This window comes from Photobacterium sp. GB-50 (genome assembly GCF_003026755.1).
Lineage (GTDB): Bacteria > Pseudomonadota > Gammaproteobacteria > Enterobacterales > Vibrionaceae > Photobacterium.
This window is the reverse complement of record NZ_PYNX01000008.1, coordinates 1-115343: the sequence shown is the minus strand read 5'-3', so window position 1 is coordinate 115343 and position 115343 is coordinate 1. Positions and strand designations below refer to the sequence as shown.

105 protein-coding genes and 1 pseudogene (1 of these 106 running past the window's edge) are annotated in these 115343 nt (G+C 38.2%); 63 read left to right on the top strand and 43 right to left on the bottom strand.

Going from position 1 to position 115343, the window contains the following annotated elements; all coding sequences use genetic code 11:
* From C9J41_RS12375 to C9J41_RS12360, 4 genes are all read left to right on the top strand, one after another.
* Positions 1-624 carry the 3' portion of a hydroxymethylglutaryl-CoA reductase gene (locus C9J41_RS12375; protein ID WP_107294645.1) on the top strand. Its footprint begins 636 nt before the window's first position, so the window shows 624 of its 1260 coding nt (coding positions 637-1260); its start codon lies off the left edge, out of view; the stop codon is at positions 622-624.
* A 39-nt stretch (positions 625-663) separates the two neighbouring features.
* A complete protein-coding gene (locus C9J41_RS12370) occupies positions 664-1347 on the top strand; it encodes a potassium channel family protein (RefSeq protein ID WP_107208242.1) in 684 nt (227 codons plus the stop codon).
* 63 nt (positions 1348-1410) lie between these two features.
* Entirely contained in the window at positions 1411-2607 is a 1197-nt protein-coding gene (locus C9J41_RS12365; protein ID WP_107294644.1) for a YcjF family protein, read from the top strand.
* Positions 2591-4132, top strand: a complete 1542-nt coding sequence (locus C9J41_RS12360; protein ID WP_107208244.1) for a GTPase family protein — start codon at positions 2591-2593, stop codon at positions 4130-4132. The genes C9J41_RS12365 and C9J41_RS12360 overlap by 17 nt, the downstream gene beginning before the upstream one ends.
* A gap of 56 nt (positions 4133-4188) precedes the next feature.
* On the opposite strand, the gene C9J41_RS12355 is transcribed toward C9J41_RS12360, so the two are convergent.
* The 3 genes from C9J41_RS12355 to C9J41_RS12345 all read right to left on the bottom strand — a co-directional run bounded on the left by C9J41_RS12355 (position 4189) and on the right by C9J41_RS12345 (position 6626).
* A complete protein-coding gene (locus tag C9J41_RS12355; RefSeq protein ID WP_107208245.1) occupies positions 4189-5217 on the bottom strand; it encodes an acyltransferase in 1029 nt (342 codons plus the stop codon).
* A 202-nt stretch (positions 5218-5419) separates the two neighbouring features.
* The gene (locus tag C9J41_RS12350) at positions 5420-6100 is read right to left on the bottom strand and encodes a DUF3334 family protein (RefSeq protein WP_107208246.1); all 681 of its coding nucleotides are present in this window, start codon (positions 6098-6100) and stop codon (positions 5420-5422) included.
* A gap of 166 nt (positions 6101-6266) precedes the next feature.
* Positions 6267-6626, bottom strand: a complete 360-nt coding sequence (locus C9J41_RS12345; protein WP_107208247.1) for a glutathione S-transferase N-terminal domain-containing protein — start codon at positions 6624-6626, stop codon at positions 6267-6269.
* A 317-nt stretch (positions 6627-6943) separates the two neighbouring features.
* Between C9J41_RS12345 and C9J41_RS12340 the strand changes: the two genes are divergently transcribed.
* From C9J41_RS12340 to C9J41_RS12300, 9 genes are all read left to right on the top strand, one after another.
* Positions 6944-7912: a response regulator gene (locus tag C9J41_RS12340; protein ID WP_107208248.1), complete on the top strand. Its 969-nt coding sequence runs from the start codon at positions 6944-6946 to the stop codon at positions 7910-7912.
* Positions 7909-8928: a GGDEF domain-containing protein gene (locus C9J41_RS12335; RefSeq protein ID WP_107208249.1), complete on the top strand. Its 1020-nt coding sequence runs from the start codon at positions 7909-7911 to the stop codon at positions 8926-8928. Before C9J41_RS12340 ends, C9J41_RS12335 begins: the two co-directional genes overlap by 4 nt.
* A 65-nt stretch (positions 8929-8993) precedes the next feature.
* A complete protein-coding gene (locus C9J41_RS12330) occupies positions 8994-9338 on the top strand; it encodes a DUF3802 family protein (RefSeq protein WP_158259295.1) in 345 nt (114 codons plus the stop codon).
* Between the two features lie 322 nt (positions 9339-9660).
* A complete protein-coding gene (locus C9J41_RS12325) occupies positions 9661-11742 on the top strand; it encodes a methyl-accepting chemotaxis protein (RefSeq protein WP_107247663.1) in 2082 nt (693 codons plus the stop codon).
* Positions 11743-11835: 93 nt separating this feature from the next.
* Positions 11836-12561 carry a tRNA-uridine aminocarboxypropyltransferase gene (locus C9J41_RS12320; protein ID WP_107247662.1) on the top strand — a complete coding sequence of 242 codons (726 nt, stop codon included), beginning with the start codon at positions 11836-11838 and terminating at the stop codon, positions 12559-12561.
* 232 nt (positions 12562-12793) lie between these two features.
* Positions 12794-13702, top strand: coding sequence for an N-acetylglucosamine kinase (gene nagK / locus C9J41_RS12315; RefSeq protein ID WP_107208253.1), 909 nt, complete (start codon positions 12794-12796; stop codon positions 13700-13702).
* Positions 13703-13833: 131 nt separating this feature from the next.
* Complete coding sequence (locus C9J41_RS12310) at positions 13834-14163, top strand: hypothetical protein (RefSeq protein ID WP_107294643.1); 330 nt, start codon at positions 13834-13836, stop codon at positions 14161-14163.
* 142 nt (positions 14164-14305) lie between these two features.
* Positions 14306-15589 carry a DEAD/DEAH box helicase gene (locus tag C9J41_RS12305; RefSeq protein ID WP_107294642.1) on the top strand — a complete coding sequence of 428 codons (1284 nt, stop codon included), beginning with the start codon at positions 14306-14308 and terminating at the stop codon, positions 15587-15589.
* Between the two features lie 186 nt (positions 15590-15775).
* Entirely contained in the window at positions 15776-17092 is a 1317-nt protein-coding gene (locus tag C9J41_RS12300) for a GGDEF domain-containing protein (protein ID WP_107294641.1), read from the top strand.
* A 65-nt stretch (positions 17093-17157) separates the two neighbouring features.
* Here C9J41_RS12300 and C9J41_RS12295 read toward each other — a convergent pair whose 3' ends face one another.
* The 4 genes from C9J41_RS12295 to C9J41_RS12285 form a co-directional block, all read right to left on the bottom strand.
* Positions 17158-18570 carry a basic amino acid/polyamine antiporter gene (locus C9J41_RS12295; protein WP_107294640.1) on the bottom strand — a complete coding sequence of 471 codons (1413 nt, stop codon included), beginning with the start codon at positions 18568-18570 and terminating at the stop codon, positions 17158-17160.
* A gap of 194 nt (positions 18571-18764) precedes the next feature.
* A complete protein-coding gene (locus C9J41_RS12290) occupies positions 18765-19226 on the bottom strand; it encodes a SulA-like leucine-rich domain-containing protein (protein WP_107208258.1) in 462 nt (153 codons plus the stop codon).
* A gap of 760 nt (positions 19227-19986) precedes the next feature.
* The gene (locus C9J41_RS21935) at positions 19987-20139 is read right to left on the bottom strand and encodes a hypothetical protein (protein WP_199187151.1); all 153 of its coding nucleotides are present in this window, start codon (positions 20137-20139) and stop codon (positions 19987-19989) included.
* 146 nt (positions 20140-20285) lie between these two features.
* Positions 20286-21005 carry a sulfite exporter TauE/SafE family protein gene (locus C9J41_RS12285; RefSeq protein ID WP_107208259.1) on the bottom strand — a complete coding sequence of 240 codons (720 nt, stop codon included), beginning with the start codon at positions 21003-21005 and terminating at the stop codon, positions 20286-20288.
* A gap of 201 nt (positions 21006-21206) precedes the next feature.
* On the opposite strand from C9J41_RS12285, the gene bla reads away from it, so the two are divergent.
* Both bla and C9J41_RS12275 read left to right on the top strand, forming a co-directional pair.
* Positions 21207-22094, top strand: coding sequence for a class A beta-lactamase (bla, locus tag C9J41_RS12280; RefSeq protein WP_107208260.1), 888 nt, complete (start codon positions 21207-21209; stop codon positions 22092-22094).
* Positions 22095-22252: 158 nt separating this feature from the next.
* Complete coding sequence (locus C9J41_RS12275; RefSeq protein WP_107208261.1) at positions 22253-22795, top strand: prepilin-type N-terminal cleavage/methylation domain-containing protein; 543 nt, start codon at positions 22253-22255, stop codon at positions 22793-22795.
* A gap of 43 nt (positions 22796-22838) precedes the next feature.
* On the opposite strand, the gene C9J41_RS12270 is transcribed toward C9J41_RS12275, so the two are convergent.
* Together C9J41_RS12270 and C9J41_RS12265 are read right to left on the bottom strand one after the other, a co-directional pair.
* Positions 22839-23702, bottom strand: coding sequence for a MurR/RpiR family transcriptional regulator (locus tag C9J41_RS12270; protein ID WP_107208262.1), 864 nt, complete (start codon positions 23700-23702; stop codon positions 22839-22841).
* A gap of 28 nt (positions 23703-23730) precedes the next feature.
* On the bottom strand, positions 23731-25002 hold the full coding sequence (locus C9J41_RS12265; protein WP_107294639.1) for an amino acid deaminase: 1272 nt from the start codon (positions 25000-25002) through the stop codon (positions 23731-23733).
* 177 nt (positions 25003-25179) lie between these two features.
* Between C9J41_RS12265 and C9J41_RS12260 the strand changes: the two genes are divergently transcribed.
* The 7 genes from C9J41_RS12260 (at position 25180) to C9J41_RS12230 (ending at position 32927) form a co-directional block, all read left to right on the top strand.
* The gene (locus tag C9J41_RS12260; protein ID WP_107294638.1) at positions 25180-26631 is read left to right on the top strand and encodes an amidohydrolase family protein; all 1452 of its coding nucleotides are present in this window, start codon (positions 25180-25182) and stop codon (positions 26629-26631) included.
* Positions 26632-26674: 43 nt separating this feature from the next.
* Positions 26675-27067: a RidA family protein gene (locus C9J41_RS12255; RefSeq protein WP_005368015.1), complete on the top strand. Its 393-nt coding sequence runs from the start codon at positions 26675-26677 to the stop codon at positions 27065-27067.
* 100 nt (positions 27068-27167) lie between these two features.
* Positions 27168-28112, top strand: a complete 945-nt coding sequence (locus tag C9J41_RS12250) for a sugar kinase (protein WP_107208265.1) — start codon at positions 27168-27170, stop codon at positions 28110-28112.
* A gap of 58 nt (positions 28113-28170) precedes the next feature.
* Positions 28171-30561, top strand: a complete 2391-nt coding sequence (locus C9J41_RS12245) for a family 20 glycosylhydrolase (RefSeq protein ID WP_233220412.1) — start codon at positions 28171-28173, stop codon at positions 30559-30561.
* A 73-nt stretch (positions 30562-30634) separates the two neighbouring features.
* Complete coding sequence (locus C9J41_RS12240; protein ID WP_107208280.1) at positions 30635-31681, top strand: lactonase family protein; 1047 nt, start codon at positions 30635-30637, stop codon at positions 31679-31681.
* A 100-nt stretch (positions 31682-31781) separates the two neighbouring features.
* Positions 31782-32375 (top strand): alpha-ketoglutarate-dependent dioxygenase AlkB, encoded by a 594-nt coding sequence (locus C9J41_RS12235; protein ID WP_107208267.1) that lies wholly within the window; start codon positions 31782-31784, stop codon positions 32373-32375.
* A 144-nt stretch (positions 32376-32519) separates the two neighbouring features.
* On the top strand, positions 32520-32927 hold the full coding sequence (locus C9J41_RS12230; RefSeq protein WP_233220411.1) for a hypothetical protein: 408 nt from the start codon (positions 32520-32522) through the stop codon (positions 32925-32927).
* A 116-nt stretch (positions 32928-33043) separates the two neighbouring features.
* Here C9J41_RS12230 and C9J41_RS12225 read toward each other — a convergent pair whose 3' ends face one another.
* A complete protein-coding gene (locus C9J41_RS12225) occupies positions 33044-34333 on the bottom strand; it encodes a hemolysin family protein (RefSeq protein ID WP_107208268.1) in 1290 nt (429 codons plus the stop codon).
* A 398-nt stretch (positions 34334-34731) separates the two neighbouring features.
* Here C9J41_RS12225 and C9J41_RS12220 point away from each other — a divergent pair, with 398 nt between their 5' ends.
* Positions 34732-35100, top strand: coding sequence for a lipoprotein (locus C9J41_RS12220; RefSeq protein ID WP_107208269.1), 369 nt, complete (start codon positions 34732-34734; stop codon positions 35098-35100).
* A gap of 364 nt (positions 35101-35464) precedes the next feature.
* On the opposite strand, the gene C9J41_RS12215 is transcribed toward C9J41_RS12220, so the two are convergent.
* Positions 35465-35857 carry a nitrous oxide-stimulated promoter family protein gene (locus tag C9J41_RS12215; RefSeq protein WP_107260458.1) on the bottom strand — a complete coding sequence of 131 codons (393 nt, stop codon included), beginning with the start codon at positions 35855-35857 and terminating at the stop codon, positions 35465-35467.
* Between the two features lie 241 nt (positions 35858-36098).
* Here C9J41_RS12215 and C9J41_RS12210 point away from each other — a divergent pair, with 241 nt between their 5' ends.
* Entirely contained in the window at positions 36099-36392 is a 294-nt protein-coding gene (locus tag C9J41_RS12210) for a hypothetical protein (RefSeq protein WP_005367981.1), read from the top strand.
* Positions 36393-36577: 185 nt separating this feature from the next.
* Here the strand turns inward: C9J41_RS12210 and C9J41_RS12205 are convergent, their stop codons facing one another.
* A complete protein-coding gene (locus C9J41_RS12205; protein WP_107260398.1) occupies positions 36578-37453 on the bottom strand; it encodes an NAD(P)-dependent oxidoreductase in 876 nt (291 codons plus the stop codon).
* 307 nt (positions 37454-37760) lie between these two features.
* Between C9J41_RS12205 and C9J41_RS12200 the strand changes: the two genes are divergently transcribed.
* Together C9J41_RS12200 and C9J41_RS12195 are read left to right on the top strand one after the other, a co-directional pair.
* The gene (locus C9J41_RS12200) at positions 37761-39098 is read left to right on the top strand and encodes a PLP-dependent aminotransferase family protein (protein ID WP_107208271.1); all 1338 of its coding nucleotides are present in this window, start codon (positions 37761-37763) and stop codon (positions 39096-39098) included.
* 129 nt (positions 39099-39227) lie between these two features.
* Positions 39228-39866: a thiopurine S-methyltransferase gene (locus C9J41_RS12195; RefSeq protein WP_107208272.1), complete on the top strand. Its 639-nt coding sequence runs from the start codon at positions 39228-39230 to the stop codon at positions 39864-39866.
* 105 nt (positions 39867-39971) lie between these two features.
* Here C9J41_RS12195 and purT read toward each other — a convergent pair whose 3' ends face one another.
* The 7 genes from purT to sbcB all read right to left on the bottom strand — a co-directional run bounded on the left by purT (position 39972) and on the right by sbcB (position 46826).
* Positions 39972-41150 (bottom strand): formate-dependent phosphoribosylglycinamide formyltransferase, encoded by a 1179-nt coding sequence (purT, locus tag C9J41_RS12190; RefSeq protein ID WP_107247650.1) that lies wholly within the window; start codon positions 41148-41150, stop codon positions 39972-39974.
* 193 nt (positions 41151-41343) lie between these two features.
* On the bottom strand, positions 41344-42228 hold the full coding sequence (locus tag C9J41_RS12185) for a DMT family transporter (RefSeq protein WP_107247649.1): 885 nt from the start codon (positions 42226-42228) through the stop codon (positions 41344-41346).
* 149 nt (positions 42229-42377) lie between these two features.
* Positions 42378-43265, bottom strand: coding sequence for a cytidine deaminase (gene cdd, locus C9J41_RS12180; RefSeq protein WP_005367973.1), 888 nt, complete (start codon positions 43263-43265; stop codon positions 42378-42380).
* Positions 43266-43493: 228 nt separating this feature from the next.
* On the bottom strand, positions 43494-44177 hold the full coding sequence (locus C9J41_RS12175) for a CidB/LrgB family autolysis modulator (RefSeq protein WP_107247647.1): 684 nt from the start codon (positions 44175-44177) through the stop codon (positions 43494-43496).
* Positions 44174-44518, bottom strand: a complete 345-nt coding sequence (locus C9J41_RS12170) for a CidA/LrgA family protein (protein ID WP_107294636.1) — start codon at positions 44516-44518, stop codon at positions 44174-44176. Before C9J41_RS12170 ends, C9J41_RS12175 begins: the two co-directional genes overlap by 4 nt.
* A gap of 125 nt (positions 44519-44643) precedes the next feature.
* A complete protein-coding gene (locus tag C9J41_RS12165; RefSeq protein WP_107208277.1) occupies positions 44644-45165 on the bottom strand; it encodes a hypothetical protein in 522 nt (173 codons plus the stop codon).
* Positions 45166-45404: 239 nt separating this feature from the next.
* A complete protein-coding gene (gene sbcB / locus C9J41_RS12160) occupies positions 45405-46826 on the bottom strand; it encodes an exodeoxyribonuclease I (protein WP_107294635.1) in 1422 nt (473 codons plus the stop codon).
* A 1223-nt stretch (positions 46827-48049) separates the two neighbouring features.
* Between sbcB and C9J41_RS22175 the strand changes: the two genes are divergently transcribed.
* From C9J41_RS22175 to C9J41_RS21930, 3 genes are all read left to right on the top strand, one after another.
* Positions 48050-48259 carry a hypothetical protein gene (locus C9J41_RS22175; protein WP_369917501.1) on the top strand — a complete coding sequence of 70 codons (210 nt, stop codon included), beginning with the start codon at positions 48050-48052 and terminating at the stop codon, positions 48257-48259.
* Positions 48260-48562: 303 nt separating this feature from the next.
* Entirely contained in the window at positions 48563-50752 is a 2190-nt protein-coding gene (locus C9J41_RS12155; RefSeq protein WP_107294634.1) for a DEAD/DEAH box helicase family protein, read from the top strand.
* A gap of 10 nt (positions 50753-50762) precedes the next feature.
* Complete coding sequence (locus tag C9J41_RS21930) at positions 50763-53201, top strand: sigma factor-like helix-turn-helix DNA-binding protein (RefSeq protein ID WP_199194438.1); 2439 nt, start codon at positions 50763-50765, stop codon at positions 53199-53201.
* A 183-nt stretch (positions 53202-53384) separates the two neighbouring features.
* On the opposite strand, the gene C9J41_RS21820 is transcribed toward C9J41_RS21930, so the two are convergent.
* Positions 53385-53534 carry an AlpA family transcriptional regulator gene (locus C9J41_RS21820; RefSeq protein WP_158259517.1) on the bottom strand — a complete coding sequence of 50 codons (150 nt, stop codon included), beginning with the start codon at positions 53532-53534 and terminating at the stop codon, positions 53385-53387.
* A gap of 23 nt (positions 53535-53557) precedes the next feature.
* Positions 53558-53725, bottom strand: a complete 168-nt coding sequence (locus tag C9J41_RS21815) for a hypothetical protein (protein WP_158259518.1) — start codon at positions 53723-53725, stop codon at positions 53558-53560.
* A 321-nt stretch (positions 53726-54046) separates the two neighbouring features.
* Between C9J41_RS21815 and C9J41_RS12140 the strand changes: the two genes are divergently transcribed.
* Entirely contained in the window at positions 54047-55024 is a 978-nt protein-coding gene (locus tag C9J41_RS12140; RefSeq protein WP_107294633.1) for a hypothetical protein, read from the top strand.
* A gap of 63 nt (positions 55025-55087) precedes the next feature.
* Here the strand turns inward: C9J41_RS12140 and C9J41_RS12135 are convergent, their stop codons facing one another.
* Entirely contained in the window at positions 55088-56056 is a 969-nt protein-coding gene (locus C9J41_RS12135; protein WP_158259680.1) for a sensor domain-containing diguanylate cyclase, read from the bottom strand.
* 429 nt (positions 56057-56485) lie between these two features.
* On the opposite strand from C9J41_RS12135, the gene C9J41_RS12130 reads away from it, so the two are divergent.
* Positions 56486-56788, top strand: coding sequence for a hypothetical protein (locus C9J41_RS12130; RefSeq protein ID WP_107294631.1), 303 nt, complete (start codon positions 56486-56488; stop codon positions 56786-56788).
* 63 nt (positions 56789-56851) lie between these two features.
* On the opposite strand, the gene C9J41_RS12125 is transcribed toward C9J41_RS12130, so the two are convergent.
* The 3 genes from C9J41_RS12125 to C9J41_RS12115 form a co-directional block, all read right to left on the bottom strand.
* Complete coding sequence (locus C9J41_RS12125; protein WP_008987102.1) at positions 56852-57154, bottom strand: antibiotic biosynthesis monooxygenase; 303 nt, start codon at positions 57152-57154, stop codon at positions 56852-56854.
* A gap of 122 nt (positions 57155-57276) precedes the next feature.
* Positions 57277-58311: a HupE/UreJ family protein gene (locus C9J41_RS12120; RefSeq protein ID WP_107247641.1), complete on the bottom strand. Its 1035-nt coding sequence runs from the start codon at positions 58309-58311 to the stop codon at positions 57277-57279.
* Complete coding sequence (locus C9J41_RS12115) at positions 58304-59113, bottom strand: peptidyl-prolyl cis-trans isomerase (protein WP_107294630.1); 810 nt, start codon at positions 59111-59113, stop codon at positions 58304-58306. Before C9J41_RS12115 ends, C9J41_RS12120 begins: the two co-directional genes overlap by 8 nt.
* 205 nt (positions 59114-59318) lie before the next feature.
* Here C9J41_RS12115 and C9J41_RS12110 point away from each other — a divergent pair, with 205 nt between their 5' ends.
* Both C9J41_RS12110 and C9J41_RS12105 read left to right on the top strand, forming a co-directional pair.
* Entirely contained in the window at positions 59319-59726 is a 408-nt protein-coding gene (locus tag C9J41_RS12110) for a GNAT family N-acetyltransferase (protein ID WP_107294629.1), read from the top strand.
* A gap of 59 nt (positions 59727-59785) precedes the next feature.
* Positions 59786-60217, top strand: coding sequence for a DUF2000 domain-containing protein (locus C9J41_RS12105; protein ID WP_107208119.1), 432 nt, complete (start codon positions 59786-59788; stop codon positions 60215-60217).
* 177 nt (positions 60218-60394) lie between these two features.
* On the opposite strand, the gene C9J41_RS12100 is transcribed toward C9J41_RS12105, so the two are convergent.
* Entirely contained in the window at positions 60395-60964 is a 570-nt protein-coding gene (locus tag C9J41_RS12100) for a DUF2938 family protein (RefSeq protein ID WP_107294628.1), read from the bottom strand.
* A 202-nt stretch (positions 60965-61166) separates the two neighbouring features.
* Here C9J41_RS12100 and C9J41_RS12095 point away from each other — a divergent pair, with 202 nt between their 5' ends.
* Positions 61167-62057: a LysR family transcriptional regulator gene (locus C9J41_RS12095; RefSeq protein ID WP_107294627.1), complete on the top strand. Its 891-nt coding sequence runs from the start codon at positions 61167-61169 to the stop codon at positions 62055-62057.
* A gap of 175 nt (positions 62058-62232) precedes the next feature.
* On the opposite strand, the gene C9J41_RS12090 is transcribed toward C9J41_RS12095, so the two are convergent.
* On the bottom strand, positions 62233-62709 hold the full coding sequence (locus tag C9J41_RS12090; RefSeq protein ID WP_107208122.1) for a peroxiredoxin: 477 nt from the start codon (positions 62707-62709) through the stop codon (positions 62233-62235).
* A 375-nt stretch (positions 62710-63084) separates the two neighbouring features.
* Here C9J41_RS12090 and C9J41_RS12085 point away from each other — a divergent pair, with 375 nt between their 5' ends.
* The 4 genes from C9J41_RS12085 (at position 63085) to C9J41_RS12070 (ending at position 66942) form a co-directional block, all read left to right on the top strand.
* A complete protein-coding gene (locus tag C9J41_RS12085) occupies positions 63085-63696 on the top strand; it encodes a hypothetical protein (protein WP_107246681.1) in 612 nt (203 codons plus the stop codon).
* A 16-nt stretch (positions 63697-63712) separates the two neighbouring features.
* Entirely contained in the window at positions 63713-65200 is a 1488-nt protein-coding gene (locus C9J41_RS12080; RefSeq protein WP_107294626.1) for a hypothetical protein, read from the top strand.
* Positions 65201-65699: 499 nt separating this feature from the next.
* A complete protein-coding gene (locus C9J41_RS12075; protein WP_107294625.1) occupies positions 65700-66506 on the top strand; it encodes a helix-turn-helix domain-containing protein in 807 nt (268 codons plus the stop codon).
* A gap of 52 nt (positions 66507-66558) precedes the next feature.
* Positions 66559-66942, top strand: a complete 384-nt coding sequence (locus C9J41_RS12070; protein WP_107294624.1) for a VOC family protein — start codon at positions 66559-66561, stop codon at positions 66940-66942.
* A 183-nt stretch (positions 66943-67125) separates the two neighbouring features.
* Here the strand turns inward: C9J41_RS12070 and C9J41_RS22060 are convergent.
* Positions 67126-67268, bottom strand: a pseudogene (locus C9J41_RS22060) (phage integrase N-terminal SAM-like domain-containing protein); the annotation flags it as partial.
* A 15-nt stretch (positions 67269-67283) separates the two neighbouring features.
* Here C9J41_RS22060 and C9J41_RS12065 point away from each other — a divergent pair.
* Both C9J41_RS12065 and C9J41_RS12060 read left to right on the top strand, forming a co-directional pair.
* The gene (locus C9J41_RS12065; protein WP_107287384.1) at positions 67284-67583 is read left to right on the top strand and encodes a DUF3088 family protein; all 300 of its coding nucleotides are present in this window, start codon (positions 67284-67286) and stop codon (positions 67581-67583) included.
* A 186-nt stretch (positions 67584-67769) separates the two neighbouring features.
* A complete protein-coding gene (locus C9J41_RS12060) occupies positions 67770-68087 on the top strand; it encodes an antibiotic biosynthesis monooxygenase (protein WP_107260367.1) in 318 nt (105 codons plus the stop codon).
* Positions 68088-68384: 297 nt separating this feature from the next.
* On the opposite strand, the gene C9J41_RS12055 is transcribed toward C9J41_RS12060, so the two are convergent.
* The gene (locus C9J41_RS12055; protein ID WP_107208129.1) at positions 68385-68675 is read right to left on the bottom strand and encodes a hypothetical protein; all 291 of its coding nucleotides are present in this window, start codon (positions 68673-68675) and stop codon (positions 68385-68387) included.
* 393 nt (positions 68676-69068) lie between these two features.
* Here C9J41_RS12055 and C9J41_RS12050 point away from each other — a divergent pair, with 393 nt between their 5' ends.
* The gene (locus C9J41_RS12050; protein ID WP_107287385.1) at positions 69069-69671 is read left to right on the top strand and encodes a LysE/ArgO family amino acid transporter; all 603 of its coding nucleotides are present in this window, start codon (positions 69069-69071) and stop codon (positions 69669-69671) included.
* Between the two features lie 117 nt (positions 69672-69788).
* Here C9J41_RS12050 and C9J41_RS12045 read toward each other — a convergent pair whose 3' ends face one another.
* Positions 69789-70124, bottom strand: coding sequence for a multidrug efflux SMR transporter (locus C9J41_RS12045; protein WP_107208131.1), 336 nt, complete (start codon positions 70122-70124; stop codon positions 69789-69791).
* A complete protein-coding gene (locus C9J41_RS12040) occupies positions 70117-71448 on the bottom strand; it encodes a hypothetical protein (RefSeq protein WP_107287386.1) in 1332 nt (443 codons plus the stop codon). The genes C9J41_RS12045 and C9J41_RS12040 overlap by 8 nt, the downstream gene beginning before the upstream one ends.
* A 477-nt stretch (positions 71449-71925) precedes the next feature.
* On the opposite strand from C9J41_RS12040, the gene hflX reads away from it, so the two are divergent.
* From hflX to C9J41_RS12025, 3 genes are all read left to right on the top strand, one after another.
* A complete protein-coding gene (gene hflX, locus C9J41_RS12035; protein ID WP_107287438.1) occupies positions 71926-73269 on the top strand; it encodes a GTPase HflX in 1344 nt (447 codons plus the stop codon).
* A gap of 311 nt (positions 73270-73580) precedes the next feature.
* Complete coding sequence (gene yeiP, locus C9J41_RS12030; RefSeq protein WP_107246668.1) at positions 73581-74153, top strand: elongation factor P-like protein YeiP; 573 nt, start codon at positions 73581-73583, stop codon at positions 74151-74153.
* Positions 74154-74264: 111 nt separating this feature from the next.
* Positions 74265-74726, top strand: coding sequence for a GNAT family N-acetyltransferase (locus C9J41_RS12025; protein ID WP_107294623.1), 462 nt, complete (start codon positions 74265-74267; stop codon positions 74724-74726).
* A 93-nt stretch (positions 74727-74819) separates the two neighbouring features.
* Here C9J41_RS12025 and C9J41_RS12020 read toward each other — a convergent pair whose 3' ends face one another.
* Together C9J41_RS12020 and C9J41_RS12015 are read right to left on the bottom strand one after the other, a co-directional pair.
* Positions 74820-75029 carry a cold-shock protein gene (locus C9J41_RS12020; protein WP_005367917.1) on the bottom strand — a complete coding sequence of 70 codons (210 nt, stop codon included), beginning with the start codon at positions 75027-75029 and terminating at the stop codon, positions 74820-74822.
* A gap of 481 nt (positions 75030-75510) precedes the next feature.
* The gene (locus C9J41_RS12015; protein ID WP_005367915.1) at positions 75511-75720 is read right to left on the bottom strand and encodes a cold-shock protein; all 210 of its coding nucleotides are present in this window, start codon (positions 75718-75720) and stop codon (positions 75511-75513) included.
* A 518-nt stretch (positions 75721-76238) separates the two neighbouring features.
* Here C9J41_RS12015 and C9J41_RS12010 point away from each other — a divergent pair.
* The gene (locus C9J41_RS12010; RefSeq protein ID WP_105060198.1) at positions 76239-76547 is read left to right on the top strand and encodes a DUF496 family protein; all 309 of its coding nucleotides are present in this window, start codon (positions 76239-76241) and stop codon (positions 76545-76547) included.
* Positions 76548-76905: 358 nt separating this feature from the next.
* Here the strand turns inward: C9J41_RS12010 and rsmF are convergent, their stop codons facing one another.
* The 4 genes from rsmF to C9J41_RS11990 form a co-directional block, all read right to left on the bottom strand.
* A complete protein-coding gene (rsmF, locus tag C9J41_RS12005; protein WP_107294622.1) occupies positions 76906-78336 on the bottom strand; it encodes a 16S rRNA (cytosine(1407)-C(5))-methyltransferase RsmF in 1431 nt (476 codons plus the stop codon).
* Between the two features lie 148 nt (positions 78337-78484).
* Positions 78485-81112 carry an MlaD family protein gene (locus tag C9J41_RS12000; protein ID WP_107294621.1) on the bottom strand — a complete coding sequence of 876 codons (2628 nt, stop codon included), beginning with the start codon at positions 81110-81112 and terminating at the stop codon, positions 78485-78487.
* Entirely contained in the window at positions 81093-82289 is a 1197-nt protein-coding gene (locus C9J41_RS11995) for a paraquat-inducible protein A (RefSeq protein WP_107208137.1), read from the bottom strand. The genes C9J41_RS12000 and C9J41_RS11995 overlap by 20 nt, the downstream gene beginning before the upstream one ends.
* Positions 82290-82406: 117 nt before the next feature.
* Entirely contained in the window at positions 82407-84239 is a 1833-nt protein-coding gene (locus C9J41_RS11990) for an ABC transporter ATP-binding protein (protein WP_107294620.1), read from the bottom strand.
* Between the two features lie 84 nt (positions 84240-84323).
* On the opposite strand from C9J41_RS11990, the gene C9J41_RS11985 reads away from it, so the two are divergent.
* The 4 genes from C9J41_RS11985 to C9J41_RS11970 all read left to right on the top strand — a co-directional run bounded on the left by C9J41_RS11985 (position 84324) and on the right by C9J41_RS11970 (position 88412).
* The gene (locus C9J41_RS11985; RefSeq protein WP_107208139.1) at positions 84324-84782 is read left to right on the top strand and encodes a GAF domain-containing protein; all 459 of its coding nucleotides are present in this window, start codon (positions 84324-84326) and stop codon (positions 84780-84782) included.
* A 109-nt stretch (positions 84783-84891) separates the two neighbouring features.
* Positions 84892-85524 carry an RNA chaperone ProQ gene (proQ, locus tag C9J41_RS11980; protein WP_107208140.1) on the top strand — a complete coding sequence of 211 codons (633 nt, stop codon included), beginning with the start codon at positions 84892-84894 and terminating at the stop codon, positions 85522-85524.
* Between the two features lie 18 nt (positions 85525-85542).
* Entirely contained in the window at positions 85543-87546 is a 2004-nt protein-coding gene (gene prc, locus C9J41_RS11975) for a carboxy terminal-processing peptidase (RefSeq protein ID WP_107246664.1), read from the top strand.
* A 200-nt stretch (positions 87547-87746) separates the two neighbouring features.
* Positions 87747-88412, top strand: a complete 666-nt coding sequence (locus tag C9J41_RS11970) for a lipocalin family protein (protein ID WP_107208142.1) — start codon at positions 87747-87749, stop codon at positions 88410-88412.
* Between the two features lie 153 nt (positions 88413-88565).
* Here the strand turns inward: C9J41_RS11970 and pncB are convergent, their stop codons facing one another.
* The gene (gene pncB / locus C9J41_RS11965) at positions 88566-89765 is read right to left on the bottom strand and encodes a nicotinate phosphoribosyltransferase (protein ID WP_107208143.1); all 1200 of its coding nucleotides are present in this window, start codon (positions 89763-89765) and stop codon (positions 88566-88568) included.
* Positions 89766-90439: 674 nt separating this feature from the next.
* On the opposite strand from pncB, the gene pepN reads away from it, so the two are divergent.
* The 10 genes from pepN to rmf all read left to right on the top strand — a co-directional run bounded on the left by pepN (position 90440) and on the right by rmf (position 108166).
* Entirely contained in the window at positions 90440-93064 is a 2625-nt protein-coding gene (gene pepN, locus C9J41_RS11960) for an aminopeptidase N (protein WP_107294619.1), read from the top strand.
* Positions 93065-93190: 126 nt separating this feature from the next.
* On the top strand, positions 93191-93415 hold the full coding sequence (locus C9J41_RS11955) for a DUF2835 domain-containing protein (RefSeq protein ID WP_006645627.1): 225 nt from the start codon (positions 93191-93193) through the stop codon (positions 93413-93415).
* A 112-nt stretch (positions 93416-93527) separates the two neighbouring features.
* Entirely contained in the window at positions 93528-98351 is a 4824-nt protein-coding gene (locus C9J41_RS11950; protein ID WP_107294618.1) for an NAD-glutamate dehydrogenase, read from the top strand.
* A gap of 346 nt (positions 98352-98697) precedes the next feature.
* Positions 98698-99708: a quinone-dependent dihydroorotate dehydrogenase gene (pyrD, locus tag C9J41_RS11945; protein WP_107208146.1), complete on the top strand. Its 1011-nt coding sequence runs from the start codon at positions 98698-98700 to the stop codon at positions 99706-99708.
* Between the two features lie 254 nt (positions 99709-99962).
* A complete protein-coding gene (locus C9J41_RS11940; RefSeq protein ID WP_107294617.1) occupies positions 99963-100502 on the top strand; it encodes a cell division protein ZapC in 540 nt (179 codons plus the stop codon).
* A gap of 985 nt (positions 100503-101487) precedes the next feature.
* Positions 101488-103632 (top strand): bifunctional 23S rRNA (guanine(2069)-N(7))-methyltransferase RlmK/23S rRNA (guanine(2445)-N(2))-methyltransferase RlmL, encoded by a 2145-nt coding sequence (gene rlmKL, locus C9J41_RS11935; RefSeq protein ID WP_107208148.1) that lies wholly within the window; start codon positions 101488-101490, stop codon positions 103630-103632.
* Positions 103626-103877, top strand: coding sequence for a glutaredoxin family protein (locus C9J41_RS11930; protein WP_107246656.1), 252 nt, complete (start codon positions 103626-103628; stop codon positions 103875-103877). The genes rlmKL and C9J41_RS11930 overlap by 7 nt, the downstream gene beginning before the upstream one ends.
* A gap of 5 nt (positions 103878-103882) precedes the next feature.
* Positions 103883-105817: an ABC transporter ATP-binding protein gene (locus tag C9J41_RS11925; protein WP_107208149.1), complete on the top strand. Its 1935-nt coding sequence runs from the start codon at positions 103883-103885 to the stop codon at positions 105815-105817.
* On the top strand, positions 105817-107820 hold the full coding sequence (locus C9J41_RS11920; RefSeq protein ID WP_107294616.1) for a DUF3466 family protein: 2004 nt from the start codon (positions 105817-105819) through the stop codon (positions 107818-107820). Before C9J41_RS11925 ends, C9J41_RS11920 begins: the two co-directional genes overlap by 1 nt.
* Positions 107821-107992: 172 nt before the next feature.
* Complete coding sequence (gene rmf, locus C9J41_RS11915) at positions 107993-108166, top strand: ribosome modulation factor (RefSeq protein ID WP_005367875.1); 174 nt, start codon at positions 107993-107995, stop codon at positions 108164-108166.
* A 317-nt stretch (positions 108167-108483) separates the two neighbouring features.
* Here the strand turns inward: rmf and fabA are convergent, their stop codons facing one another.
* Both fabA and C9J41_RS11905 read right to left on the bottom strand, forming a co-directional pair.
* On the bottom strand, positions 108484-108999 hold the full coding sequence (fabA, locus tag C9J41_RS11910) for a bifunctional 3-hydroxydecanoyl-ACP dehydratase/trans-2-decenoyl-ACP isomerase (RefSeq protein ID WP_107208151.1): 516 nt from the start codon (positions 108997-108999) through the stop codon (positions 108484-108486).
* Positions 109000-109067: 68 nt separating this feature from the next.
* Entirely contained in the window at positions 109068-110801 is a 1734-nt protein-coding gene (locus tag C9J41_RS11905) for a Lon protease family protein (protein ID WP_107294615.1), read from the bottom strand.
* Positions 110802-110994: 193 nt separating this feature from the next.
* On the opposite strand from C9J41_RS11905, the gene matP reads away from it, so the two are divergent.
* From matP to C9J41_RS11890, 3 genes are read left to right on the top strand one after another with little or no spacing between them, the layout of a single operon-like run.
* Positions 110995-111459, top strand: a complete 465-nt coding sequence (gene matP, locus C9J41_RS11900; protein WP_107208153.1) for a macrodomain Ter protein MatP — start codon at positions 110995-110997, stop codon at positions 111457-111459.
* Positions 111460-111511: 52 nt separating this feature from the next.
* Complete coding sequence (locus tag C9J41_RS11895; protein ID WP_107208154.1) at positions 111512-111817, top strand: DUF3634 family protein; 306 nt, start codon at positions 111512-111514, stop codon at positions 111815-111817.
* 55 nt (positions 111818-111872) lie between these two features.
* Entirely contained in the window at positions 111873-112271 is a 399-nt protein-coding gene (locus C9J41_RS11890; RefSeq protein WP_107208155.1) for a PPC domain-containing DNA-binding protein, read from the top strand.
* 45 nt (positions 112272-112316) lie between these two features.
* Here C9J41_RS11890 and C9J41_RS11885 read toward each other — a convergent pair whose 3' ends face one another.
* From C9J41_RS11885 to C9J41_RS11875, 3 genes are all read right to left on the bottom strand, one after another.
* The gene (locus C9J41_RS11885; protein ID WP_107208156.1) at positions 112317-112562 is read right to left on the bottom strand and encodes a hypothetical protein; all 246 of its coding nucleotides are present in this window, start codon (positions 112560-112562) and stop codon (positions 112317-112319) included.
* 115 nt (positions 112563-112677) lie between these two features.
* Positions 112678-113115 carry a hypothetical protein gene (locus tag C9J41_RS11880; protein ID WP_107208157.1) on the bottom strand — a complete coding sequence of 146 codons (438 nt, stop codon included), beginning with the start codon at positions 113113-113115 and terminating at the stop codon, positions 112678-112680.
* Positions 113108-113902 (bottom strand): transcriptional regulator, encoded by a 795-nt coding sequence (locus tag C9J41_RS11875; protein ID WP_107208158.1) that lies wholly within the window; start codon positions 113900-113902, stop codon positions 113108-113110. Before C9J41_RS11875 ends, C9J41_RS11880 begins: the two co-directional genes overlap by 8 nt.
* 730 nt (positions 113903-114632) lie before the next feature.
* Here C9J41_RS11875 and C9J41_RS22170 point away from each other — a divergent pair.
* Positions 114633-114743 carry a single-stranded DNA-binding protein gene (locus C9J41_RS22170; protein ID WP_105060222.1) on the top strand — a complete coding sequence of 37 codons (111 nt, stop codon included), beginning with the start codon at positions 114633-114635 and terminating at the stop codon, positions 114741-114743.
* The last annotated feature ends 600 nt before the right edge of the window (positions 114744-115343 follow it).

Below are 115343 nucleotides of genomic sequence, written 5' to 3'. Positions count from 1 at the left end.
GGTCAAAACATGGTGACGATTTCAACTAATGCCGTTTTTGAATATATTCTTGCTAATACACCGATTAAACCTGTTGAAGCCTTTCTAGACTGTAATTTATCTGGTGATAAAAAAGCAACGGCACAAACGTTGCGTTCGGTTCGTGGGAAGAAAGTGACTGCTGAAGTACATTTAAGCCGTGAGCTAGTGAAGAAATATCTTCATACAACGCCTGAGAAAATGGTCGGCTTTGGCAAAATGACCACAGTAGGCGGTGCGTTAAGCGGTACTATCGGTGTTAATGCACATTATGCGAATGCGCTTGCTGCATTTTATATTGCATGTGGGCAAGATGCGGCATGTGTTGCGGAATCTTCTGTTGGTATAACGCGAATGGAACTAAATCAACATGATGTGCTTTGCGTATCGGTGACATTACCCAATTTAATGGTAGGGACTGTAGGTGGAGGAACACATCTCCCTAGCCAAAAAGCGTGTTTAGAACTATTAGGTTTATATGGAAGTGGCCACTCTCAAGCATTAGCAGAAGTGTGTGCCGTTTTATGTTTAGCCGGTGAACTTTCAATTATTGGAGCTTTTTGTTCAGGCCATTTTGCCAAAGCGCATCATCGGTTAGCACGATAAGCTTAATTAGATGGTATATTACATGGAGTATAGAATACTGTGTTACAAAAAAAGATAGAACAAATTAACTCGCAGAATAATTTCTTTTTTCTGACGATAGCTTTAATAAGCTTATTAATTAGTGCGTCACTAGAAAAAGTGATCCCGCATGGCATAGTTCAGTATGCGTTAGAGGCCTTTACTGTCATTACGTTTATTGTCTGCTTATTAAGCTTACGTTTTGATAGGTCATGGTTTCGTTTTTTAACATCTTTGGTCGGAATCTGGATTATGGCGATGATTGCTAGAATCCTATTAGGTATTGAAGAAATTGAAATTATTATGCTATCGCTGATGTTTGTATTCTTTTTTGGCACGTTTAAATCTATTATGCGTCAGATCCTGTTCACAGGCTCAATAAATACCAATAAGATCATTGGCTCTATGGCATTATTTTTATTGCTTGGATTAATGTGGGCGATTGCGTATTTGATTCTTGTTCGTGTTTTCCCCGATTCAATTCATGGTATCAATTCAGGGCCATGGCATGAAAATTTCTCTGATGCGGCGTATTTTAGTTTTGTTACCTTAACGACATTAGGTTATGGCGATATTTTACCGGTCTCTTCGATTGCGAAAGTTTTCGCATATTTAGAAGCTATTGTCGGCGTGTTTTATATGGCAATTGTAGTATCGAGTTTAGTCAGTTCTAGTGGCAGTAAGCATTTAGGTCGTGATGAGTAGTTAACTATCGTTTGATAAAAGCGATAGTCGTTGTTTTTGAACGTTATTGAGTATTTATAAACAATGAATCGTTTTTTCAAGAAAGTTTATGATTATATTAACCCAACGGTTAATCCAGAGCTTGAGCCCGCATTCGATGAATGGCAAAAGCATATTCCAACATTATGGCTTTTGGGTAAAACAGGTGCGGGTAAATCGACGGTTATTCAAGCCATCACAGGAAGTAGTGCGGTTGAGATCGGTAACGGTTTTCAACCGTGCACACGTACTGCAGAAGTTTACCAATACCCAACAGATAGCCCATTAGTTCGTTTTCTAGATACCCGAGGTTTGGCAGAAGCTAATTATGATCCTGCTGAGGACATAGCGATGTGTAGCGGTAAAAGCCACGCATTGATCGTTATCATGAAAGCTGAAGAACCAGAACAATCATCCGTTCTTGAGGCGTTAAAAACCATTAAGCGTTCAGGCAAAATTAAACATTTATTGGTTGTTCACACGGCAATAAATAGCCTGAATGATAGCCAAGAACGCGAGCGAGCCATTTTTTATAATCATCAGCGGGTTATGGAAGTATGGGGTATTAAAGAGTCCGTATGGCAAGCGAAAAACACGGATGAACAATTAAATACTTATCAGCCAATTGGGGTTGATTTGATCCCTGATGAGCAACAGTACATCGGCTTAGATACCTTAAACTTAGTGCTTTCTGAAACGCTGCCTATGTTGAGCCTTCTCTCAAATAAACAGGCACACAGTAATAGAGAAGAGCAAAACTTCGAGCGATTACGTAAAGAAGTCTTATGGTATGCAGGTGCTGCAGGCGCGAGTGATGCGATTCCAGCCATTGGCTTATTTACGGTTCCAGCTATTCAAGGAAAAATGTTACACAGCCTTGCCAATCAATATGGTGTGACGTGGAATAAGAAAGACTATGCAGAATTTATTAGTATGCTTGGTTCTGGTTTCTTATTGCATTATATCTCCAAGTTAAGCGTTAATCAGTTAGTAAAATTTATTCCCGCTTATGGGCAAACTGTCGGTAGTGCGACGGCTGCCGCAATGAGCTTTTCATCCTCTTATGCGATTGGCCGTGCCGCCGCTATGTACCTCTACCACCGGAGTAAAGGTGAAACCGTATCGAAAGAGTTATTAAAGACAACTTATCAACAAGCGTTTAAATCAGTTAAAAAAGTGGCTGACCAGCAAGTTAATCAAAATAATCTTGATAGTAAGGATAGCCATGAAGCGCGTAAATAAGAGTTATCAACTTATTAGTCAGTTATCAGATGGTTTTATTCCGCTGGTGGCTGTTGCTATTTTATTGCCAGTTGTCGTGTTATCAGGCTTTGGTATTGTCGCATTAATCAATAATGGTCAATGGATACTGTTTTTCGCTTTAATTGCAATTTCGTGTTTGATTGTTTTTGTCCCTTATTGGTTTATTCGCCGAAAAAGAGTAGTGAGTGATGCTGTCAGTGATGATTTAGCCCCATTGCATGTGGAAGGTAATCCTCAATGGGGAGCGCATGAAAATCAGGTGTGGCAAGAAGTGACATTGATCATTCAGCAACAACTGAGTGATGCACCTGAGTGGGAGTCATTACAAGCGCATGCATATGTCTTAGTTGCAGAAGTCGCGGATCGTTTTAATAAAGGTAAATCAGCCCAACGCCTATCTTTTACTGCTCCTGAGTTTTTACTTATGGTGGAAGAAGTAAGTCGGCGTTATCGTTATTTTTTACAAGAGCATGTGCCATTTGCTGAGAAAATAACATTAAAGAGCCTTCAGCAAGGCTATCAGTTAAAGGATAAAGTGGGCTATGCGAAATCTGCCTATGATGTCTATCGATTATTTCGTATTGCAACACCAACAGGATGGTTAGCAGAAGCGCGCGGATTAGTGTTAGGTAAGCTGTTTGATGATGTCAGCTTAGAAGTGCAAACCAAACTAAAAATGACCTTGCTACAAGAAGTTGCCTCAGTCGCCATCGATCTTTATAGCGGTCATTTCAAACTTGATGATGCTTCCGTTCCGCACAGTAAAATGCATGACAAAGATCAACAGGCTGGAGCGGTTCCTATTGAACCACTACGTGTTGCAGTAATAGGGCAAATTAGTGCGGGTAAATCATCTGTGGTTAATGGTTTACTAGGGGAGATGTCGGCAGAAATTAGTGCGTTACCTTCAACAGATAAAGCAACAACCTATCGTTGCGAAGTCGAAGGAACCGATGTGATTAATTTAATTGATCTACCTGGTATTGACGGTACTGAAAGTATTAATCAAATGCTGTTAAAACAAGTTACGCAAAGTGATGTGGTGTTGTGGGTACTTAAAGCGAATCAATCATCGCGCCAAGCTGATATTACGTTAAAACAGATGATTGAAGAGTTTTATACACAACCGAAAAATCAGCATCGTAAAGCACCAAAGATCGTTGTTCTTGTTAATCAGGTGGATAAGCTGAAGCCTGTTGATGAATGGTTACCCCCTTATGATTTGAATGATATCCAAACCAAGAAAGGGGAAATCATTTTAGATGCCGTTAATTACAACCAAAACTTGATGAAAAGCGACACTATCATTCCATTATCTGTTAGTAGTGAAAGATTGACTTATAACTTAGATGTACTTCAAGAGACGATTCAAGAGGTGTATCAAGAAGGTATCAATACCCAGTTAAATCGTCGTCGTATTGATGGCGATCGTATTGATTATACCGAGCAAGCTCAACGATTGTATCGATTAGGCAAACTGGTTTTTGATGCTGCAGTAAAATAAAAATATGTAAATGAACAAAGCCCTCAAGTGTAAACGAGAGGGCTTTTTTCATGCTGTTAGCGAACTAATAGATACCCAAAAGGGAGTTTCCGTAAGAGCTTCACTAAGAGGAATGAAATGATAAAAGCAAAAGGTAATGCTAAAAAGCTGGATAATATCGGATTGATATTAAGCATGAAAACCAAATTAAAAAAGTAAATAACAATAAGTAAATGACAGAGGTATATACCTAAAATATCTTTACTAAATGCTGTTGGCTTTAACTGTTCTCCAAAATTAGACTTATCTTGAAGAAATAAGAAAATCCCTACAGCCCATACTGGTGAACTTAATAAGAAATCATGATAAAAGGCACCATTAGCAAAGAAATAGAGGTAATTTGCCTCTATTAAAAATACAGCAAAACCAATACTAGCAATAATTAAGCTTAGTTTGGTATTCAATGTTATCTGGCGACGATGTATTTCATAACCTAATACAACAAATAACGTACTAAAAAAGGGGCCGTTACGGGTTAAAATTGGTGCTTCTATATTTGTAATTGGAACATAGCTGCCTGCAGCACAACCATAAATGAATAATATTAAACCAACAGGTAATAGTAGGTTATCAAGGCGATATTTATGTAACAAGGTTATGATACCTATCGCGCAAATTAGAGCAGGGATGTACCACAAGTGTACAAGAGAACCTTCAAACAAAGTATTTATTGGGTTTGCAAGTAAACTATTCCAGTGATTACTGCGCTCAGCAAGGTAACCGTCACTGAGTAGTATCGAAAAGTTAAAAGGGATTATTAGAAAAACAACACTCCAACTTAACCACATAATGAGCAGAGGTTTTGCGTACTTTACTAAAACATCTTCTTTTGACGTGCTGGCGACTAATTTTGGGTAATAAAAATAACCTGCAATAATGAAAAATAGCGGCACAGCAAAACGACTCATTTGATTTAAGAACATCCCAATGAGGGGCTCTCCGAAAATCAACGGTGTTTTCATAAAGACTTGACTGTGTAAGCCTATAATTGCGAGTAAAGCAATGAGTCGCCCAGATTCAAAACTAGTAATACGCTTGTGTGTCATTACAGCATTCTCATCAAATAATTTCGCAAAGAAGGTAAACTTAAAAGTCTATTTTGTAAATTAAACTGAAGGGGAAAAGAGTGGTTAGCAGGAGGAATAGATATAAAATGTGACTAATATCTCACACCGATATTTGTTTTGAGAAAAGGCAATACATGAGAGTAATATATTGCCTATTAAATATTCATTAAAACCTATTAGATTAAATGCCTAGTTGATCAAAGAGATCTTGGTCGTTAATATCTTTTAACGTTTGATTTTTAGCATTTTCCTTTTGTTGTTCAAGCTTGGCTGATTCAAAAATGCTGTCGGTGTCTTGAGTGTCTTGTTCAAATTCTTCCAGTTGGATAAATTCGGTTTTATCCATAGCAAATTCAAGATAGAAAATGTTGTTCTTGGCTGTAGTAAAGCTAACACGACGAGCTTGAGGGCGATCTAAGTTGGTATCAACAGATAATAAGATTTGTTTGTTGAGTGCTAACATTTTTGGTTGGTTCTGAGTAATTGAGACTTTTAACTCACGTCCGATCTTACCCGTAAAATCCCCAACGACTTGATTCATTAATTCACCAAGAATATTCGCAACCTCATCAGAGGTATGATGTACAGCGAGCTCATCTTCAGAAATCCCCATACGTAGCATATATTCTTTATAAAGCTCCATTGCTGCTTGGTTGGTAAAGTTTGTAACGACTAAACCAGTAAAACCGCCATCAAATAGTACAAAGCAGCCAATATCAGGTTTTAAACTTGTTTTATTAATTTTTTGTACCATGGCGGAATAGGAAACGTCAGTTTCTGTTGCTTTAGATAAGACATCGGAAAGTGATTGGCACAGTTTTAATAGAATATCATCAGTAGTGACGGTTTTTAATTTTCTCATTGTACGTCCTGTTGTATCAAGATGTTGAAGGCAGCTACTAAATAGTTGCTTTAATAAAGTGGAGAAGATGCCGATAAAACAATAACGGTTGTTTATCGGCATCAAAAGAGGGAACTTTAGTCGTTGTTATTAAAAGGTTATTTGGGGAGGATTTTAACTCTGTAACCTAGCCATTAAAACGTTTTTGAAGATAGGCGATAATATCGCTAGACTCATACATCCATTCAACGCCGTCTTCTTTTTCAATGCGTAAACAAGGAACTTTGCGCTTACCGCCTTGTTCGATTAATTCTTGCTCCCAAGGTGATACTTTTGCATCACGTGTTTCTAACGGTAAGCTTAGTCGTTTAGCTTCGCGACGTACCTTTACACAAAAAGGGCATGCATCAAATTGATATAACTTGAGTTTAGCTACCGCTTTGTTGACCTCATTTTGCTGTTCGGAAGAACGTTTTATCCCGCGAGGAGAAAAAATAAAATTTAGGACAAGAATAATACGCCCAAGAATCCAGCGAATAACCTTCATACTGACAAACCTTACATAATTAATATAGTGTTAATTTATTTTCATACATCCAAATGGACAGTATTAGAATACCGTGAAATTATGGTCATTTATAGTCATCTTATTATAACGGCAACATCACTTTACGAGTATAAATACAAGCTTATCCGAATATCATCGATAAACTTATCACTCTGTTGTAATGTAATTTTTGGAACCAAAGTCAAAAATTAGACCAATGTCACTTATCAACTAAATTTCATAACCAAATGATAGATATTTGTAGCAATATCTCTATGATATTTTTATTAATGTTAAAAAGATCCTAATCTATTGTTATGGCGAAAAATATACTAATTTGTGATGACTCACCGCTAGTCCATAAATCAATGACGCGTTTGTTGAAGGATAGCTATGACATAAATTTATATTATGCTGAAAATGGTAGTGATGGCCTAGATAAAATAGCTAAAAATAATATTGATGTCGTTTTTCTAGATCTGACTATGCCTATCATGGATGGTTTTGAAGTATTAAAACGACTTCCGAGTTTCAGTTATAAGCCTACAATTGTGATTATTTCTGCAGATGTCCAAAAAGAAGCAGCAAGGCGTTGTTTGATGCTTGGTGCCGATTATTTTTTGTCAAAGCCATTTGACAAGAAAAAGCTCAAACAACTGTTATCGAATTTACAAATCACGGTGTTAACAAATACAACCGCGAACGATAACACTTTATCTGTTGATTATATTGAAGGTTTTAGAGAAATCGCAAATATCTCACTTGGTCGTGGTGCTGCAATTATTTCAGACCATCTTGGGGAGTTTATTAAAATGCCATTGCCATATGTCGCCACTATGCAAAGTAGCGATCTTGCTATGACAATTGCTGATATTCGTAGTGATCATCAATCAATTGCAATTGCTCAGCGGTTTGTCGGTGGTGGTATTCATGGTGAAGCTTTAGTTGATTTACGCGGTAAAGATATTCTTTCGTTTGGCGAAAAATTGGGTTTTAGTCAAACAAATGAAGATAAAAATGAAGTTGTTATTGATATTAGTAATATCATGGTTTCTTCTTTTCTCGTTGCTTTATCAGAACAAATAAGTATTCCATTCTCAGTTCGGCAGCCAATCATTTTAGAAGAATATATGAATTTGAGTCAGAAAGAGCATGAAGAGAGTGATTTTTTTACCGTGGAATACGTATATAAAGCTGAAACACTGGATCTTGAATGTGAAGTACTATTTATGATGGATAGTCACTCCACTAAAGTTATTCACCAGATTATGGAAACATTAAATTGAGTGATATTTCATTAGCTGATTTTCATTTAACCATGCAGGTCCTTGATCATTTGGATGCAGGGATTGTGATATTGGATAAAGATTACAATGTATATGCATGGAATACATTTATGCAGGCATATAGCGGTATATCAACCGATCAAATAATGGGTAAGCCTTTATTTGATGTTGTAGAGAATTTACCTAAGAATTGGCTAAAAAATAAAATATCATCAACATTTAAATTACGAATGCGCTCTTTTTCTGCATGGGAAGATCGTCCTTGGGTATTCAAGTTTAGTAATTTTAGTCCAATCTCTGGAGGTGCTGATTTCATGTATCAAAACATGACATTAACACCTTTGAAGTCTTTGACTGGTGAATATACTCATATCTGTTTAACGATTACAGATGTCACGGATATAGCTAAAAATAAAAACCACCTAAGGGAGTCAAACGAGCAATTAACTCATCTTAGTATCACAGATCGATTAACCCAGCTGTATAATCGTGGGCATTGGGAAAATTGTTTAGTTGAAGAGTTTGAACACTATCAGCAAATGCATCAATCGATGACACTAGTTATGTTTGATATCGATCATTTTAAAAATGTTAATGATACTTATGGCCATGTTGCTGGTGATGCCGTCATTAAAACGATTGCTGACATCGTTCGAAAAGCAAAACGGCAAAGCGATATAGCAGGGCGCTATGGGGGAGAAGAGTTTGGTGTGATTTTACCTGGAACTACGGCAGATATGACCAGCTATTTTACTGAAAGATTACGTAAAAAAGTAGAAAAGGCGAATGTTGTTGTTGATGGTAAGACAATTAATGTCACGATAAGTTTAGGTGTGTGCCAGTTACACCCAGGTATAACCAACTATGAATCATGGCTAGAACAAACTGATTCTGCTCTGTATGAATCGAAGAATAAAGGACGAAATCAAACGACAGTAATGCAAGCGGATGGTAAATTTACTTCACTAGCGACAAATGTAAAAAATATCAATGAATTCAATAGAAATATTGGTTAATGAAAAAATAAAGAGTAAAGTATATAAAAATTTTCTGATTATATATGGATAGTATTGTGGAAAATCTGGTCGTAAATACAGAAGGATATGAAGCTTTAGTTGAGTATTTAGCCTCAAGTTTAACCTTATTTGAAGGGTTATCCGTATCTGAAAAAAGCATTACTATAGAAGATGTCGTCACTGATTTAATCGCAACGCAATTGATGACCGTATTTTCGCAAAACCCTGATATTGAGCAAGATGTTCGTTTTCAGTTAATGCAAGAAGCTGATTTAGTTCTTGCTGATCTCAATCAAGTTCTTGAAGGAATTTGGTTATGTGAAGCTTCTGATGTGCAAATTAGTTTCTTAGAAGACTTTATTAGTTTAGTAAAAAACTTATTTGACTCAGCAATTTTAAAAATTTATTAAAAATTTTAATGTAGTTAATCCATTTAACAAATGCAGAAAAGGAATAAGGCATTTAATGTCATATTTTATTTCAACTTTATGCTGTATTTTGTCATATAAAAAACCATCAAAAATCCCTATATGGAATGTGAGTTAAGTAGAACTTAATTCATGTCTATTATCATTAAAAACAAGAATATTAATAAAATAAATAATTGAAATATTTCTTTAACAATTAATTATTACCTTAATGCTCCATAGAGAGTATTCATAATATTAATAATTGGTAGTTAGCATTTTGCTTTTTACTTTTCTCTCTTAACAATGTTCTGAGGATAGGTTAATGAAGCAAGCACATCGCGCAAAAAAATTATCTGTTGTTTTAAGAATTCAGTTTGTTTTAGCAATACTGGTAACAATCAGTCTTACGCTTTCTTTTTCGGGTAATAATGGATTAAATAACATGACCCGAGAGTTTGATGTATTAAGCAACCAAGCGGTGCCAGTATCATTAAAAAACGCCGCGATTGTGACAAGTGCATTAGAAGTTGAGCAAAGCTTAAGTGATATGTTGATGAGTAATAATGAACAGTCACTGAATCAAACATTTGCTATTTATAAGAATATGCATAGCCAAGGTGAAGATGCAGGTAAAGAGTTAGAGATACTAGCAAAAACTTATAAGATAAACTGGTTAAAACAATATGCAGAAAAATACTTGTCTGAAGTTGAATCCATTAATCAATTAGCGTTTGATATTTATTCCATTCAAAAAGAAATTATTCTAAATAAAGAAAAGCTAGCAACTGAGCGCTCAACGATGAACTATGCGGTTTCATCTGTTCGTTCGGAAATGAGTCGTGTTGGTATAACGTTATATTCTGATAACGAGTATGCGATGAGTAATGTCACTAACTTTTTAAATCATGCTGTAGAGTTAAGCGGTAACTTGATGCTGTTAGTAACAGAACCTGATTTGGTTAAAGCAAAGTTGATAGCAAAAGATCTTAAACGTACGAATTTATCAGGGATGAAATATGCTTGGGGTGAATTGGTACGTGAAAATGGTGCGATAAATGATTTTTCAAGCCTCACTGTGCCATTTGAAATGGTAAAAAAGTTATTTGCCAAACAGGGATATATTGAACGTTATTTAAATGTATTGAAACTCAATGAAGAACAAAGCATTAAATATACCGAAGTTAAACACCAAACTAGTTTGATTATGGATTTACTCCAAGTGATTACCCAGCAATCACATGGCTTAATTAAAAATGGTGAAAATGGTTTTACACATGCAAGCAATGATGCACGACAAATGTTCCTAATTTTTAGCATCATTGGGTTAATTATTTCAGTGCTTGCAGGAACGTGGATAAGCCGCGTAGTGAAAAAGTCGATTGAACATATTAGTGACGTTGTAAATAAAATTAGTGAGGGGAATTTAACGGTTAAGGCAAATACTAATGCTGCTAGTGAATTTGCTCAGTTAGCACAAGTGCTCAACGATCTGTGTGAACATGATAGAGAATCACTACAGCAGTTAATTACTAACAGTAATGAGTTAACCAGTGCTGCTGAATTAAGCATGCACGCTTCTACAACTTCGCGTGTTGCGCTACAAAATCAAAGTGAGGAATTGGCTGTTGTAACAACATCGATGACACAACTTGAAGGATCTATTCGAGAGATCTCGCAAAGTAGCTCTGAATCAGAAAAACAAGCGCAAAAGGCTCAACAATTAGCTTTAAATGGTGTTGGGATTATTGAGTGCAGTACTCAAGGCTTATTAGCTCTAGAAGAGCAATTCGCTATTAATGAAAAGCGAATGCAAGAGTTAGATAATTACGTAAAAGAAATTACAGAAGTCGTGGAGCTTATAAGTTCTATCGCGAATAACACTAACTTACTGGCTTTAAATGCAGCCATTGAAGCAGCAAGAGCGGGAGAACAAGGCCGTGGGTTTGCTGTTGTTGCAGATGAAGTTCGTCAATTGGCAAGTGAAACGAATCAACAAACAGAGTCTATTCGCAATACGATAGCCTCGCTTCATAAAGCGGCTGATGACGTCAATGAAGCGATGTTAGTGAGTCGTAAAGAAATGATGTCGTCTATTGAACGTAGCAGTGATGTGCAACAAGCTATCAATTTGATCAAAAATACTATTTCAGATATCAATCAACAAATGGTGACGATTGCCGTCGCGACACAACAACAAGAACGAGCGTCACAACATGTTGCCCAAAATTTGGAGCAGGTTGCAAGTCGTGCTCAACAAAATAATCACCAGCTTGATACGCTTGTTGATGAAGCTGAACGTGTCGCTGTCATCGCGCAACAACAACAAGGTATGTTGAGCCGTTATCATTTAGAAGATGAAAATGATCCCGTCTTAACATTTGAAACGCCAGTATCGACTAATTAATAATCAGAGACGAACTGGATAGAGTTAATTTTTGTATGTTGCGCATGGTATTCGGTAGAATGCGGCAGTTCATTTTGTCTCAGGTTATCCTTCATGCGCATACATGCTGTACATACTTTATATGACGAACGTTTAGCGCGTTCGACTCGTCCATTTTTAGCTCGCGGTTGTAAAGTTGAGCGTTGTCGTCAATGTATGCTGCGAACTCATCTTTGTATTTGTGAGTATCGACCATTAGCAACATCGAATGCTGCGTTTCTACTCATCATGTTCGATGACGAGATCTTAAAACCAAGCAATACAGGCCGTTTGATTGCTGATGTTTTTGAAGATACCTTCGCTTATATTTGGTCTCGTACTGAACCGAATACAGAGATGTTAGCACTGCTTAATGATCCACAATGGCAACCTTATGTGGTTTTTCCTGCTGAATATGCAGAGCCTGAACGTGTTGCCGAAAACGTTGAGCTGCCAGACGGCAAACGTCCATTATTTATCATGCTGGATGGTAGTTGGGCTGAAGCAAAAAAAATGTTTCGTAAAAGTCCTTACTTAAATAATTTCCCAGTCTTATCGATAAACCCTGATAAACCATCACGTTATAAAATGCGTGAGGCGTCTAAGGATAACCAATTAGGTACAGCAGAAGTTGCTGCTAAAATTGTTGATTTATTTGGTGAGCATGAAAATGCTGAAATGTTAGACCTGTGGTTTGATGTATTTCGTGAAAATTACATCACAGGTAAAATGAATCGACTATTGCCTGATGACTCTGCCTTAAAAACACTTCAAAGTTTTATGCTTGAGTACGGAAATTAAATGTAAACGTTACCTTGTCACTTGTTGTTAATGAGAGAGGTTGTCATTTAATCAGTGATGATTATGTAATTTAGCTAAATTATTTCTTTAAACGAGATCTTTACACCTCATCATGAGGCTAAATTTGCTATTAGTCACAGATAGAGTGGTGCTTAGTGTGGATAATTTTCAAAGTAGTGAAAGTTTTGTACACTGGTCGGGTGTTGTTGAGCATTATTTGTGAGGTTATAGGATGTACTACGGCTTTGATATCGGCGGTACCAAAATTGAATTTGGGGCATTTAATGAAAAGCTTGAGCGTGTAGCAACAGAGCGTGTGGCAACACCAGGTGATGATTACAATAAGTTAATCGATATAGTTGTTACTTTGGTTCAACAAGCCGATGAAAAATTTGGTTGTGAAGGCTTGGTAGGCATCGGTATTCCTGGTATTGAAGATGCACGAAATGGCGTTGTATTAACGTCTAATATTCCTGCTGCAAAAGGGCGCACGTTACGTGCAGACTTAGAAGCGAAACTGGGTCGTAAAGTGGCACTTGATAACGATGCGAATTGTTTTGCATTATCTGAAGCGTGGGATGATGAACATAAAGATTCGCCATCAGTACTAGGTTTGATCCTTGGTACTGGCGTTGGCGGTGGTATGGTATTTGATGGCAAGGTGTTTTCTGGTCTAAACCATGTAGGTGGTGAACTAGGCCATGCTCGATTACCGTTAGATGCATGGTTGTTTTTAGGTGAAAATGCACCGTTACTCGGTTGTGGATGTGGTCAAAAAGGCTGTATTGATAATTATCTTTCGGGTCGTGGTTTTGAATTGTTATACCAGCACTATTACGGTGAAAAGTTAAAAGCAATTGAAATTATTGGTCATTATCGTGAAGGTGAAGAAAAAGCAGTTGAGCATGTAGAACGTTTCTTAGAGTTGCTTGCTATCTGTTTCGCTAATATCTTTACTGGTTTAGATCCGCACGTTGTGGTACTTGGTGGTGGTTTATCTAATTTTGATGTTATTTACGATGAATTACCAAAGCGTTTACCTAAATATTTATTGTCTGTAGCTGTTGCGCCAAAAGTAGTGAAAGCAAAATATGGTGATGCGGGTGGCGTACGTGGTGCGGCATTCTTAAATATAAAATAATATTTTTTAGATTCAATCAAAAGGGCTCTTATAGAGCTCTTTTTTGTTAAACGAGCCTCATAATTTTACCTCTGTTTAAAATTCTTATTTTTAAATTGCTAGTATGGATATACTTCTATAAGGAAATGAATATGGATATTGCAGAGCTTGAGCAGGAATTAAAAAAAATCTCGCAGCCTTATGAGATAAAATCTTATGGTTTAGACATTAAGTTTGGCTTTCTATTAGGCCGTTTTTCAGTGTATTACGATAAGAAACGCGACGATTTACGATTTGGTTCGCCATTGAGGTGGATATTAGTTTTAATTTCATTCAGTGCATTAGGCTATCTTATGATGAGCTTCGACTATTCTCCACTAGGAGCATCTTTCCTGTTTATCACTGTGATTATCAATTTTGTTGTTGTTACTATTAGAGAACTGCGAATTTATAGAATAAAAAAACAGCTCTATATCCAATAACATCCTTTCTATAAATCTGCATTGTTGATAATTTTTATATATTGTTTCAATTGATAAAAGATCGCTTATTTCCTTTTATGGTAGACTCACGGTTCTTACTTGTATCGAAAGTTATAAGTGTTTTTACTGTTAGGAAATCATTATGTCGTTTCAATCCCTAAACCTTCATCCCAATTTGTTAAAAGCATTGACTGAATTAGGTTATTCAACACCTACAGATGTGCAGCAACAAGCAATTCCATTGGCATTGAAAGGTGACGATGTAATGGCAGGTGCACAAACTGGCACAGGTAAAACAGCAGCATTTGCACTTCCACTATTACAACGCTTAATGACGTTACCATCGCAAGCTGAGCAGGTGTCGACAGCGGTCGAAAATAATCAGAAGTCACGTAATAAAATTCGTGCTTTAATTTTGACTCCAACACGAGAATTAGCTCAACAAGTATTTGATAGTATTACAACGTATGCCAAATATACCGAGTTAAAAGTGGCGGTTGCTTATGGCGGTACGAGTATGAATGTACAAGTTAAAGCCTTAAATGCAGGCGCTGAAATTTTAGTCGCGACACCTGGACGTTTACTTGATCACGTCTTTAATGGTTCTGTCTCTTTATCTGAAGTTGAAACGTTTGTATTAGATGAAGCAGATCGTATGTTAGACATGGGGTTCATTGTTGATATTCAACGTATTATGAAGCGAATGCCGGCAGAACGTCAGACATTATTTTTCTCTGCTACTTTTTCAAAGCAAGTTAAAAAGCTAGCATTTGATATTCTTACCAACCCTAAAATGGTAGAAGTAACGCCAGCAAATACTGCTGCGGAAACCGTTGAACAAATGGTTTATCCTGTTGATAAACATCGTAAAGCTGAATTACTTGCGTATTTAATTGGTTCTCGTAATTGGCGACAGGTATTGGTTTTCACTAAAACTAAGCAGGGCTCTGATCAGTTAGCAAAAGATTTGGGTTTAGATGGTATTAAAGCGTCATCGATCAATGGTGACAAAAGCCAAGGTGCGCGCCAACGTGCATTAGATGATTTTAAATCAGGTAAGACTCGTGTATTAGTCGCGACTGATGTTGCTGCCAGAGGTCTGGATATTGAGCAACTTGAATATGTAGTTAACTTTGATATGCCTTTCAAAGCTGAAGATTATGTTCACCGTATTGGTCGTACAGGCCGAGCAGGAATGACTGGTCATGCAATTACTTTGATGAGCCTTGATGAAGAATGGGCATTGAAAGCAATTGAAGAGTTATTAGATAGCCGTCTACCACAGCAATGGCTAGAAGGTTATGAGCCTGATCCTGCATTAATAGAAACACAATCTGTTCACCGTGGTGCGGCAGCTGAAAAGCGACGAGCGAAGTCGAAAAGTAAAATCCACCAGAATAGAGGTAAGCATAGAAATCGTCGATAATATACGGTGAGGCAATAATGATAAATTCAAGATAACTTATTGTTTTATTAGTGTTAATGGTTGGCATTGGAAGTATAATAAAGCTTGCATATTAATGATTATTCTATTGTTTTAATCGATAAGCTTTGTTAGTTTTTCTACTAAATTGTATGCATATTTTTTTCTTTAATTGTCTCTGAGGTTTTCATGACAGGTTTAATAAAACCAGTCCGTTACACTATATTCTTTCTAGTGATTTTTACCTGTATTGTTTATGGGTGGTTTATGCTTGGTGGTGCAAAGAAAGAGTACATTGTGTCTCCTGTAAATAGTACATACCAAATTATTGATGATAAGGGACAGGGTGGTGCAACAGAGTCATCTTTAAATATAGATAGAAATGGTGCATTACTTGAATGTAATATCGTTAATAAAGCGCAATGGCCTTTTTGTGAAATTGCGATATCACTGACAGATTCAGTTGATAAAGGCATTGATCTTAGTGATTATGATAGCGTTGGGATTGATATTGATTATGGTAGCCCTTTAGAGGGAGAAAGAGTCCGTATTTATTTACGTAATTATGATCCAGCTTATGCGAAATTATCAGATCCAATCTCTCTAAAGTTTAATGCAATTGAGTATGCCCCAGGAGAGGATAAAGGGCTCGTTGTATTTCCTCTTCGTTCTTTCCAAGTTTTATCGTGGTGGATAGCGGATTACGAAGTGCCTGTTGATAAATCAAGTCGACAGTTTGATAACATTTCAGTCATTGAAGTTGCGACAGGCAGTTATGTAAAAGAAGCGAATTATTCCATTAAATTAAATAAGCTGGTTTTTTATGGTCAAAGGATCAGTGAACAAGCGTTAGTAAAAATATTGTTATCACTTTGGGTGGTCACAGCAATATCTTTTATCATTATTGATCGCATTTTTCTAAGAAAAAAGATTAAAGAAACGGAAGAACGTACACAACGTCTACGTGACGCTAACCGTACTTTGTACGAGAAAAGTTTGGTGTTTGAAGAATTAGCCTTTACGGATCCCTTGACGCGAACGCGTAATAGACATGAAATTAATGAATGGTTAGCAGAAGTTACAACACACTCAATTGTTAATAATATTTCTTTCTCAATGATATTTATCGATATCGACCACTTTAAGCAAGTGAATGATAAGTATGGTCATCGTTTAGGTGATGAAGTATTACGACGATTTGCAAGTTTGATCAATAAGCGTGTACGAAAATCTGACGTTTTTGCGCGTTGGGGAGGAGAAGAATTTGTGATTTTCTGCCCTGCAACACCTTTAGGTGCTACTGCTGAACTGGCTGAATCAATACGTGAATGTATAGAGAGTGCTGTCTGGGATAACGGTATGAAAGTGACTTGTAGTTCAGGTGTAGCAGAACTTGAGAATGAAGATTATAGTCATTTTATTGAACGTGCTGATGAGGCATTAATGAAAGCTAAGGAGCGTGGTAGAAATCGCGTTGAGATAGCTTGGAATGAACGGCAGTTATAAGTTAAATAGAGGATGTTAAAAAGCCGTGTTGATTTTATTAACACGGCTTTTTTTTGAGTTGCAATTTAGATGACTAACTTGCCTGTTGCTAATAAGTAGATACCAAACGCTGAAATGGTAATCAGAAATAAAACAAAGTAGATTTCTTTACCTACAAAAATAGGCTTATTTTGCTCTCGTTTTGCTTTAATAAAGAAAAACACCCCAGGTAAATACAAAATTGCAGACAACAGTAAATGGTGCAAACCAGATGCGTAGAGTAGCCAGATACCGTATACGGTTGCAAAGATACCAACCCAGAGTAAAGAACCTCTATTTTTAGTTTGTATCGCTATTTTTAACGTATAAGCAGCAACTAAAAAGTAGGGGATCAAAATCATTTCAGAGGCAATGACCAAAATGCTATTGTAGGTTCCACCTGCAAAAGTCACTACAAATAAAGATACCTGAATACAAATAGTCGTTAGGTTTAATGAAGTAACGGCAGTACCGGCTTCATTTTGTTTCTTATAAATTTTAGGAAATACATTATTATTAGCGGCAAGGAACGGTGCTTCTGTTGCTAAAACCGTCCAGCTAAGGAAAGCACCACATACAGAAATAAGTAAGCCACAGCCAATTAGAACGGCTCCCCACGGTCCTAAAATGTGTTCTAATATTTTAGCCGTTGATGGATTTTGTAATTTTGCGAGTTCAGGAGTGCTGATAATACCCATAGAAAGAAGCGTTACAAAAATATAGATAATAAGCGCTGTTAATAGACCGAGAATTGTTGCTCGGCCAATATCTTTCCGATCGCGAGCTCGTGATGAAACAACGACGGCACCTTCAACACCAATAAATACCCATACTGTGATTAACATAGTCGATTTTACTTGATCAAGTAGGTCATGTTTGGAACCAAACTCAATGCCAGTAAAATCAAAAATGAATGTGTGCCATTTGAAGGCAAGCATGGTAAAGAAGACAAATAAGAATAGAGGTACTAATTTAGCGATGGTTGTTACCATATTAATTTTTGCTGCTGTTTTAACACCTCGCAAAATTAAGAAGTGGACGAGCCATAAAATAATAGAAGCGCCAACAACAGATTGCCACGTATTACCAAGTCCAAAAATAACATCATTAGGTTTATCGAAAAACATGCCTAATGTGCTAAAGACAATCACTAAATATGAGACATTTGCTAGCATTGCACTTAGCCAGTAACCCCATGCGGAACAAAATCCGATGTAGTCACCAAAACCAGCTTGCGCATAGCCAAATACACCACTATTAATTTCAGGTTTTATAATTGTAAGGTATTGAAATGATAGGGCGAGAAAGATCATGCCAATACCAGTGATCATCCATCCTATCATTACAGCCGCTGGACTTGCAACGAGTGCCATATTCTGAGGAAGGCTAAATACGCCGGCACCAATCATTGAGCCGATCACGAGTGCTGTTAGCGCCCCTAATCCAAGCTTATTATCCATGTTGTAACCTAATCTTTAATTATCATATATATAAGATTATATGGTCTTTTTATGTACCTAAAAACCATTATCTTAATAAAATGATAGTTTGTATGTTTATTTGGGATGGAACAAGGGGAATTATTTAAACTTATTAACGTTATCCTCATTAAAATTACGTCACTGTAACCATTTTGTTACGATCCTAGTCCATGTTAATGCACAGTTAAGTGGGTTGTTGTATTTTTATTTAGTACAAATGCCATCGCATGTCCGCTGGTCGCTGCAGAGTATATAAGGGGAGTATCAAATTGTTCGATTTCACCAGCAACAATAACAGCACTGCAATTTCCCATTTCTAATGCCTTCACCATTAAATTATGTTTACTTTGATGAACAGGTGTTTTTAACAGCAAGACCTTGTTGATGTCGATACCTGCATTTTTTAATAATGACTTATCGATTAAGGCATCATAGCCAATAAACATGATCCAACGATTTTCACTATTCGCTTTTTTTAATAGTCGTAAGAAATAGGCTAATTGAGTTTGCTGCTCTGCACTATAACTCACTTCAATTGGTTGTCCGACCGCAGCAGAAAGAGGTTGCTGGGTTGAATCTGCTGCAAATGTTGACTTGTAAACTTGTGAAGCAGTAATTGATGAGTGGTAGTTCATTAGTGCTTTCCTTAACTAGTGGTTATATATACATACTGTATGTGTGTACAGTAGTTTTATTTAGCTCCTGATGCAAGTGTTTTTTGTGTGATCTTTTTATATCTTGTGTGGTTTTTTATAGGTGGCGTTCGAATTAAAATTAATTTAAATATCTGATTTTAAATGAATATTTAAGTGTGTTTTATTTGTGTTATTTTGTTTTATGAAAACTGAAAATTATCAATAGTTAAAATATTGCGCTATGTCACAGGTGTTTATACAGTAATTCATACAGTGTTTTGTACAGTGGTTGGGTTAAAAACAGTTACAGTATTAAATCGGTTAATTGACTGTTGAGGCTGCTGTGGATGATTAATCAGCGTAATTAATGTAGTAATGGGAATAGAAGATGGCTCTGTGCGCATTCGTCACGGTATTGCCTATAGCCGATGCATAGTTATGTGGATTGTTGGTTTGTTATTAATCTAGATAAAAGCATTACCGATAGGACATTTATGTGTATTTAGAAAGGCTTGCAAGAAGGTTAATAGGTTAATGAGATCTAATGCGGGAGAGGCGATTACTTACTTTTGTAGTCTCAGGTGATGGGAAAATAACATAGTTAGGATACGCTCTATGCATTTACCCTAACTATAATTATCAATTGAATTGCCAACATATTTTCAGATAAATAAAACAATAGTTCTTGAATAGAGTTGGCTTGATATGATGAGAGAATTAAGCACCTATTATTTAGATGCTTAATTCTAAAGTAACTAGACTATAAACAATATGCGACAATCGCTTTTTCGTAAGTAAAGCCTGTGTCATTTTCAACCCAGCACTCAATACAGCTACCTTCAATATCATCTGCCGTGATGCAGTCTTCAACAATACCGAACTTTCCATTCGTTAAGGCAACAACAATATCCATATTATACCTCTTAAATAACTGATAAAAATTAATGTTTGTTAACATATGTTTATCAAGTTGTATCGGTAATGGTCAATCATTTTGTTTGGTTTAATTGATACTGTGGGTACTAATCTTAGTGATATGTGATATTGAGTACATATTTACTAGTGGATACTTTCATAGATGGCAATGATACCGCAAATTAAGCACAGGATAAGAGCAGCGTAGCGTATTTTTTCTTTCGGCAGAGACTGGGTAGTCTTGAGCGCTAACCAATATCCCAGCCATGCACTTGGGATTAAAGGGAGGGTTATCCAAAGTTTATCAAAAGAAAGAAAGCCGACAGGAATTTGTGCCGCTAAAGAAACAATAGAACTAAAGACAAAGAATGCTGATAGGTTACCACGTAATTGATTGGCTTCTTGATGTTGCAACAATATCGCCATTGGCGGCCCACCAATGGCGGAGCTTGTACCGAATAAGCCTGAGAAGAAGCCTGCAATAACCATTCTACGAGGCGTCGGTTCAATCCGATAAGGTAAGATACTCACAACCACTGCAAGTAGTACCAGTAAACCAATCCACAATGTTAGGACATGAGCCGAAACATAAACAAGTAAAGCCGCACCTGCAATAGAGCCAGGTACCCGCCCTAAAATGGCCATTTTTAAACCACCAAGTTCAATACTACTGCGATGTTTTAAGGCGTTAAGTAATGAGATAAATAATGCAATAAGGCAAATAGGGGCAGGGACGTATTGTGGAGCATAAACAATTAAAATAGGTGCAGAAACAATCGCTAAACCAAAGCCGATAGCTGTTTGGACATAAGATCCGACAAAGATTGCTGCAATCGCAAGTAAGGTGGTAGGTTCAATAGTCATTATATTTATGTAGTAGCTTGAATATGGGTGGTTACGGAGATTATGTAAATACTAAATCAAACTAATACTAATAATGCATAAAGTAAAATAGTAAATGAAAATATAGGTGGTTATCCAATTTTAATTAACTTTATATCGCAAACGTTACTTTTAATGGATTTTTTTACTGATAAAATGTGAAAGCTATTATCAGAGGTGTACATGCGTTATTTATCAAAAAAAATATCAAAACACATTATTGGTTCAGTATTAATGGGCTCTCTTTTGGGCTTTTCTAGCGTGAGCCTAGCGGAAAACATCACAGTTAATTCAGCAATTGAACATGCTGAAAAGCAATTAGGTGCAAGAATTGGTGTCTCAGTCGTTGATGGCAAAGGAAAGCAGTTGTTTGGCTATAACAGCGATCAACGTTTTCCATTAATGAGTACCTTTAAAACACTTGCTTGTGCAAAGTTACTACATGATAACCAAATCAATGATGGCATGATGGATAAAACCTATCTGATCAACGCCGATACAATTTTAGATTATGCGCCAGTATTTCAAGACAAAGTCGGCACAGAGGTGTCATTAAAAGACGCGTGTTTTGCCACCATGACAACCAGTGATAATTCAGCGGCGAATTTAGTACTAAGTCATATTGGTGGCCCAGTAGGCGTAACGACATTTTTAATTGATAGTGGTGACAATGTAACAAGGTTAGATCGTATTGAACCATTACTCAATGAGGCAACACCAGGTGATGAGCGTGATACCACTACACCTTATGCAATGAATAAAACGATTAGCAATTTAGTATTAGGTAATGCTTTAAATGCGTCTTCAAAACAACAACTGAAAGACTGGATGAAAGCCAATAAAGTTTCAAATGGCTTGTTGCGTTCAGTCTTACCAAAAGGGTGGGAAATTGCAGATCGCTCAGGCGCTGGTGGCCATGGTTCACGTGGTATTACTGCTGTGGTATGGAACGAACAAAAACAACCGTTAGTGATCAGTATTTATCTAACAGGTACTAAAGCGAGTATTCCTGAGCGTGATAAAGAAATAGCTCAAATTGGTCAGGCTATTTTACAGCATTTTGGGGCTTAAAACACAGGAATACGAAAGCACAATGTAATTTATGTTGTGCTTTTATGATCTATTGATATTGCTAACGTTTTTCCAACACTTTGTTTGCTATTCATTGCTCAGTCAATAGGATGGAAATATACGACACAAAAAACTGATGTACATAAAGGATAACGATAGTGAAAATTAGAGGGTTTAGTCTTATTGAACTAGTTATCATCATCGTTATTGTTGGAATTATTGCTGTTTTCGTCGCCCCTAAGTTTTTAAATATCAGTAGAGATGCTCGCATTGCTTTATTAAAAGGAGTGAAATCTTCACTGATAACGGCAAGTGATTTTGTCCATACGCGCGCCATAGTTCTTGGTGTTGAGCATGATCCTAACAAGTCAGTGATAGATGCAGGTGATGTTGATATTGAAATTGTTATGGGTTATCCAACCGGGCATTGGATGCATAGCATGCGTTACTTATTGACCTTGAATGATGTAATGTATACCAGTGGTAGAGATACCCAATGCCAGGCTGAGTGGTGTGGTTTGGGTAATCAAGGTACAATACCTAGTGGTCAAATCTCAGCATTACCAGCAGGCAATACCACACCTAAAGTCGGTAAAATATTTCCTCGTGGTTTTAGTTATAACGATCAGTGTGGCGTTTACTTTGTAAATTATTACGATGGTGAACCACCTGTTGTCGGTATTGAAGATAAAGATTGTTAACCCAGTATTTTCCCTTTAAACAGCCACATAGATATTTCTCTTATTAATCTCCAAGCGGTTGTCGCTCTAAGCCACCTCGATGAGCATCAAGGGCTATTTTTAACCGTCGCAGTTTGTCTCTTGAACGTCGTTTGTTTTTAACCGCAATAGCCATTGATATGACATCAACCAGTGCCAGCATGGCATAGCGTGATGCTGATGGTTTATAGATAAAGTCTGTTTCTTGATGTTTAATTTGTAGCACCAAACTAGCTAGTTCCGCGAGTGGGGTATTATTCGGGGTTATAGCAATAATCTTTAAGCCGTACTCTTTGGCTAACTGCGCGGTTTCAACCACGATTGGTGTGTAACCAGTAGATGAAATCATCACCAAAACATCATTACTTTCGGCGGTTGCGGCTATCATTCGTGACAACAACCCATCGTTGTAAGCCACAACAGGGTAGCCTAACCTAAATAAACGGTGCTGCATTTCTTGTGCGGCAATTGTTGAACCGCCGCCCATTCCAATAGCGATGACTTGCCGAGCGTTGTGTAACCAATCAGCAGCGGTATCAATATCTTTTTCGACAATTAAACTGCGGTTTACATCTAACGACTGTTTGATTGATTCATAAATACCTTGATAACCACTTTGATCTGGTGGCTCTAGAATAAATCGCTGACCGACAGATAAGCTTTGCGCGAGTTTAATTTTCATGTCACGCACGTTCTTACATCCAATCGCTTTAGCAAAACGAGTAATAGAAGCTTCACTAACATCAGCGCCTTGTGCTAATTCAGTAATACTGGCATTGGCTGCGCTTTGGATGTCATCCATGATCCATTGTGCGACTTTCTTTTCGGCATCACGAAGGGCATTATAACGCTCTGTTATTTGAGAAATAATATCGACATCTACACTCATATTGTTTTCCTCTTGTTAATTAGTGCGTTTAAAACCATGTTCTTACCCAGTGAGTGACGCGATCGTTATCATCAGATACTGCGACAGCACGCCATTTATCAAAGGTTAGACAAGGGTGAGAAGTTGAAAATACGAGGACATCACCTACTTGTAGATCGCAATCACTTGAAACAGAGAGAAAAGCATGTTGATCCATCACAGCCGTTGTTTTTACCTGATCAAAAACAACAGGTTCACCATTACGATAAGCGCGTTCAAGAATAGGTAATCCTGCATCAAAAGCAGCATCACGCTTGCCAAAGCCGACAATCACTTTATTCGGCTCTGGTCGAGAGACCACATAAGCCCAAAGCTCCAGTGCTGATGCTAAATCACCACCTAAATCACATGCTATTCCCTGATTTTTTTCAGCACGCTGCATGACTTGATGTTGCGCATCAAGATAAATGCCCGTGTCATGGATGGCATAACAACCGGGACGAATAACAGCCTCTAACTCTTGCTGCTTATTAAAACATTCAGCAACAATGTCATACCAAGCAGAGCCCGCACCTGTGACTAATGGCATTCCTTGAATGAGGTGTTCTTGCTGTAATTGGATGGTGATTGCAATAGTACGATTGAGAAAGTCTCTGACTCGTTGTTCTGCATCATCGCCATGAATAACCCCTTCGTAGACTTCAATACCTCTTAAGTTTAAGTGGGGGCTTTGGTGAATAAGTTGAGCTAACGCCATGACTTCTTGCGCTGTACGACAACCACAACGACCGCCATCAACACCCATTTCAATTAATATATTCAGTTTTTGATCATGGCTGGCAAAGAAGTCTTCCAAGGCTTCAACATTGCGTCTTGAGTCGACGCAACAATAAAAGTCTACATCATAATCTTTGATTAATTGCGAAATGATCATCATGTTTGCGCGACCCACTAATTGATTCGCCATAATGATATTTTGTGCCCCACTGAGTACGGCTATTTGGGCTTGAGCAGGACTTGCAATAGTGATGCCCCACGCTCCATGTTCAAGTTGTTGGCGGAAAAAGGCTGGGGTCATGGTCGTTTTACCATGAGGTGCCAATTTCACGTTATGGTGATTCGCAAATTGTTGCATCCACTGAAGGTTATTATCCAGTAAAGAGGCTTTGATCACCGCAGCAGGCAAAGCAATCTCTTCATCGATTAGGCTGTAATGCCGGTTTGACTCAGTCGTAATAGGCTGAGCTTTTTCACCGAAATCTGGGGTGGTAAAGCAGTTATCATGATAGTTTTTATCGTATTCAAAGAGATTATTATCCATGCATCACCTTTTCTAACATAAGTTAAGTTGTTGATACTTATTTTATAAATGTATAAAAGGGTAAGTTACGTGTTAGAAACTATCAAACAATTGTTACCTTTTTGTGTGTTTTATCACTGATTAAAATCCGCGTTTCTTTACTATGTCTGTATCTTATAAATTTAGAGCGTGCTCAATATGCTGTGCGATACCATCATTAAAAAAGCAGTCATTGTTGACGGTACTGGCGCGGCATCGTTCATTGCGGATGTCGCTATTTGTCAGGATCGTATTCAAGCGATTGGTCAATTAGATGGTTATGACGCTAAGCAAATTATTCACGCTGAAGGATTGGTGTTGTCTCCGGGTTTTATTGATGTACATACCCATGATGATACCAATGTGATCCGTGCTCCTGAGTGTCTTTCTAAAATTAGCCAAGGTGTCACAACCGTGATAGTGGGTAATTGTGGCATTAGTGCGAGCCCGACTATTCTTAAAGGCGAGCCACCTGAGCCGATGAACTTATTGGGAAAAAAAGACGATTTTCAATATTCAACCTTTGGCGATTATGTAAAGGCGGTGCAAGCTGCGGAGCCAGCAGTGAATGTTGCAGCCTTGGTGGGGCATACCACATTACGCAATAACGTAATAGATGATTTGCAACGTACTGCCACAAATGAAGAAATTGAATCTATGCGCGAGAGCTTAGCTCAAGCGATGAAGCAAGGTGCATTGGGATTAAGCTCCGGTTTAGCTTACCAAAGTGCAAAAGCTGCCACCGCAGATGAAGTCATGAGGTTGGCGACAGTGCTAAGTCAATATGGTGGTATATATACAACCCATATGCGTACAGAGTTTGAAGCGATCATCAGTGCGATGGAAGAAGCCTTTGAAACAGGAAAGCATGCGCAAGTACCTGTGGTTATATCTCACTTAAAATGTGCAGGAGCTGGTAACTGGGGGCGCACGGTAGAAGTGTTATCCTTGATGGATAAAGTCTCAGAATATCAAGATATTGCTTGTGATTGTTATCCATATTCAGCCAGTTCATCAACGCTAGATTTAAATCAAGTTACGGATGATTTTGATATTTTTATTACTTGGTCAGAACCCAAACCAGAACTCGCAGGTAAAACCCTAAAGGTGATAGCTGAAGAGCTGAATCTTTCATTATTAGAAGCAGCAAGAGCATTACAACCGGCAGGGGCTGTTTATCACTGTATGGATGAAGACGATGTAAAACGAGTTTTAAAATATAAATTGACCATGGTGGGGTCTGATGGCTTACCGAATGATCCGAAGCCACACCCTCGTTTATGGGGAACGTTCCCGCGAGTGTTAGGTCAATACTGTCGTGAAGAACAGTTATTTTCATTAGAAGAAGCGGTTCATAAAATGACGGGAATGTCGGCGAATCGATATCAATTAAAAGATCGTGGTGAAATAAAAATAGGGGCGTTTGCCGATTTAGTTTTATTTGATCCTGATACCATAAAAGATACAGCCACATTTCAAAACCCAATATCTATTGCTAAGGGTATAGAAAGCGTCTTTGTAAATGGACAATTAACCTATTCAAATGGCAACGTCAGTGGCAAAAGGAAAGGCGTATTTTTATTTAGAAGTAGCACCCAAGAAAATAATTAAAAAAACATATTTAAAGAATAACTAGTTATCGGTGGAGAGTCGTATGTCAATCAAACGTTATGGTGTAGAAGGTGGGGTAGGAACTGGAGGTCAACACTTGCCATTTGCTCGCGCAACTGAGGCTGGAGGGTTTCTTTATGTCTCTGGTCAAACACCGATGATTGATGGTGAGGTAGTAGAAGGCGGAATCGTTGACCAGTCTCGTTTAGCGATCCAAAACTGTATCGATATCATGGACGAAGCAGGCTATACCCTTGCCGATGTAATGCATGTAAAAGTCGTGCTTACTGATGCTCGTTATTTCCAATCATTCAATAAAGTGTTTCGTGAATTTTTTGGTGAACATCCACCAGCACGTATTTGCATGGTGTGTGATTTGGTTGTTGATGTAAAAGTCGAAGTCGATGTGACTTGTTACCGAGAAGACCGCCGCTAACCCTAGATTTAAGCTTTATTTGGAGTGCCTAAATGCCATCTCTTCGATTATTTAGGCGCTCTTTTTTTATTTATATCATTACATATCGAGTTTTCAATTGATGCTTAACTCCGCTGAAACCAAGATTGCATTTTTTGGTGAGTGTATGATCGAACTAAGCGGCGATCCTATTCGTAAAGGCTTTGGTGGCGATACATTAAATACTGCGCTTTATCTTTCACGATTAACTTGCCAGCACTCAGTACATGTTTCTTATGCGACAGGATTAGGTGTCGACACATTATCTCAAGAGCTGCTGGAAACATGGCATCTAGAAGGAATCCACACCAATTTAGTTGAAATCTTCGCTCAGCAATTACCCGGTTTATACATGGTACAAACGGATAAAACGGGTGAACGGAGTTTTCTCTATTGGCGAGATAACTCGGCAGCAAAACGCTATTTCTCAACCTCATCACTGAATAAATTAGAAATTGCATTACAAGATAAGCAATACGATTACTTTTACCTGAGCGGTATTAGTCTTGCCATTTTAGACCAAGCAAGCCGCTTGCGACTTAAAAACCGGCTTGAAGCTTTTTCGCAAACAGGTGGAAAGATCATCTTTGATAATAACTATCGCCCTCAATTATGGTCGAGCGAAGAAGCGCAACATTGGTATAGCCAAATCTTACCGCTGGTTGATATCGCGTTAATCACACAAGACGATGATGTATTGGTGTGGGGAGATGATGAAAGCGTTGCTGCTCGTTGTTTACGCATGGGCTGTCATGAAATAGTGATAAAACGAGGGAGTGAACCTTGCCAGCTTATTTGGCGCCAAGATCAGCTTGTTCAGCGTGCTGATGTTGCGACAGAGCAGGTGAGTAATGTGATTGATACTTGTGCAGCAGGTGACTCTTTTGCTGCGGGCTATTTAGCTGGGCGAGTTACAGGGAAAAGCCATCAAGACTCAGCAACGTTAGGACATGCTTTAGCGGCAATTGTGATCCAACATTCAGGCGCCATTATCCCCAACGATATAATGCGACATTTAATTTTATAATTACCTGAGATCATAAAAATGTCTTTCCTTGTTCCACGTTTCTAATGGTTGCATAGCAATGACGCCAAATAGCGATTTAAATTTAATGCCTTATCCACAGAGAGTGGAGCGTAAACAAGGCATAGTCACGTTGGATAAATCCTTTGCTATTTATATCAAAGGTTACGATTCGCCTCGTGTACAATTTTACGCCAAAAGAATCATGGAGCGACTTTATCGTCAGACAGGGTTGCCCATGTTGAACTGGCAAGCACAATCTGAACAAGACGCGACGTTAGTGATTAATATTCATCATCGCCCCAAATCAGATGTTCAGAATATAGATAGTGACGAGTCTTACACGCTTGGTGTTGGCAACGGTAAAATTGTGATTAATGCAGCGCAGCATTATGGTGTATTTCGTGGCTTAGAAACTCTGCTTCAAATAGTTTCTACGGATGCTACTGGTTATTTTTTTCCTGCTGTTTCTATTCAAGATAGGCCACGCTTTCCTTGGCGTGGGGTATCTTATGATACTTCAAGACATTTCATTGAGCTTGATGTGATCCTTCGTCAATTAGATGCAATGGCATCAGCCAAACTCAATGTTTTTCACTGGCATCTATGGGACGATCAAGGCATACGTATTCAACTCGATAAATACCAAAAACTTTGGCGTGACACTACTGATGGTGATTTCTATACCAAAGCTCAGATTCGTCAGGTTGTTGATTATGCCTGTAATTTAGGTATTCGTGTTATTCCAGAAATATCATTACCAGGTCATGCATCTGCGGTGGCTCATGCTTACCCTGAATTAATGTCTGGCATAGGAAAGCAACAATCCCCTCAGCAACGTGGATGGGGAGTATTTGAACCTTTAATGGATCCTACTAATCCAGAACTTTATGCAATGCTAGCGAGTGTGTTTGATGAAGTTGTTGCCTTATTTCCTGATGAGTATTTCCACATAGGCGGGGATGAGCCTAACTATCAACAATGGCGTGACAACCCGAAAATTCAGCAGTTTATTAAAGAGCATCATATTGATGGTGAACGCGGTTTACAGTCTTATCTTAATACTAAAGTAGAGCAGATGCTGGCAGAGCGCGGTAAGAAAATGATCGGGTGGGATGAAATTTGGCATAAAGAGTTACCCAAATCGATAGTGATCCAAAGCTGGCAAGGTCATGACAGCATAGGCCGTGCCGCAAAAGAAGGGTATCAAGGTATTCTTTCTACGGGGTATTACCTTGATCAGCCACAACCGACAAGCTATCACTATCGAAACGATCCTATGCCTAAAGGGAGCACGGTGGATGACAAACTTCGTCAAGGCGAGGTATTCGAGACTTATGATTGGGTAAAGCCAAGAAGCAAAGATGGCCCACGTAAAGGTAACTTAACTATTATTACCGCTGCTGATGGCAGTTATCGGGCGTTTACAGACTACAACGGTAAGTCTCGTGAAGAGGTATACATTCTTGTGTATGTGCCAGGCGTTAAATTCCGAGGTTATTTCGATAACTTCATGTCATACACCGAATTTAATTACGATTTTGCCAATGACAAACTTGCAGACAGCAGTTATCAGTTAATCGGTAATGTGCGCTGGCCTGCAACAGGGCAACTTATTGCAAGTAGTGATATAAAAGGCAGCCAGATCCCAGAACCTAATGGGGGCTATCCAGCAGAATTAACTGAAAAAGAACAAGCATTGATTTTAGGTGGTGAAATCACAATATGGGGCGAAAACCTTGATTCTATGACGATTGAGCACCGTTTATGGCCGCGAAGTTACGCAATTGCAGAGCGTTTGTGGTCAAGCCAAGCGTTAACTGATGAGCGCAGCATGTATAAGCGGATGAAAGCAATCGATACGTGGTCAGAGATATCTGTTGGGTTACGCCATCATGCAGATGCAAACATGATGCTAAAGCGTCTTGCTAATGGTACTGATTCAAGCCCGTTACAAACCTTAGCCAAGTACGTTGAGCCAGCCCAATATTATGCACGTCATTGGGAAAAGTGGAATTCGACACCAACGAAAGGCGATTTATATAACCAGTATGAGCGTTTAAATCGCTTTGCGGATGCATTGCCTGTTGAAAGTTTGGCAGTGTATGAGATGAACGATCTGGTTTCACGTATTAATAAGGGGGATATGTCAGCCCTTGCTACGCTAAATATGCATTACTTAACCGTTAAGTTAGCCGCGCAGCAAGCAAAACCAATTTTTGCTAACAATATTGCTGCTGTAAATACTCTGCCGATGACTGATGCTGTTATAGCGGTTGCAGAACTCGGTATGAAACTGATTGATAAAACTAAACAGGGATGTCAGTTATCAGAGCAAGAGGTAGCGGCTTATCATCAAATTATTGATAAAAATGCCGTCATATTTGACGAAACCATCGTTGCTATCGTCTCGCCAACTAAGCAGTTACTTCACATTTTAGAAAATCATTAAACGAAGTCGTTGCCGTCTGATTATTCAGGCGGCATTTTAATGATTGATAACGGATTTATTTATGAAGGTTTCCATGACAAAACAATCCCCCTTACATTTTTATGTAGGTACTTATACCGATGCACCGAGTGATAGTCATGGTGTTGTAGGCATTTCCCTTGATCCTCAATCTGGCGTATTAACGTTAAACAATGAGATAGTGCCAGATACGTTGCAACAACAGCATAATCCATCTTATCTTGCTGCGACTCAAAACGGGTTATATACCTTTAATGAAGTTGATCGACACAGTGGTGCACAGCTTCATTATTCTGATCATCAAGCGCGTTGTTCTTTAGCTATTGCTGGGGATTATCCTTGTCATATTGATGTAAAAGATAAGCTTTTGGCGGTGGCGAACTATGGTTCAGGTAATGTCACTGTTTATGGTTTAGATGAAGAAGGTCAACCGACAGAGTGTATCGCAGATTTATTTGTTGATGGCTGTGGACCAAATGTTGATCGTCAAGAAGCCCCTCATGCACATCAAGTTACATTTCTAAAGCATACCAATCAGTTAGCCGTTGTTGATTTAGGCAGTGATTGCGTTTACTTTTACGATTATGACGTAAACACATTATCATTTGCCTTAAATCAAACACTAAACATGCCAGCAGGATCAGGCCCTCGACATCTTGTTTTCAGCCATGATGAATCAATCGGCTATGTTGTGTGTGAACTGTCTGAAACGCTTGTGGTGATCACAAAACAAAATGGCTGCTGGGAGCAAGTATCACAACAAGCACTGCTTGCTAATGAAGAAAATAAACAAGCGGCATCTGCTATTTACTTATCACCAGATGAACGCTTTTTATATGTTTCTTGTCGTGCTCAAAACAAGATTAGTTATTTTAATGTAGACGGTGAAAACGTCACTCAATTAGCCGCTGTTGATTGTGGCGGGGCATTCCCTCGTGATTTTGTGATTTCCCAAAATGGCGAATGGTTGCTGGTGGCGAATCAACATTCTAACGATATTGTTAGCTATCACCGTAATGTTGAGACGGGTGATATCACAGCAACAGGTTATCGTTGTAATGTCGGTGCACCTGTGTGCCTTGTCGAGATGCTTTCACGATAATCAAATTGATCTTAACGTCTTAAAAGCCATAGTGTTGACTGTGGCTTTTTTGTACCTTAAAAACGTATAACTTGTTGTTAAATGAATTTAGGAAAACACGATGGATTTGTTTGCTGATCAAGGGGAGTGGATAACAATCAACAATGGATTACTCTATTGGCATCCACAGTTTTTGAATTTACAGCAGTCTGAACAGTATTTTCAGCAATTGAAAAACGAACTGAACTGGCAACAAGAACACATAACGCTATTTGGTAGGTCAGTGCTTCAGCCGAGGTTACAAACATGGCTCGGTGATGCTGTTTATACTTATTCAGGGCTTACCATGCATCCACAACCTTGGACATCGGCAATATTAGATCTAAAAGCACAGTGTGAACAGCAAGCGAAAACGTCGTTTAACTCAGTGCTTGGCAATCTATACCGTGATGGAGAAGATTACATGGGGTGGCATCAAGACAATGAGCGTGAATTAGGTCATCAACCTGTTATTGCTTCTTTAAGCTTTGGTGTAACACGGCAGTTCGTGTTTAAACATAAAACCACTAAAGAGAAAATTGCCTTTCAATTAACACCGGGATCTTTGCTGATAATGGCAGGAGAGACCCAGCAGTATTGGCAACATGCACTACCTAAAACTAAACGTGTCAATGAGCCACGCATAAACTTGACCTTTCGTTATATTAATCAGTAATTGTTTGTACGGTCACGTTCGATTGTAATGACTATCATCAAAACGTTCTAATTTGATAACTCACTCTAATTCATCAATTATTACAATCACTATCTCCACCTCCACCTTCACAGGATAGGCTTATTGACAATAAGGGAGGGGGATATGTATTTTTTCAATTTGAAAGCTTTGTTGCTTGATTTAAAACACAATAATGTCACTGAGCGGAAATCTGCGTTGTATGTTTTGATTCCGACTATTTTGTTGATGCTGTATTCGTATTACTTACCACAAACAGATTCATTAGAGTCACTTGCTGATGACGTAATGATTATAATTAACTTTATTATTTTATTTATCGTCAATGGCGGAAATAACGGAAAGAACTTTTTAATTAAATACTTTTCGTTAAATTGGGTTGTAGGCTGGCGAGTTGCAATCTTTTATTTAATTCCATTTGCGTTTGTATTTTTGGGTCTTATGTATTTTGTTTTTCCTGATTCTTTAAAACATGATACCTACGGCTTATTAGTATTTGGTATTGCTTTTGAAGTATTTTATCTTTTTTTATGATCAAGGCATTTAGAGCAACGTTACAAACAACGAGTCCTGCTTATAGTTAATAGAGCAGATGAAAAAAAAGTTAGCCTTTATGGCTAACTTTTTTTGATTGAATGAAACGCAACAGATTATTCGTAGCGTTGAGCTAATATACGATCTATACGGTTATTTTCTAATGTTAGAATGCGGAATTGCCAACCTTGCCAGCGAATACAGTCATCCAATTTAGGTAAATCATCTAATAGCCACACTAACATACCGCTAAGTGTGTGGTAACCGCCGTCTTCTTCGTCTGGCAGTTTATTAATATCTAATAGATCTTTAAATACAGTGATTGGCATCATGCCATCTAAATTCCAACTGCCATCTGGGTTTTGCTTTGACCAAACATCCTTTGGATTATCAGGGGTAAATTTACCGGCTAATGCCTCTAAAATATCTTGAGAAGTCACAATACCTTGAATATCACCATATTCATCAACCACGAAGGCAAAGTCTGTACCTGAGCTTTGGAACATTTCTAATAGCGTTGTACCTGTCCAGTTTTCTGGTACGAAAACGGGAGGGGTTAAGTAATCTAAAATTGATAGTGGATTTTCAGCCGTATTATCATTGATAAATTGTAATAACTGCTTGGCATTTAATGTGCCTTTTAAATCGCTGAAGCCGTTATTTCCAACAGGAAGGCAAGCATGCGTGCTTGAGAGTAATTTTTGTAAATAGCTCTCAGGCGAATAATTTAAATCAAGATACGCAATTTCATTTCGTGGCGTCATCATTGAAGATACTTTGCGGTCATCGAAATTGAAGACATTACGCACCATGTTATGTTCATGCTGGTGGATAACACCTGACTGAGAACCTTCCGCGATCACTGCACGGATATCATCTTCTGTTAGTGCTGAACTGTCGTCTTTTCCTTTGCCCAATAAACGCAACAGTAAATCGGTTGAGTTTGCCAATAGCCAGACAAATGGACGAGAAATAAAAGCGATAACTGCAATTGGGCGGGCGAAAAATACCGCAATAGAAACAGCGTTTACTTGACCTAATCGTTTAGGGACTAATTCACCAATAACAATAGATACATACGTTAAAACAATGACCGCAATTGCTGAAGCAGTAAAGCCAACGGATTTTGCAGGAAGGCCTAACTCAATTAACCAATGTGAAATAGGGCCAGCTAATGCAGCTTCACCAATAACACCGTTCAGAATACCAATAACAGTGATACCGATCTGCATTGTTGATAGAAATTGAGTTGGTGATTCACCTAGCTCTATTGCTTTTTGAGCAGAGATATTCCCTTCATCTGCTAATCGCTGTAACCGGTTTTTCTTTGCTGTGACAAGTGCTATCTCAGACATAGCAAATAATCCATTAATAATGATCAAACAGACCAAAATAATGATACTCATTTATTTCTCCTAGAAACTTCGAGTGCACCATAGGGTGGGAATAAAAATAGGTGCGTCTATAACATGAATAAAAGAAAGCCTATTCACACATTGTAGGTGATTATATCTATAGTATGCCTATAAGGTTAATTAAAAATTAACCTTTATTGCTTATTGATAAGAAATAAATTATGTATTCGTTTAGCCAATAAACAGAAGTGAAAACAATTAGTGATACTTGTTAGGGTAAAGAGGTGAAATTGTGAATTGATTGTTGTTGGTTTGTGATTGATGGATGTTAGCACTGTCTCAGCAATGCTAATTCATTGAACTTGTTATGTTTGATATAGTCTACGTAAAACTTTCTTTGTTATAGTGAACAAAGATCACCGTTCAGCGGAATACATGAGGATATCAGTGTGAAAAAAATTCAACTTGGCCTTGTTGCAGTTACAACGGCATTATTATTAACAGGCTGTGGGGAAGCAAAAATCACCGGTACGCCAATTAAGAATGTAGATTCTATCGCGGTGACGTCCGCAGAAGATATTGATGTGTTTTGTCCTACAGGTATTTGTACTTTTGAATTAACGGCTTCTAAACCTGTTACCGCAACTGTCACCATGCATTACGATTACACCAAGCTATATACCAAGATTGAAGGTGTTGACGTCATTGGGGAAGGGGCAAAAAATGCGAAAGTTGTTGATGACGATCAGTTTACTGTCGATATTAGCAGCGCAGATAAACCTGTGAAAATTCAAGTAATTGATTATTATCGAAACTAAATAAAACTCATCTGTTATCAAAAAGCAGCGATCATCTATCGCTGTTTTTTTAGGTAGCAATACTCTAAATATTTAAAGTGATGAGCCTTTACTGATAAATACCAGCCATTTGTTACTACAATTAACATGTTGACTGTTTTATTTATAAAAAGTCATGAAACGAAATATTTATGTACATACGGGCTATTTTCAATAGTTTCCTTCTTATATCGGTATTTCTTGTCATTACATTGATGTATGTTTTTTACACAGCAGTAAATAGGCTGATTATAAAGTAGCCAAGCCCTAAAGCGGACTTAAAAGTGAATGAAATATAAAAGTAAAAATATATTTTACTGAACATTTAACTTTTACTTGTTGTTTATTAACTCTTTCTTATTTTTCTGTTTGAAGTCATTGCTTGATTTAACGCTTTAACTTTTCGTTTATCATTAATTAAGTGTGTAATAGCCATTATTGGATGTTTATACATCATTTTAGGGCCTGAATAACGCATAATTGTTTGTGATTTGATCTTTTCTTGAACGTTGTAGCAATGAATAGGGCACTGTCGACATGTCGGCTTGTTGATACCATAAGGACAACGATCTAGCCTTTGTTTTACGTAGTTTTTGAAAGATTCACAGTCTTCACATAAATTAACTTTTTTACATTTTTCGTAATGGTGATGTGAGCAGTAAATTTCGATCATTGCTGAAATCGTCAAATATTCACGATTTAATTTACCTAGCAGCTTAAAGTTAGTGTTTATAGTCATCATTTTGTATTTCTTAATAGTCTCTATCTAATACTGTCATTATACAAACATGCATATGAAATAACATTTAAGTTTTTAGAGGGTGAATATGAAATTAAATCGTGTTTTTAATGATAAATAGCATCATCTTTGTTACCAAATTGAAAAAAAGTATCAGTTTTTTAAAGAAACATAAGGCGATGGGTTGATTTAAATAGGCTAGAGCAGTAGTATCCACGCCTCGATTTTTATGGTGGTGTATATGAGCAGATTTGAGTGCCTTGAAAGAATTGTCGACGAATATCGTAAAAAAGTTCGTGACGCTGAGTTTAACCGTCAGAACGATAGCGAAGTTGCTAAAGTTCTTGTTTTACTAGTCGGTAACTCTATGTTCAGTCTGGCTGATGAATTTGCTGATTGGGTTAATCGTGGTGGCGATCGTAGCTACGGTGGTAAGTTTTTTGTTTCTAAGCAACTAATGACGTTGTTAGAGCCTGTAACTTTCCGTGGTGTAACAGTACGTCGTGATTCGATTAAACTATTCAGAATTTCGTAAGCTGAATGGATTCAATCGGTATTCCATGACTCCAATGTAGAATTGGAAAACGGATTTTTGATCTTGATGTTTATCGGGGTCGGCAGAAGGGGATGCAAGTGCATCCCTTTCGCTTTTCTGGCGTTATGTAATATCGGTTTTCACAAAGCCACTTTCTCATCTCAGTGGCTGAGGTCTAGATAAAATTAAACCGCTTTATTGAAAGCTTTAATCAAGACAGATGTATCCATTCTGCCTAGCCCTTCGTTTTGTAATAAGCCATAACGTTTATCTACTGCGTCCGTCAGTGGTAATTCAAGATCGTGTTTTTTCGCTTCATCTAAACAAAAGCCCAGATCTTTACGCATCCAATCAATAGCAAAGCCAAAATCAAATTTATCTTCAGCCATCGTTTTAGCACGATTTTCCATCTGCCAAGAGCCCGCCGCGCCATGCTTTAGTACGCTGACAACTTGTTCGATATCAAGGTTTGATTTTTGTGCCAGCGTTAATGCTTCACTTAATCCTTGTAGTACACCGGCAATACAAATTTGATTCACCATTTTACAGCGTTGACCTTGTCCATAACCGCCAACCAATACCGCTTGTTTCGCGTAGCTGTTTAAAATCGGTAATACGTTATCAAAAACAGCTTGTTCGCCACCGCACATGATAGTAAGTGCACCATTTTCAGCACCGGCTTGACCACCAGAAACTGGCGCATCAACAAAGTTAACGCCTTGAGCTAAGCATGCTTTCGCTAACTCTTCAGCAAGTTCCGCAGAGGTTGTCGTATGATCAACAAGCGTAGAGCCCGCTTTCATGCCTGCTAAAACGCCGTCAGCGCCAAATACAACGCTTCGAACGTCATTATCGTTACCAACACAAAGCGCAACCACATCTCGGTTCTGAGCAGCTTCACGCGGTGTTTCACTGTATTGTCCTGAAAACTCCGATGCCCATTGCTGTGCTTTAGAGGTCGTGCGGTTATACACAGTGGTGTCGAAACCTGAATTAAACAGGTGACGTGCCATTGGGAAGCCCATTACACCCAAACCAATAAAAGCGATACTTGTTGTCATAGGTTTCTCCTTACCAAATACAGTAAAATTGAGTTATGTCATTATGTGATATGTCGTCAGCAGGCAATGCCTTTATTCATAAACGATGGCGAGCTGAACGTTTGTTATTAAAGGTTGTAACTACCTTTGTAATATCAGATTTTATCCATTTGTGCTCATTGTTAGCTAAATGGTTACCAAATGATGGTTAGTACACTAGGGGTTACATTGACATATGTCAATTTGTTTATTTAAGGTATCATTTTTGAGCTAACTTGGTTAAAGTTAGTTAAGTGATTGGTGATAATGATAAATATAGGATCAGACTGTGAGTGTCGCTAAATATAAACAAATAGCAAAAACAATAGAGGCGCGCATAGACAATGGTGAATATCCGAAAGGGTTTAAATTGCCGACACACCGTGTACTTGCGGATGAGTTAAACACCACACCCGCGACGGTAGCTAAAGCATATCAGTTACTGGTAGATAAAAAACGCGTGGAATCGTTTGTTGGGCGTGGAACATTTGTATGCTCACCATCAAGACTCAGCGATGTTATTCAACCGGCTGATGATGAAACTGATTTTAACTTCTCTATCTTGCAACCTTGCTTGTCTCAAAACCTGTCTCCACTGCGTGATGCCATGATGAATGCGGCAGAGCAACTGAGTTGTCATTTAATGGGCTATACCGAACATTCAGGCCATGAAAGCCATCGTTTGGCTGCTGTAACATGGGCGAAAAAGTTTGGTTTGGAAGGGGGGAATGTTAAAAATACCTTGTTGACGAATGGCGCACAGCATGGCTTATCGTTACTTATTCATACGTTAACAGAGCCTGGTGATACCATCGCGGTAGAAGCCTTAACTTACCCCGGTATTATGGCGATCGCTCAAGCAGCAGGTCGTCATGTGGTTGGGGTCAAACTTGATGAGCAGGGGATGTGCCCTGATGATCTGCAACAGGTGATCACTCAACATCAGCCTAAATTAGTCATTGTCGTGCCATCTCATCAAAACCCAACAGGTATCACCATGCCGCCAATAAGACGAGATGCCATTGCAACAGTGATTGAACGCAATAATATTTGGTTAATTGAAGATGATATCTACGGCTTTTTAAATCCAGATCCTATCGCCGCGATCAGTAATCGCATTCCACTGCATAGCTTTCATATTTCAGGTTTATCAAAAGCCCTTAGTCCTGCTTTACGCTGTGGCTTTTTAAAAGTACCCGAATCACATATCGCGGTTTTACAGGCCACTATTCGCGCTAACATTTGGCTATCGTCACCGCTAAATTATATTGCGGCAACGCAGTTAATTGAGAGTGGTGAAGCCTTTGAGTTAGCAGAAAACCAGCGTGAAACTGCCTGTAAAAGGCAACAACTAGCCCGTGATATTTTAAGCCATGATGGTAATGAAACTGGTTTTCAAATCTGGTGGCCGTTGCCTCAACATTGGCAGCAGGAACGCTTTGTGATGGAAGCAAAAAACCAAGGGTTAATTGTCAGTAGTGGGCGTTATTTTAATGCAAATGGCGACGATCCGAAGCATATCCGTTTGTCTCTAATGGCTATTAATTCTGAGCAGCGGTTACAACAAGGTTTAACATTATTACGCGATTTAGCTCACTCTGAAGTCAGCAGCGTTATCCCGTTTTAAGCGCAAAGATAGCAAAATTGACAGTCACTGCGAAGTTATAAAAAGCGACTGTTAGCACTCTTTGAAAGCCACTGACCTATGTTATTATTTCAGCATTATTATTTTAATTAGAAAAAGTCGAGTCATAAAATGGATGCAGAATTTTGGCACTCACGCTGGGCAGAAAATCGAATTGGTTTTCACTTATCAGAGGTTAATCCGTTACTGATCAAGCATTGGTCGGCGTTAAATGCACAACGTGATGATCGCGTGTTTGTCCCTATGTGCGGTAAGTCGGAAGATCTTGTGTGGTTAGCACAAAAACATGACCACGTGATTGGGGTTGAGCTGAGTGATATTGCAGTTAAAGCCTTTTTTGCAGAAAACCTGTATACGCCGTTAGTGACAGGCGTTGGCCATCAACATCTTTACCAATTTGATGAGATTTCGATTTACCAAGGTGATTACTTCACGCTAAATATCGATCCTGTCGATGTGGTTTATGATCGCGCTGCATTAATTGCAATGCCAGAAGATATGCGACAAATGTACGTCGACAAACTGTTATCGTTGGTTAAAACTGGCGGTCGTATTTTGTTGGTGACGTTAGACTACCCACAAGATGAATTGGCAGGGCCTCCTTTCTCAGTGCCAAAAGCAGACGTTGAAGCATTATTTGCGGGTTGTAAAGTGACGCATCTTGAACGTGATGATGCCGATGAAAGTCATCCTCGTCGCCAACGTGGTTTATCGCGATTTGCCGAAGAAGTATGGTTAATTGAAGTATAACTTGTTGTTATAAAGTACAGATAAAAATAAAGGCATGGTTTCTTATTAGTGGAAACCATGCCTTTTTGCTGATAGAGAAATTGTAATATGCTGGGTTAAGCGTGGTTAATCGAAAATGACTTCAACATCACCAGCGGCATTGACGGCATCATTTACTGCGCTAACAATATCTTCTCGACGTGTAAGCGCGACACCTAAACGACGACGACCATTAATTTCAGGTTTACCAAATAATCGGATCTGTGTTTGTGGGCGAGAGAGTGCAGGTAACAGGTTATCGAAACGGATGTTTGATGATACACCTTCAGCAAGGATCACTGCAGAAGCTGATGGGCCATATTGGGTGATGTGTTGAATGGGTAAACCAAGGAAAGCGCGAACGTGAAGCGCAAATTCTGATAACTCTTGTGAAATAAGCGTCACCATACCCGTATCATGTGGGCGAGGAGAGACTTCACTGAATAACACGGTATCGCCTTTAATAAATAGCTCAACACCAAATAAACCAAAACCGCCAAGTGCGTTCACTACTTTTTCTGCCACATCCTGTGCCGCTTTTAATGCTGCTTCAGACATTTGCTGTGGCTGCCATGACTCACGGTAATCCCCATCTTCTTGACGATGACCAATAGGTGCACAGAAATGCACACCATCCACCGCACGAACAGTTAATAAGGTGATTTCGTAATCAAAATCAACAAAGCCTTCAATGATCACACGACCCGCACCAGCACGACCGCCTTCTTGTGCGTATTGCCAAGCAGATTCAATATCCGCCTCGGTTTTAATCACACTTTGACCTTTACCAGATGAACTCATAATTGGCTTTACGACACATGGCATACCAACGCGATGTACCGCTGCTGAGAAATCATCAAATTGATCGGCAAATTCATAAGGTGATGTAGGAATCGATAAGGTTTCAGCGGCTAGGCAACGAATACCTTCTCGGTTCATTGTCAGTTTCGTCGCATTAGCGGTAGGCACAACGTTAACACCTTGCTGCTCTAATTCTACAAGCGTGTCAGTGGCAATGGCTTCAATTTCAGGAACAACGTAGTCGGGCTTTTCTAGTTCAATAATGTGTTTTAACGCCTCGCCATCGAGCATATCAATTACATGACTACGATGTGCAACTTGCATTGCTGGCGCGTTGGGGTAGCGATCTGCGGCAATCACTTCAATACCTAAACGTTGGCATTCAATCGCGACTTCTTTGCCAAGCTCGCCAGAGCCTAAAAGTAAAACACGTGTTGCATTTGAACCATTAGCTGTACCTAACATTATTATTCCTTACTATTTATGTTGGATAGTGTTGGTTGGGCGTGATAATACCTTGTTTTTTCATTTAAGCAAACGTTTGCGTCGGGATTTAAATAGACTTTAATAGTAAATATTAGAAAAGCTTTAGAGCTTATAATAAAAAACCGCCAAGAAGGCGGTTAGTGAATCTTTTATGGGGTACGGTTATTACTAGCTATTTTCGCTTTTCCCACTGGGTGATAAAGGCCACAGAAGCAATAATAATCGCCGCACCTAACCATAATCGACCCGGTGGTACCCAACCAAATACAAGCCAACCACCTAACACGTTTAGTGGTAATTTTGCGTGGTCGAATGGTTGAACAAATGACGCATCAGCGACGGCATAGGCTTTAGCAATCGCCCATTGTGCCAGTGCGGTTAACAGACCAGCAGCGATGATTAATGTCCATGTTGTGCCGCCTGTTGGCATAGTAAAATCAGGTAGAGCCAGTAACAAGTTAAATGGCGTGATCAGAATAAGTAAATACATCACAACAGTGGTTGGTGATTCTGTAGTAGATTGCTTTTTCACCATCAGAGAATAACCCGCCCAGAAAACCGCAGCGCCGACAGGTAATAATGTCGCAATACTAAATGAATCAGACCACGGCTCTAAAATGATCATTGCACCAATAAAGCCAGCAAGCGTTGCGCACCAACGTGCAGCGCCAACTTTCTCTTTCAGTAATACACCTGAGCCAATAGTTGCAAATAACGGTGAAGTCATAAGCAGTGCAATGCCTTGCCAAATAGGAACAGGATAGGCAAGTGCCCATAGCCAGAGTTGGATACCAATCACCGCAAGAAAGACACGGAAACAGTGCTGGAAGAATTGCTCTGTCTTTAGTGAACGGCGAATACCCATGGTTCTCAGCCATGGCAGCATAGCCACCAGTGCAACAAAGTATTGGATTAACGCAAAAGTAGTTGAAGAGACATGGAGCTTAATACTAAGAAATTGTGCAAGGCTATTTACAATCGCAAAGGCAAGGCCTGCAGAAAGCATCCATCCGGCACCTTGGACTGGGTTATGAACTGGGGTATGTGAATCAGACATTAAAAATTGGTTTCGTCAAAAAAGCATAGCGAGATAATACGCTTTTGTTTTTAGATAGCCAATATAACTGATTGTGTTGAATGCAATAGGCAATAAAAAACCGCCTATTATGGCGGTCTTACATCAACAGATATTGCTAGCACTAACGATTAGTAAGCAACATAAGTCATTTGAATATCAGGATTTAGTGCTTCTAGTAGTGCTTGAGTACGCGCTAATTGACTGATTAGGCTTTCTGCACTTTCTACTAATGCCGCTTCAACTAATTCAGATAGTTTGTAACCTGACATATTCATGTTGATTAGCGCAACTTGTAGCGGTGGTAGGCTTGGGTTAAATGCCGCATTTTCAGCATACATACCCACAAAAACACGACCATCTTTAGCTTTTAATGCAACACCACTGAAGTTCTTAGAGTACGGTGCATGAGAGCGGTTTGCAGCATCACAAGCAGCAACAGCAAGCTCTGATTGCTCAGCAATCGTAATACCATTATTAATGTCGCTTAATAGCGCATCTTTAATACCAAGATCAGCAGGGCCGAAAGATTCAGGCAGGTATTGTTGCAGTGTCATAGGTTGACGTTCTGGAAGTTGAATAACTAAATCTTGCGCCGTATTCAATTCATTCATGAACTGACGACAGTGACCGCAAGGGCTGTAGTTAATCGTTACGTCTTTAATGCCTGTTTCACCTTTGATCCAAGCATGGCTAATTGCAGATTGCTCAGCATGGATCGTACACGCCATACTTGCGCCTACAAATTCCATATTTGCACCGAAATATAGGCGACCAGATGTACCACGAACAATAGCACCAACATAGAAATTAGAAATAGGAACAACAGCGTAAGCAGCAGCAACAGGAAGGAGAGCAAGACGAAGATCAGTATCAGATAAATTAGTTTGGGAAACTAACTGTTCAAATTGTTCAGGACTAATTGTTGAATCAAAATCTTTATCTTCAATAATTGGTCGTAAAGCTGATGCAAGCTCTTTAGGTAATTGACCTAATGCATCCATAACTTTTGCGTGCATTGGTGTGTTACTCCGTATTGTTGATGGAGAAACATTCTAAGTTAATTGTCATCAATCAAGTGTGATTTGAGTCACATTAATAATGATAGTGCAGGATGGTATACATTATCGAGAGCGAACTCACACATGTAAATGTAATTTTTCCTGTAATAAATAGTTATCAAAACATTATGAACTTAAAACTAATAAGAATTAGTGTTTAAGCTCATAACATGAGATAGGAATAACTTAGTGGAAAAACAGGTGTTCTAAAATAGGGAACATGATGGGAGCGAGTAACGTTGTCATGATCCCACAGATCACTAACGCTAATGAGCTAAATGCCCCTTCTTGATAATTTTCTTCGACAGCTTTTGCTGTACCTAAAGCATGAGATACCGTACCAATCGTTAACCCTTTTGCTAACGGATGGTAAATACGGACCAGTTTCATCACTGGATAACCTAACACTGCACCAAATAGACCAACAATAATAACCATTGCTGCTGTAATCGCAGGAATCCCGCCAATTTGTTGAGAAGCGGCCATCGCAAGTGGTGTGGTAATAGATTTAGGTAAAATACTGGCTGCAAGTTGAGCATCAGCACCCATTAAAAACGCAATGGAGGTACCAAATGTCATCGACAAGATACTACCAACAAAACAGGCACTTAAAATGGTTTTCCACTTACGCTTAATTAAAGGCAGTTGCTGATATAAAGGTAAGGCTAAGGCCACTACCGCAGGACCTAACAAATAGTTAATTATTTCGTTATCTGCAAAGTAGGTTTCATACGGCACCTGTAACCAATGCAGTGCTGCGATTAAAATAATCAGCGAAATGAGCAATGGATTAAAAAGTGGATTACGAATCTTCATTGCTAAATAGCGCATGCTGTAAAATACCACTAGCGTTGCAACTAACCAGATCATGACTCTTTTTCCTTATGATGAAGCGCAAGGCCGATCACAAGCAATACAATTAATGTGCTGCCTAATGTGCTCGCAAAGATGATAGTTGCATTGTGCTTAATTAAACCAAGGTAGTTTATTAAGCCAACTCCAACAGGCACGAATAGCAATGCCATGTGTTTGATGAGTAAATTACAGGTTTTATCGACCCATTTTGTTTTGCATATGCCAGTAACGAGGCTAAAGAACAGTAAAAACAAGCCAATAATACTGCCAGGGATCGGCAAATGAGTCAGATGTTGTATGCCTTGACCAAGTAAAAAGCAAAACATAACAATGGCAAAAGATCGAATGTAATCCATAGTAAAAAAAGTAATGCTAGAAAATTTTATTTATCATACAAATAAACGTGTTATTTGTCACACAAAAAAGAGCGTTATTTAGATAATTCGTTAAAAAATGTAGATCGCGTGATATTTATTGATGCTTAATTCCACAAAAATAGACCAATGAGCGCGGCAAGTGTCAAAAGAATCGTCACTTTTAGCCAAATAAAATCGATTACCACATACTTAAACCATGCCTTATTGAATAACAATGGCTTTTTTTTAGAGGGGGTAGCACGAGGGCAAGGACGGGTAGTAAAAGGCAGTCGACGTGATGTTTTCGAAGGTAATGGGACACGAAAGCCATAGTGAGGCACAACATGGATAGGTATCGCCATTACTCCGTTACATTGTAACTTACCTGTGAGTGATACCAGTAGTAAGTTCAAGTCATAATTGTGATCACTGGTTTCTTCAAACGCATCTAATGATGTAAACGTTTTACGGTAGAGTGAATCGGCTCCAATCACTTCTCCAGCGCAGAGACATAACACTTCTAATAACCGAGATTCTTCTCGCGTTAATAACGTTTGCGTATGATCTTTCCATATCAATAGATGCTTTTCAGGAAAAAAATCTATTTTGTCGTAGCTATAACATTTCAATAGGGTTTGTGTTGTCATAGTGCACACCTACCGCTTAATAGATCTCTAGCGTCACGGTATCAATGATCGCTATTCCGTTATTAATAAACGCAAATCAGTGAGCCGTTTTATTGTTGTCTTTAATTGTTAACGTTAATGACGTAATCATCAAATAAATCACTACATAAAAATCTTAAAAAAAAGAAGCCTATTCGCGACATTCAAAAAGAAAGTCACGTAATAGGCTTCATTCATCGCTATCGTGTTAGTAAAAAGGCTTAAACCAATTTAGATATATAATCATAAAGTGAGTGTAAAACCTTCATCTTACTTTCGTCAGATTCATGCTCGTAGGCGACTGCCTCAAAGTTCTCCATATACTTTGGCATATTCACCTCAAAGAAATCCTGACAATGATGCTTCCAACGTATTTGCTCTTCATAACTTAAGGTCATTGGGAAATTACGGGCACGATAGCGGAATAACAGCGGCTTAATACGCTTGTCATCGACATTGATTTCAAGGGAAGCTAACTGATCGGGCGCTGTTTCACGGATAATATCCATGGTTGAACGATCCGCTGTTGAGAAGAACCCATCGTAGAGCATCGCATCAACATTATCGTTAGCCGCATATTCACGTTTAACACTAAACATTTCGATTAACTTTTCACGAATTTCAGGGTGCCGTTTAATCAAGGCAAGGTTCTTTAAACATTGCTCTCTATCAATCCCTAAACGCGCGGCATCTTCAGCTTTTAATGTTTTAGCTGGAGCAAGAACAGGGCACTTATTCAAATGCACTTCTTTAACGGGCACCGGTAATTCATCTGGCGCTAAATCAACACGCTTAGTATATAAACGCTCACGCAGTTGGTCGGCATCAAGCTCAATTAATGGGGTAGGATCAAGTGCAAGGTTCACTGTAATTACAGCGTTCTTATTATCAGGGTGCCATGCCACTGGAACAATCCAGCTTGTATTGCCACAATCAGTACCAAACATGCCAGAGATATGAACTAACGGTGTTAAGTTAACAATATCGATTAATTCTTGTAGCTTGCGTTTATGACGTAAATCAAACAGGTAATCAAACAACTTAGGTTGATTCGTTTTAATGATTTTAGCTAGCTCGATTGTTGCGTAAACATCAGCCATTGCATCGTGAGCATTAGCGTGTTCAATGCCATTAGCAATAGAGAGCTTTTCAAGCTTAAAGCTAGGACGATCTTCATCATCAAGTGGCCAGTTGACACCCTCTGGGCGCAATGCGTAACAAGTACGCATAATATCTAATAAATCCCAACGCGAGTTACCATTTTGCCACGCCCAACCGTATGGGTCGAAGAAGTTACGGTATAAGGTATAGCGCGTCACTTCATCATCAAAACGAACGTTGTTGTAACCAATGACACATGTATTGGGCTTTGACAGTTCAGCATGAATCGCTTCAATAAACTCAGGCTCTGATAAGCCTTTTTCCATCGCTTCTTGCGGTGTAATACCCGTGATTAAACACGCTTCAGGTGACGGTAAGTAATCTGCTGGTGGTTTACAGTAAATAACGAGTGGCTCACCAATAATGTTCATGTCCATATCAGTACGGACACCCGCAAATTGGCAAGGACGATCATTGGCAGGGCTTGCGCCAAACGTCTCGTAGTCAATCCAATAAAGTGTTGCTTGGTTCTTATCGTTCATAAATCATCCATAGCCATTACGGTTGTTATTATTACTCTTTATCTAAGCAATGGCTTATTGTTAAAACTGCTTATAAATTCAGCAGTTTATTGTATTTAAGTCGTTAAACGCTTCAGAGTAAAACCCTAAGCACGCATAACATTAAGTATCCCGTATTTAAGGGCAAATAGGCAAGGTGAGAGGCGGATAAATTAACCGTGGTGTTGAGATATGTGGAATTGAGAGAATCTGGACGAAACCCAAAAGGGCTAAGTCACGAATCACCAGTTAAGAGCATTTTTAAACTTCTGTAAGAGTAAGTGCATTATTGAAAAAAAGGATTAGACCACATAAAAAGGTAGCACGTAGATAAAGCATCAGAAGTCAGAACTAGTTTACCAACGTTTAAGAACCAAGCAGGATTAGGTTGGCTTTTAGTGCGACCGAGCTAACTCACAAAGCATTAAATAAATAAACTATTTTGTGGGGCAGTCGTATTTAAAACCAATACACGAACAAGATACTTAGCCCTAACGAAAGCAAGGGCGATATTAGAACGCATAATCGCAACTTACGATGCTGTGCTTTTTTCAGGTGGAAATATTAATAACTCTATTACCATTTCAGCAGCAAACCGTTATATCCACCGAATTAGAGATTGTTTACCTATTTAAGATTGGCGTACATATGATTTTAGATTTTCACTATCCACCAGTAAATAAGAACTCGGTATTATGCCACATGTGGCTAACAAGATGCTTGACGATGAGCTAAATGGGGGTGTAGCAAACATGATTGGTTGAAAGATTTATTAGAGGAGTATGAGTTGTATGCGTAGAAGCGGGATAGTTATTTGAATTAGGTTTATTGGCTACTGATTTTAGCCGTTTTGGGTATAGTCTCTAACACGGAAATGCCACATTTCTATTTATGGATGCTCTTCGGTTATCTCATAAAATACGAACTTTCTCCCTTATTTAAACAGAAACTATAAAATTAACTAATTCGTAGAGTTAATACATAAAATTATCGACTGATTAATCAATAATCAATCATCTTTATTACAAGGTCAAAACAAAGCCTTGCTTTGTAGACTTTATGATATATTTATGCCTAGAAACTTAGGTGTTGGCGGGTTTTTAGTGCAGAGAAGTTAAGGGAGTTAGCGTATGTGACTTTGTTGCATTTCGTATTGGTGGAAGCTAACGGAATCCATCTTAAGACGATAGTTTTCGATAGATTTTTTGATTGAATGTAAATATTACAAAAATAATGTAAGTCTAATCCAAGTCCGTAACCTCCACGGTTTACTTATAGGGATATCGAATAGTAGCGAGATATTAGTAACTACGAAAGGCTGTCAATCTCGATCTGATCAGCATGCTAATTACTCTGATTTTGGGTTAAAGAGTACTCGAGAGCTAGAAGACACTCATTGGAATGGATGTATCTAAATAAATACATTAGAGGTAATGTATTTGATTTTAAATGATTTTTTGATGCGCGATTATCTAATCGACTAGACAGTCCGGAGATTAACCATGACTACATCCTATATATAATAGGGTGTAAGTTAGTAACTCTAAGTGTGGCTAACTTGAGTTTAACTCGTTTAAAAGTCAAATATGTCATTAACATTATGAATCATCCCATTCACATTGGTGAAAAAAAAGCAGCTGAAGCATCTTAGAAGATTTTACTTCAGGTGATGTAAAGCAAATTCAAAGAAAAAGTATAACAAATTCGGTTTTGGTTAAATGATTAAAAACTTTAAGAGCATTGATAAGTTGAGCCCAAATGATTTTGAGCTTTTTATTCGAGATTTATTCTTGGCTTCTGGCTGGAATGACGCTGAAGTAACACAAGTAGGTAAAGAGTATCGCCATGGTGATGGTGGTGTTGATATTTTTGCTTATAAAGGTAAACGTAAATTCGCAATTGAGGTCAAGCAACGAAATTTAGATACAACAGTTGATGTCAAAGCATTGAATCAGTTAATCACTGGTGCGAAGCTTGCGAACGTTTCCAACAAGATCTTAGTGACGAATTCTTATTTTACCTCCGAAGTAAAAGCTCGTGCGCTACGGTTAGGGGTCGAGTTAATTGACCGTGATGGATTACAAGACCTTTGGGTAAAAAAACACTCAGAAATTGGCCGTGAAATTAAGCCTCGTAAGTATCAACATGATGTAATTGAAGAAGCTCTTTCTTCTTTCGAGTCTGGTAAAACTAAGCTATTGATCGAAATGGCTACCGGTTTAGGAAAAACCTATACTGTTGCTCATTTGGTCAAACGTTTAATTAATGACTCAGAAAAGCGACCAAAAGTATTGTTTCTCGCCCATCAAGTAGAAATTTTGTTGCAGTCGGTTACGTCATTTAAAAATGTATTAGGTGTGGGAAATTACAGCTTCTCCGCTTGCTTTTCAGGTTCGAAACCTGAAGATACTGACTTTGTATTTGCATCGTTTGATACCTTGTATGGTCAAATAGCTTCATTAAGCTCTAAATCATTTGACTTTATTATAGTTGATGAGGCTCACCATACCCCAGCACATACATACGCTGAAGTAGTAAATCTTTTTGAACCTAGGCTTTTGATTGGGTTAACTGCGACACCTTATCGATCTGATAAAAAAGATGTTTTGAGCTTTTTTGGTGGTACAGATGGCCATATTGGTAAGTACGATTTGGTTTGGGCGCTTAAGCATCGTAAGTTAGCATTCCCTAAATACCTAGTGCTTTTAGATGATCTTGATCAAGATAAAATTGATCAACTTGAGAGTGGTCTTTCGGTCTCTGATTTAGACAAACGTCTGTTCTTGCATAAAAAGGATGAAGAGGTTGTAAAAATTATCGAAAGAACTGTTGTTGAGAAAGAAATCGAAGATGTGAAAGGCATCATATTCTGTCGAAATATTCAGCATATGAGACATTTGCTAGGATTTTTTGAGCTTGGCAGTGCTACCTTAGTTCATTCTAAAATGTCAGAGCTAGAGCGAAGAGAAAACATTCGAAACTTTAGAGAAGGTGATTTCAAATACATTTTAGTTTGCGATTTATTTAATGAGGGTATCGATATCCCGGAAACAAACCTGCTAGTTTTTATGCGTTACACTGGATCTAGAACGATTTGGTTACAGCAATTGGGTAGAGGTTTACGTAAGACACCAAATAAAGATTATGTGCATGTACTGGATTTTGTCGGTTCGCTAGAACGTTTAAATGAAATTAAAGAACTAGCACAAGCTGTTGATAGGACACCTCTTGATGAAGCAAGTCTTGTTGATAACGAAGAGCCTAAACAGCGTAAATGTATACTTCATAACTCTACACTTGAGGTTAAATATAGTGAAGAGGCAGCAAAAGTTCTGACTTTACTCGAACATATGAAGATGCAGCTCAATAGCCGTGAAATATTAATTGACAGAATTAGGTTGTTGAAAGAAGAAACAGGTAAAATTCCCGTAATTGAAGAATTTGAAAGTTGCTTACCGGATGTAAGCCTTGATCAGATAGCAACCCATTTCGGCTCATATTACAGCTTTTTGTTGGCAGCATTTGATCAAGACATTGATTGTCAATCAATGGTCGAAAGGGTAAAGAAATTTGTAGCTGAATTTTCTACACAACAAAAAGTGTTACCAAGCTTTCGAGCAATTGCTTATAACTTTATGTATTTCCAACTCTTTGAATTTACAGAACGCGAAATTAAGAATTTTCTACCTTTATTGGAACTAGAACACCCCACTCTAGAAAATTTGAAGGAAGAAAATGAAAACATTGAAGTTGTAACCAAAATTGAATGTGAGCTTATCGTGCAGTACAAAGATATGATCAAATCGCGTTCAGACTTAAAATTGATAACAGATTCAGAACAGCGAAAAATCAAAGAAAAATACCGTTCAATCTCAGTCTTTTTAAAGAAGCTAAAGGAAGTGAAGTAAGGTGAAGTGCTTGGATGTTAAATTAAATGAAGAATGCTTGATGGTAGCACTACGCAAACTCGTTCGCGATTTGTCCCGATCAAGTGACCTTCAAGAATATAACTACGAAACCTTGTGGGACATAGTCGAAAGTTTATCCCCTACAACTTTTAGTACGCTTCATAATAATGTGTACTTTGCTGATTTTCTTCGTCAAATTTATGTTAGCTATAATTCAGTAGACTTAGAAAAAAATGATGTAGCTCTGCATCAAAGTAAAAATTCAAATGATGAATTTCAGTTACCCTTGTCTGAAGATATTTTGATCGTTCCAAATCTAGCAACACCTTTAGACTTAGTTCAACTGCCTGCTCGATTTATAAAGCTATTTAAACGATTGAGAAACATAAGTTTGAATAACACTCAGTTCAAAGTAGGTAATACTCTTCAAGATGTAGTAGATCTTACCGAAAATGAAGTAATAAACTTAAATGGTATTGGTATTTCTTATGTGGAGACACTAAAAGAACTTAAGAAACTAGTAAACGATCAAAATGGAGACTTCCCAGAATTAGACGAAATGAATAAAGAAGAGTTTGACCTATTAGGGATTGATACTTCTAACTATTCGATAAGTATGTATGGTGTTGAACAACATTTTGTAAAACCACTAGAAAAATATATTCGACATTTCAAGCTGTCAGCTATGACACCGAAGATAGATGACGTTTTGAAATTCGAACGAGATGAGCTTTTAGCTTTGCCTAGCTTTGGTCGAGGTGCCGTTGACCAATTGATTGAATTTAAGAATATTATCGTGGCTGAAATCCGAGCAATAGAACAAGGTGAAGTTGATTATATGGAACTACAATCAAAAATCATTGTTCCATATGCTATTGACACTATGCCATTGCAACAAATTGAGCAGGTATTGCTGGATGATATTGATCATTTCTTAGATAAATTAAGCGATGATGAAGTAGATATTGCTCAAAGTCGTTGGGGCTTTGTAGAAGATAAGGAAACTTTAGAAGAGGTAGGAATTCGGTATGAGCTAACAAGAGAGCGAATTCGACAAAGAGAAGCAAAGATTAATAATCAGTTCATATCGAATCTAAGAGTTAACCCCAAGTCTCTTTGGTATTTGTTAGAACCTCACATGGAACCTCAATTGAAAGATCAAGTTCCTGATTTGTTTAATTGTTTTTCATCTGAAAGGGCTTTCTACGAATTTATGGAAATAGTCCTTCAGAAAGAAAAACTATTTGAATATATTTATCCAGAAGTTGATAAAGCGATTTTAAATTCTTATTTTGCTGAAAACGGTGCGCCATTACATATTCAAGATGCGATAACCGTAATTGAAGAGTCTGGTTTGAGTAGTATAAAAAGCAGCCGAAACGCTATTTTTAATCTTCAGAAGCAAGGGCAACTGGTTGTAGAGGGTGAGTACTTATGGCCAAAGTTACTTAGTAAATCACAAGCTTCGGCTTGCGTGCTAGTTAATCAACCTAAAGGGTTACCTTGGTCTGATATTGCTAAGTTAGCTAATAAAAACGGTTTTTCTAAATCTGATATTTACGAGGATAGATTAGATCATGAAGCCTTTAACAATAAGGACTATATATACCTTGCTGGGAAAGGTTTATATAAACATACTCGCTTTATCAACTCTGATGTTATTAGTTTAGATAAGATGTTTTCAGAACTCTCAGCCTACACTGCAAACAACACAAGAGATGTTTTTCATCTCAATGAGTGTTACCAATCATCAGATTATCTAAAGCGATTTAATTATTATGAGATTCGTCATTTTGTTAAGCACTTTGGCGAAGATTATGGTTTTTATTTCGATGGGCGATCACAAGCAGATTCAGTTGGACGTAAGAAAGGCTTTAAAAACATTACACAAAAAGATGTGATTATTGAAGCAATGAATAAGAGTGAGAGACCTTTTACAAAACCAGAAGTTGCTAATTTATTAAAAAGCAAAAGCTTGGGTCATGCCTCTTATTATTTAGATGAGTTAATGGAAGCCGGCAGTATTGTACAGGTTGACCACCAATTGTATACAACCCCCATGAAAGCCTATCGGAACATTGACTTGCCTATTTATCTGAATAATATGCAAAATATTCTAGAAAAGTGCGCTAAACCTGTTGAGGCATCAATTTTTCAACAAATGCTAAATCCATTATTTTTGGTAAGCTATTCCAAGTTCTTCTATGCCTCTATAGCACGATGTTTTGCCGCAGAAAGAGGCTGGTATAGAGCTCATGGCTTGTACAGTATTCAACCTATCCAGTTTAATAACCTCACAGACGTAGTAAGTACCTTTTGTGAAATTGATGATCCTATAAAAGTCAGTGTTGAGCATTTACAAAAACATATTGCCATCACCAAAGAAAATGCATCAACGGTAATACATAATTGGCGAAATTCGCATAATAGGCTGCACACTCGAACTTAATTGGAGTTAATCACTAATAGCATTATCGAGTCCTAATTTGCTACTTGCGCACCTCTTTCATAACCTAGCTTTTTAAGACGTGAATTAATATGTTACGAATGCTTGATTGGTTAAACTTATTTCTGTTTGATGATTAATTGGCACAAACAAACCAAGCGATCTCTTACCAAGATCGCTTTGCTTCTAAAACCGTTTTCCAAACCGACTGGTATTATCTTTCCATTCTTCAACTGCAGAACGTAACCAACGTAAGGGCATCAATGTAATTGGCTCAGGGAAGCCGCGTGTTTGTCGCCACTTATAAATCGTTGCTCGACTTGTGATTTGAAACATCTCTAATACTTCAACGTAACTAATCAAAAGATGTGTGATTGCTCATTAAGTTCAGCATAAGTTTTTGCTGGTGGCGGTGAATCAGGTAGTTGCTTTTCTTGTTGATTCCTACGGTGTGACAGTGTCATGTTCATGCTGTTTTCAGTGGTATATGAGATGTTTACAGTAGGGTAGCTGTTGTAATCGAACATGTTTGATTCCTTATTCGCATTTTGTACTAATAAAATCAGAAAGACGAACCCGATTCATGGTATCTCAACAACGGGTATCACCTTTAAATAATCCTTCCACTTTAATTTTGTACACCTTTTGGGAAATAACTCACCAAATGTTTGCTACCCTCTATTTTTCCATCATATCTACTGCGTTTATAACTTGCTCTATAAAGCTCAAACACATTAATAAGGTAAGTAAATTATTGTGACTGAAGTGTGAGTTTTGTTGTATATCTCTTTGTTTAATATTAAGTAAGATTAAACTGCATACCTATTTATTAATCTTAGGTGTGTTAGATGTCTAGAAAGTTTTGGGGTTACCGAATTGATAAGACAAAAATTGATTTCTTTCGTCAGGAACTAAAAGAAGGAAGGTTAAGACAAGGTTGGGGATGGGATGATGAGCAGAACTTAAGGCAGCTCACTATGGACAGTGGCGCTCGTCGCAATCTACCTATTTTTCGTAAGGTAAAGAAAGGTGACATCTTATTAGTACCTCGCTTACCAACGTGGAATGAAGTGGCGATTGTAGAAGCAACCCAAGACTTCTCTGAGGGCTATGATTTCTCTATCGATCCTAAGTTAGGCGATTTTGGTCATATTTTTCCTGCACGTTTGATTAAAAGTTTTAATAGAAAAAATGCCAACGTGTTGGGGGATCTAAGAGCCAGCTTAAAACAGGTCAATCGCTTTTGGAATATGAGTCATTGCAAAGACAGTATCGAAAAGTTGATCAACCATGATGAGTTGCTGGTCGATTCTATTGGTTTCTCTAACCGCTTTAATAATCTTCTCACCGACAATATCAGTCAATCGTTAGAACAAACGGACTTCTATACAAATTTCTACCGACAAATGAATGAGCAATTCTCTAATGAAGAATGGGAATATGCATTAGTTGAAGGTATCCGAAAAATTTTACCTGAACCGATTTTAGTAGAGCGTACAGGTGGAGTTTTAGAGAAAGAGCATGGAACCGATATTCTTATTACATTGCCGGGTTTGCTCGGTAAAAGTTATGGCATTGCCATTCAGGTAAAAGATTATCGTGGGTTAATGAGTGGTGGGGCGATAAAACAAATTCAAAAAGCGGATCATTGGAATAATGAGAATTTCACTATTATTGATAAATACGTAATTGTGACTCAATGTTCAAAAGATGATCATCCTGAGGACTTCCAGAATATTGATGGCGTCACTATTTTATTTGCAGAGCAGTTAGAAAGCTTACTTAAAGATATTGCTGCTGGGTTTATTGGTTTGGATAAAAACTGATAGCTTAATTGAAATATTTCTACTAGCAGCAATGAGTTAGCTAATCACTTTTTGCTGCTTTAGTTAAAGTGATGTATCGCTATATACACCTAAACGGTGCTGTTTTGCATGATACATTGCTTGGTCTGCTTTCTGAATGAGTTGATCTAAGGCGTGATTTTCTTCTGTTGACGTTGCGACACCAATGCTTACACCAAATCCTAAATCCAATATATCGGATGGTACTTTGGCCATAATAGCGTTGTGAAGTCGGTTTGCGACTTGAGTACCGTCTCTTGTATGGGTGTTTTCCATTACGATAATAAACTCATCGCCACCAAAACGGGATGCAATATCACAGTTACGTACTTGTTGAGATATAACGTCTGACACTAAAACAAGTAGATCATCACCAACTTTGTGACCCAAATTATCATTAACTAATTTAAATTTATCTAGATCGATAAATAGCAGTGAGCTTTTTAAGTTTTTTCTAACACATAACGATATAAATTTAGTCGCTACTTCATTTAAATAAGTACGATTATGTAGCTTGGTTAATTCATCATGTGTTGCGCTAAAGCGTAGCTGTTCTTCGAGTATTAATTTCTCGTAAGCGACTGATATAATGAGTGCTGCCACATTAACGATTTCTTCTTCAATGTCCGAAGGTGATTTAGGCTCGTTATGATAAATGGCGAATGTGCCTAATACATTTGAGTTTGAATCGGTATAAGGTACAGACCAGCAAGAATGTAGATTCGCTTTTTGTGTAACGGCTAAAAACGGCTTCCAGTTTGGGTGTTCATTGATATTGCTAGCAATGATTGTTTTGTTAAGAAAGGCTGCAGCACCACAACTTCCTACATTTTTTCCGATTTTGATACCATTAACAGCCTCATTATAAAAATCAGGAAGGTTGTTCTTTATCCCTGTATGTAAGGTGCCTTGTTGTTGATTTAAAGTGAGAATGGATACTTTACTGCCTGGTAAAAAACTTTCTACCATATCAACCATTCGCTCTAGGAAAGGTTCAATTTTTGAGCTCAGCACAAGGTCACTCAATAATAAATTGAATTTGCGATGTGCAGATAAAAGTATCGATTCTTTCTTCACAATAGGCATATCATTTTTAATAAATTTTCTTAATTTTAGCATTTATTTAACATTCGCGAAGTGGGAATACGTTATCTATTTTGTTTGTTAACAATTGCACTTAAGTCTTTTAATTTAAAAGCTATTAATTGTTTTTTAGTGATAACAAGTGTTTGTTAGAGAAGTGACTTAATTTTCTATAAGTGTGGTGTGATAGGTAATGTATCTGCCAATTTCTTTACTTATATCTAATGTGATACAACGCACGACTATGTGTATATATCGTTGTGGCACGTTTACCTTGCAAGGCTAGGTACGTAAGGTGCTGTTATAAATGTTGAACGGCATTGTGACGTGTCATCGCGCCTAAACTAAGATGGAGTAAATATGAGCACTGCAGCGATATTTCTGATTATATATCTGATCCCCGTACTGTCTTTTGCGGGTACGATTGGTACTTATATGTTGCTTCATGGTGAGAGTCTTAGCCATCCTCTGATCAATGTTGTTTTGTTGATAGTCGTCTCTGGTTTTATCGTTTCATCTTATCTTTCTGTAAAGCTGATCTCTAAGTTCGTTAGCGAGAAAGTGATGTATTTGGGCATTGTTTTTACTGTATTAGCTTGGCTATTAGGAGTGATCGCGGTGGTGTTTTATCTTGTGATGTTTAAAGATCTCTTCAGCATTTAGGCAATAAAAATACCCAAACACAGGTAAATCGTATTTGGGTATATATTTAACAAGAAATGTTAATTACAGACAGCTTTCAAACCCTTCAAAGTTTGGTGCACCTAAGTAAATGTCTTTATTACCGCGAGCATTAGCATGAGCTTTACGGAATGCTTCTGATTGTGTCCAGTCTTCGAACGCTTGGCGAGAATCCCATACTGAGTGCGAGGCAAACAGGGTGTACTCATCGTTTGATGTACCTTGAAGCAAGTTGAATGATTGAAAACCCGGTACGGTATCTAGGTAGGTATCACGGTTCTTCCAGATATCGATAAATTCTTGCTCAGAGCCTAAACGGATTTTAAAACGGTTCATTGCTATATACATGATGACTTCCTTTACTAACTTCAGTTTTTATTTTTGTCTTGCCACTATTACAGTATTGGTGAATGCAAGCTAGCAGCAAAAATACAATATTTGTTTACGTATTATGTTCTCTGTAACTTCCACTATAAAACATGGAACATAATGTACGCCCGTTGAATAAACCAAAAAGACGCCATGATCCCCATGGTATATAAAGGCACTTTTTGAAAGAACTTATGATGAAATACAGGCACTTTAGCGCACAACTTCAATAGCACGATAAGAAACGATAAGAAGATCAATTGCCCGATCTCAACACCAATATTAAAACAGGCGAGGGCTAACGGAATGCTGGTTTGGCTTAATCCTACTTCTTTTAATGCGCTGGCAAACCCCAATCCATGTAACAAACCAAAGGAAAATGAAATTATCCACGGAAATTTTCGGCTTAATGTTGGATGTTGTTTGTCATAAGGGCGAGTAAGCTCATAACACAAAAACAAAATACTCAGTGCAATTCCCGTTTCTACTGGCGGCTCTGGAATGTGTACCAGATTAAGCGCAGATAAACTTAACGTAATACTGTGGGCTAAGGTAAAACAGGTAATGGCCTTTAAGAAGGTTTTAAAATCGCGCGTAAATAACAATAAGCCCGCCACAAACATTAGGTGATCAATCCCCGTTAAGATATGGGTGATACCTAAGGTGACAAATAGCTTTATTGTTGTCCAAATCGAGATCTTATCGGTTAAGTGTAGGCTGTTATGCCCTTTATACAGCGCAAGCGTACTCACTTTCCCATCTTTTTGCGTTAACTGCGTGAGTAGCTGGCCTGTTTTTAGTCCGTTAAATACCAGAGTCGGTGATGATGTATTCGCTTTAAGTTGCAGCAAATAATCTTGTTCATCCATTCCGAAACCATTGTCACTTCGCTGTGATGACAATAAACGTACCGTGCCGCCATTAGTTAAGGTGGGTGTTATTTGTGTATGTTCACCTGCAATTACCGGTAGTTTTAACGCCAACTTATATTGTTGATTATCTAACTGTGTGATCAAACCCACTGAGGGCTGATAAGGATGCGCCATTGCCAGTGGTGCCATTACTACCGTAATCAGGGCGCCAACGACTGTGCCAACAACTAAGCGCCACATAAAATAAGAGATGTGCTTATACATTGTTTAATAGTGTCTTTGTGTTAACGGTAAAATCTGAACCTGCGGGTAGTGCAATGTGATATTGCTTAATAACGGCAGCTATTTTTTTATTAACATCATCACGGGCAAAATCTTGTGATAATTGTTGCTTGGCCTGCTTAAAACTGAGAACGCCTGCTTTTTGATAATCGAGTACCTTTACTGCTATCGCGCCAAAGGGAGTATCAATCGGTGTTGACCATTGGTTTGGTGCTAGTGCGGCTAATGCGTCTACTGTTTTTGTACCCAGCTTTGCCAATAATGCCTGCTTACTCACATCACTTAAACATTGTTGAGAATCCATCGTAGCAATAGGGTGTTGCACTTCTTGTGGCGTTAAAAAGTGATAGCACAATGAGTACATATCGGGATGCTTATAACGCGCTTGATGCGTTAAATAGTATTTATGTAATAAGGTTGTGTTGGTGGCATTGATCTTAGCTAACTGTGAAACATAGGACAGGTAACGTTGCATCAACATTTCATTTAAGTTTGGATCGCCTTTCTCCAAGCCTAATTTTAATGCCTGTTGAGATAGCATCTGTTTTAACACTACATGGTTAATGTCTTTGTTTAGTTCTGTGCTCGACGGGGGGGAACCAAAATAAAGCGTATCGTCTTTTTTTTGTTGCTCAACTTGTGACGGCGTAACTAAAATGGTGTTTACAGAAGTAGACGAGTAATACTGTGAATAACCAATAAACAGCACAGCACCCGCGATAAGGAAATGCGAAAAGGGATCTTGAATGAATCGCTTAAGCCAATAGCAGACTTTTTTTAACATGTTACGGGATCTTTTCTTATATTAAATAATGCCCTATAAGAATACCCATGCTAACTGTATGAGTGTTGAATGTTGACTGCATGTGGATTTTTACTTTTTGTGATGCTACGTTATTTATCAATAAGATAAGAATGTTTTAAAAGTCGCATTTTTATTAAGTATATGATTAAAACATTCGGCATGATGATATGGGAGTACCGTTTATATGGATATTAACGTTGAACTTAACGGCGAGATTGAAGAAGCTGAAGTTATCGCATTGTACCGTGCGAATGAATGGTCTTCAGCAGATAAACCCAAACAACTCTTAGCTGCATTACGTAATTCTCATACTTTGGTTACTGCTCGTGCTAACGGTAAGTTAGTTGGAGTGGGGAACGCTATCACAGACGGTTATCTTGTTGTGTATTATCCCCATATGCTTGTTCACCCTTTACATCAGGGTAAGGGCATTGGTCGTAACATGATGGAAGCAATGTTGTCTGTATACAGTGGATTTCACCAACAAATGTTGACTGCTGATGGTGAAGCCATTGCGTTTTATCAAGCACTTGGCTTTGAACGTGCAGGAAAAACAGAATCAATGTGGGTGTATGAAGGCACAGAGCATTAATATTTTACGCAAGAGCTTTTATACAGCTAATACGAACGGTCAGTTTATAAGGATATATTATGGTTGATTTACCTGATGAAAATCAGAAAAGGTATATTTCAGTTTTAAGTAAAAAAATGGATTTAGGGCGTACCTTGAATGTACTTGGGCATTTGAGTGTTGGTTTGTCTAAACAACTGTCTGAAGATGAAGGTGCTTATCTAGATTATGTTGATTTGGATGGCAATGTGCATCCGAGTTTATCGCATTATCCATTCATTGTGTTGAAAGCTGATAATTCAAATAAATTACGTAAAGTAAGAGAAGAGGCTTTGAGCCGTGGTATTAAATTCACTGATTTTACAAGTACTATGATTGATGGGGGATCAACAGAACAGCAATTGAGGACGAAAGAAACGAAAGAAGCTGATTTGGAGTACTTGGGAGTTTGTTTGTTTGGTGATACTGAAACATTACGAGAATTTACTAAAAAGTTCAGTTTGTATAAGTAGTGTGCTGTATTACAAATTGCTCAAGCAGTCGCATGAAGTACTCAAACTTCGTACTTTAGTTGCTGATGTTTGCTTTTCAGATAAATAACAAATCACGCGACGCTACATAAAATATATCGCGTGATTGGCAATGCATTTAATCGAACAACGCAATGATTAAATTACCTTGTCTTAATGTTATGTCGCATTGTTGACGATTATTGCATGATGTTCTTCCGCTTCTTTGAAAATCTCTAATCGACTAGCGTAAAGCACTTTCGTAGTGATATACAAACCAATACCGTAGCAAGAATGACAAAAAGTAGAGAACAAAATCGCGTGGATCATATTGGGACTATTCACGTGGAAAAAGCCTTCACCAAAGGCATAACTCACCACAACTAATGGAAAAAATAACAATGACCATGCATAAACAAGCGATTTTTTAAGGCTTGGTTTTAGAAACAACCCTTTCTCAACAAAGCTAATATAAATCACGGTATAAACTAAACTAACGCTAAAGTGCATAATCCAACCGATGAGAACATCATGGGGAACGGCTGGCACCTGCTGTATAGCTTCAACCAGTGGATGCCCTTGAGTGATATAAACCAAATAACGGCCTAAACTCGCAAAATTATTTAGTGGGTGATCACTGAATAATAGATATAAGTTGCTGCCTAAATCTAAGCAAAGACCACTAAATACACTAATAAACAGAAGGTGAAGGAGGTAGGATGAACGTTGGTGATGGGGATAATAGAACATAGAGCATCTCCTGATTAATTACGCTTTCATTGTGATAATGAAAAGAGCTTGTCATAGTCAGGTGTGGTTTATTAACACCGTGGCAATGGCTTTTATAAGTTCAATGATTTGTTGATGTTTATAGTCTAAGGCAATGAAAAATTGGGATATATAAAGTATGCTTTATGCAAAGCATTACGAATGGTTATGTATGGGATCAAGGATGAAACCAAATTTAGATTTGAATTTGCTGGTGGTATTTTTAGAAGTGTATCGGCTTCGTTCCATCACATTAGCATCAGAATCATTAGGTTTAACGCAACCTGGGGTAAGTGGCGTATTAAAGCGATTACAATCCCAGTTAGGGACGCCTCTTTTTGTAAGAGAAGGGCGTGGGATTAGCCCAACACATGCCGCAATTAAATTAGCGAATGAGATAGAGCCAGCGCTAACGACAGTACAAAGTGCGTTAGGTAATATCGGGGGGTTTGATGTTCAAAATCATCACACGTTTACGGTTTATGTAAATGAGGTGGTTATGCACACGATTAGAAATAAAATTGAGCTCGACCCAACAATGGGGAATTGCAAAATAAACCTCTATATGACGCCTAATACAGAAGAAGAGTTGCTATCTCAGTTAAGTTTACAGAAAGCAGATTTAGCCATTGATATTGGTTTACGTACTAATCCGTCTTTTTCCTATCAATCATTTATCGATGATGAAGTTGTTGTTGTGTGTCGCAAAGATCACCCCAATATCCAACAGACAATCACGCAAGCGCAGTTTTATGCTGAAAAAACAATCTTCATGCAGAAAAGGCGAATAGACTTACTTGAAATGAATTATTTCTCTGATGAACGCTTTCTGCCAAGAGATTTAGACTGTGAAACCGCCTCTATTGTTTCAATTTTAGCATTAGTGTCAGAGAGCAACGCCGTTGCGCCAGTTAGTCGACTCATGGCTGAAAAATATGCCTCATCATTTAACTTACAAATACTGCCATTGCCATTTTCTTCTAAACCTTTCAAACACATTATGATGTGGCATAAGCGTGATGAACATAACTCAGCTAACCAATGGTTGAGAAATAAACTCAGCGAAATATTGTGACATTGTCACTAGCTTAGTGCGCATTTCTTATTGGCCAATGTATGAAGACGTTCATATTCACTGAAAATACAGCTAGTCGTGATCTGGTTGGCGCTTTCAGAGTTGGTTAAATATAAAAATGGTTCAATGAACACTACACTGAACCATATTATTGATGTTTAAAGCCTTATTGCGGTTACTTCAAGCTTGCTAAAATCGTTTCCGCTTTACTCGCTTCAAATTGTTTTGGCTCTTCAACGTTGAGCTGAGTTACCACGCCATTATCAACAACCATTGCATAACGTTGAGAACGAATACCACCAAAGTTAGCAGTGTCCATTTCAAGCCCTAATGCTTTAGTAAAGCTACCATCTCCATCGCCCAACATCATAATTTCAGATGCGTTTTGCGCTTCGCCCCAAGCCTGCATTACAAAGGCATCATTAACAGATACACAAGCAATAATGTCGACACCCGTTGCTTTAATTTCATCTGCCAGCACCACATAACCCGGTAAATGGGCTTCAGAGCAAGTAGGAGTAAATGCCCCAGGTACAGCAAACAGCACAACACGTTTGTTGGCAAAAAGCTCTGCGGTATCGTGTTTAACCATACCGTCATGTGTGAGTTCACTGAGCACTGCGGCTGGTAATGTTTGGCCTTTTTCGATCATGGTTTACTTTCCTTGTTGTATTAGTTTGAAACAGTGTAGCGAGGATTTTATCTCACGGCTAATTTTGCTGGTGGAGCAATCATTGTCAATGTCATATTCAGATATTTGAAATTTGTTGTCTCGGTAGCAAATTGAACAAAGAAACTAAGCAAAATATCGCGACTGTAATGGAATGCGCATTACTTCACAGACTCACTATTTATAAAACCCTATAAATTATAAATAAAATTTAATGCTTCATATTTAGCTAGCTGCAGTGGAATGGATGATTCCTAAATTCTTTGGCCTTATATTGTATGGTTATGAAATGCTGGTGGTTGTTAAATATAGAGACTCAATTTGAACATATATCTTGATATTGAAAAGGATTAATACATGAGCTTTTGGAAAGTTATTGGTGGCGCAGCCGCTGGGATTGCGTGTGTAGTGGCATTACCAATTGCAGGACCAGTAGGTGCAATTACTGCAGCAGGTGCAGCGATTGCGGGTGGTGTTGGTGCTGCCGCCGGTGGTGTTGCCGCAGCAATGGACGACAGTGAAGAAGAGGCAGAACGCCGTGGTGAGCGTCGCGCTAACGCTGAACAGGAACTTAAATACAGTAAATTAACGGCTGCGTTTGAAGACGCAAAAAATCGTTTAGACGAAACTGAAAATTATTTTAATTTACTGATCGCAATGGAAGCAGTTGGCCTTGCGTGTGCTAATTGTGATGGTGAAATTTCATTAGAAGAACGCCAAGAGATTGATGAATTTATTGCGGGTGTGTCTTCAAGTGAATTACCAAGTCACGTGAAGCGTAAAATCGAAGATATGGCTAAGAACCCACCAAATGTTAATACTGCGTTTGCATTAGCACAAAAGGTGGGCTTGAATTCATTTGAACTTTACAACGAAATCATCGAAGTGGTGATGCATGCTGATGGTCGTGTTCATGAGAATGAAAAAGCGTTCGAACAAGCATGGAATACATTGGTAAAAGCAGCGTAAGACAGGGCAGTAAAAAATGAGTAGTAGATCGGAACGCTTTAAGAAAAGACAGCAACTTCGCAGTAATTATGCCGAGAAAAGCCATATTAAAGAACTGGCAAATTCTGAAGTATCGCAACAGATGTTAGCCCGTCAGGTTGATCAAGAGTTTATTGATAATGCGCTGTTAGAAAAAGCGCCGATCTACGATCTTAATGTCTCTGAAGCAGAAGTAAAAGCATCATTAAAGATGCTAGATAGTGATTTTAATAAAGAAAAATACGATGTGTTGTTTGAATCAAGTAAAGACGTTTTGATCAATCAACTGCTAAGCCCACTTAATTTAAGTCGTGCTGACTTAGAAAATGTCGATCGTAATTTTGAATACAATCGTGATGATTACACCAAATCACCAAAGAGTTCTGGTGGTGAAGGTGTATCGTTTGATACACAACGGAAAAAACTAAAGCTGCAATCGACTAACGAGCAGGGGCAGATTAAAGACACGTATACAGGTCAATATCACGATGCATCTGAGATGGATTTAGACCATGTTAAATCGCTAAAAGCCTTTCATGAAAGTGGGGCATATATGTTATCGGATGTTGAGAAACGCCAATTTGCAGCTGATCCTGATAATCATGAATTTACCCATAACAGTTTAAACCGATCTAAAGGTGAAAAGGATCTTAAAGAGTTCTCAGAAACCAATGAACAAGCCGATAAAAGACGCACTAACGCTGCACATACAAGAGCAGAAAAAGCCGCGGAGAAATATGTACCGTCAAATCCTGTTGGTAAAACCGTTTTTGTTGCTAAACGTGGTGCGGTAGATGGTGTAAAAGCGGGTAGCCAACAAGGTTTACAACAAGCATTAGGTGCTTTGTTATCTGAGTTTATTTCTGCCACCTTCATAGAAGTAAAAGATATATTTAATAATGGTTTCAAAGGTAACGCACTGGAAATGTCGTGGGTGGATGCATTGATCTCTCGGCTTAATAACATCAAAAACAAACTGCTTTCAAAATGGAAGAATGTGGCTCAAGCGTTTGCAGCAGGGGCGTTGTCAGGCTTTTTAAGTTCAATCATTACCGCATTACTGAACATGTTTGTACGCACAGGAAAAAACATGGTGCGTATTATCCGTGAAGGCTTTATGTCATTAACCAAAGCGTTAAAAACATTAATATTTCCACCCGAAGGAATGACAGCAAAACAAGCAGCCCATGAAGCAACTAAAATCTTAGCCACGGGTTTAGTGATCACTGGCGGTATTATGGCAGGGGAAGCCATTGCTACTGCATTAGGGACGATTCCGTTTGCTGGCACTATCAGTATGGTATTGACAGGATTACTTTCTGGTTTAGGCTCTCTTTTTGTCGTGTTTATGTTAGATAAACTAGACATGTTTGGTGTTAATGAAGCAGAACGCCATGAGTTTATTATGGGACGTTTAGAATCTCGCATTACTGTCAGTATCGAGCGTTCAGAAACTATCATTAAAGAGCTAGGCTTGAGTTATTAGCGTGATAAAAGAATGAATTAAAGCTACAGGCTTTCATGGAAAGCTTGTGGCTTTTATATTCAATTTGTATTAATAAGAATAATGACATACATTTTTTACTTTCTTTGTGTTCAATCAACACTTTTTGAACAAGAGTATCTCCACCTTTGCTTAAGTTTCTTACCTGAAAACTTAAGAAGCATTGCTGAACAGCAAATACCCGAATATAACTTGTTTCAACGTGAAGCTAAGTAATCGCAGTTTAAACTTATATCCAGCTTCTATAATTAATCAAGTTATTGAACCATCAATGAAGCTACCTATTAAATCATATGGTTGTAGATTGGCTAAGCTAGTGTTGAATTGAGTGAACCAGAAAAGATGAATGTAGTTTTACATGCTAAAACTATAGAGTGTTTTGTGTTGGTTTACTAAATCAGTAGGTTAGTAGCCTAAAAAGTTGCCCGTTATGGGCGCGCTATATTTTTCCTGAACCATCTGAGAGGCAGGGGATTCAATTATGCTGATAGATATTAATGATGACTCCTTGCAAGGTCGTGTAAATAATCCAAATTATTATATTACTTTTAAACCAATACCGCCGTTAAGTAATTGGGTGCAGGAGTTTTGGCAGCTTAACGTACCTGATGGTAAGTATTTTTATCGTAGTGTTCCAGATAATTGTGTCGACATAATAATTAATCTTACTTTTCCTGAAGACGCCTTTGTTGTAACCCCCTTCTGCTCGGCTAAAATATTTGAAATGACAGGGCCTGTTTCATATTTTGGTATTCGGTTTCGTATATTAGGGCATCAAGGAATAATACAGGCTCCGTTGATGCAATGGAGTAATGACGATAATGTAGCAATCGTCAGTGATCTATTACCCAAATATTTATTAAATGCTTTATACAATAACGCTTATCAGGCAATGTCATTTCAAAGACGCTGCGAATTTATTTCTCAAATATTACTTGGTAATTTAAGTTCTAGCGAAGTTGATCGTAGATTAATACGCTTTATTTTGTATTGTGATCGAAGCATTACATCTAGTATTGATTTATCCAATAAACAGTGTTCTGAATTTGGTGTGTCAGCTCGGCACCTTCGTCGATTAACTTCACAATATTTAGGACTTTCGCCCAGAGAATTCACAAAGGTTTTTCGTTTTCAGAAAATATTACGTGCGATGAATACGGAGAGTTTCGTCAATGTATGGGCGTATTATTATTATGATCAACCGCACTTTAATCGAGAATTTAAAGATATATCTGGTGTTACTCCCAGCGAGTTTAGGACTATGTCCGCTTTGTACAAGGCAGATTGAATGAAATGAATAATAATACTGTTTTAATAATCTAACCTCAGGAGTAAATAAAATGATAGAAGTTGATGCTATGTTCCCCGTAATGGTGACGAGTGATTTAGAGGTAGTAAAACAGTTTTATGAGACCGTTTTTGGATTTAAAGCCGTATTTTATGATTCAAATTTTTATCTTCATTTGGTCTCGCCTAATAATAATATCCAGCTTGGCTTTCTAGTGCCAAACGTCGCAAGCCAACCCGAATTTCTACATCCTATAATGTCTGCTAAGGGGTATGTTATTTCGCTTGAAGTCAAAGATGCTGCCTTAGCGTATGCTGAAGCTAAGCAAATGGATCTTAACTTTATAATGGCTTTAAAAGAAGAAGAATGGGGACAAGTACATTTTATGATTCAAGATCCAGCAGGCTTAAGTATTGATGTAGTTCAACATTTGTAATCTACAGATAATGAGTTAAGAATATAAGAGATAAGTGTCGGATAGCCGACACTTATCTCTAGTGTTAATCAGTAATTTTAACACTCTAATTTATAATAAAACCTTTTTTAATTCTGAAGCGTGGATGACATTTCGAACAATTATCATGGGTACTTCATGAATGTGTTTTGATCTGTTGTGTAAATATCGTTTCAGATCGTCGGTAGTTAAGGTGTCTGGCTATTTACCCAGTTGATGTTAATGCGACGTAGAGCACGACTATAAGTTTCAATCGTAGCGGGGCGTTTACCTTGCAAGGTGAGATGAGTAAGGTATTGTTCAAAAATATAGAGTAGTCATTGATGAAGCCGAAATTATTTATTTTAAACATGCCATTTGAAGATGGTCCCGGGAAAATGTGGATCTGTTCACACTGTGCACTTATTGAAGGTGCATTATCAGTAAATACGCACTGGGAAGATATGGTGGAAGTTCGCCGTATAGCGTTTCCAAAACCAAGAGAGGAAGTAGTGGATATATTGGGTGAAGAAAACCAATGGCTTCCTGTACTCATACTTGAAAATAATAAGACGATCACTGAACCAACAGAAATTATTAATTATTTAGCAAGAGAATTTAGTGGGGCTGCGGTACACCCATAGTGAGGGTAAAGTAAGCTTAACTAGAAAATAAAAAAGGACTTAAAACAGTTAAATTTTGGTTCCTTCGTCGAATATTTTAGCTAACAATTTTAAGTCAGGATAACTTTTAGATAATGGTGTCTGGGAAAGTAACCATTATTTATTGAAATAAGCAACTAACAAGGCGTTATATGTCAAGGATAATTGATGACTCTTTTAGTTAATACCCCAAAGCCACCATACTATGCTGTTATTTTTACTTCAGTTCGTACTACGGGCGATAATGGTTATAGCGAAACTGCAAATAGGATGATTGAGCTTGCCGCACAGCAACCAGGCTATTTAGGTGCTGAATCAGCAAGAGAAGATCTAGGGATTACAGTTTCTTACTGGCTTGATTTGGAGTCTATTAAAAACTGGAAGGCGAATACTGAGCATCAAGAGGCTCAAAAATACGGTCGTAAGTTATGGTACGAGTCATTTAAGGTTCGAATTTCAAAAGTAGAACGAGACTATGGCATATGACAAATAAGGATATGTGTCGCGTAGCCGACACCTATCCGAAGTGTTGAACAAGCCGAAGCCTCCCTTATATAAGTAAATATTGTGAATATTATAAAGGGTGTTGCTGAAAGTCGAACATAGCCTTACTTGCCCTAATAAATATCTACTGGTCTAAATAGAGTAACGTCCTAACACATTATGTCTTCACATGAGTTATCAATTCAGCTAATTCACCATTACCCTCATTATTTATTAGGTAAAGACACTTATAAAAAAAATACCGACCTACATCAGGTCGGTATTTTATTTGTATCAGGTTTATTGGCCAGCACAATCAAGCGACATTTTACCATTAGCATCGCGAGTTAGGGTGATAGTTGTACTTGCTTTTGAGGCACCTTTCGGTAAGTAAACTGCACATTTTTCAAAGTTTGGTACAAGTGCTTTATTGATTGTTTTAACTGCTTGTTTTTGGCTATCAACATTGTCACCCGAATAAATGGTAATGCTATCTACTTGTGCCAGCATTTGCTCAGAATGTTTAGCTGGAGCTGCATGTGCGAAAACAGAAACAGAGCTAAGTGCTAGTAATAGTAATACTTTTTTCATTATATACCTCTAATAATTTAATGAATATTGTGCGTTGGTTCGGTTGCTAATATAGCTATAAAACAAAACTAAATAAATAAAAAATTATCGTAAAACGATAATTAATTGTTGTTAAGTTTGTTATGGATTATTACGGGATTAACTAATATCTTGATTATTATCAATAAATAGTGAATTAGAGTTTTTGAAGAACAAAACCAGAGAGGCGTGTTTTTGCATGTATTTCTGTATGAAAAGTATACATCTTTCTTTTTGGGTATAATTGAAAGGTGATTATCGCTGTTAATTATGAGTAAAGTGGTCATTCATTGCTGAATTATTAACTACTTTGTAACTTACGTAGATAAATAGTATTAACCTAATACTCGTCACTTTTTACATGGATGTGCTGTAATGACTATCTTTCTTGCTGGCTTTTCGCTTGGCTTATCTTTAATACTGGCAATTGGCTCTCAAAATGCGTTTGTATTGAAACAAGGACTTAAGAATCAATACGTGTTTATCATCTGTATTGTTTGTGCGTTGTCAGATGCATTATTGATTAGCTTTGGTGTCGCAGGCTTTGGCGTTACTGTCAGTAAGTATCCAGATATTGAAACTGTGGCGCGTTACGGTGGCGCAATTTTCTTAACGGTTTATGGGCTGTTGAGTTTTAAATCGGCATTGATGACGGATCATGCTTTGCTTATTGATCAAAGAACATCAGGTTCATTATTAAAAACGATACTGACTTGTTTGGCTTTTACGTGGTTAAACCCACATGTGTATTTAGATACAGTCGTGCTACTTGGCTCTATTTCTACCCAATATCAACCTTATGAGTGGCAATTCGCGCTAGGGGCTATCACGGCATCTTTTGTGTTTTTCTTTTCACTAGGCTATGGATCGCGTTTATTAGCTCCATTATTTCAGCAGCCTAAAGCATGGAAGGTGTTAGAAATACTGGTAGGGGTAATTATGTTATCTATTGCAGCATCGTTGGTTCTCGGTATTTGAGTCGGTTAGAGTGATTCAAATTACACCGAGAACAGCAATGGGAATAATGGTCGGGTATCAACGAGCCATATCAGCCCACACTTGTTATGGCTGCAGAACTGATGGCTTATGTGTTTATTAATGCATGACAGATTTTGAAAAAAGTTGAATCGTGATGATGCCTGCGGCAATAAGGATTAACCCAAGCAAGGCTGGAAAATCGAGCTTTTGCTGATATACAAAATAAGACAGTGTAGAGACTAAAAAGATACCGATCCCTGCCCAAAGTGCATAAGCGATGCCGACATTCATGATTTTAACGACTTGAGAAAGCCCATAAAATGAGATCGCGTAACCAACTAGTACAACAAGGCTGGGAGCGAGTCGGGTAAAGCCTTCAGATGCTTTCATCATGGTTGTTGCAAGCGTTTCAGCAATTATAGAAATAAAGAGTATCAGGTATACATTAGTCATAAAAATTACTCGCTAAATTGTTTTGTGTGCGTCTGATTGCTTGCTGCAAAGAATATTTAAGTGATAACCGTTGATACCAAGGAAATGAAGCTGGTTGAACAATGCTGTGTAACACGCGGCTATAATCCATCGTTAAACCAGGTGTCCATGCCATCATCATTGCACGATGTCGAATTTGAGCTGCAAGCCATAACTCAGGGCTGCACAACAGTTTTAAAAGTGTGAATATACTGCTGCTTTTTTTATACAAGACACCGTCTAATGCCGCTTCTAGTGCATAAGCGGTATTACTTGAACAGTTATTGGAGGTTAAATTATAAATAGGGTTTTTATAACAATGATGCCAGAACTGCTTTAATGTTAGTGCGTTATATTGAATAAATTCTATTTTAACATTTGATTCACACCATTCAGCGGCTTCGGTTTTGTAATCCGGTAGGTAACGGCCAAGCACATTATTTTCAGGAGTCGCTTTTAGAGTGCGAATAAACTCAGAAGGTGAGCGATCAATATCTTCTGATGGATATAAACTAATATAACACTCAAATCCTGCTTCTAATGCGGCATGACCGGTAGAAATAACCCCGTTTACATCTGTAGCTGCAATGTAACGATTAATAATGGGGCGAGGAACATGTGGGTTTTCTGCTGACCCCTCTGGTGTCCATATATGTATTGTTAACGGTTGCGTATTATTTCTATTTTCTGTGCTATTTATCGAATATACGCTGTCAGTTGTAGATATATATTCATTTCCACTATTATTTAATAATTGAAAAATAGGGCTGTTGTATTTTAATGAACTAACCTTCATTAGAACAATGATACTTCGAATACTTCCTGTGATCATAATAAACCCAAGAAAGTAAGAAATAACATAATTATAATTTTGTAATAGGAAAATAGAATAAAAGATTTGAATACATCCCCACACGATAGCTCTTTTCCAATGAGCAAAACGAACAACCCAAGCGGATGCAATATTAAAAATACCAACAGAAATATAAGTTAAACCAAAAGTCGCAGATAATAAAATATTGCTAAATTTGATATTTACGAGTGCCGCAATTGCGCAACAAAGGAATATTAATCCTTTGAAAATAAGGATGTTACGGTGCAACCCCAATCCGCTAGGCGCTACGATTAAAGTTGTTAAGCTTTCAAGTAAAAGAAAGTAACTGAAGGAATCAAATACTTTTCCGTCAAGGCCATCAATGAAGATGAGAAGGCCAGCAAATCCCCAAAGGGTGCTGAATCCTAACAGATGAAATATTTTACTTTTTACGAAAGGTGCACCGAAAAGTAGCATCGCTATTTGTAACATGAAGAACCGTAATTTTTTATTTGTGATCTAGCGTTCTAATAGAACTATTAGATAAAGCTAAAAGTAAGATACTTTCTAAAACTAATTGATATATTCAAAACGAAGGCGCGGATATTATTACATGGTTGAATGTTAATCAAGGTATTGTTTTATATTACTTATGTGATTCAATAATATAATCTAATATTGTGAGTTGTTACATAATAAGTCACGTTGTATTTAAATAATATTTTTATAATTCATTAATATATCATTTAAATTTATTCTGGATACTTAGATAAATGCGATGACATATCGTGGTGGTATTTAAAATAAATCGTTAGAACCTTTAAACAGAGAATATATCTTTATTATCGTAATAATAAATAGAAAGAATGTTAAATAATAATATCTTTTCTTGTATAAAGCCTGACTATAAGAGCGTAGGATGAAGGTAATTATAAAGATAGGGTGCACGTTAGTGCATTAGCATTCAGTATGCAATTAACACAAAAACCGTTAAAAAACAACGCATTACTAATTTCAATCCAAACGCCGCAATTTAAAGGCGATGAAGCAAAAAGTTCATTAGAAGAATTAGCACGCCTAGTGACGACATTAGGCTTTAAAGTTGTTGGCACACAGTCTCAAAAACTAAGCTCAACAAAAAAAATGAGTGTACTTGGTTCTGGTAAAATGGCTGAGATCGCGCAGTTAACTGGAAACCTTGGTGTTATTGAAGACGATGGTGAAGATGATCCTCTTGATGACATTGATTTTATAGATGTGTCACTCGATGATTTACCCTGCGTACTTGCCGATGTTGTGGTGTTTGACTGTGATTTAAGCCCATCTCAATTACGTAATGTGGAAAATCAATTAGGCGTTGAAGTGTTTGATCGCACAGGCATCATTATTGAGATATTTAGCCGTCATGCTCGTACACGAACGGCACGACTACAGGTTGAAATTGCTCGTCTTAATTATTTAGCGCCGCGTTTACGCGAATCCACCAGCGGTAATAAAGAGCGACAAATGGGTAAAGGTGCGGGTGAAACAACGCTAGAGCTTGATCGTCGTAAAATTCGCGATCAATTGGCGGAATTGCGCCGTGAATTAGTCAGCGTTCAAGATGAAATGAAAGGGCGTCGAACTCAACGTTCAGAGCTTTTTTGTGTGGCGTTAGTTGGCTATACCAATGCGGGTAAGTCGTCTATGATGCGAGCATTAACAGGTAGTGATGTTGAAGGCGAAAATAAATTATTTGCTACACTAGATACCACTGTTCGCGCCTTAAAACCAGAAACACAACCGCGTATTTTAGTATCAGATACGGTTGGTTTTATTAAAAAATTACCGCACGATTTGGTGGCATCTTTCCATTCAACCTTGGCTGAAGCTCATGACGCTTCCCTATTATTGTATGTGGTTGATGCATCTGATGTGTCATTCCGTTCTCAATTAGACGTTGTTCATGAAGTGCTAAAAGAAGTGGGTGTTGATGGTATAAAAAAACTATTAGTGCTGAATAAATCAGATCAATTAAGTGTTGATCAGCAACAGGCATTAATGGCTGAATTTCCTGATGCTATGATGACGTCAACCCGTAATCCACTAGATATTACCAAACTTCATCAATACGTTGTCGATGTAGCTCAACACGAGATGATAGAAGAAGAAATCATTGTGCCTTATACCGCAAAAGGGCTGATGGGGGATATTCGTTCGGTGATGAGTGTAACGAAAGAAGAATATGAATATGACCATATTAAGCTGACTGTTCGCTCTAATGAGATTGAACTCGCACGCTTGAAAAAACGGATGTCTGAATACCAAAAGTGACATATGTAGCTTTATATAGAAACTTTATTGAGTGAGCAAATAGCTGTGTGTGCTTGCTTGTTTATAACGATGGATTAAAGTTCTAGATTGATGTTTGAAATCAGTTGGTTGAGCCTTTGTCACAAATGTTGGATGGGATATCAAAAGCAGATAAACCGTGGTTTTTTATGCAAAGTGTTTATGGTTGTTTAAGCTTTGAACAAGCTTAGGGAATAAACGCAAAAAATTAGTGTTTGTACTACTATAACACTTGCTATAAATCTGTATCTTGGTGTAATTTCTCACCACTATTTTTATTTGGAATTATGATCATGCCAAAGGCTAGTGACATTAAAAAATTTGCAGCTGTTGAAATCAACGGTAAAGTAGGTCTTGTTAAAGAAATTAGTAAGCTAACGCCTAGTGGTCGTGCTGGCGCAAGTCTTTACAGAATGCGTATTTATGATGTAGCTACTGGTACTAAATCAGACGTAAGCTTCAAAGCTGATGAAATGGTTAACTTAGCTGATTTCCGTCGTACAAAAGCATCATTCTCTTACATCGATGGTGAAGAGTATGTGTTTATGGATGATGAAGATTACACACCATACACATTCAACAAAGAAGCAATCGCAGAAGAACTACTATTCATCACTGAAGATACGAAAGGTATCGAAGTTCTTACTGTTGATGGCGCGCCTGTTGCTATCGAACTTCCAGCGACAGTTGAACTAACTATCGTTGAAACTGATCCATCAATCAAAGGTGCTTCTGCAAGTGCTCGTACTAAGCCAGCGACACTTTCAACTGGCCTAGTGGTTCAAGTTCCAGAATACATCGCGAATGGCGAAAAAATTAAAGTTAACACGGCTGAGCAAAAGTTCATGAGCCGCGCTGACAAGTAATAGGTTACTTATAATCTATACTGGATAAAACCAGCCTTCATCTTGCTAACTTTTTGTTAAGCAGATGGGCTGGTTTTTTATTGGCTGCATGACGTCACGGAGCAATGGATAGTGCTATATCAAATACGACAAGCAGAAAAATCAGATCTTGCTGCGATATACCAATTAGAGCGTGAGCTATTTGGCAAACATTGTTATCCTGATTTTTTATTTCGTCAGGCATATGATTGTTGGCCAAGTGGATTATTGGTTGCCGTTTCAGAATGTGAACATGTAGTAGGCTATGTACTTGCAAGCCCAAGCTTTAATAGACAAACAGAAACGCAGAGCGATGCGTGGATATTAGGTATTGCGGTTGCGAATAAGGTGCAAGGGAAAGGTGTTGGAAAAGCGTTGTTGAATAAGGCATTAGCGCTGCTAGCTGATTACAATCGAATTTTATTGACTGTGCACCCAAAGAACACGGCAATAAAGCTATATCAGAGACTAGGCTTTGTAGAGATAGGGCAAGAAGACGATTATTTTGGTTATGGCTCACCAAGAATTAAGATGTGCTTAAATCGTAAAGAGTAGGCATATATTGTTTAAGTCGCTTGATATCATTTTCTACGGAAATAAAAAAGGGCATCCAAAGATACCCTTACTTCTTCAACTGTTCGTTGTAGATTAGATGCGCTCAACGTTAGCAGCTTGAGGACCTTTTTGGCCTTGCTCAACGTCAAAAGAAACTTTTTGACCTTCTGCTAGAGATTTGAAGCCTTCACCAGCGATAGCACGGAAGTGAACGAATACGTCAGCGCCGCCATTATCTTGAGTGATGAAACCGAAACCTTTCTCATCGTTGAACCACTTAACGATACCAGTTGCTTTAGACATGTGATGTCTCCTGAAATAAATTAATGTGTTACTTATGTACAAAAGAATATTGAAGCGCTTCAGGACAACTGTGTACGTTTGAACAGTGTAACGAAGTTTTTCTTTCACTTTGTTTCATAAATAGCCCTGTTATATAGGACGCTGATATTAAGCCATTTTCGATTTTAAAGAGCAAGTGAGTTACTTATTTATCGCGTTATAATGTGAGCCGCATTACAAAAAAAAAGCAAAGAATATTATGAAATAGGTGTCTTATTAATCAGGCTGGTTAATTCTTATCAGGAATTTTAATAATAACAGGTCTATCAATATCTATAAGTGTGCTCTAATCTTGCATTTTTAACTGGGAAATCACTTTTATGCAGTCGATTGTGAATGTGAGGCGGTAGGGTGGGAATATTAATTATGGATAAAAAAAGGGCCGTGACGACCCTTTTATCAAGTGCTATGTGAACTAACGTAACGTTAGATAAGCAAATAATTATGCTTTTTCAACATTTGCAGCTTGTAGACCTTTAGGACCTTGCTCTGTTTCGTAAGAAACTTTTTGTCCTTCAGTTAGGGTTTTGAAGCCATCGCCAGTAATCGCACGGAAGTGTACAAATACGTCAGCACCGCCGTTATCCTGAGTGATAAAACCAAAACCTTTCTCTTCGTTAAACCACTTAACGGTACCTGTTGCTTTTGACATGTTTTCTCCTGATAAACTTTACATCAAACACTGTGTCGCCAATATCGGGTTACTACGCTATTTGAGCTTGAACACTTCGAGGAAGCTATCCTTGTCCAGATTGCATTGTTGTAAACGAGTACTGGTCTATTTCAAGAGTAGGTGCTGATATGCCATTTGCAAATACAGGAAGGCTTTTTTTGTGGTGGATTTCACAAAAGATACCCTTTTGTTATTACAGATTACATATATTGTCTAATTGTCATAATTATTAATTAAAATAGGGGTATTTATTGTGATATATCAAAAATTTGTTGAGCTTTTTGTGTGATATTTAAGCGAGAAACATAAGTTGATGCTCATAGAATCATCATTGAGCATTTAATCATGAGTATTGCTTGAGTTTACGAATGACTTTCTGATATAACGATTTCAGTAATAAACTGAGACTCGACGGTTATGTACTAGGAAGTGCATTATTTCTATCCCTTGCATTAAATCAGTTTCACAAGGTTTTATTTTCAGACTAAGGACTACACATGAACAACATCCTTGAACTCGTTCGTCAAACACGTCGTAAAAACAAACTTAAACGCGAAATCCTAGACAACGATCGTAAAATTCGTGATAACCGTAAGCGTGTTGAGTTGTTAGAGAACTTGATGGATTACATTAAGGCCGATATGAGCCACGATCAAATCGTTGAAATTGTTGAAAACATGAAAGGTGACTACGAAGATCGTGTTGATGATCATATCATCATCAGTGCAGAGCTTTCGAAAGAGCGTCGTGAAGTAAGCAAAGCAGTAAAAGAGCTGAAAAAAGCTGAAATTGCACATAAACACTAATTCTCAGCACTAGAAAGTTGAGATTGTGCAAAAGACATAGCATGCTTATATTAGTTAAATTAAACCGAGCGTAATGCTCGGTTTTTTTATATCTATCGTAAGTAATAACAATATCTATAGCGCTGGGCTTTTAAGTTTTAGCGCTGATTGGGAAATATTACTTGAGGCAAAAAATAGCCCGAAACGATTCCTGTTTCGGGCTTAGGGGAATGGCTCTCGTAAGAGCCTTGCGCTAACTGGTTAGTAAATGGAGTATGATTACACTTTCAATGTTAGTTGAATAATGTTTATTTTCCAGTTATTGCATTTAATAAAGTCATCATTAACTATACTTTTTGATGCTAACGATATTTTTACCTTAAATATCAAATAGGTTAGTATCACGAACTAATTCACGAGGTAAGCCATTTTTGATACGGTTGCTCACCCATTTACCAATACCAATAGGGTAATCACGGTAAGTAACAATCACTTCACCTTTGCCTGCTGGTATTCCTGGGCGAATATCGCGTCCCATGAACCACTCTTTAGCTTGTTCAACATTAAGTTCAATAGCGATAGATTCTTTGCCTGTTGCCAGTGTCATTACCGCTTCATGTTGCCAGCGATAGCCTTTCTTGTGTTGTTCTGCGAGCTTAATACCAATACGTTGGAAACGGATTTCACCAATTAAAGTACGTAGCTGAGAAGGGAAAAGCCAAACTTCTTTATCACGTAACCAGACATCATGTTGCTCAGGTAAGGTAATATCTAAATCTTGTTTTAACTGTTGGGCTATCTCTTGTTGCTCTTTGTCTTTAAGCTGAGCAAACGGGAATTTCCCCATCCGCTTTTTTACGCTATCGGTTTCAACAGGTGCCAGCTTACGAATACGTGCGACAAAGAAACCTTCGCTATCAAAGATCTGAGGGTAAACGTGTAGGAAGCCATCTTCTGTGAGTGACTTTTCTGCACCATCGAACAGATCGCTTAGCGATTCAAATTGAACAGCATCACCAAATTTTTCTTTTAGGAAATGACAAACGTCTTGGTTTTCACTTTGGTTTAATGTGCATGTTGAATACACCATAACCCCGCCAGTTTTCAGAGCTTGGAATGCACTTACAATAAGGTTGCGTTGTACTTCGGCAATTTCATCAATAGAAGCTAGGCTCCAATTAGCCATAGCATCTTCATCTTTACGAATTGCACCCTCACCAGAACATGGCGCATCCAATAAGATCGAATCAAAAGATTCTGGTGCCCATGTGCCAAATACACAGCCATCAAAATGGGTCAGTGCTGCATTGTGAACACCACAACGTTGTAAGTTTGAATGGAGTACTTTAATTCGGCTCGCGGCTAACTCGTTGGCAACCAGTGCGCCACGGTTTTGCATTGCAGATGCAATTTGGGTGGTTTTAGAACCTGGCGCTGATGCCATATCTAATACACAGTCTAATGCGTCGTTATCTTTAAGCAATGCGGTTACTGGCATCATCGAACTGGCTTCTTGAATATAGAAAAGTCCTGCCATGTGCTCTGCGGTATTACCAAGAGAAACAGTATCTTCGTCTTCTCGTTCAATCCAAAAGCCAGTATCACACCAAGGAACCGGCGTTAATGTCCAACCACGATTTGCAACACGCGCTAAGAAATCCTCAACACTAATTTTAAGTGTATTGACGCGAATGCTGCGACGAAGAGGTGTTTTACAACAAGCAATAAATTCATCGATATCTAAATGCTCAGGCATGGTTTGCTTGATTAAATCGATAAATGCGTCAGGGATGTGAATATTCGGATGCAAAGGAAGGATCTCTATTAACTAGCTAATGAGGCTGATTTTATAACAGATTGGTATGAATTGCAGTTTTTGCTAATACAAAGCGTAATAAAGGTTTTTTCTGAATAAAAAAGAGCACCGAAGTGCTCTTTATTTTGTTTGATTTTAGCTGTTAACTCTCAGGAATTGCAGTACGCCATGCTAACCATTTAGGGTTTGCTTCTTTATGTAGTAAGAAGTGTGTTCCTGCTTTAACTTGTGGTTCAAGTGGTTGCTTTTCGGGGGTTGCAAAGGCAATTCCGCCACGTAATAGGCTATCAAATGTACCTGCTTTTATGTTGGCACCTGTAATACCGATATCAACATTCACACCTGAGGTGTTCCAAAATACAGTGTTTTTTCGCACTAAATGGCGGTATTGTTTTTCAAGTTGGGCTTTTATGATGACACGGTCGGCTAAGTCACCGAGTGAAACGTTAACCACTTGTCCAACTTGAATATCACGGTAGAGCAATGGTGTACCTTCGCTAATTGAATCACGCTCTTCACTTTCTAATACTATCGTGACGCGGGAATCAAACAACTCTGCCGAACCAAGCTTAAAAGTATCAGCAAAATAGCCTTTCCCAGGTTGAACAGCAATGTAAGAGCTCAGCAACGAATCCAAGTTTTCACTACCACTTAAGCTGATCTTTGGTTTAACCACCCAAAAGTAGCTATCTGACTTTGCGATTTTTTGAGCGTATTTCGGATATAAACGAGCCTGTATTTTCACGTTGTTTGTATGAAAATCGGGTTCGATGTTAATGATTTTACCAATGGTTACGCCTTGGAACTTGATCTCAGTATTGTTAGAGACAGATCGTGCATCATCGGCTGTTAAAGTTATCAGCTGTCCAAAATGTTGCGCTGAACTTAAGCTTGAGTAAAGCTTGTATTTAGAACCGATACGGTTAGTCACTTGCTTCATGTTATCAAAAGCAATCCCACCTTTGATAAGCGTGGATAGGGGATCGGTCACTAATTTAATACCATTTAATCCTGCTTCTACTTCGATACCTGAACGGTTCCAGAATACGGTGTGGTTAGTGATCAAATGACGGTATTTTTTCTCGATATTTAATTTAATGCTCACACCGTTATCTTTCAAAGCAAAGTCACTCACTTCACCTACTTGTAAGTTACGGTAAAGTACTGGACTACCTTCAGATACGGGGGGTAACTTTTCAGCAAATAAACTAATGCTGCTATAGCCTTTCAGTTTTTCATCCGCAAGATCGGCAAGACTTCGGTTTTTAAATAGGGTGTAGCTTTTGTTTATTTTTTTGCTACCGATAGAAGTGAAGCTAATCGCACTGCTGATTAATTGATCGGCTGGCGGAATAGAAACATCAATACCTTTGCTCGAAATGCTGGCATCGACACCACCATCAACGAAGAATCGACTACCACTTCTGATCAAATGGGTGTACTCAGGTTGAACTAAGACATCAAAGCTTACACGCTCACCGGTTAATTCAACGTTAGTGATTCGCCCGACATCTAATCCCTTAAAGCGTAATTTGGTGCCACGTTTAATACCAAAACTTTTATCAGCATACAGTTTGAAGGTTGCTACACCGGGTTGTTGCTCTTCTAATGTGTCACGGGTAATAGCTGTAAATTGACGTGAAGTTTCGCCTTTACCCGGTATTAAACGTAAGAAATTGCCTCGTACAAGATTGCCGATATTCTTAACACCATTAAGTGATACTTCAGCTTCTTCGAGTAATAAACGAGAGCCGCTATTTAAGTACTCACGCATGCTAGGTTCAATCGCGGCATGTGCGATAATCTTGTTGGTTTTTTCATCAAGGCTTACATCGGTGATTTTACCGATCTGTAAGCCACGATACATGATTGGTGAACCTGAATCGCTAATATCATTGTTATCTGGCAAGGTTATCGTGATAGCAATACCACGACCGGCCGTATTGATATCGGGGTAGAGCTTAAACAGATGATTTGCTTCAATGACTTTACCTTTATCTGGTGAATCAAATGCAATAGCACCTGCGATTAATGCTGACAGGCTTTCAAACTGCACATCAACACCGTTGAAACCGATATCCGCACGCATGCCACTAACATTCCAGAAACGGCTTTTATCAGTAACAAGGTTGGCATACTTGGGTTTGATTAGTGCATCAATAAGGACTTCTTTTTTGTTATCACTAAGGGTGTAATTGAAAACCTCACCGACTGGGATCTTCTTATAAAAAATTTGCGAACCAATACTGATCGATCCAAGATTCGGTGCTTTTAATTGCAGCTTTAAGCCATCTTCTAATGGCGTATCTGCAGGTTGGTTTTCTAATGCTGTAAATTTCGTAGCTTCAGGACCATCACCGGGTAATAACGCAATGTAGTTACCAGAAACAAGAGTATCTAAGCCTGATATACCCGTTATAGATGCCTTAGGTTTGACTAGCCAGAATCGGGTATTTTTACGAAGAATGTTTACCGCTTCAGGATAAATGTCGGCAGTAACGTAAATACTCTTAAGATCTTTTGATAGGCTGATATCACGTACAATACCCACTTCAAGGCCTTGATAACGAATAGTCGTTCTTCCAGCGACTAAACCCACGGCATCGTTAAAGTGGATTTGAATACGTTCACCGGCTTCGTTAACTGATTTATACAGTAACCAACCAGCAAGTATTAATGCTAATAGCGGCAACAGCCACAGCGGTGATAACCCCCGATCACGGCGAATTTTCACCTTTTTGGGTTGTTCGTTATTTGGATCGTTGTTCATAATTGTCCCATATCAGGCGAGAATCTAAACTTTCTGCTGCTAACATTGTTAATACTACCACGACGGCAAAGGCAATTGCCCCAGGTCCCGGCGTGAAATCAAGAACTTGCCCACGGTCGATTAATGTGACCATGATGGCGATAACAAAAAGATCCATTACCGACCATTTACCTATCCAGTGTACGGCACGAAATAGTCGCATACGTAATAGGTGGTGTGTTTTTCGTTTGAACTGTACGGCTAAAAGGATATAAGCCAAACTTAGAATTTTCGCGACAGGGACAACAATACTGGCAATAAAGATGATTGCTGCGATACCTGTCATTCCCGTTCTGACGAGTTCAGCAACACCTGAAAAGATAGTATCTTCAATACGCTTACCGTTATTCATGAAAATTGAAATGGGATAAAGGTTAGCAGGCAAGATAAAAATACTTGCTGAAATTAAATATGCCCATGTTTTTTGAATAGAATGTGGAATGCGATCGTGTAATGGACTATTACAGCGGCGGCAATGGGTCAGGTGTTCTTGCGTTAAATGACAGGTCGTACAAAGTGTGTCTAAGTCATCACTAATATGTTCATTTTCAGGTTGCCACGCATCCCAATAACGACGAACACTGATACGAGTCAGTAACACGAGAAATAATATCTGTAAGGTAATGAGACAGTACAGCCCAAGACCGATATTAATCTCTGCGACTTCTTGGACTTTAAAACAAGCAATGGCGAGACTAACTAAAAAAACATCGAGCATCACCCATTGCTTTAAATGGTGAAGAACCCATGTTGATGCTTTAAATAGAGTAAAGTGACGAAATTTAAGGGAAAATTGGGCGCTAAAAACCGCCCCTATGACTAATAGCGGGGCAATAACGCTACAAAATAAGATTAATGCGGCAACGCCAGGAAAATTTTCTGAAAGTGTGATGGCGCCAGATGGAAGTGTCGCAGGGATCATCTGTCCGAATAATCGTATTGTGATTAACGGTAAAGTAATGGTTGGAATAAAAAGGATTAAACCCGCTGCGGCAATCGCCAGTTCTGCATTAAATCTTGCTGTTCCCCCACGATATAAACGTGTTTGGCAACGGGGACAGTAAGCACTGTGTCCTTGTTGAGCCACCTCAGGGAGCACGAGTAAATTGCAACCGGGGCAGCGTCTGGCCGTTGACATAGTACGTTGTTTCCTTTGCAAAAGAGCGAGATATAAAAACGCTCACGAAATAAAAATTCACACGTTTGTAAAAACATAGTGAATGATAGCCCATGAGCGTCAAGGATGGGTACTATATTATTTTGTACCGATTCTTGCTACTGGAAGTTGTTGATCTGTTTGTTCAACATCATTATTAGGTGATTGAATTGAACCGTAAAGTGTTCGATATAACCCATGTTGACTCACTAACTCAGTATGTGTACCTGATTGACTGACTAATCCATCTTCTAAGACATAGATTAAATCAGCTTGTTTAACGGCAGATAAACGGTGGGCAACAATTAAAGTGGTTTTATCTTTTAAAAAACTATTCAGCGCTTTATGAAGTGCAGCTTCTGTTGAAGTATCTAACGCTGATGTTGCTTCATCTAAAATGACAAAGTCAGGGTTAGATAAGATCATACGGGCAATCGCTAAACGTTGACGCTGACCACCGGATAAACGAATACCTTGTCGACCAATTTCAGTGTCTAGGCCATGTGTTAACCGCTCTGTCATGTCTGTAAGTTGAGCAATGTCTAACGCATTCCAGAGTTCATCATCAGTATATTCACCACCTAATGTTAAGTTATGGCGTAATGTATCGTTGAATAAGACGGGCTGCTGGAGCACAACAGCCATACGTTCGCGAAGAGATTCATAACTGACCGCCTCAATCGGGTGACCATTAATAAAAATATCACCTGATTGCTTTTGGTAAATGCCAAGCAGTAATTGAATTAAGGTTGATTTACCGCCGCCTGATGCACCTACAAGAGCAACACGTTTTCCTGCAGGGATATCAATATTTAAACCTCGCAGCACTTGTTTATCATTGTCATAAGAAAAACGGACATTTCTTACTTTAATATCCAGTGCTTCATTGTGATTAAAGGGATAAACGGTAGCGGTAGGGCGAACTTCTTCTTCTAAATCTAACAGCGTATTTAAACGCTGCATGGCCGCAGATGCACTGTACCAAGAAAATTGAATCCCCAATAACTCTTGTACAGGCCCAAGCATGAACCATAAGTAACTAAAGACAGCCAGCATTTCACCGATAGATAAGCCACTGAAAAGCACCATTAACATTGCAGCGGCGCGAAATACTTCAAAACCCGCCAAGAATAATAAGAAAGAGATGCGTCCTGCCGCTTCTGATTGCCATGCAAACTTATCAGCACTGTGGCGTATATCATTTGCGTGCGATTTTAGTTGAGCTAAAAATTCACGCTCACGATTAGATGCGCGCAATTGGTATATGCCATCTAATACTTCGACTAAACGTTGTTGGAATTTTTCATAAGATTGATTTTCTTGACGCTTGAGGTTTTTAACGCGGTTACCCATCATTTTTGAAGCGTAAACAACAATAGGGTTAATGATGAGAATAAATAGCCCGAGTCGCCAATCTAACCATAATAAAACGCCAGCAGTACCAACGACGGTGAGCAAGCCGATAATAAAACGACTTAACGTATCTCCGACAAACTTATCGATAGTCTCAACATCAGTGACAAGATGCGAAGTAATGCCGCCACTTCCTTTTTCTTCATATTGGCGCATGCTAATACGCCCTAATTTATCCAATAAATGCTGACGTAAATTAAAGGTGATCTCTTTTGATACCAGTGTGAATTGGCGGCTTTGTAAAATGTTCAATGCTTGGCTTACGGTACGCATTAAGACAACTAAAAATAACACTAATAAGATATAGCCAGTAGGTGATTGCCATTGTTCGGGAAGAAGGTGGTTTAAATATTGGATCCCTTCAGCTGGCTTATGGAGTAATACTTCATCGACCATTAATGGCATAAGTAATGGAATTGGTACGCTAATCAAGGTGGCAATAACAGCAATAATATTCGCGGTGATAAGGCGGGGACGATGTTTTTTAGCTTGAATAAAAAGCCAAGACCAATTAATCATAGTGGGGAATGAATGCTTCACAGTGATAATGATTCCTATTATTGTTAAGTGTTTCCATTTTAACGATTATGTAAGGCGTATGCTATGGAAAATACAGGTTCTTTTTATAACCGTCTGACACTTCAAGCTTTAGCTATAGTTGAAGGTGAATCAGATCTCATTGCCAATCTCTCTAATATTAGTGCGTTGTTGAATATGGAGTTAGAGAACATAAATTGGGTTGGCTTTTATTTATTAAAAAATGATGAGCTCGTACTTGGTCCATTTCAAGGAAAACCTGCTTGTGTTCGTATTCCTGTCGGTAACGGGGTATGCGGTACGGCAGTAAAAGATAACAGAGTCATCCGTGTTGATGATGTTCATGCCTTTCCTGGGCACATTGCTTGTGACGCAGTTAGTCAATCTGAAATCGTTATCCCATTAAATATAGGGGAAAAATGTATAGGTGTACTGGATATTGATAGTCCAGATTTGTCAAGATTTGACCAAAATGATGAACAAGGTCTAGTTTCTTTGGTTACAGAGCTACAAAAAGTACTCTAATTTCATGCTTTCGGTGGTTTTTCCTTATTAGGTAATTATAATAGCCCCACTATTTCTTTTTGAACAAAGCACTAATAACGAGCAAATCTCGTTTATGTCAGGAAAGTCCATGGAAAACTCTGAAAAGTTAACGAACAGTAAAGAAGTTATTGCATATATTGCTGAGCGTTTCCCAAAATGTTTTACTATTGAGGGTGAAGCTAAACCACTTAAGATCGGTATTTTTCAAGATCTTGCTGAGCGCTTAAGTGATGATCCAAAAATCAGTAAGACTCAACTACGTACAGCATTACGTCAATACACATCTTCCTGGCGTTACCTTCACGGCGTTAAAGCTGGTGTAAGTCGTGTTGATCTTGATGGAAATGAGTGTGATGTACTTGAGCAAGAACACGTTGATCACGCACTTAAAGCCTTAGAAGAAAGCAAAGCAAAAGTACGTACTCGTCGTAAAGAGCAGGCTATCGCTAAAGCAGCTAAAGAAGGCGATGCGAAAAAAACTCGCGCAAAAACTGCTAAACCTAAGAACATTAAGCCAAAAACGGCTAAAGTTAATAAGAAGCCAGTTGAGACTACACCTGTACTAAAAGCTGACGAAGTTATTGTTGGTAAGAACGTACAAGTGAATATGGGCTCAGGTAACATGCCGGCAACTATTGTCGAAATTAACAAGGACGATGTGCGTGTTCGCTTAAATAACGGCTTAGTAATGGCTGTTAAAGCGGAGCACCTGCGTTCATAAAGGGAGAATGCGCGACGCATGAATTGTCGATTCCGTTTCTCACTGATTGCTGCCGGCATGATGCTGGCAGCTTCAGCGCAAGCCTTAGAGGCTAAATATTCATTAAGTGATTTGCCGCAACTTGCACCAGAGCAGCAGCACGCAACTGCGAGTAAGAGGGTAGCGTCACGCTTTACCCGCTCTCATTACAAGCATTTTTCACTTGATGATAAATTCTCTAGTCAGGTCTTCGATCGTTATATCGAAATGCTCGACTATAATAAAAGCTTTCTAACTGCTTCTGATGTAAAGCAATTTGAACGCTGGCGAAATCAGTTTGATGATCAATTGAAATCTGGTGATACATCGGGTGCATTTGATATTTTTAATAAAGTCCTTCAACGTCGTTTTGACCGTTATCAGTTTGCGATCTCGCAATTAGATACAGAGATTAAATTCGATAAAGATGAAGACTTTGTTATTGATCGCTCTGAACTTGAGTGGCCAGAAAATCAAGCTGAGTTAAATGAAATTTGGCGTAAGCGTGTGAAATACGATGCGTTGAATTTAAAGCTGGCAGGTAAAAACTGGAAAGAAATACAAGAAACACTAGGTAAACGTTATAACAACGCCGTTAAACGTTTAACGCAAACCCATAGTGAAGATGTATTCCAGTTATACATGAATGCTTTCTCGCGTGAAGTTGATCCTCACACTAGTTATCTATCTCCTCGAAATGCTGAGCAGTTCCAATCAGAAATGAACCTTTCTTTAGAAGGGATTGGAGCAGTGCTGCAAGTGAAAGATGATTATACGACGATTCAATCCCTTGTTGCTGGTGGACCTGCTGCGAGCTCTAAAAAGCTGGCTGCGGGTGACCGTATCATTGGTGTTGGTCAAGATGGCGAAAAAATTGTAGATATTATTGGCTGGCGTTTAGATGATGTTGTCCAATTAATCAAAGGTCCGAAAGGCAGTAAAGTGATTCTTGATGTTTTACCAGAAGGTAAGAACAGCAAGAGTTACACTGTCACTATTGTTCGAGACAAAATTCGTCTAGAAGATCGTGCCGTTAAATCGGAAGTGAAAACTGTTGAAGGCAAGAAAATTGGTGTGATTGAAGTACCAAGTTTCTATGTCGGTTTATCTGAAGATACCAAGAAAGAATTGGTTAAGCTTAACGAGCAGAAAGTTGATGGTGTCGTTATTGATCTTCGTAACAATGGCGGTGGTGCATTAACTGAAGCGACAGCATTAAGTGGTTTATTTATTTCAAGCGGGCCTGTTGTTCAAGTTCGTGATAGTTATGGTCGCGTAAAAGTAAACAGTGATTCAGATAATCAAGTTTTCTTTAATGGGCCGTTAACTGTTTTAATTAACCGTTATAGTGCATCGGCATCTGAAATATTTGCTGCGGCAATGCAAGATTATGGTCGAGCAGTGGTGCTTGGTGAACAATCATTTGGTAAAGGTACTGTGCAGCAGCACCGTTCTTTAAACCATTTATATGATTTATTCGATAAGCCACTGGGTCATGTACAATATACAATTCAAAAGTTCTACCGTATTAATGGTGGTAGTACTCAGAATTTAGGTGTTGTGCCTGATATCTCTTTCCCAACAGCAATTGATCCGTCTGAAACCGGTGAAAGTGTAGAAGATAATGCATTACCGTGGGATAGTATTAAACCGGCTAAATATCAACAACTTCATAATTATTCGTCAATTCTTCCTAAGTTAAATGAAGAACACCTTGCACGAATTAAGAATGATATGGAGTTTGGTTTCATTAATGAAGATATCAAAACCTATAAAAAGGAAAAAGATATCAATAGAATTTCATTAAATGAAAAAATGCGTTTAGCTGAGCAAGATAAACAAGATGCTGATCGATTGGTACGTTTAAATAAGCGTCAAAAAGTACTCGGTAAAAAACCGTTTGCTGATTTAGATGCAGTACCAAAAGATTATGAAGCACCTGATGCATATTTGGATGAAGCCATTGGTATTACCGCTGACTTAACCAAGATAAAATCATCGTAGTTTTCTGATAGTATCCAGCAACACATAAATAAGCGCTCCTTCATGGGGCGCTTTTTTATTTCTCTTTGTTACTGTAATAATCTCATAAATAAGACTTGTCGCATATTTAAATGTGATCTGTCGCATATTTTTCATCGCAAAATAGCTTTACCAACTAGTTTTAAAGTACATGCACTTTGTTCTAGTAACAGGGGAAGCCTATGAAAAAACTATTCTTTATTACCGTGTTATTCTTCTTTAGCGCATTTAGCCGCCCAATCATTGCCGACGATATTACGGAGTTTGACTATCCATTTTTATTAGGTAATTGGTATTGGTTTAGCTCAACAGAAGCCGGTGTAGAAAGTGAAGGTGAAAGTTATCGTGCAATGCATGTGATGTTTAAATCTGACTATGTATTTGCAATGCGTTTACTTCGTATTGATGGAAAAATAGAACAATGGTCAGGTGAGTATGATATTGACGAAACCAATATTACTTTTGTCACCGAAGGCGAAGAAGATCAAATGCATACTTATATGCTTAGTTATAATCAGTTCGTGTTAGATGGTGCAAGATTTACTAAGTTAGCCCCTGAAAATCTACCAGGTAATTGGAAAACTTCAATGATATCAGGTTCTGATGTTGACCACAGTATTTCTGAACTTTCACTCACGTTACGCCCTGATTTTTTATTCTCTGCTGAAGTCTCAAATGATCAAGGAAAATCAAAAGAGCATCGTGGTATTTATTATATTGAAGATAACCAACTGGTTTTATTATATGAAGATGGGCAACACGATTCTGAATTTGAATTAAGTAGCAATGACACGCTAACGTTAACGAATACTCATTTTGGAATGGAAGCGATATTACAACGAGAATAATTTTTATTAATGTAGCGACAATGCTAGTGGTGAAAGGGAAGGTCATTCCATAATTTTTATAATATCAACAAATATAGCATTGGTTATGATGTGCAGACAAAAAGGCGAACAAGATAACTTGTTCGCCTTTCTAATTTGAAAATAGATGAAGTTTTATTCGTTAGCGAGATTAAATGCAGTACGAAGCTGATCTAAATAGTCTTCATCCCGACAGATGCTCTTACCGGGTTCGTCTGAAATTTTTGCTACAGGGCGACCTTCGCATTCAGTTAGTTTCAACACAACATTCAATGTTTTTACATTTGGTAAATCACAGGTTAGCTGTGTGCCAATGCCAAAACTTACGTTTATTTGGTGGTTGAAATGCTTAAAGATGTTCAGTGCTTTATCAAGTGTAAGGCTATCAGAAAAAACCAGTGATTTTGTTTTTGGGTCAATGCCTAATGATTTGTAATGTGCAATGGCTTTTTCACCCCAAGAAATAGGATCACCACTATCATGGCGTAAACCAATGAAACGTTCAGATAAACGTTTATCAAAGTCACGTAAGAAAGCATCCATATTGATACAGTCGGTGAGCGCAATACCTAAATCGTTAGGGTATTCTTGTAGCCAACGATTTAATGCTAATTGTTGAGAATCAGCAAGCTCACCGGCTAATTGCTGATGGCCTTGGAACCATTCGTGAGCTTGAGTTCCAACCGGTGTTAAATTACGAGTATATGCAAGATAGTAGTTCGAAGTACCTTTGAACTCTGGCATGTTTTCTTTTAAGTAATCAACAACTTTATGATGAACGGCTTTAGAAAAACGGCGGCGAGTGCCAAAATCTACCAGCGAAAATTCACTTAAATCTGTATCTTGTGCATTGTGGTAGAAGCGTGAAATTTTTTCTTGTAATTGTTTAATGGCATCTTCGGGCGTAGCATTTGGATATAAGTGTGCACAGCGCACTTCACAAATAATTGCGAGAAGAGGAACTTCCCATAAGATCACATCCAACCATTTACCACGAATGATAATAGATAGCTGTTCACCAGAATCATCAACACAAACATCATCTGCATTTAGTTGAAAATTTCGTAAATACTTAAGATAGTCAGCACTGAAAAAAGTTAATGTTGATAGATAATTGATTTCATCGTCAGCAAAAGAGAGCGCTGCGATGTTTGCGATTTGATCTTTGATCTCTTGAGAGTACGGGCGCAGATCTTCGTCGCTTCGGCAGTGGAATTCAGCCACTGCTTCAACGTCTGGGTATTGATGAAAAATTGCCTGTTGCATATGCAATTTATACGCATCAGTATCAAGCAGGGAGTTGATAACCCCAATATTGTGTTGGTTATTATTCATATCTGGCTGTAGATACTTATTAGAAGTGATAATAAATCTATCTGTAACGTGATTTTATTATTATTCAATGGGTTATATTCTTGAAGATAAATAAAAAAATAGAATTTATTAATGCCTTAGGTTACGACTGATTGTGAACTAAGATGTGATGTTCGTCAAGTATAACCATTCTCATTAGGCTTTATAGACTCATGAAGTTTACTTACTAAATATATAGCTTACGCATTATTTATGAGTTTTTAATTCTCTTATCGTTACGAGCAATATATAAACTATAGCTTGACGGGGAGTTTATTCATTAATACTGAGTGTTTTAAAAGTTTTCTAGTGTTTGGCAGTTAACTACTCATACTTTTCCGGGATAAATAATAATTATTAATAGTGAGTAAAACAGTATTTCTTTATTTAAAAATTGTACTTTACATAGAACAATTGATTAATTTATATCCAGAAAAGGCTGAGGTTAGATATGTCGATTGAAATTTGATTTATTTTTAATCGTTTAATTGCGAAAACTAAGAAATTGACCGTTAAAGATAAAACTATCGGATATATTTGATATTAATTCTTGTTTGAACGTTATAGTATCAAACTATGAAAATTGTTTGTCGTTCTATTAACACCTGTCTATTGATGCAAGGTTTGGTAGAGCCTTTATAAAAGGAAATATAATAATGACAGAGCAGGCATTTTTACAACCTACTGCTAAATATCGTTCCGATTATCGTCAACCGGATTACACTATTACAGATATCGATTTAACGTTTGACCTTTATGACACCAATACAACGGTGATAGCGCAAAGCAAGGTTATTCGTATTAGTGATAACGATGATGCCCAACTTGTACTTGATGGTGATGAACTTGCCATTGTGAGTATTTCTGTCAATGGCAAAACATGGACGTCATATATTCAAGAAGGCAGCCACTTAACTTTATCAGATCTGCCTGCTCAATTTGATTTAACGATCGTTACAACCGTTAATCCAGAAGCAAATACTGCATTAGAAGGGCTGTATAAGTCGGGGGGTGGTTTCTGTACTCAATGTGAAGCAGAAGGTTTCCGTCGGATTACTTATTATCTTGATCGTCCAGATGTACTGGCTCGTTTCACAACTAAGATCATTGCGGATAAAGCAGCATTCCCATATTTACTTAGTAATGGCAACCGTATTGCTGAAGGTGACTTAGACAATGGTCGTCACTGGGTACAATGGCAAGACCCATTCCCAAAACCTTCATACCTCTTTGCTTTAGTGGCAGGTGACTTTGACGTTTTACGTGATAACTACACCACAATGAGTGGTCGTAACGTAGAGCTCGAAATCTTCGTTGATAAAGGCAATCTTGATCGCGCAGATTACGCCATGACTTCATTGAAAAACTCAATGCAGTGGGATGAAGAGCGTTTTGGTCTTGAATATGATTTAGATATCTACATGATTGTGGCGGTTGATTTCTTCAACATGGGCGCCATGGAAAACAAAGGCTTGAATGTCTTTAACTCTAAATTCGTTCTCGCAAACCCTAAAACAGCAACGGATACTGATTACCAAGGTATTGAAGCTGTGATCGGTCATGAATACTTCCATAACTGGACAGGTAACCGCGTTACTTGTCGTGATTGGTTCCAATTAAGCTTAAAAGAAGGTTTAACTGTATTCCGTGATCAAGAATTCTCATCAGATCTTGGCTCTCGTCCAGTAAATCGCATTGCCAATGTTCGTATTGTACGTGGTCCACAGTTTGCTGAAGATCGTGGTCCAATGTCGCACCCAATTCGTCCTGAAAAAGTGATTGAGATGAATAACTTCTATACATTAACAGTGTATGAAAAGGGTAGCGAAGTGATCCGTATGATGCATACCTTGCTAGGTGAAGCAAATTTCCAAGCAGGTATGAAGCTGTACTTTGATCGCCATGATGGTACTGCTGCAACTTGTGATGATTTTGTTCAAGCAATGGAAGATGCATCAGGTATTGATCTGTCTCGCTTCCGTCGTTGGTATAGCCAAGCAGGAACGCCAGTTGTTACAGTTGATACGTCATATGATGCAGATACTAAGTGTTACAACGTCACTATAAAGCAGCACACAGCTCCAACAGCAGGGCAAGAAGAAAAGCTACCACTTCACATTCCGTTTGATATCGAACTATATGATAGCAAAGGTGAGGTTATTGCACTTCAATCAAATGGTATGCCTGTTCACAACGTGTTAGATGTAAAAGAAGCAGAGCAAACTTTCGTATTTGAGAATGTTGCGGAACAGCCTGTGATGTCGATGCTGCGTGAATTCTCTGCACCTGTGATCTTAAAATATGATTACTCAGATCAAGAGTTGATCTTCTTGATGATCCACGCGCGTAACGAGTTTGCACGCTGGGATGCTGGCCAAATGCTATTGGCGAAATACATTCGTAACAATGTGGCAGCTGTTCAAGCTGGTGAGTCAGTTCAATTACCTGAAGCGGTTATTGATGCTTTCCGTGGCGCATTATTGGATGAAAATCTTGATCCTGCATTTATTGCTGAAATGCTAACACTGCCAAGCGAGAATGAAATCGCAGGCTGGTACAAGCAAGTTGATGTTGATGCAATCAATAAGGTTGTTGGTGCGTTAACTCAAATTTTAGCGACAGAAATGGAAGATGAATTACTCGCGATTTATCGTAGCTTAGCGCAAGGCGAATACAGTCTTGATCATGATGCTATGGCTAAACGCGCATTGCGTAACAAGTGTTTATCTTATCTAGCACATACAGCGCTAGGTAATGATTTAGTGATTGCACAATATGCAGCTGCTGACAACATGACTGATACGATGGCTGCTATGTCTGCTGCAAATAATGCGCAATTAGCTTGTCGCGCAGTACAAATGTCAGACTTTAGTGATAAGTGGACTCACGATGGCTTGGTTATGGATAAGTGGTTCATGCTACAAGGCACTAATCCTGCTGATAATGCGTTAGAAAATGTGCGTAATACTATGAGTCACGCAGCGTTTAGCTTGAAAAACCCTAACCGCACGCGCAGTTTAGTGGCGAGTTTCTGTGCCAATAACCCAGTGCATTTCCATGCGAAAGATGGTTCTGGTTATGCGTTCTTAACTGAAATTCTAACGGCATTAAATACCAGTAATCCACAAGTAGCTTCACGATTAATTGAGCCGTTCTTAAAGTATCGCCAATACGATGAAACACGTCAGCAATTAATGCGTAGCGAGCTTGAGAAGTTAGCGGCATTAGATAACTTAGCAAAAGATCTGTTTGAGAAAGTGCATAAAGCGCTTGAACAATAAATCATAATTCGCTAAATAATAGAGCCAAGTACCTTATTAATAAACACTTTCTATGAGGGAGTGTGTAATGGGGACTTGGCTTTTTCTATATTGGGCTATTGAACGAATAACGAGATAAAAGGGATTATGCGAAGCTTTACTTTTCGAGTAAATATTAGTTATCAAGTTTTCTTACAACACTATTCTGGTGCCGCAAGTAGTGCTGTTGTGGTGACAGAGAATGGATTAAAACTTCAATTGCCCGCTGTGCGTTTACGTCCGTATTTAACGCAAATGGGTGTACGAGGGCGTTTTCAAGTTGCTGTCGATGATAATAATAAACTGACTACATTAACTAAATTGTCTGATTAGTGTTTACATCTCTTATCATAGCTAAATTGTTATCATGTATTTTATTTGAAACTCGGACAGAAAATTGCATACCTATACTTACCTAAGGTAGTAAAAGTTATGGGATTTTCTTATGAATGCACCAGACAATGTGGTTCCTGTATTACTTGAAAAAGTATATGGCTTAATAAAATCCAAAGTTGATAACACCCAGCAACCTTTAGTTGATGTGTTTGCTAAAAGCCTATTAAATCAATTGGCTGAAGATGATTTATTACAACGTAACGAATCTGATTTATATGGTGCTGTGCTGAGCCTATGGCATCATCTGGTTAAAAATAATCCGCAACAAATATCCGTTCGTGTGTATAACCCCACATTAAGTCGCCATGGCTGGAAATCTACCCACACCGTGGTTGAGATTGTTATGCCAGATAAACCCTTTTTGGTTGATTCTGTACGTATGACGTTAAATCGATTAGATATTACTAGCCATTTAATGCTGAATGGTCCTTATTATTTTGAGCGCGACAAAAAAAATAACATCGTTAAGGCGTGCGGTGATAAGGGGGATCTACAGACACTTTTTCATATTGAAGTAGATCGTCTTACAAAAAATGATCAAATGGCGATATTGCGAGATGAACTTGAAGCGGTGCTTAAAGACATTGAATTAGTGGTGAATGATTGGCAATGGATGCAAGATAAAATGCATCAAATTATCAAAGGTCTAAGAACAGAAAAATTACCTGTTGAAAATCAATACTGCGAGGAAGCGATTGAATTTCTTGATTGGGTTGCCAATCATAATTTTACCTTTATGGGTTATCACTGTTACGACCTAAAGCCGATAAAAGGTGATTATCAATTGAGACCAACGCAAGAGGCCGGGCTTGGTCTACTTAAAAAGCCGCGCCATGCACGACCACTTAATTTATCCAGTTTACCTGAATCAGCGCGTATTGAAGCGCAAAAGCCCGATCTGCTTATTCTCACCAAAAGTAATGCTAAATCTCGTATTCATCGCCCCGCTTACATTGATTATATCGGTATTAAACGATTTGACAGTAAAGGTAATGTTATTGGTGAACATCGCTTTATTGGTCTATATGCGTCAACGGCTTACCATCAAACAGCAATGAACATTCCATTGATCCGTAATCGGGTAAAACGAATACTCAACGCCAGTGGGTATTCGGAAGGCTCTCATTCTTGGAAAGCGCTCAATAATGTATTAGAAACTTATCCCAGAGATGAACTTATTCAAGCAAAAGAAGTGGAAATGCTTGAGGTGGGAGTAGGCGTAGTACGAATGCAAGATCGTGACATGCTGCGATTGTTTGTAAGACGGGATCCTTTTGGGCGTTTTTTTTCCTGCATGGTCTATGTTGCCAAAGAGCGTTATGACACGGAGCTTAGGCGTAAGATCCAAAGTGTTTTAAAAGACTATCTTGGTTCATCACAAACTGTTGAGTTCACAACCTTTTTTTCTGTGAGTCCATTAGCTCGTACGCACTACATCGTTAGGGTAAAGAACAATAATTTCGATGTGGATGTTAAATCGATAGAGCATAATTTAGTTGTCGCTGTTGCCTCGTGGGAAGATCGTTTAACCCAGTCATTAGTGGCTAACTTTGGCGAAAGCAAAGGGATCCCAATTGCCAAAAACTATGCGCGTGCTTTTCCTCGATCTTATAAAGAGCAAATGCTACCTGGCTCTGCAGTAGCAGATGTTTTACAGCTAGAAGGGCTGAATGAAGATAATAAATTAGGCATGTTATTTTATCGACCACAAGAGGAATCAGCAGACTCATCGATTGTAAAATTGAAGCTTTTTCACCGTAATGAACCGATTCATTTATCTGATGTTATGCCAATGCTTGAAAATCTAGGTTTGCGGGTCATTGGTGAATCACCATATCAAGTGATCACTGCGGATGGTGTCGTTAATTGGATCTTAGATTTTGCGATGTTACATCATGTTAGAAATGGATTTGACCTATCAGAAGCAAGAGATCGTTTTCAAAATGCTTTTTCTGATATTTGGCATGGAGAGCTTGAAAGTGATGGTTTTAACCGTTTAGTGCTGCGTTCTGGTTTGTCTGGTAGAGAAATTACCATATTGCGCAGTTATGCTCGTTATATGCGACAAGTTGGCTTTCCATTTAGCCAGCAGTATATAGAAGAGACACTGTCTAATCATTGTCAGCTGGCTTGTTATTTGGTGTCGTTGTTTAAATTACGCTTTGATCCCAAAGCGAAATATAGTGAGAAAGCAGAGCAGTTATTGATCAAAAAGATCGTAGAGCGATTAGAGAATGTCGAGAGTTTAGATGACGACAGGATCATTCGTCGTTATATGGATATGATCTTAGCAACCCTCAGAACGAACTTTTATCAAAAAACAGATACCGGTAAGCCAAAAGCATGGCTATCACTCAAACTCAATCCATCATCTATCCCTGAAATTCCAGCTCCAATTCCTCGTTACGAGATATTTGTTTATGCCCCCGATGTGGAAGGTGTCCATTTGCGCGGGGGAAAAGTTGCGCGTGGTGGCTTACGTTGGTCAGACAGGCAAGAAGATTACCGCACAGAAATATTAGGACTAGTCAAAGCACAACAGGTTAAAAATACGGTAATTGTGCCTGTTGGTGCGAAAGGTGGCTTTATTTGCAAACGGCAGCCTCAATTAACAACACGTGAAGAGATAGCTGCAGAGGGATTACATTGTTATCAACGTTTTATCTGTGGGCTGCTTGATGTAACAGACAATATCTTAGAGGGTAAACGGTATCCACCAGCAAATGTCGTTTGTCATGATGAAGATGATCCTTATTTAGTGGTTGCGGCGGATAAAGGCACGGCAACATTTTCAGATATCGCCAATTCATTGGCTGCTGATTATGATTTTTGGCTAGGTGATGCCTTTGCTTCTGGCGGATCTAATGGTTATGACCATAAACAAATGGGAATAACAGCGAAAGGGGCTTGGGAGTCAGTTAAGCGGCATTTTAGAGAGATAGGTATAGATTGCCAAACAACAGATTTTAGCTGTGTCGGCATTGGTGATATGGCGGGTGATGTGTTTGGTAACGGGATGTTGTTATCAAAACATATTCGTTTATTAGCGGCCTTTAATCATCAGCATATCTTTATTGATCCAGATCCGGATCCTGCCGCAAGTTGGTTAGAACGCAAACGTCTTTTTGAACTTAAACGATCGAGTTGGGAAGATTATGATCGTGAAGTTTTATCTGAAGGTGGGGCGATATTTTCACGTAAAAGTAAAGCGATTAAGCTTGTACCTATTGTGCAAACTTTACTGCAAACGCGTAAGCAAAGTTGCACACCTAATGAGTTGATACATCTTATATTACAAATGCAGGTCGATTTATTGTGGAATGGTGGTATAGGAACATACATAAAATCGACTAAAGAGACTCACACCGATGTTGGTGATCGCACCAATGATGCTGTTAGGGTTAATGGTTCTCAACTTGCAGCAAAAATTGTAGGTGAAGGGGGAAACTTAGGCTTAACCCAGTTAGGTCGAGTTGAATTTGCGAAAGCTGGTGGTCGAGTGAATACCGATTTTATCGATAATGTTGGTGGGGTTGATTGCTCAGATAATGAAGTGAACATCAAAATTTTACTCAATAGCCTAGTGACCGCTGATGAGCTGACATTTAAACAGCGTAATAGTATTTTAGAAAAGATGGAAGATGAGGTTGCTGACATTGTATTAGATGATGCCTATCGCCAAAGTGAATCTATTTCAGTAACAGAGCAACAGCAAGTACAACTATTAAAGGAACAAACGCGGTTTATTCATTTACTGGAACGACAGGGCAAATTGGATCGAAGCCTGGAATGTCTACCTGATGATGAAACATTAGTAGAGCGTGAAAAGGCAGGGATTGGCTTAACACGACCAGAAATTGCCGTGCTGGTGGCTTACGGTAAAATGGTGTTAAAAGAAAAACTCGTTAATCACGATATAGCCAGTGATCCTTATCATTCCCGTCTATTACCTGCTTACTTCCCACAATTTTTACAAGATAACTACAGATCACAAATGGAAAACCATCCATTACGACGTGAATTAATCGCAACATCATTAGCTAATTTGATGTCGAATGAAATGGGATGCAATTTTGTTACTCGGCTGCAAGAAGAAACGGGGGCAACGATAAATGAAATTTCAGCCTCTTACTCAATAGGGCGTGAGATCTTTAAGTTTGACCAGATTTTTAGTGAAATTAGAGCATTAGATAATCAAGTTTCAGCACAAACACAATATGACATGCTTTATCGTTCAAGGCGTATGTTGCGTCGGGTCACACGATGGTTCCTACGCAATAGAGAGCACAAGTTAGGTATAGAACAACAAATAGTGTTCTATCAACCCTTTGTTGAGCAGTTACGAAATGAATTAGATAGTTACCTTGTAACTGAAGAAGTGGTAGAGCATGAAGAGCAAGCGAATGAAATGATCCGCAAAGGGGTACCTGAGCGGTTGGCCAAAAACATTTCACGCTTAACCAGTTTATATTCAGCCATGGATATAGCGCAAATTGCAAAAGAGATGGACGTTAACATATCGCATATTGCAAGAGTGTACTTTGTACTAGGAGCGCAACTATCACTTCATTGGTTCTTAAAGCAAATTCAAAACCAAGCTGTTGAGAATAATTGGCAAGCATTAGCAAGAGCTTCATTTCGTGAAGATCTAGATTGGCAACAAAGACAATTAACAACAGCGGTTATAATGACAAGTACTGCTAAGCCAGAAGAAAGTATATCACTATGGATGGAACAACATAAAAAAGCGGTTGATCGATGGGAGAGTGTACTGGCTGAATTTAAAGTCGGTAATGCGCATGAGTTTGCAAAGTTCTCTGTCGCTTTACGTGAATTAACCATTCTAAATCTCAACTCAAGGCCGATACAGTAGTCTGTGTACTTATAGTCACCGCCTAATAAGATGGTATAAGCTACGGTGTAACATATATAGTGACAATGTAACTTTTTACGATGTTATTATGTTACATTGTCACTATTTAAGTGTTAACAATAAGGTTATAAAAATAATACGTTACTTTTTTCACAACTAAAAAGAAAACGATTGCTTTTATGTGTAATAAATTGTGAAACCACGAAACTATAACTTATTGTTAAACAAAGGTTTAATTTCTAAGTTACTGTTTTATTGACAATAATCAAAAAAATAACGATTGAAGTTAACAGAATAACTGTGAATAATACCATCCCGTTTATTCGGGACTTATTTTGGAGTTACAATGTTATACCGCATCGCACGTTCTGCTATTTTTCAGTTGGATGCTGAAAAAGCACACGACCTCGCTATTGAGAACTTTTCTCGCTTTACTGGCACTCCATTAGAACTTTTCTACCGACAAAATCTTCCTGCACGTCCTGTCGAAGTTATGGGGCTTACATTCAAAAACCCTGTTGGCTTAGCGGCTGGTCTTGATAAAAACGGCGAATGTATTGATGCATTTGGTGAAATGGGTTTCGGCTTTGTTGAAGTAGGGACCGTGACACCTCGTCCACAGCCTGGTAATGATAAACCTCGTCTTTTCCGTTTGATCCCAGCAGAAGGCATTATCAACCGTTTTGGTTTTAATAACCTTGGTGTTGATAATCTTGTTGAGAATGTAAAGAAAGCAAAATTTGACGGCATCATTGGTATTAATATCGGTAAAAATAAAGATACACCGATAGAAAAGGGTGTTGAAGATTACATTATTTGTATGGAAAAAGTTTATCAATATGCTGGTTATATTGCTGTAAATATTTCGTCACCGAATACACCGGGATTACGTAGCTTACAATATGGTGAAGCTTTAGATGATCTGCTTTCCCAGCTTAAAGCTAAACAAGCTGAATTAGCGAAACAACATGATAAGTATGTTCCTCTAGCACTTAAGATCGCTCCCGATCTTGATGATCATGAGATTCAACAGGTATGTGATTCTTTGATCCGTAATAATATAGATGGTGTGATTGGAACAAATACCACATTGGATCGCTCTTTGGTTCAAGGGATGGAACATTGTGATGAAGCGGGGGGCTTAAGCGGTCGTCCTTTGCAAAACAAGAGTACTGAAGTTATTCGAAAAATGTCAGAAGCATTAAATGGCGCAGTACCAATCATTGGTGTCGGTGGTATTGATTCTGCAATGGCTGCTCGCGAGAAGATGATGGTTGGTGCAAGCCTAGTACAGGTTTATTCTGGCTTTATTTATCATGGCCCACGTTTAGTTAAAGATATTGTAAACGGTCTTTAACTGTTGGCTATCGCTCTCGTACTGAAGTATTAAATTTAAATATCTTCTGACATACGAAAACCCAGCTTAGTGAATACTAGGCTGGGTTTTTAATTATGTACTTAGTCTATTTGTATCAAATATACATCTGATTTACTCGTGATAGAACCGCTATTTTCCCCTTTTATTTTATGAATACGCGAGTAGAATTAAGCTAAAATTTAAACATATGATCACAGATACAAAATAAATCACTGTCTTTCAGGAGTAAGAACGTGTTAAAGCCAAATAATTCATGGAAATGGTATTTTGACGCTGAAATGAATTCACTCATGCTTGAGTTGAATGACGATATGCTTTTCCGTGTATCGTTACCAAGTAAGCTGCTTACCCCAGAAGCTAAAATAAGTGATATTTTTAATGTTGATGATATTGAAGCCTATCAAAACTTCCAAGAGCAGATTGCTCATCTGCCAATTTCTGCAGCTAGAAAATGTGAATTAGCATTAAATGCTACAGCCGCACGACGTTTCCATAAGCCTATGATGCCAAAAAGTTGGTATTTCGCACCTCAACAAGGTGTAGAGCCGTTACAGGGACAAGTTATTACTTTAATGACGGCTTCTTGTACTGCCCATTACGTTGTGATTGAAAACAGTGGGGTCGCGAGTCTCTGTATGCTTGCTGATGTTGCTACTGTTGATTTAGACGGCCTTAAAAGCATGGAGTTCTGCGAAACCATTAAAGTTATGAATGATCGAATGGCTCCCTGTTTTGTAGAAACTGAACAGCGACATTTTGCGCTTGTCGGTTAGTCGTTTCTTCATCTCATATTTTTGTCGTATATCCTTATCAGTCTCCCGGTAGATAGCAGTATTTGTTATCTTTTGTAGTAAAAGCCCATTAAATTTAGGCTAATTTGCTATCTTTCTTATGCTGTCCAGTACGGCCTCCCTTAGTATATTTGCATGCTTTTCTCTATTAGATGGTGAGAAAGATATCACCTTTTATTGAGATAGTTATCGTCCAAATCTCTCATTTTTATATCCATTTTCTTTGTAACTAACGATAACAACATAACTACTGTTATCTACATACCGCATCATCAATTTCTGTAATTCATGATAGTTACGCTTCCTTGTAGGTATTCAAGATAGGTTAGAGCGTATATTTGTATTCGTTAACTGACTTCATTGCTACTCAGTAAGGTATATCCACCATTTTTCTGGTTAAAAATTACACTAAAAATATGTCATAGATCTCAAAATTCTTATATATAGCCAGACAATTCTTACTGCTTTATTTAAGTAAAACCTGATGGTTTATGACGTTAATTTCTTTGTTACATTACGTTTGATTGACAATCCCTTCCTCTTTTTCCTGCGTTAATAGTGAAGTAGTGGTTGTGTAATAGCGTTGGAATAATTTATTCCACCAAAGGGCGGGTGATAATATTGAATAGGGGTATTTAGCGTAAAAAATTTTTAAGCTCTTGAATGTTAAAGATAAATCAAATGTCACTCAGGGTGAGAAATTGCTTTGAGGGTGGTTTTCATTATTCCAGATTAATGATTTGTTCTTTGTTTGATGAGAATCGTTAAATATGACTTTTAGCGTTGTATTGGTCGCAAGTTTTGCAGGTAAGTGAAGATGTTTGTTGTTACATCCTCTTTGATTGAGAACGTACTGATTGAAGAATGAATTTTTTTTCCTAAATGAGCCATTTCATTATGGTTTTGACGAGGCATTTTTTGTGATTTCAGTTATAATTCCTCGCAATATTAGTGTGAAAAGAACTCCATGAATCAATATCTAGCGATTACTTCCCGCGGCCTTGAAAATTTGCTTGCGGATGAATTAGAACAATTAGGTGCACAGAACATTCAAGTTGTGCATGCCGGTGTCCGTTTTAAAGCAGAACAAGCAACAGCTTACCGTTGTTGTCTATGGACACGAATCTCATCACGTATCATTCAAGTACTGAGTGAATTTAACGTTCGTGATGATATGGACTTGTACTTAGGTGCAACAGCTATCAACTGGATGAACTACTTTGATAGCAATACACGTATTGTGGTCGATTTTAATGGTACTAACCGTGAAATCCGTAATAGCCAATACGGTGCAATGAAAATTAAAGATGCGATTGTAGACCGATTTACAAAAGCGGATTTACGTCGTCCTAACATTGACCGCGAGCGTCCTGATCTACGTATTCATATGCGTCTATCTGGTGAGAAAGGTATTCTTGGTCTTGATATGGCCGGTAGCGGTTTACACCAACGTGGTTACCGTAGTGAAGCGGGTAAAGCACCACTGCGTGAAACCCATGCTGCTGCACTTGTTATGAAAAGTGGCTGGACACCAGAACAAGCATTGTTAGATCCAATGTGTGGTTCAGGTACTTTAGTGATTGAAGCTGCGATGATAGCCGCTGAAATTGCACCAGGTCTTAAACGTAAGCGTTGGGGCTTTGAATCAATCAAAGACTTTGACCAAGAAGCTTGGTTAGAGATCCATGCAGAAGCAACGGTTAAATCTCGTCGTGGTCCTGCAAAAGTCACGACCAAGTTCTTTGGTCGTGAAATGGATCGTCGTGTATTAGCGATTGCTCGTGATAATGCGGGTCGTGCTGGTGTTAAAGATCTGATTGATTTTGAATATGGTGATGCCACACAGCTTGTTCGCCCTGAAGGGTTCGAAACAGGCATTATTCTTTGTAACCCTCCATATGGTGAACGTTTAGGTACAACCCCTGAACTTATTGCATTGTACAAAGAATTTGGTAACCGTTTAAAACTCGCTTTTGCGGGTTCTGTTGCTGCCATTTATTCAGGTTCGAACGAATTGTTAAGTTGTATGCGTATGCGTGCAGACAAGCAATTTAAGCTTCGTAACGGCGCATTAGATTGTGTACTTAAAACTTATTTGATCACTGCGGGTAGTGTTCAGAAAGAAGAAGGGCAATCTGAGGGTGTCATCGTTCAAGAAGAGGTCGCGCCTGATTTCGCGAACCGTCTTAAAAAGAACATTACTAAGTTAGATAAATGGGCAAAACGTGAAGGTATCGAATGTTACCGTATCTACGATGCTGATTTACCTAACTACAATGCCGCGATTGATAAGTACAAAGATTACTTAATTATCCAAGAATATGCAGCGCCTAAATCCGTTTCTGAAGAAACAGCACGTCGTCGTATTATGGATGTGTTGCGTGCGACAATTGAAGTAACGGGTGTAGAAAGCAATAAAGTTATTCTTAAAGTCCGTGAGCGTCAAAAAGGTAAGAACCAATACCAGAAGCTATCAAGTGCAGAGCGCCACATGATTGTTGAAGAGTACGGTGTTGAACTTAAAGTGAATCTTTATGATTACTTAGATACAGGTTTGTTCCTTGATCACCGTATTACGCGTCGTATGCTTGGCCAAATGGCAACAGGTAAAGATTTCCTTAACTTGTTCTCTTATACAGGATCTGCAACTGTTCATGCTGCTGTCGGTGGTGCAAAGACAACAACTACCGTTGATATGTCGAATACTTACCTTCGTTGGGCTCAAGAGAATATGGAGCTTAATAATCAGGTAGGTCCACAACATGAATATGTTCAGGCTGACTGTTTACAGTGGCTACAAGAAGTTGATGATACTTTCGACCTGATTTTTATCGATCCACCAACGTTCTCTAACTCTAAGCGTATGAAGCAGACGTTTGATATTCAACGTGATCACATCATGTTAATGGAAAACCTAAAGCGCATGCTACGTCCTGATGGTCAAATTGTTTTCTCAAACAATAAACGTCAGTTCAAGATGGATTTAGATAAGATTAATGAACTTGGCTTACAGGCGAAGAATATCTCAAATAAAACATTGCCAATGGACTTTGCTAAGAATAAGCAAATCCATAACTGTTGGATTATTACTCACAAGGAAGACGAGTGTTAATCACACTTTATAGCACGGAAGGCTGCCACCTTTGCGAGCAGGCATACCGTCTGCTCGTAGAGGTTGGACTTAAAGATAAAGTTGATATTGTTGATATCGCATTTGATGACGCACTGTTTTCTCGTTACGGTGTAACTATACCTGTACTCTCTATTCAAAATCATGATCGTAATGTTCCTGAATTGGGCTGGCCCTTTGATACAGATTCATTAAAAACATGGTTAATAACAAATAAGCTTGGTTAATTACGATGGCACTTATAAAAATTAGTAACGCTCAACTAGCGTATGGCGATCATGCTTTACTCGATAAAGCAGAATTTCTTCTTCAGCCACATGAGCGTGTTTGTCTTGTTGGTCGTAACGGCGCTGGTAAATCAACATTAATGAAAGTGATTGCTGGTGACGTATTACTCGATGACGGTAGTATTCAACGTCAAAATGAGCTGGTGGTTTCTCGTTTAGAGCAAGATCCACCGCGTAATGCGGAAGGGTCTGTATTTGATTATGTAGCGGAAGGTCTTGCTGATGCAGGTCGTGTTCTGCGTGAGTACCATCACCAATTGGACCTTGTCACCGCCGATCCTAGTGAAGCAAACATTAATAAACTATCGCGTATTCAGGAGCAAGTTGACCACCATAACGGTTGGCAGTTAGATACGCGTATTGCAGCAGTACTTGAAAGCTTGAAGCTTGAACCGAATACACTTCTTACTGATTTGTCTGGTGGTTGGCAACGTAAAGCAGCACTTGCTCGTGCGCTAGTGTGTGATCCTGATATTTTGTTACTTGATGAGCCAACAAACCACCTTGATGTAACAACGATTGAATGGTTAGAAGGTTTTCTAAAAGACTTCCGTGGTTCAATTATCTTTATTTCGCACGACCGTGCATTTATTCGTTCTATGGCGACTCGTATCGTTGATTTAGATCGTGGCCAATTAGTGTCTTTCCCTGGTGACTATGAAGGTTACCTAGAGGCAAAAGTTGAGTTATTGCGTGTAGAAGAAGAACAAAACGCATTATTTGACAAAAAACTAGCACAAGAAGAAGTGTGGATAAGGCAAGGTATTAAAGCGCGTCGTACTCGTAACGAAGGTCGTGTTCGTGCACTTAAAGCATTGCGCAATGAACGTGCAGAGCGTCGTGATGTTGTAGGTAAAGCGGATATGCAGCTACAAGACGCGAACCGTTCAGGTAAGATTGTCTTTGAAGCGAAGAATATCGGTTATAGCTATGGCGATAAGCAAATCGTTAAAGATTTTAGCTTTAATGTTATGCGTGGCGATCGTATTGCCTTAATTGGTCCTAATGGTTGTGGTAAGAGTACCTTAATTAAACTGATGCTGGATAAACTTCAAGCAACTGAGGGTGACTTCCACTGTGGTACTAAGCTAGAAGTGGCTTATTTTGACCAGTACCGTGAAATTCTCGATCCAGAGAAAACCGTAATGGATAACCTTGCTGATGGTAAGCAAGAAGTGACAATTAACGGTAAAACTCGTCATGCGCTAGGTTATTTACAAGATTTCCTATTTCACCCTCGTCGTGCTCGTACGCCAGTTAAAGCGCTGTCTGGTGGTGAGAAGAACCGACTATTGTTGGCAAAATTGTTCCTAAAACCAAATAATTTGCTGGTTCTTGATGAACCAACGAACGATTTAGATATCGAAACATTGGAACTTTTAGAAGATATACTTGCCAATTATCAAGGTACGTTACTTTTAGTGAGTCACGATCGTCAATTCGTTGATAATACTGTGACTACAAGCTGGATTTTTGAAGGTGAGGGCGTTGTTAACGAATACGTTGGCGGTTACCATGATGCACAATCTCAGCGTGCGAATTCTTATGCCAATCAAGCAAAAGAGCAGGCTGCAAAAATCGAATTAGAGAAGAGCAAGAAAGCTGCTCAAGAACAAAAGCAAAAAGATGTTACACCTAAACGCGCAGGTAAGAAGCTATCTTTTACTCTTCAACATGAGTTAGCTGGCTTGCCGCAAAAAATTGAAGACTTGGAAAATGAAATCGCGAAAATTCAGGAACAAATTAATGATCCTGCATTTTTCTCCGATCCGAAAAATGACACACAAGCCATCCTTACAGGTTTAGCTAAGCTTGAAGAAGAGTTTGAAGTTGCCTTTGAACGATGGGAAGAATTGGAAGCGATGCAAAAGGAATCCTAATGCCACATAAGATGTTAAAACTATCAACACTTGCAATCCTCGTTGCTGGTGCCTCTCAAGCTAGCGCTGCTGTTTATGATATTGTCCCTGTTTCAACTGCAGGATCAGATCAACTTGCAGCTCAAGCATATTTCCCTAGTGCACAGGCAAATGCAGATAGTACACCTGTTTCAGCTTTTACTACGGGTATTAAACCATCTGCTGAAGGCGACAATTGCTTTACAGGTAACAACTGTAATGCTGATTCATATGATGTTGCGGGAACCGTTCGACGTGGTACTCAAGGTACGCCGTTATCTGATACCACAGCATATAATGAGAATCGTCAGTTCATTGATGATTGGAATGGGTTATTTAGTTACTGTCGTGATAACTTAGGCTACAACATCTGTAATGTTTGGGCTGATAATGAGTATTACGGTTATGACTACAATATTGATGATGTTCAAGACGGTCAAGGTTTAGGTGGTCTACAACATATTCAACAGACATGGTTAAATGGTTACCATTCAAATGCTCTTGCACTTAAAAATGGTGTAGCTGTTACAACCAAAGCTGATGAAGCTAGTGGTTATACTTCAATTGATAAAACACTAGGTGATATCGAAGCAAATACTACTGATGCCGTTCTTGAAGGTATCGTGGGTAATTACAGTTTTGGTACGTCAACTTCAGCCGTATTTAAGAATGGTTCGGTAAATCCTCGTGCTTTTGCTAAACGTGGTTTTGTGAATGTTGGTGATGAGGCTGGTACATTACTTTCACCTCCAGAGTCTGTTACTGATAAATTTGTTCAAAATATGGGACAAACTACTGCAAATGGAGCAGTAGAAATAACGGATGGTAACTTACTGGTTGTAGGTTCTTCTTCTTTTTCCCCATCATTTTTAAAAGATCCAGGCTCTCGTGTACCTAATACAGATAACATCAATATCGGTTTAAATTTTAACGATAATGATGATTACAAAGTATTTAAGGATTGTTCAACTAACCCTGACAATCTGTACAGTACGTTTGAGTGCCAGTTTAGTACTTTTGCTAATGCAGCTGCTTTCTGGGTTGTTGATAATACTGGTAAACTTGTTGATTCAGGTGTTATTAGTTCAAATTTAGCAGCTGTTGACCCTGATCATGATGATGTTTCTTCACAGGCATCTGCTAATGCGGTTGCTATGGTCAATAACGCTCCTGTTGCTGTAGGCTATGCATCTCGCGATACTAATAGTAATGATTCTTATGTTATGCAAGCCGCATACTTTGAACCTAGTGCTGATTTAACGAAATGGACACAAACTTTTGTTCCTGGGTTAAATATTTCAACTGGCGAAGATCGTAATTATCAATACACAATGGCTAACGACATCAACTCGAGCTTTAAAGTTGTTGGTATAGCAAAGAGCCATAAAGCTGAAAACCAATCGATTCCACAAAAAATGTTTATCTTTGATAAAGCAACGAACCAGACTAAGTTCCTTGATACATCTATAAGCCCATTATTCTTCCGTGGTTCAAATGGTGATGCAACAGCAATTAATGATAATGATCAGGTTGTAGGTTGGGTTGATTCAGAAACGAAGAACCAAATTGATGGCTCTGAGCGTCGTCATCGTGCATTTACCTACATTGCAGGCTCTGCAGCGCAAGGGCCGCTAAAGGCTGGTAGTGTATGGATGCTAGATGACTTAACCAATGATGGCGGTGCAGCGAATACGGTTGCAAACTCTTACCGTATTATTTCTGCAACCGATATTAACGACGCAGGTGTTATTTCAGCAACAGCAAATTACTGTGCTGGTGGTTATCAAAACTTAACTAAACAAGCACAGTGTTCTGTGACTGAAAAGCAGGTTGCGATTAAGCTTGTACCTAAGGCAAATGCGACTGATAAAGATATTATTGTTCGTAAAACAGAAGACGAGGAGCCAGTAAAACGTTCTGGTGGATCGCTTGGCATTTTGGCTTTGACAGCGTTAGGCTTTATTGGTTTCAGGCGCCGTAAGTAATTTTTAAAATAAATTATGTTATACCAACAAGCTCACATTTTGTGGGCTTGTTTCGTTTTTAAATTTGATAAATTGTTCGAAATAACCCATTTTTATAAGTGGAGACATAAAAACTCCATCATTATGTAATGATAATGAAAAGTAATATACAGATAAGGATGAGGACCGAACTATGAAGAGACAAAAGCGGGATCGTTTAGAACGTGCGCAGGCTCGAGGTTATCAAGCCGGATTAAATGGCCGTTCTACAGATGCATGTCCGTACCAAGGTACAGATGCCCGTACTAACTGGCTAGGTGGTTGGCGAGACGCTAGAGAAGAGTTACAACAAGGTCTCTACAAATAATAACCTCCCTCATGGTTAACCCTATTCTGCAGCCCCTTAGGAGAAGGGGCTTTTTTATGCATAATAAGAAATGATAGCATTCTTGATTTATCTACTTAATACATATTACAGAGGCTGCAATCAAATGAGTATTAATGGCTATTTTCTTGTTTTTGTGATTGCAAACTAAAGAGTGTTATTATTTTTAATTCGTTGATTTGTCAGAGTCATGTAACGGATAAGTACGTAGAAGAGATACAAGGTTATTATGCTGGTGGATAAAAAAAGCCCCGAGACATAAATGCCTCAGGGCTGAGTATTTAGATTCGCCACACTGATTAGAAATTGTCAGTATCTTTAAAAAGACCCACTTTTAAATCTTTAGCAACGTAGATTTCTTTACCGTCTACCAGTACACGGCCATCAGCAACACCCATGATTAGCTTACGGTTGATAACACGCTTAAACTGAATTTCATAAGTTACTTTTTTGGCTGTCGGGAGAATTTGACCTGTAAATTTAACTTCACCCACACCCAGTGCTCGACCTTTGCCTTCACCGCCAGACCAACCAAGGAAGAAGCCTACTAGTTGCCACATTGCATCAAGACCAAGGCAACCAGGCATTACAGGATCACCTTTAAAGTGACAGTTAAAAAACCATAAGTCAGGATTGATATCTAATTCGGCGACAATAAAACCTTTGCCGTGATCACCATCTTTATCGGTGATATTTACGATACGGTCAATCATTAGCATGTTATCTGATGGTAATGATGGGAAGTCAGGACCGTATAGTTCGCTGTTGCCACAAGCGACAAGTTCTTCGTGTGTATAAGAATGCTGGCGTGTCATTAGAATCAATTACTCCTTCAAATGTATGGGAGCAATTTAGCTTACACGTGTAAGCTAAACAACTCGGATCAGTTCTGGACAAACCAGTTAGATATACGTAAACGTAGGCGATTTAACAGACCAATCTCATTTGAAAGGTCACCATGGTGGAAATAATCAATTCTTTCTTCAATCAAAGATAAAATCGTTTCATCTTCATCATTATCGCTACGGAATGGCTTATCCGTTAAAAGAGGGATCGCTTCATCAACGTTCTCTATTGCCCAGATGTGGAACTGCTTCGCTTTTATTGCTTCAATGACTTCATCATTTAAACAAAGGTTACTCAAGTTAGTCTTTGGTAATATAACACCCTGATTACCCGTTAACCCTCGATGAACACACACTTTATAGAAGCCTTCGATTTTTTCATTAATCCCACCTACAGCTTGTACACGACCAAACTGATCAACAGCACCGGTTACCGCTATTTGCTGATTAATAGGCTGTGAAGATAATGCAGACATTAATGCACAGAGTTCTGCAAGAGAGGCACTGTCACCATCGACTTCAGAGTATGACTGTTCAAAAACAATGGACGCTGAGTAAGGCAGGGCTTGATCTAAATCTAGCGCTGTTGCAACAAACGCTTGCATGATCATCATGCCTTTCGCGTGAATATTTCCGCCCAGTTCAACTTTACGTTCGACATCAGAAATATCGCCGTCACCAAAGTGAACCACACAAGAAATACGAGCCGGTTCGCCATAGGCTGTTGGGTGTCCAGGCATTTCAACCACGGTTAAACCATTAACCTGACCCACTTCTTTACCTTCACTAGCAATCAGGACTTGGCCATGGTGAATATCAGCAATAGCGCGTTCTGGCAAATAAGACTCACGATATTCTTTAGCGCGAAGTGATGCTTTAATATTTGTTGCCGTTAAAACTTTGCCGTCTGTCTCTATACTTGCTTCAGACAATAGATTTAGGTGCCAAAGCAAACAAAGTGGTAAGCGTGTTTGATCTTCAGCATAACGCGCACCTGCACATAGCAGTGCAGTTACAGCGTCCGTATCAGCCAAGTCTGGCAGTTTATGATGAGTAATAATCGCCTTTATATAACGAAGATACTCTTCAAGATTGGATTCGTTTAATAAGAGATCTTGTTCAAATTCACCGTACATAGCAAAACCAGCGGCAAGATCAGGCTCTGCATGATCAAGTTCTGCCATTAAATGACGATCACCAATGATTACAAGTTTTACATTTACCTTCTCAGGCGCAGGTAAGGGGCATAGTACTTTTTTGTTAGCGGCCTCCCAATCTAGCATGCCGTCCATTAGTACGCTTTTTAAACGCGGCCATAACGATGGATTACTGAGAAGGGCGGTGATTGATAAAATCAAATATCCATTATTTGCTTGGTGTAATAAACCATGCTTAACGCTTGGTTTTGCTAAACTATTTGACTCTAGAGCAGGATAGACGGCACCAAATAGTTTTTCAGCAGTAATATCATCACCCGCGATGATGATCGGTTGCTCATTTTCACTCGTTTGTGAGCTAGATGTATTATTACTACTTTGATATTGGTATTTTTTTATGAGTTCAATAATATAGTCACGATACAACGTGTTATCAGGCGCCGTAATACGTAGAATACGAGGCTGTAAATTAAGCGCGCTGAAGCGGCGTACGGCATCTGATAGTCGAGGTTGAAGAGTACCAACTGTCGCGGGTTCAAGATTACTATAATGTTCTAGAGTTGTTTGGTACTGGCTATAATCAGGAAACATTGTACGCCAAGATTCTTCATGCATAAATTTAGCTTTCTATTGTTACTGTGAAAAGGTAAGCAGTATAAAACAATCAAAGAGCTCATAATAGAAACTTATGAGCTATATTTATGTTTCATAAAAACAATCGGTTATTCTATATAGGTGATTGTTATTTAAGAATGTCAGAGTTACACTGTAACGCGTTTTTCGTTGACGATGAGAAAATTGTAATTTTATGAAATATCAGCAGCTTGAAAATCTTGAATCCGGTTGGAAATGGGCTTATTTAGTAAAAAAACACAAGGAAGGCGAATCAATTACACGCTTTATTGATCGCAGTGAAGCAGAAGCTGCTGTTGAGGCTCTTTTCGATATTGAACACGAACCAACAAAAGTGATTGAATGGATCGGTTCAAATATGTCTCCTGCGCTTGAAAATAAATTAAAACAAGCGATTCGAGCAAAAAGAAAGCGCCATTTTAATGCAGAACAAGTACATACACGAAAAAAATCAATCGATTTAGATTTCCGTGTTTGGGAAAAGTTGGCAGAAAAATCGCAAGAGTTAGGTTCTACATTATCCGATACTATCGAATATTTGATCAGTGAAAGTAACCGAACAGAGCGAGCTAACAAACAGGTTAGTGATATCAAGAATAACCTGACAGAACTACTGAACATTGAATCCTTTGATAAATAACGTTTTTTGGTGGTTGCTGTTCTTTTAAAGGTTACGTTTAAGGAGTAAGCAAATGGAATATGTACTTGTTTTAGCAGTAGTTGTTATTTTTATCGTCTTTAAAGATCGTCCTATTATGGTTTTGAAATTTGAAAATGGCGAACTGATAAAAACGAAAGGGAGTGTACCGACTGGCTTTCAAACCGCATGTAAAGAGATCGCACATAAAACACCTTTTAGTGGTCATATCAAAGTTTATAAAAATCGATTCACTACAAAAATTGATTTTTCAAAGGATATTCCAAGTAAAACAAAACAACGTATTCGTAATGTTTTCCCTCATAGCTCTCATTCAACTAAAAAGGGCAAACGTGCTTAATTGGAAGTAAGTGTAATAAAACGTTTATTACACTTACTATTTAAAAGAGTCAATTGTGATTATACCATACGCGTTTCGATTAACCCAAGGTAAAGATCTTAAAAAGAGTATTCTGCACTTTGTACAAGACAATAAGATCCAAGCAGGAAGTTTACTTTCAGGCATTGGTTGTTTGTCTAAAGTGAATATACGATTGGCTGATGAATCTAAGACAATAGAGGTTTCTGGCCCTCTGGAAATTCTTACATTATCAGGAACATTAACACCACAGCATGTCCATCTTCATATTTCGGTAGCTGATAAAAAAGGGCAGGTAATAGGTGGCCATCTTGTTGATGGAAGTATTGTTTCTTATACTGCAGAAGTTTGTATTGCGAGTTATACAAATTTATCATTTAACCGAGAGTATGACGAATCAACACGATTTGATGAGCTGAAAATTTGTGCAAAGTGAAGCGAATAATAACAAGTTAAAGATAAGTTTAACTTGTTATTAAATCTACTTTAATGCATCTAATAACTCTTCTTTACTTTTGATATAAGATGAAAACTTTTGCTTTAATTCCTGAAGTTCACTCTCTGCTTTTATTCTTTTTAGTCGTTCATCTTCTAATTGTTGACCTAAATCTACGGCTAAATAGCCACCTTTTATCAGCGCTTTGGTTGTAACATTACTATTCGTTAATGATTTAAGAGACTCAATCATATAATAATGCTTATCTATATCACGGATTGTTATTGCCATTAGGTACTCCTTAACTCTCTATAATATATCAACTTTTAATCAAAACGTCACCATCCTAGCGCACTATAACTTAGTGTTATTAACTAAAAATAAACCGGCAAACACCGGCTTATTTTTAGCGTATCTTTTGACCTAATAGTAGGCTACTTAGGTAAATAGACTTACCTGAAGCTAGCTCTAGAATACCTCTGTCATCGGATATATAAACAGCTTCTTTTGTTCGAAGATAATCAATATAGAAGTTACTAAAAGTGAAATCGACTTCACGACTTTTATTTAATTGCTTAACACCAAAAGTGTAATAATGATTTTGAATTTTTAAAAATACACCACTAAATAAAGATGATGAAATAACTCGATTTTCTTTATCTTTTCTAATTGTATTAATCTTAATTCGCCCATCATTTAGGTCAACCTTTATAATTTCAGAGCCAAAAGCAGGGTATTCCTTAGTAAATAAATATGCCGACTGTGTGCTGACAGCATTAAAAATCGCTTGGACAATAATAAACAATAGAGCTAGGAATATGCCAAGGAAAGCTTTTTTAAGCATCGCACTGCTCCTGGTTCACCTGTGAAGTTAAGTCAATATAGTGCTCATTATGCACACCTATTAATTTATAACGCTCACACAATCCACCGATAGGGAATGCATACCATTGACTTATATCGCCTGCTTTATAATCAATGATTGCCTGTGTAACAGGATTTGGTAATTCAACGCCATTATAATTAACAGATATACCATCAACATCTGTTGTATTAACAAAAAATAAGTACTGGTAACAGACAAATAAAGTAGCTAAAAAGAAAAAGCAAACAATCAGAAAATCAAATAGGCTGAATGTATTTAATTTATTGAGTAAGCTGAATTTTTTTTTCTTCTCAGTAATTACTGGTTTATCAATAATGCTTTCTTGATGCTCTTCTAATTCTAACTTTTCTGCAATTTCATGAGCTTCTATATGTTTACTAATATCTTCAGACAGAGGCGGATGAGAACCATCATCAAGCAGAGAGGTTTCTCTAATTGAGTAACCAAGTTTTGGCTCAGTTGTGATGATATTATGCTCACCGATTTTACTAAATGAAGTGCGAAGGTTTTTTATCGCTACAGTTAACGAATTATTCGTTACTACTTTTCCTTGCCAGCACTCTTTTAGTAATGTTTCTCTATGTACAGTATTGTTTGCGGTGTTTGCTAATAAAGCAAAGATATGAGTCTCTGAGCGTGAGACTTTTAAAACAGCATTATCACTTATACGGGTGATCGTTCTTCGCGAATAATCAACATCAAAACGACCAAAACGTTCTATTCCGTTGTTTACTTCATCGTTCATTATTTACTTATCAATAATAGAGTTGTCAAAGGGGATAACTACTCAAAAAGAGAGGCTATTTTATACAAAAAAGGTATCGAATTCTATATTGATGCAACTATATGCTTGGCATATTATCATTTGTATATAAATTCTTCTGTTTTTTAATCAAATTGATAGTGAAAACGACTTAGTTAGAAGCTTTAAATGCTATAAGTGACGGTGTAACTATTTTGTTTAAAGGTTATATCAGTGTAACTCTCTGTTTAATTAGCCATTAATCAGTTGAAAGAAGAAAGCTTGTTTTTATTCGTTCGATAGTATTGAAGAAACATCAACAACATATTGAGTTATATCCATGTACACATGAATTTAGCGACTACATGGTCGAATTGGTTGGAGAATTTAAACCAAGTAATTACAAAAAGCGACCAAGTTAAATAACATCGTAGTTATGTTTTCCTATTTAAAAATGTCCTCTTTATTATCTGATTAAAGGTCTCCTTTAAGGTAACTCTAGTTGGGATAAATTGGGTTATAGAGTAGGGAAGTCACGGTTTCTTCTTGGTGTTAGAGGTGAACGTTATAGGGTGAATAAGTGCGGGATTAATGGTTTTAAATTGCCGTACTGCTTATTCGTTTTGTTTTTCTGGTTGCATTTCAGCTCTTTCGTTTGAGAAAATTTAACTACCTTATCTAAGCGTTTGTTACTCACCATCAGACCTTGGGTTACATTTTCTAGTTTATCAAAATGAAATTAATCTTATCTGAAGAAGACCAAGCTTACAAAGCTGGACTTTATACATTAGATAGATCGAGCTTTACCGTTATTAATTTTTGGTCTCTAGAGCTTAAACGCTAGGGATTGAAAATTGTTGTAGTGTTAGTCGCTTGGTTTAACTCGGATATTATCATTAATAGATGCTGACCAAGAAATCATTGAAAACTACAAATCAATTCTGGTGAACTAACAATGACAACTAAAGTGTGCCAATATTTTTCTTACGATAAAGTTAACCACAAGTTCAAGCTTAAACTTTAATTTATACTTTCAAATATCACAGTCGAAAATGTTGAAGATGTACAACGCAGCACCAACGATACATTTAAAATCGGCATGTGGTTTTTATCGAAAGTTATTGAAGGACATCAGTTTGAGATTTACGGGCCATTCGAGTCAGCCGATGCAACAATGAAGTTTGCACATGAGCATCATGGAATTACAAGTTACCGAGGTGCGCCTGAATTTGATGATGGTATGGACGAGCTACTTGAAGCACTTAAAACTCAGTAACCAACAAAGCTACCAAGCTAAATCTCCATCATTTCAACATTATACTTAAGTGCGCATTATGTATGGTGTTATGTTGAGTGGTTTGCTTTGCCTAACTGAATAACTAAGTGGGCGAGAGATATGCTTTAATTCGGCCTCAACGTGTTGAGGCTTGAATGCTCATCTGGA

Excerpts from the sequence above, each read along its gene's own strand:
- C9J41_RS12365 (WP_107294644.1), top strand. The coding sequence starts at position 1,411 with ATGAATCGTTTTTTCAAGAAAGTTTATGATTATATTAACCCAACGGTT.
- C9J41_RS12360 (WP_107208244.1), top strand. The coding sequence starts at position 2,591 with ATGAAGCGCGTAAATAAGAGTTATCAACTTATTAGTCAGTTATCAGAT.
- C9J41_RS12355 (WP_107208245.1), bottom strand. The coding sequence starts at position 5,217 with ATGACACACAAGCGTATTACTAGTTTTGAATCTGGGCGACTCATTGCT.
- C9J41_RS12350 (WP_107208246.1), bottom strand. The coding sequence starts at position 6,100 with ATGAGAAAATTAAAAACCGTCACTACTGATGATATTCTATTAAAACTG.
- C9J41_RS12345 (WP_107208247.1), bottom strand. The coding sequence starts at position 6,626 with ATGAAGGTTATTCGCTGGATTCTTGGGCGTATTATTCTTGTCCTAAAT.
- C9J41_RS12340 (WP_107208248.1), top strand. The coding sequence starts at position 6,944 with ATGGCGAAAAATATACTAATTTGTGATGACTCACCGCTAGTCCATAAA.
- C9J41_RS12325 (WP_107247663.1), top strand. The coding sequence starts at position 9,661 with ATGAAGCAAGCACATCGCGCAAAAAAATTATCTGTTGTTTTAAGAATT.
- C9J41_RS12320 (WP_107247662.1), top strand. The coding sequence starts at position 11,836 with ATGCGCATACATGCTGTACATACTTTATATGACGAACGTTTAGCGCGT.
- nagK (WP_107208253.1), top strand. The coding sequence starts at position 12,794 with ATGTACTACGGCTTTGATATCGGCGGTACCAAAATTGAATTTGGGGCA.
- C9J41_RS12310 (WP_107294643.1), top strand. The coding sequence starts at position 13,834 with ATGGATATTGCAGAGCTTGAGCAGGAATTAAAAAAAATCTCGCAGCCT.
- C9J41_RS12305 (WP_107294642.1), top strand. The coding sequence starts at position 14,306 with ATGTCGTTTCAATCCCTAAACCTTCATCCCAATTTGTTAAAAGCATTG.
- C9J41_RS12300 (WP_107294641.1), top strand. The coding sequence starts at position 15,776 with ATGACAGGTTTAATAAAACCAGTCCGTTACACTATATTCTTTCTAGTG.
- C9J41_RS12295 (WP_107294640.1), bottom strand. The coding sequence starts at position 18,570 with ATGGATAATAAGCTTGGATTAGGGGCGCTAACAGCACTCGTGATCGGC.
- C9J41_RS12290 (WP_107208258.1), bottom strand. The coding sequence starts at position 19,226 with ATGAACTACCACTCATCAATTACTGCTTCACAAGTTTACAAGTCAACA.
- C9J41_RS21935 (WP_199187151.1), bottom strand. The coding sequence starts at position 20,139 with ATGGATATTGTTGTTGCCTTAACGAATGGAAAGTTCGGTATTGTTGAA.
- C9J41_RS12285 (WP_107208259.1), bottom strand. The coding sequence starts at position 21,005 with ATGACTATTGAACCTACCACCTTACTTGCGATTGCAGCAATCTTTGTC.
- bla (WP_107208260.1), top strand. The coding sequence starts at position 21,207 with ATGCGTTATTTATCAAAAAAAATATCAAAACACATTATTGGTTCAGTA.
- C9J41_RS12270 (WP_107208262.1), bottom strand. The coding sequence starts at position 23,702 with ATGAGTGTAGATGTCGATATTATTTCTCAAATAACAGAGCGTTATAAT.
- C9J41_RS12265 (WP_107294639.1), bottom strand. The coding sequence starts at position 25,002 with ATGGATAATAATCTCTTTGAATACGATAAAAACTATCATGATAACTGC.
- C9J41_RS12260 (WP_107294638.1), top strand. The coding sequence starts at position 25,180 with ATGCTGTGCGATACCATCATTAAAAAAGCAGTCATTGTTGACGGTACT.
- C9J41_RS12255 (WP_005368015.1), top strand. The coding sequence starts at position 26,675 with ATGTCAATCAAACGTTATGGTGTAGAAGGTGGGGTAGGAACTGGAGGT.
- C9J41_RS12250 (WP_107208265.1), top strand. The coding sequence starts at position 27,168 with ATGCTTAACTCCGCTGAAACCAAGATTGCATTTTTTGGTGAGTGTATG.
- C9J41_RS12245 (WP_233220412.1), top strand. The coding sequence starts at position 28,171 with ATGACGCCAAATAGCGATTTAAATTTAATGCCTTATCCACAGAGAGTG.
- C9J41_RS12240 (WP_107208280.1), top strand. The coding sequence starts at position 30,635 with ATGACAAAACAATCCCCCTTACATTTTTATGTAGGTACTTATACCGAT.
- C9J41_RS12235 (WP_107208267.1), top strand. The coding sequence starts at position 31,782 with ATGGATTTGTTTGCTGATCAAGGGGAGTGGATAACAATCAACAATGGA.
- C9J41_RS12230 (WP_233220411.1), top strand. The coding sequence starts at position 32,520 with ATGTATTTTTTCAATTTGAAAGCTTTGTTGCTTGATTTAAAACACAAT.
- C9J41_RS12225 (WP_107208268.1), bottom strand. The coding sequence starts at position 34,333 with ATGAGTATCATTATTTTGGTCTGTTTGATCATTATTAATGGATTATTT.
- C9J41_RS12215 (WP_107260458.1), bottom strand. The coding sequence starts at position 35,857 with ATGACTATAAACACTAACTTTAAGCTGCTAGGTAAATTAAATCGTGAA.
- C9J41_RS12210 (WP_005367981.1), top strand. The coding sequence starts at position 36,099 with ATGAGCAGATTTGAGTGCCTTGAAAGAATTGTCGACGAATATCGTAAA.
- C9J41_RS12205 (WP_107260398.1), bottom strand. The coding sequence starts at position 37,453 with ATGACAACAAGTATCGCTTTTATTGGTTTGGGTGTAATGGGCTTCCCA.
- C9J41_RS12195 (WP_107208272.1), top strand. The coding sequence starts at position 39,228 with ATGGATGCAGAATTTTGGCACTCACGCTGGGCAGAAAATCGAATTGGT.
- purT (WP_107247650.1), bottom strand. The coding sequence starts at position 41,150 with ATGTTAGGTACAGCTAATGGTTCAAATGCAACACGTGTTTTACTTTTA.
- C9J41_RS12185 (WP_107247649.1), bottom strand. The coding sequence starts at position 42,228 with ATGTCTGATTCACATACCCCAGTTCATAACCCAGTCCAAGGTGCCGGA.
- cdd (WP_005367973.1), bottom strand. The coding sequence starts at position 43,265 with ATGCACGCAAAAGTTATGGATGCATTAGGTCAATTACCTAAAGAGCTT.
- C9J41_RS12175 (WP_107247647.1), bottom strand. The coding sequence starts at position 44,177 with ATGATCTGGTTAGTTGCAACGCTAGTGGTATTTTACAGCATGCGCTAT.
- C9J41_RS12170 (WP_107294636.1), bottom strand. The coding sequence starts at position 44,518 with ATGGATTACATTCGATCTTTTGCCATTGTTATGTTTTGCTTTTTACTT.
- C9J41_RS12165 (WP_107208277.1), bottom strand. The coding sequence starts at position 45,165 with ATGACAACACAAACCCTATTGAAATGTTATAGCTACGACAAAATAGAT.
- sbcB (WP_107294635.1), bottom strand. The coding sequence starts at position 46,826 with ATGAACGATAAGAACCAAGCAACACTTTATTGGATTGACTACGAGACG.
- C9J41_RS12155 (WP_107294634.1), top strand. The coding sequence starts at position 48,563 with ATGATTAAAAACTTTAAGAGCATTGATAAGTTGAGCCCAAATGATTTT.
- C9J41_RS21820 (WP_158259517.1), bottom strand. The coding sequence starts at position 53,534 with ATGTTTCAAATCACAAGTCGAGCAACGATTTATAAGTGGCGACAAACA.
- C9J41_RS21815 (WP_158259518.1), bottom strand. The coding sequence starts at position 53,725 with ATGTTCGATTACAACAGCTACCCTACTGTAAACATCTCATATACCACT.
- C9J41_RS12140 (WP_107294633.1), top strand. The coding sequence starts at position 54,047 with ATGTCTAGAAAGTTTTGGGGTTACCGAATTGATAAGACAAAAATTGAT.
- C9J41_RS12130 (WP_107294631.1), top strand. The coding sequence starts at position 56,486 with ATGAGCACTGCAGCGATATTTCTGATTATATATCTGATCCCCGTACTG.
- C9J41_RS12125 (WP_008987102.1), bottom strand. The coding sequence starts at position 57,154 with ATGTATATAGCAATGAACCGTTTTAAAATCCGTTTAGGCTCTGAGCAA.
- C9J41_RS12120 (WP_107247641.1), bottom strand. The coding sequence starts at position 58,311 with ATGTATAAGCACATCTCTTATTTTATGTGGCGCTTAGTTGTTGGCACA.
- C9J41_RS12115 (WP_107294630.1), bottom strand. The coding sequence starts at position 59,113 with ATGTTAAAAAAAGTCTGCTATTGGCTTAAGCGATTCATTCAAGATCCC.
- C9J41_RS12110 (WP_107294629.1), top strand. The coding sequence starts at position 59,319 with ATGGATATTAACGTTGAACTTAACGGCGAGATTGAAGAAGCTGAAGTT.
- C9J41_RS12105 (WP_107208119.1), top strand. The coding sequence starts at position 59,786 with ATGGTTGATTTACCTGATGAAAATCAGAAAAGGTATATTTCAGTTTTA.
- C9J41_RS12100 (WP_107294628.1), bottom strand. The coding sequence starts at position 60,964 with ATGTTCTATTATCCCCATCACCAACGTTCATCCTACCTCCTTCACCTT.
- C9J41_RS12095 (WP_107294627.1), top strand. The coding sequence starts at position 61,167 with ATGAAACCAAATTTAGATTTGAATTTGCTGGTGGTATTTTTAGAAGTG.
- C9J41_RS12090 (WP_107208122.1), bottom strand. The coding sequence starts at position 62,709 with ATGATCGAAAAAGGCCAAACATTACCAGCCGCAGTGCTCAGTGAACTC.
- C9J41_RS12085 (WP_107246681.1), top strand. The coding sequence starts at position 63,085 with ATGAGCTTTTGGAAAGTTATTGGTGGCGCAGCCGCTGGGATTGCGTGT.
- C9J41_RS12080 (WP_107294626.1), top strand. The coding sequence starts at position 63,713 with ATGAGTAGTAGATCGGAACGCTTTAAGAAAAGACAGCAACTTCGCAGT.
- C9J41_RS12075 (WP_107294625.1), top strand. The coding sequence starts at position 65,700 with ATGCTGATAGATATTAATGATGACTCCTTGCAAGGTCGTGTAAATAAT.
- C9J41_RS12070 (WP_107294624.1), top strand. The coding sequence starts at position 66,559 with ATGATAGAAGTTGATGCTATGTTCCCCGTAATGGTGACGAGTGATTTA.
- C9J41_RS12065 (WP_107287384.1), top strand. The coding sequence starts at position 67,284 with ATGAAGCCGAAATTATTTATTTTAAACATGCCATTTGAAGATGGTCCC.
- C9J41_RS12060 (WP_107260367.1), top strand. The coding sequence starts at position 67,770 with ATGACTCTTTTAGTTAATACCCCAAAGCCACCATACTATGCTGTTATT.
- C9J41_RS12055 (WP_107208129.1), bottom strand. The coding sequence starts at position 68,675 with ATGAAAAAAGTATTACTATTACTAGCACTTAGCTCTGTTTCTGTTTTC.
- C9J41_RS12050 (WP_107287385.1), top strand. The coding sequence starts at position 69,069 with ATGACTATCTTTCTTGCTGGCTTTTCGCTTGGCTTATCTTTAATACTG.
- C9J41_RS12045 (WP_107208131.1), bottom strand. The coding sequence starts at position 70,124 with ATGACTAATGTATACCTGATACTCTTTATTTCTATAATTGCTGAAACG.
- C9J41_RS12040 (WP_107287386.1), bottom strand. The coding sequence starts at position 71,448 with ATGTTACAAATAGCGATGCTACTTTTCGGTGCACCTTTCGTAAAAAGT.
- hflX (WP_107287438.1), top strand. The coding sequence starts at position 71,926 with ATGCAATTAACACAAAAACCGTTAAAAAACAACGCATTACTAATTTCA.
- yeiP (WP_107246668.1), top strand. The coding sequence starts at position 73,581 with ATGCCAAAGGCTAGTGACATTAAAAAATTTGCAGCTGTTGAAATCAAC.
- C9J41_RS12020 (WP_005367917.1), bottom strand. The coding sequence starts at position 75,029 with ATGTCTAAAGCAACTGGTATCGTTAAGTGGTTCAACGATGAGAAAGGT.
- C9J41_RS12015 (WP_005367915.1), bottom strand. The coding sequence starts at position 75,720 with ATGTCAAAAGCAACAGGTACCGTTAAGTGGTTTAACGAAGAGAAAGGT.
- C9J41_RS12010 (WP_105060198.1), top strand. The coding sequence starts at position 76,239 with ATGAACAACATCCTTGAACTCGTTCGTCAAACACGTCGTAAAAACAAA.
- C9J41_RS12000 (WP_107294621.1), bottom strand. The coding sequence starts at position 81,112 with ATGAACAACGATCCAAATAACGAACAACCCAAAAAGGTGAAAATTCGC.
- C9J41_RS11995 (WP_107208137.1), bottom strand. The coding sequence starts at position 82,289 with ATGTCAACGGCCAGACGCTGCCCCGGTTGCAATTTACTCGTGCTCCCT.
- C9J41_RS11990 (WP_107294620.1), bottom strand. The coding sequence starts at position 84,239 with ATGATTAATTGGTCTTGGCTTTTTATTCAAGCTAAAAAACATCGTCCC.
- C9J41_RS11985 (WP_107208139.1), top strand. The coding sequence starts at position 84,324 with ATGGAAAATACAGGTTCTTTTTATAACCGTCTGACACTTCAAGCTTTA.
- proQ (WP_107208140.1), top strand. The coding sequence starts at position 84,892 with ATGGAAAACTCTGAAAAGTTAACGAACAGTAAAGAAGTTATTGCATAT.
- prc (WP_107246664.1), top strand. The coding sequence starts at position 85,543 with ATGAATTGTCGATTCCGTTTCTCACTGATTGCTGCCGGCATGATGCTG.
- C9J41_RS11970 (WP_107208142.1), top strand. The coding sequence starts at position 87,747 with ATGAAAAAACTATTCTTTATTACCGTGTTATTCTTCTTTAGCGCATTT.
- pncB (WP_107208143.1), bottom strand. The coding sequence starts at position 89,765 with ATGAATAATAACCAACACAATATTGGGGTTATCAACTCCCTGCTTGAT.
- pepN (WP_107294619.1), top strand. The coding sequence starts at position 90,440 with ATGACAGAGCAGGCATTTTTACAACCTACTGCTAAATATCGTTCCGAT.
- C9J41_RS11955 (WP_006645627.1), top strand. The coding sequence starts at position 93,191 with ATGCGAAGCTTTACTTTTCGAGTAAATATTAGTTATCAAGTTTTCTTA.
- C9J41_RS11950 (WP_107294618.1), top strand. The coding sequence starts at position 93,528 with ATGAATGCACCAGACAATGTGGTTCCTGTATTACTTGAAAAAGTATAT.
- pyrD (WP_107208146.1), top strand. The coding sequence starts at position 98,698 with ATGTTATACCGCATCGCACGTTCTGCTATTTTTCAGTTGGATGCTGAA.
- rlmKL (WP_107208148.1), top strand. The coding sequence starts at position 101,488 with ATGAATCAATATCTAGCGATTACTTCCCGCGGCCTTGAAAATTTGCTT.
- C9J41_RS11925 (WP_107208149.1), top strand. The coding sequence starts at position 103,883 with ATGGCACTTATAAAAATTAGTAACGCTCAACTAGCGTATGGCGATCAT.
- C9J41_RS11920 (WP_107294616.1), top strand. The coding sequence starts at position 105,817 with ATGCCACATAAGATGTTAAAACTATCAACACTTGCAATCCTCGTTGCT.
- rmf (WP_005367875.1), top strand. The coding sequence starts at position 107,993 with ATGAAGAGACAAAAGCGGGATCGTTTAGAACGTGCGCAGGCTCGAGGT.
- fabA (WP_107208151.1), bottom strand. The coding sequence starts at position 108,999 with ATGACACGCCAGCATTCTTATACACACGAAGAACTTGTCGCTTGTGGC.
- C9J41_RS11905 (WP_107294615.1), bottom strand. The coding sequence starts at position 110,801 with ATGCATGAAGAATCTTGGCGTACAATGTTTCCTGATTATAGCCAGTAC.
- matP (WP_107208153.1), top strand. The coding sequence starts at position 110,995 with ATGAAATATCAGCAGCTTGAAAATCTTGAATCCGGTTGGAAATGGGCT.
- C9J41_RS11895 (WP_107208154.1), top strand. The coding sequence starts at position 111,512 with ATGGAATATGTACTTGTTTTAGCAGTAGTTGTTATTTTTATCGTCTTT.
- C9J41_RS11885 (WP_107208156.1), bottom strand. The coding sequence starts at position 112,562 with ATGGCAATAACAATCCGTGATATAGATAAGCATTATTATATGATTGAG.
- C9J41_RS11880 (WP_107208157.1), bottom strand. The coding sequence starts at position 113,115 with ATGCTTAAAAAAGCTTTCCTTGGCATATTCCTAGCTCTATTGTTTATT.
- C9J41_RS11875 (WP_107208158.1), bottom strand. The coding sequence starts at position 113,902 with ATGAACGATGAAGTAAACAACGGAATAGAACGTTTTGGTCGTTTTGAT.
- C9J41_RS22170 (WP_105060222.1), top strand. The coding sequence starts at position 114,633 with ATGAAATTAATCTTATCTGAAGAAGACCAAGCTTACAAAGCTGGACTT.